Origin of the sequence: Paenibacillus sp. FSL W7-1332, assembly GCF_037969785.1 — a bacterium.
Taxonomy (GTDB): domain Bacteria; phylum Bacillota; class Bacilli; order Paenibacillales; family Paenibacillaceae; genus Paenibacillus_AQ.
On the sequence record NZ_CP150209.1, the window covers coordinates 4295276 to 4410618 of the forward strand.

Sequence of the window (115343 nt, forward strand, 5' to 3'; positions counted from 1 at the left end):
TACCGCCACCCGGCATTGTTAACATCCACCGAGTTGCAATATTTGAGGACACTGGTTCCGCTATTTCCTTGTTTTTACCCATTTCACAACAATTTGCGGACAAGAGATCCGCTATTGTGAGATTTTCGGGGGATTAGTCCGTGATTATGGTGTAATAGCGGATCCTGTGTCCGCGTAAACTCCATTATCGGCCGATTTCCGCGAAATAACGGACCCTCTGTCCTCATGAACTCCATAATGTGCCGACTTTGGGCCCTCTGTCCTCCTCCAATCCATATCGATCGAATTTTAGCACATAGCGGGCCCCCTTCTGTCCACATGTGCCCAAAAATCGACCGATTCCTGCAATAACGGATCCTCTGTCCTCTTGATCTTCTTAATAGGCGCTATAGAATCGGCCTTTCCGCACGAAATCCATAACGAGCGAATTTCAGCATATAGCAAAGCCTCTTCTGCCCGCATGTGCCCAAAATAGGCCGATTCCCGCCTATAGCGATTAGCGATTCTTCCCGCATCCTCCTACTGTTCAATGGATGCCCTGCTTAAGCAGCCATCTCCCGGCATGCTTTCGCACATCGAAAGCATGCTTCAACTTGTGAAGATTATATGAGGATGTTGTATTATTTCGATTCAATTGGCAAACAGAAAAGACGACTGCATCGCAGTCGTCTTTTCTTGCTCATGTGGATCATGAATCTTGCTCATGTTGGTCATAAATCTTGCTCATGTGGATCATGAATCTTATTCATTTTGATCATGAATCTTGTTCATTTTGAGCATGAATCTTGCTCATTTTGAGCATGTATTATGTTAACCAATCGTCAAAAGAATCCGCCAACCTTTGCAACTCCTGAAAGAACATGCTGGCATGATAACCATCACACACAGCATGGTGCACCTGCAATGAGACTGGAAGCAGAATACGGCCTCCCTGCTTGGTATATTTTCCGCCGGTTATGATGGGAAGAAGATAGTCTGCTTCATTGACAATGTTTAGATTAAATCCGCTAAAGCTTGCCCAGGGTATCATGGATATGGGAAACGTGTTCGGAGGTGGATTCTCTTTAACGAACAGCCCCTTTGTATCCCGATATTGCTCCATGTCCTGCTCGTAATGATCATGGAATCGATAGAAATCATTCGAAAATGCTGTCCATAAACAGGAGAACGTATGGTCATCGTTATGGAAAAAGGTATAACTCGGCGTCATTCGATCCCAGTAACCCAATTCCCCTTCGGGACTATAGGAAGTTTTGAATTCAACCCAGTCATTGACAACTCTTGTAACCATATAAATAAAAGCTGGATAAAGCTTGAATCCATTAGCTTTTAAAGAATACAGCAAGCGAGTAATGTCGATATCCACGGTGATACTGAAGGTACATTTATTCGATCGAAGATAATGCTCGTAATAAGGCTTTCTCGTCCACTCTTCAACATTAATAATGTGAAACTTCATCATTTTTGCCCTCCTAAAATAATTTCGTTCTATTTCAGGAGGGTACATCCACTGATCTAATCACACGCCATCACTCCAAAGTTACCGTAGTAGTATAGCTATTACATATTTTAACCTTTACAGTAATTCCTTTAAATTAACAATCTGTTATATCTTCAAATTTATCTGATTCTGCCCAGCTTCATTATTATAAATGATACAGCCGTCAAAAAAAATAGGTGTCTGTTTATGAGCCCACTGGGTACTTGTGCACTCAACACATGCACAGGATACGTATGATATACCAATTCAAGGGGAGGTGTTCGCGGATGGGGTGTCCATCTAGGAAGGTCAAACGCTGTCGGAAGAAAAAAATGATTCTCATACGTAAACCGAAAAAGAAAAAACGTCGATGTATTATTACCAGAAGGAAAGTGATCCGGGTAAAATGTCCATCGCCCACGATCATAAACGGAGCTGCAGGGGTACAAGGTTCACAGGGAATCCCGGGCCTACCGGGACCTCCGGGCATTCCAGGTCCACCGGGACCGCAGGGAATCCCGGGTCCTCAAGGTGCTCAGGGAGTACCAGGCCCTCAAGGCGCTCAGGGTCCTCAAGGTCTTCAAGGACCTGCGGGTGAAAGTCCAACGGATCCCTGTTTTGAAGAATTGAGGGATACTTTGCTGCAATTAGACAATCAATACATTTCGGTTTCGACTTCCGGCTTCACCGATAGTATCGAGGGTCGGATTTTGCGAACCGGAGAAGGAACGGTTATTCTTACCGGTGTATTCGGAACGCGAATCATTCCGGTATGCTCCATTAATTCCGTGGACCACGGTCCCTTCGCTTATGCTTTATTTGCTTTCAACGATGTCATCACCGTCATTAATACGGCTACAAATACCATAATGGGCTTCATACCAGTCGGAGATAGTCCAAACGATATTGTCTTCACCCCTGACGGTACTCGTGCCTATGTAACTAATTTTAGCGATGATAATGTCCAAGTGATTGATACCGCCTCCAACACCATCATCGGCCCGCCAATTCCGGTTGGAGATGGTGCCAATCGAAATGCCATCACGCCGGATGGTTCGCGGGTATACGTCACGAATTTTATTGACAGCACGGTCTCTGTCATCGAAACGACCATAAATACGGTCATTGGAGCTCCAATACCCGTAGGGGCCGGTCCTAACGGAATTGCCATTACGCCGAACGGCTTGCGAGTCTATGTCGCCAACTCAACGGATGGAACCGTTTCGGTTATCGACACCGCTTCGAATACGGTGCTCGGGTTGCCTATACCGGTTGGTTTGTCCCCTGGGGAGGTGGCAATTACTCCGGATAGTACGCGAGTGTATGTCACCAATTTCTCAAGCGCCTCCGTCTCCGTCATCGATACCCCCTCCAACCTGGTCATTGCGACCATCCCTGTTGGAATTAACCCTACCGGAATCGCGATTACCCCTGATGGATCTCGGGCCTATGTCACGAACGCCGGCTCTAATACGGTGTCCATCATTCACATTGCCGCCAACACGGTTATTGCTCCAACGATCACCGTTGGTCTAGGTCCGAGCGGCATTGCGATTACCCCGGATGGCACCCGTGCGTATATAACTAATTTTCAGATTCCCAACATTTCAATCATTAATACGTCATCCAACACGGTTACCTCAATACCATTAACCAATACGGGATACACGGGGATTGGCATAACGCCTATAACGATCTAGATGGTTCATAGGAATCAATAATCGATGAGGGAAGGTGTAATATGCGGAAAAATGATATACATGCTTGGATTCGAAAAGAGCTGAATGATCATCCCGATATCACAAGCGTCGAGCTTGCAGAGAAATTTCGAATTCCGCTGCATATCGTCCAGATTTTTAAAGAAAAATTAATCAAGAATGTCGATCGTCCACCCATTAAAGAGCATGAGTAATACAGTGATTCCCGCTTCCCGTACGATGATTGAAAACAGGTTGTAATATGTGACATTAGCTGGGCACTAGCGCACGATTTCCTCGTCCTCCAATTAAAACGGAGACTCCGTATGAAAAAAAACACCTAAACGCCCCACTCAGGAAAAAGAAGACACAGTGCCCAGCAGAAGCAAACGATCAAGACCATGCATTCACACCACGCGCCTTACCTCTTGTTATTCTCCTAACAACAATAAAGGCTTCACTCCTCAAGCGGATGCTCAAGTCGTGAAGCCTAATTGTAATCAGTTCTTAATGATGTGCTTCAGGCATTTGGGTAAACAGCAGGTTTACTGGCAAATTGCTCCCTGGCGCAGCCGTCAGCATGATTTCAACCTTTTGTTCGTAATCGCCTGTACGATAGAGAACCGCTTGCTCGCCAGGAGCTACCTGTCCAAGGGAATAGATCGGTACAATCGTTCCATTCACCATAGCATATCCCGAGTACTTACCGCCCCGCGGGTTAAACGAGATCAGAGTATCCGGCGCTACGCGATCCAATGTTATTTTATACAGGACACCAAAGTTACCCGTGTTGTGCGTAATGTCCCCAACCATAGGGTCAATACCTTCCAGGTTAGGGTCATCCTGATTGTCTCCAAGTACGAGACGCTCGGAATTTGCACCCACCAGTTCGGAATAATGGATGACTCGTGTTGAATCCGGATAGGTTCCACGGTTGTGAACCCCATCGCGATTCAGGATGGGCAGCGTGCTTAAAACCTTCAATGGATCCGATTTCTCATCAATCATCACGACATCGAACTGAATCGGCAGGTCGCTGTACATATCCGAGTATAGGGAAATGACATGTCCTTGCTTCATTCTCACATCGCTCAGTTCCGTCATAACCAGTTTCTGTTCGCCTGGTGCAAGCGTCACTGAAGCCCGCTTCGAATCGTCCTGCATCGATTGGAAGTAATTCAGCACAGACTTCTTGCCTGCTGCCGTAGCGATCGGCGATGGACCAGCAAATCCCAAGTAATCTTGTCTAAGCGTTACCGGAGTGCTGTTTTTGTTCGTTGCAATAACGTACATTTTCACATTTTTATTCAAATTGTTCACATGGTGAATCATAAAGCGCATATCGCCAACCGCCGTCTCTTGGTACACAATACCTTCGCTGTTGACGGTTTCCGGGCTGTTACTGCGAATCAACGTGCTTGGCTCATCGTAAAAATCGTAATTAATCTTCGGACGCGAAGTCACATTGCCGAGGAACGTGAATTTTTCCCCTTCCGGGATAAAGAGCATATTGAAATCCTCTTCTTGATATAAGGTCTCGTTCGTCACGTTAATCGTCGTCTCGTAGGTAGAGCTAAGTCCCTTCTTGTCCGTGGCCGTTAACTTGATCGTATAAACGCCCGGTGTGAAGAATGCATACTGTTTATTTTCCCACTTGTACGTCAGATCCTCAGGCTTGTCCTGGTCATCTGTAGTTTGATTCGTATAGGTAATCAACTCACCCATTTTATACTCGGACTTATCGGTCTCGAACATGGCGACAGGCGGAAGATTCGGCTGAATGACCGTAATCGTTTGGCTATAAGGCTCGCTCCACGCCCCTGTAGAATCTTGAACCGAGTAAGTGACTATGTATTCGCCTGGTGCATCGAAGATATCCTGTTTTCCTTCCCAGCGTTCATTGATGATTTCACCTTGTACATTCTCCAGCTGCGGTGTATAGGTCACCGTGGTTTGTCCTGCATAAATCTCCTTAGGCCCCACCGTAAACTTGGCTACTGGCTTGGTTTCCAGATTCATAATGACACGTTTGCCTACATTATCCACTTTATATTGAATATCAAGCGCTTGGGTTATAGCTGTCAGCGGAACCATGAAGGTGCTTTTCGTCTGGTAGGAGGTTCCTTTCATCTCTTTGGTTACGCCATTCACGGTATACTTGCTGCTGTCTGTTTTGAAGCGAAGCTCATTGGTTCCTTTGGTTATAACGGTTTCTTTGGTCTTCTTATCGTAAGTGACCTTGAAGCCTACACGGTCCACAAGGGCACGAATGGGAACATAGGATACTCCCTTTTTGACTTGCATCGGCTGCGGTGCATTGTAGGTAACGCCGTCTTGTACCATTTTTGTACTATTGAAATATAAAATAAGTTCTTTCCCCGTCACGGTTTGCTGGTTATTCTGGTTGCCCTGCTCTCCCGTAGTTGTTTCCGGATCTTGCACTTCGCCGGTTTCCTCTACCGGTCCTTCGGTTGTTCCTGTTTCATTAGGCTCTTGAGAGCCTTCTGTCTCTGTCGTAGTAGTTGTTTCCGTTGTTTCTGTTGTTTCTGTTGTTTCTGTTGTTTCTGTTGTTTCTGTTGTTTCTTGAGCAGCGTCTGTACCCCCAGATGTTACTGCTTTGGTTGCCGCAGCGTTTTGCTCGTACACTTCTTGGGTGACTGACTGTTGTGGTTTGTCTGCGGTATTTGCATCCGCGCTCGCCGGATAAGCTGCCGCTAATTGGGCAACAGCCAATACGGTTAGCAATGATCGTTTCTTCAGTTTCATTCCATAACTCCTTCTAATCCTTTTTTGATATTTATTTAGGTCATACTATTAGACGCAAATTTTGGTAAAAAAGTTTCTCTGATCTGTTAATAATATTTACGATAAAATAGATTAATGTAAAACCTATGAAAAATCCCTCAACAGCACGATGGCTATTGCGGGATTATGATGTTGCATAATATTTCAGGATAGATGCCCCTGCAAATTCGTAGCCGCGATTATCTTTTTCCCGCTCCGATCATATCTCCATAGATGAACGCCTGTATCGCCTGTCGGAATATGAATATCCGTATGATAAGGAAGATTCAAAAAACTTCGGAATAACATCGTGATCATCCCGCCGTGGGAGACAATACAAACCCTTTTCAGATCAGGCTCGCTATGAATTGTAGTAAACAGTTTGGATATGAATTGTTCGGCTCTTGCTCTGAACTGCACTTCAGATTCTCCGCCTTCGATTGCATCGTGCCGTTTCTTCCTCCATCAGGCAGGGGATATTTAAGTAAAGCCTCTTCTCTTAGCATACCGGCGATGACCCCATTATTTTGCTCCATTAAATCATCATCATAGGTAACGGGGACTTTTGTCGTTTCAGCAATGGCTGCCGCGGTCTGCTTGGCCCGGTTTAACGTACTGGAGAATATGGCATCCAAAGTATATTCACGATGAATCCACTCTGCCAGGAGCCGTGCCTGCTGCTGGCCAAGATCCGTCAGTGCAAAGTCAGCCCGTCCTTCACACCGATTCATAATATCCGCTTCCGATTGTCCATGTCTGACGACCAGAATTTCAACCATGTCACATCCCCCTGTTCTCCTATACTCTCTATAACTTATTACCAATCGCGATCCATCGCCCGTCCACATCCTCAAACACAAACTCATGATTGTTATAATCCGTTGTCGATAAAGCCCTGACAATCTTCACGCCCAAATCGATAAGTTCTTGCTGGATTTCCCGTTGTCCGTAAGTAATAAAATAAGCATCGTACCCATATCCGTAACGGATTCGATTCGGAACAACCTCAATCTCCGTCTTCGTTAATACAATCTCAACAGAGTCCTTGTAGAGGCATACATGCGGTTCAGCTGCATCAAAATAGTTCACGGCACGGAACCCGATTCGCTCATAAAACTCGCTGGTTTTCTCGAAGTTAGAGGTCGGGAAAATCTGCAAACAATGCGAAAACCCTTTATTCATCGCTCTTTCTCCTGTATAAGCTTATTTATGATCCTTCTCATTGCCACGCTTAAAATTACCGGTCACTTTAGCCATCATCAGTTGGGCTTCTTTGAAGTCTGCCCCGGTTACCCTGGACAGAAATTTATCACTTTCTTTACCCGACAGGATCTTGACTTGTTTCCCCATCCAATAAATGAATACTTTATGATCTTTGGTAACCGAATAAGTAAACACTTCTTCATCCAGTCGATTGCGTTTATCCACATTGCCCATTTTTACTACCTCCTGAGGATAGTAACTCTATTGCTTATTCTTAATTTCCCGTATATCTTTGATCATCATGTCGAGTCTCTCAATGATTCTCTCGTCATTGTCCAGATTCTTTTTGAGTCTAACCTCAATCACAATGAGTTCAATAATAAGCAACACGATAAGAACACCGATAATCATAGTCCGCTCCTTTCTGAACCTGATACCTTCACCATGTTATACATGAAGCTCAAGTCATCCGATCTTCCTTCATCCTCTCGGTAATCGGAGCCGTTCCAAACAGATGAAGGATAGCCAGGTAGAGTGGGTACAACGCCAAAGCAACGATGGCCATGAGTCCTGTTACAGGATTCGGTTTGTCTGCCGGATGGGTGATCGGAAACCATGCAGCCACAATATAGGTCAATATAATGAAATAGGGGATCCACAAAATTAGCGAAAAGAAAGACGCTTTACGGCCACCTAACCAATGCCTGATCAGCTTCGGAAATCCGAAACCCGATAGAAGCAGGCCAACAAAGAAGAAAACCAAAATCACAATATTCACGTGATCCAGCCCCCAGCCTGTCACTCGACTGATTCGGTAAACGTTGGCCATGAGCTCAATCCCGACAAAAGGGAACCAGGCATACAAAAAACTCGACATATTTAATCGAATGACGAAGCTCATGTTTCACTCTCCTGAAACTTATATAGCTGAAGCCGATGATTAGCAGAACGATTTATTAAACCAGCTCTTTAATCAGATACAGGTTCAGATCGTCATCCGCACATACCATGTCACCGGGCACCACAGATTCGTTGTTGTACATAATTCCGTTGCCGTCCGGAATATAGCCGCGCCGGACATATATTCTTTGAGCCGCACCGTAGTCCCTGTACAATCCAACTCCGATACCGATACGCGGCATTTTTTTGCGGACGATGTTCTCGAATTCTTCCATGATGCTGTTAGCTATGCCGTTTCTCCGGTACTCCGGGAACACATTCAGATCATTGATTTCCGGAATGCTCTGCTCTCGAAAATAGGGATAACTCGATTCGTATTTCAAGTGGGAAACACCGGCCAGCTCCTCATGAACAAAAGCCAACAAGGTGACACGCTTGCCGATTTGGTTCTCATATTCGCATAAATCGTAATACTCATCCGGGCGCATTATATTTTGCTGCTGAAACGCTTCCTTCCAGATGCTTTTAAGCTCCGTGTTATCTAACACCATTAATGTAACGTTCATTGGTTTACCTCGCTGTTATGTATTTTGTTGGTAGGATTCAGCTCAAGATATAAGATGTTACGTTGGATTTCTTTCAACATTTTAGCGTGCGACCTGCTTCAATACCCGCTGGATAAAGTCGGATTTGCCTTCCGTATAGGCTTTTCGATCATTACGAAAAGTTATGGCTAGTTCTTTCTTTAATGAGGCGTATTCTTTGACAAGCTCCGGGTTATTGATGAGAGCATCCCGAAAAGTAATATGCCTGTATAGTTCTTGGCTGTCCCGATGGCAGACATATAAATGCTGGGTCATTCTCAAACTAATCTCCTCGCTGTAGGGAACATACTCATCTTTCCTATCAAAAGCTTCCCTGCCCTCGACCCCTAAATCCCCCTGATGGCTATAGCCAAGGGTTTCTAATTTCGCAATGACCGCCGGAAGCGATTTCATGGATTCGATCACAACATCGATATCCAATATTGGCTTCGCGGCAAGCTTTGGTACGGAGGTGCTTCCCACATGCTCGATACTCAGCGCATCAGCACCAAGAGTAAGCGCCAATATGGATTGAATCTCCTGAAACATTTTTGGCCATTCGGGATTATATTCCTCGATGATGACGGGTTTAGGTGTCATTTATGCGGCTCCTCCAGCAGATTATATCATGTAAAAATCCATGATTATGTTTCATCTAAAATCTCGTATGCCTGCCTCAAACGCCTCAGCGTCTTGATGAATGACTCCATGCAGCGCCTCTTGCAAGGCAAACGTGCTTCTATAAAAATGAACGCGCTCCGCGATGGGGTCTCCATTCGGATACATGGCGATACACTTTTCGAAAAACTCTTGACCATACCCCGCTAGGATTCCCGCTAAATCATATGCCGGGTCTCCAATCCCTGAACCCCCAAAATCAATGATGCCCGTCATTCGACCTTTCTCCGGACTCCAAAGTATGTTGGACGTGCCAAAATCACCGTGAATGCAGGTTGGACGAATGTCACGATTCGCAGGGTTGTTCAGAAATCTTGTGAAGTTGCTTGAGATTTCCTCTTGCGCATCGGGCCTGATGAAACGAAACAACTGGTCTTGAATTTGTGTGTACAATCCGGACATCTCTTCGTGGACATTTACAACATTTCTATCGTCAGCGATCCATTCATTGATCTCCACAGTATGAAGCTGAACGAGAAATTCGACCATCTGTTCTGCTACCCTATCCTCGATGTCCGAATTCCTGTGTAAAAGCAGATCTTCTGACCATAACGGCTGACCCTCGATTAACGGATAGCCCATGAACATTTTACCCACATGCAAATCGTCAAATGAAACATACATCGGATTCGGTATAAGCAGCGTTACCTTGTTCTTGATCCTATTCAGTAATTGAGTTTCTCTGATCATCGCTTGGAGACTTTCTGCATACTTAGGAAATCTGAAGACCAGCGTCTGATTCAAAATCAACACATCGTTGTTCTGACCTATGTTGTTCATCTCAACGTCTTGAAGATCCAGGTGCGGATAAACTTCTTGGATGCGCTGGGTATATGACGGTATCGGGTTCATTGCATAAACTCCTTCTACTTGCGAATGTCGTTAACCTCTATTTTAATGCTTTTCCTTAACCTGGTAAATCATGACGGAGCAATATTGGCGATTTCGTTGGAAAATACATGCATAAAAAACCTAAAAATTACATTATATTCTACATAAATAATCTGTCGTGATTAGGGTTCAATACGATCCGTCCGATGATGTCGCTAAGGTTGACTATCAAGGGATGTTTTTGAATGTATCTAATATCAGAGGTTCGTTCCCAAATTTCTGACAGGTAATTCTCCTTAATTGAAAGGGCCAGGACACGTGTCCTGGCCGCTCTTTCCTGATGATAACAATGCTATATAACGGTTTCACGAAAAGGATATCCGATCTCGCCTATTCTTTCATTCGTTCTGCCCGAATAATTCTACGGATCGATTGCTCCGTTAAATAATATCGTTCTGACAATGTACGGATGGAGTCGCCATGCAAATAACTTTTGAGAATGCTCCGATTCCGAATATCCAGATCCTTCTTGACCCCGGTTTGTTCACCCCAGGACTTCCGGTTCTCCGACTTTCTCGGAATATAAATATAACTTCCATCAATATATTGTTGAATGGTTTTGACTACATGTTCAGGTAAAATATCAAGTGCTCTCTCGTATTTCATTCTCTCTGCTCCTATCTACATAGAATCGTGTAAATAGCGAGCAAAGCCGGCACATGAAATATTGCAGTTCTAATTCATGTTGAAGAAGGCTCCGAACAAATTATGCCCGATATTTCCGTGCGGCTTTGCCCGGAGCCTGATTTAACGACTTGAACGGTTGTGCTTCTAACGTGAGCCATCATGATTTTCACCTCGCCAGATTGGATATTTCAAAGTTTACTCGGTTCTGTTCTCTATTCTAACAAATTTGTTCTCCTTTTTAACCATCAATCCGGATAGGACTCACTCCACATGGTATACTTTTCCCATAAACCAGTTAATGAGGAGCCTGTTTCCGTGGGACCGATTGGTTGAATATAGACAAATGAAAAAGGACCTGATTCAGGTCCTTTTGTCATGCGCTCGCAGCTTCCCGCAATTTCTCATTCAACAATTGAAAAGCTTGCTGAATGCTTTCTCTTGGCGTCTTGCTGTACCGCTCCCCAATGTGAACTTCCGTATAACATTGGCTTCCCCCTGCTTCGTTTAGATAACTGATCAATCCGACGCCCGTCGCGCGGTAAACCTCAATAAGAATCGGTTCAAGCTGTTCTTTGTCCCATTCAAAATGTACATGAAACATATTCGATACGGGCACGGCAGGCTTCGTATTCACGCCCTTGCACTGATTAAACAGCGCTGCGAGCTCTTTAGCTTCCTCGTAATACCGGCCCATATTACCTATTCTTTCCTTGTAATAATAACTTGAACTGATGATATACGGGTAAAGACTGACCAGATCCCCGCCATGACGCCTTTTCCATACTTTGGATTTCTCCACAAAGTCGGTGCCGCCAGCCAGAATAGCGCCGGCAATCCCGCCTATACCTTTATAGAAGGACACATATACACTGTCAAATAGAGCACAGATTTCGGCCGCCGTTTTTTGATAATACGGAGTGATCTCGAACAATCTTGCCCCGTCCAGATGCAGCTTTATGCCTTGAGAACGACAATACGCCGATATGGCCTCCAACTCTTCATATTCGGGCAGCTGCCCTCCGATTTCACGCTGCGGCAGCTCCAGCAGCAAACATGCAATTTCGCGATTCAGATTCTGCACGTCTTCAAGCGTAATCAAACGCTCTTTATCAGCAAGAAGAATCGGTTCGATATGATGCAGCTCCTTAAGCCCGTCCTCTTCGTGAATCTCCAGATGACAGAGGGGATGATAAGCCACTTGTTTCAGCCCAGCATCATCGCACCAGATCCGCAAAGCAATCTGCTGCGCCATGGTTCCGCTCGGAAAAAAGACAGCCGATTCCTTGCCCAGAACGTCTGCCATGCGCGCCTGAAACTCCTCAATGATGGCGCCTTTGCCGTATGTATCCCCCATCTGCGACCCATCCACATCCCGAAATGCCTCCAGCAGCACCTCGAGATTCCTGCGGCTATGTCCAATCAATGGATAGGCTGTTTCGCTATAAGCTTCGCTAATCGATTTACGTTGTTCTCCCATGTCGCATATCACTCCTTCTCTTTAACCGATAATAAGAACTCATCATCAGACGTAAAAATTTAATTTCTTCGCTTATCAAGCATACTAGATAAATGAATAAGTGGAAAATCATATTCGCTTTCGTAATACCTTCGGAAAAACTTGACAAAAGTAAACCGAAGGATTACATTGTATATGAGCATATGTTCATATTATAAATAACGCAAATGGTTCCATGATTATTGATTTATTCCACAGTTGGATTCGAAGGGAGTTTTCGATTATGCATCATCATAACCACCATCATGGGCATGACCACAGCCACCATGATCATGCCCGCTCAGGAAACAAAAAAGGACTTGCCATTGCCCTCATCATCACACTTGGCATCATGATTCTAGAGTTTATAGGGGGCTTGCTGACCAACAGTCTGGCTCTGTTATCCGATTCCGGGCATATGTTAAGTGATGCCAGCGCTTTGCTGCTCAGTCTGGTCGCATTATGGTTTGCCACAAAGCCCTCATCGCCGAATAAAACCTATGGCTTTTACCGTTTTGAAATATTGGCAGCACTACTAAATGGCGTCGCCTTGTTTGTCATCGCCGGCTTTATCGTATGGGAAGCGATTCAGCGCTTTGACGACCCGCCAACCGTCGCCAGCGGAAGCATGATGCTCATTGCAGCCATCGGCTTGTTGGCTAACCTTCTCAGTGCCTGGTTCTTGATGCGAACGGGAGATGTAAAGAACAATGTGAATCTCCGCAGCGCATACCTCCACGTTATCGGCGATGCGCTCGGCTCGGTAGGAGCCATCATCGCCGGGATCGTGATGATGGCCTTCGGATGGTACATTGCGGATCCTATCATATCCATCCTTGTGTCGATCTTGATTCTGAAGAGCGCTTGGAGAATCATACAGAATACCGTTCATATTCTGATGGAGGGAGCACCGGCAGCGATAAACCCTGAAGAGGTAAAGAAATCCCTGCTGTCTATATCTGGGGTCACCGGCATCCATGATCTTCATATTTGGACGATTACGTCCAATTTCGATTCCTTAAGCTGCCATCTCGTCGCCGAGGATGAAGCGAGCAGTTATGAGATTCTGCAACAAGCGATCGATCTTCTGGACAGCCGATTCCACATCGAGCATTCAACGATCCAGATTGAGAACTCCACTATCACGCATCGTGATAATAAAGTCTAATCTCTTCTCTGCGGTAGTCCTTTAGTTCATGAAAAGGGGAAAAAAAGCTGCCGAGGTTTACACTTTTTACAAGCTCGGTTGACCTCCATAATGAGAGTAACAAGACATTCTACCGGCGTTACAGCGAATTCCGAATGTCTGATAGGGAGGTTAACATGAGCAACGATTTTTATACACTGGAAAAACTGAACGAATACCAGCAAGCAAAATGGGACGAACTTGATCGTCAAGGAAGATTCATTATTCATGACGAGATCGCATGTGAATCGCAGCATACCTCAAACAATACTCGAATTCTCGATAAACTTTATGGCTTCTTTCGAAAGCGGAGATCCCGAAGAAGCCGCACAAAATCCTTATAAGAAATAAAGAGCAAGCGCGGTTAGTCGCGCTTGCTCTTTTTATGAGAAGAAATCACACTCGCCAAATCTGCTTGAAATCCAGCCATCCCAGATTATTGATGACAACCCCTTTATAAGAAGGATCCAAGCTTGCGTAAAATCTCGTATGAACCAAGAATGATACATGTGCTTCCTCCCGAAGCCTCTCTTCAATATGGGACAACAAACTCAAACGCTCCTCATACCACTCGCTGGCAAGCGCATCATCCACGCAATCTTTCACCCAATGATGCAGCGATGGATCCATGAACTCTTTAACTACGCTTCCCTTCTGCTCGTAATTCTCGATTAAACACACTTCTTCACCTGGAAGAACAAGGCCGTGCAAGACACAATCCATGGTGTTCATCACATCCGATTGGTGTATGGTATCCATCCTCTCCTCCCGGATAATCAATGGAATCCCGATGGAAGCGCACTGCTTCTGAACCCATTCGGCGTCTTTGACATGATTGGCGAGCGTAGCCATGGTAATGGGAGAGCTGTCATAACCCGACTGTTTCAGCAGTGACTTTGCGAGCTCGGGATCATGTCGGTCTTTACGGTAAGGCGCTTGCTCATCCATAATGAATCCTTTGGCCGGGTATAGCCGGTTGCCGCCAAGTTCGCGTATCATCTCGGCACGGTTCAGAATCAAGCTGAATGCCCGGCGAAATTCGATGGACTGATAGGGCCCCGGCTTCTTCATATTCCACGTAATCAAAGTCGTACAGCCTTCGGAAGATTCTATGATATCGACAGCATGCTTCTCGCCTTTATGCTCGATACGCTCCGGATCTTGCAGCAGCCGCTCCCAGCTGACCTCGCAGTGCTCCGTATCCTCGGGCATCATGATAATGTGGATGTTGTCCAAATGCGGCCGTCCATGATAATAATGGGGATTCGCACGTATGGTCAGCCGTTCATCGGTCCATTCTTCCACCTGAAAAGGGCCCGTTCCGACAGGAAGCTTCCAGAACTGTTCTTCATTAAGACTCACCAAATGTTTGGGCACGATGGACATGCAAATGGAGCTAACAAACCGGATAAAAATTCGATTCGGCTTGTTAAGAATAAAACGAACCTCCCGAGGCGATACCGCCTCTACTCGCTGCAGTTCACGCACGATCCAACCATTTCGTTTATCCCGTCCCAGGCGTTCTACCGTGAATTTCACGTCCTCCGCCGATAACTCTCTACCGTCATGGAACCGGATTCCTTTACGCAGGTGAAAAGTCCAGACCGTTCCATCCTCATTGCTGTTCCAATAATGCGCGATAACGGGAAGATATTGATCGTTGGCATTATCGTATATCACCAGCCGGTCAAATATCTGCTGGATCATATGCGCTTGAAAACTGTAGTAGCATTCGGCGGGATCCAACGTTTCAATCAAGCGGTACACGGGAAGCCGCAGCGAATCCCTTGCTTCCGCTTCCCCTTCTCTCATCTCCTTGCTAAAGCCAAAATGCCCGTTCATCCATTCCACGTAAGAATCGTTGGTGTGAATACCTTGACCATAGGTACGCAGCAGTTCGAAGGCCTGCCGATATTCCCCTTTTAACGCGAGCTGCTGCGCAGCTTCCTGAAGCAGATCAGCTTGATCGGCTAGAAAGGTAAGCTTGGAACGATTTCCTCGCCCGCGTCCTGCCTTCCACATAATCCAACCCTTCTCCTCGAGCTTGCGTATAACGAGCTTGGCATTCCGCGTTGTGCAATATAGCGTTTCGGCGATCTGCTCAAGCGTCACTTCCGTAGCCGTGTTGGCCGGAGCGTTAACAGCAAGCTTTTGGTGCAGCATGAAGAATTGTTCGTACAGCATTGCAATCCGCTCCCCCCTGGTAACATCTATACGATTTATTCTACTTGGAGATCGTTTCGAGCGCGAGTCCCTTTTCGGTAGAAAACCATTATATTCGAAAAAGAACAAAGGCATTCCATATGTCGGCCTACACAAGTTGTTAGTCATGAGTTTACACGCCATGATGGATAAGCGCGGCTTCCGTCATGTTATCATTCACAGGATTGAATGATAAGCTCAACCACCTTCTGCAGTGTCAATGCAAGCTCCTTGCCCTCGGTCATATTCTTCAATCGAACCATGCCCGCCGCCGCTTCATCTTCGCCGATTAGGATGGCATATGGAATACCCTCAGCTGAAACAGAAGCTAATGTTTTCTTTAATTTGCGGCGGTTGTCCGCCAATCGCGTATGAATCCCGCGATTCCGGAGTGCCGCTGCAGCCGTCAATCCTTCGGGTATGGTTTCTCCTATAGGGATAACCACAACGAGCGGCTTGTTTGTTTCAATCGGACGGTTTCGGATCATCTCCATGATGGATTCCATGCCGAACGAAAGACCCACCGTAGGATAAACATTGTCCTCGCGTCCAACGAGCTGCCCGATAATCACGTCATACCTGCCGCCTCCACCCAAGCTTGAACGAAAGCCCTGAGATGCGTCAAAGATTTCGTAAACGGTTCCTGTGTAGAAGGACAATCCTCGGGAAAGAAACGGATCAAATACGCAGATGTTTTGCAGCCCGACGCGCTGCAGCATATTTTGCAGGATCTGGACTTCTCGTGCTCCGCGCTCGTTGTCCAGGTTGTATGTGCTTGTTATTTGCGCTAATGTCGGCTCCTTGAGATCAACAAAATCAAGAATTTGACGACAAATCGCCGATGCGAGCTCCTTACCCGCAAGCTCTTGTCGAACACCCTCCTTACCCATCTTGTCGAGCTTATCCAGCGTCAGCATGACGGTTGGTTTCATCTCTTCCGGTACGCCCAAAGCTCCAAGAATTTCACCAAGGAAGCTTCGGTTGTTCCACCGGAGCATGATCGGGATTTCAAGTCTCCGAAACACTTCGGCTGCAAGCTGCATTAGCTCAACCTCCGCTTCCGGTCCCGAGATCCCCACCACATCAACGTCGCACTGCAGAAACTCCCGCAATCTTCCCCGTTTGACGGGACCATCGCGGAATACCTTCCCCATCTCATAACGTTTGAAGGGCTGGCTGATGGCGGGATTCAGCGCGATTACCTTGGCGAATGGAATCGTCAAGTCGTACCGGAGGCCCAGACGTCGCGTTCCCTGATCTGTCAGCTGGTACATTTCCTTCAGAATTTCTTCCCCTCCTGCGTATTTGGAAGACAATAACTCGGATTCATTCAGAATGGTTGTCTCCATTTCAGCATAGTCATAACATTCAAACACTTCACGCAGCGTCGATTGCACCTTTCTTCGGATCGCCTGTTCTTGGCCAAAATAATCATACGTTCCTTTTACGTTCTGCATCGTAATCATCCTTTCGTTCTAAATGAAAATAAAAAACGCGCCGGACCTCATGGTCCCGCGCGCTGAATATGCGGCAGGGAGGCCAACGCGAACAGCGTTAGCCCACCCTGTAGAATGACAGGCGTGCTAACGCTGCTTGTGATGATGAAGTTGATTGAATTTGATGTTGATCATGGTATAATCCCCTTCACTGTTTAGCCAAATGATTAAGGGGAATTATAGCGCAATCGTGTTATATATTCAAGGGCAATCCATTCTTAGATCGTACGCGACCAATGGCGATGTGCCGCGATGGCATGAATGAAGGCCTCGCCGAAAGGCTTCAAATCCTCATTCTCTTGCGCAACCACCACCCCTTCACCACTGGATGATGGAAGCAAATTTGCCCCTTCGGCAATGGCTGCGATCGGCTTGAAATGCTGATACGCTTCCTTGACAAAATCCAGCACCTTCGGCTCCACCAGGAGCTCCGATACGCTTAACGCACCGCCTGCGACAAGCACCGCATCGAACAAGACGGAATCCGCCCCAAGCAGCGAATGGTTCACTTCCAGTTCCGCGCCGGCTTTGCCTCGAATGACGCCGAGCTTTGCACTAACCACTTCAGTGATGACGCCGGCTTGCTGCAGCTGCGTAAGCACAAACGGGAGTTCATCCGTGAATCCGTTGCCTGCCAGCACCGCCACTTTACGGGTTAACGGGAGCTTCACGGTATTCATCATGCTCAGTGCCGGAGAAGACTCGCTGGAAGCGGAGAAGCTGATTTGCGGTGGCATGGTTCCGATGCCCTCCGAAATCCGGGTGGCAAGTTCGCTATCAACGTTCGCGAACAGGTCAACGACTTGCTGGCGAATTTCCTTTCGCTGTACTTTACCCAGCTCGAACTGGAATGCGGATACGATATGCTGCTTCTCGACCTCGGACATGCTGTTCCAGAACAGGGCCGCTTGGCTGAAATGATCCTTAAAGCTGTCACTGCGTGCCTGCACCTTACGCCCTTCCACCTTCTCGGTGTAATGCTCATAACCCCCGCGCTCCGCTGGAACCGGCTTCGGCGTGTTACCGGCAATACCGTTCTTATGATAGCTAACAGGGCCCTTATTGATGGTCATACGATGCATCCCGTCACGCTGATTGTTATGAACCGGTGCGATTGGACGGTTGATCGGAATTTCGTGGAAATTGGGTCCGCCGAGCCGTGAAAGCTGGGTGTCTGTATAGGAGAATAAGCGGCCTTGCAGTAGCGGGTCATTAGTAAAATCGATTCCCGGTACGACATGTCCCGGATGGAAAGCAATCTGTTCCGTCTCCGCAAAGAAATTATCTGTATTGCGATTGAGTGTCATTTTGCCAATGATTCTGACGGGAATGAGCTCTTCGGGCCAAATCTTGGTCGGATCAAGGATATCAAAACCAAAATTGAATTCCTCATCCTCCCGAATCATTTGAACGCCAAACTCAAATTCCGGATAATTTCCTGATTCGATCGCATCCCACAGATCACGCCGGTTAAAGTCGGGATCCTTGCCTGCCAGCTTCTGCGTTTCATCCCATACGAGGGAATGCGTGCCGAGCACGGGCTTCCAGTGAAACTTCACGAAATGCGCTTGTCCTTCTTCATTCACGAAACGGAAGGTATGGACGCCGAAGCCCTCCATCATTCGAAAGCTTCGCGGAAGCGAGCGGTCGGACATCGCCCACATGATCATGTGCGCGCTTTCCGAATTGTTCGCCACAAAATCCCAGAACGTATCATGGGCGGATTGCGCTTGCGGAATCTCGTTATGCGGCTCAGGCTTGACTGCATGAACGAAATCGGGAAACTTCATCGCATCCTGTATGAAAAAGACCGGCATATTGTTGCCCACAAGATCATAATTCCCTTCTTCCGTATAAAACTTGGTTGCGAAGCCGCGTACGTCCCTGACGGTGTCGGCTGATCCCCTGGAGCCAGCCACCGTGGAGAATCGGACAAACACCGGCGTGACGACGGAAGGGTCCTGCAGAAATTTGGCTTTTGTATAATCTTTCATGGATTCATATAGCTGAAAATAGCCGTGAGCCCCAAAACCGCGGGCATGCACGATCCGTTCCGGAATCCGCTCATGGTCGAAATGCGTCATCTTCTCTCTGAAATGGAAATCCTCCATCAAGGTTGGACCGCGCTCGCCCGCTTTAAGCGAATGTTCATCTTCAGCGACTTTAAGTCCATGATTGGTTGTCAAGTCTTTACCGTCATTGTCTACCGTAAATTGTTCCAGCTGTTGGTCCTTGCTTGTCTTGCCCCGGCTGTTGTTAGCATTCGAATGGGTGTTTGATTTGTCCATTTGTCGGAACCTCCTGGTATGTAGGTAGTAGATGAGTGTCTGACGTAAATGCTTGGTAACAGATCCGCTTGCGAACCCGAAATGTATTTACCCTGCATACTGGAATACGAATCCAGAATCAAACTTCCTTCATGAAAAGCTCATCTAACCGTCCGATTGGGTTTGAGCGCCTCCATCTCCGGTTTCCAGCAAAAAAAGCAGCCCCCCTCCCTAGAGGCGGACTGCTCTGAATGTACTTCGTCGATGTTCCAAGCCTAAACTTAAATCCCCTCAAGTTTATCCGGATTCCTCACAATATAAATATTTTGCAGCAATCCGTTCCGAATATTGACAAAGATAACGCCGGTAACACTTCCTCCCTGGCGGAATATAACAGCGGTTTGATGGTTCAGTTCCTTTACCTCGATCTCCGGCGCTACTCCATCCTCCAGCTGCGCTTGGTGAAGAATGCCGATGAGGAAACGGGCAACCCGCTCCTTGCTCTCGACCGGTCTCGCAGCTGCGATCACTTTACCGCCGCCATCGGACAACAATACAGCATCATCCGCTAGCAGGGATAGGACATGTTCGGCATCTCCTTCGGATAGGGCCGTGAAGAACCGGCTCACCCATTCCTCTGCCATGGACCCCACGCCAATCAGATCGTCCTCCGTGATCCCCATCTTTCCTCTCGCCCTGCTCATAAGCTTGCGGCAGTTCGCCTCGGTTTTATCGATCAGTCCGGCGATTTCCGGATAATCGAATCCAAGCGCTTCCTGCAGAACAAACACGGCCCGCTCCGAAGGAGACAGCCGCTCCAGCAGAACCAGCATGGCATAGGAGAGCAGTTCATGATTTTCGACGGCTTCATAGGACTCGCTATAGGCTTCCGGGATCGGTTCCGGAAGCCAGGGCCCGTAGTACTGCTCTCTTCGATTTCGAGCTGACTTGATTTCGTCGATGCAGCGATTCGTCACCATTTTGCACAGATAAGCTTTTGGCTCCTCCAGCTTCTCCAGGGGAAGACTGTGAACTTTCACGAACACATCCTGTACCGCGTCCTCTGCGTCCGACACCGTTCCGGTCATTTGATAAGCAAGATGAAACAGGAGCCCCTTATACTGCTCATACAGCTCTAACATGCCGTTTCTTCATTCCTTTCAAGCAGGATTGCTGCTAATTTATCGAACCATGCTGGAATAATTCCACATGAACGATTTGACTTTGTAAGCCAGCTTTCCTGTGATCATAATATCTATTCCCCATGTACGCGACCAGACTAACCCATGTCCCGGCCCCAGCCCGACCGTATACCCCTCCGATACACTCTTATGCTTGGCTGCAGGCGCACCGATCAAATCTGCATGCACAATGCCGCCAAGTCGCGTCGCTTGGGGGATCGCTTCCTTGCATGTCATCCGGTCGGCAGCACCGTTAGCGGGATCAACCACATGCGCGCAATCGCCGATGCCATATACTCCCGGAGCATCTTTGACACGATAGCTTTCATCTACAACGATTTGACCGTCCATCGTAACCGGCAGTCCGAGGCTGAGCAGCGCGGGGTTAGGAGCGAGGCCAAGCGTCCATACCGTGAGGCCCACAGGGATGGGAGATCCATCGTTGACATGAACCAGCCCCAGCTCCTCTTTGATCACTCTTCTTCCATGATGAAGGACTATCCCAAGATCGGTTAAATATCGTTCAAGCCGATGCGCGACCTTCGCAGGCCCTTCCAGGAACAACCGTTCCTGAGAATTGAATAGATACACACGGATTAACTTCGGATCTAAACCAAGCTTAACCGCCTCTGACCGCATGGCGTTGACCATCTCGGCTGACGTTTCGATGCCCGTTATGCCGGCACCAGCGACCGCTGCACTCATCAGCCGCTGCTTCTCCTGCGCATCCCTTTCCCTTACGGCCAACCTAAGGTTTGCGTGCCACCGTTCCCGGATCCGCTCCGCCGCTTCCAAGCCTGTCAGCGATATTCCGCCTTGTTCCGGTGCTGCCTGACGCACGATGCTTCCTATGGCCATCACAAGGACATCATATTCCACCTTATGTTCCAGCCCTTTGCTGTCTTCCAAAGTCAGCTGTTTGCTCTCCTTATCCATGCCGGTCAGCCTGCCCTGTATGAAACGGGTACCTTCCGGCATGACCTGTCCCCAAGGAACGGTGATCCCCTCTTCACTCACTGCAGGACGGAACATCAACACTTTCCGCACATGGGCGGAACCCTTATCGATCAGGATCAGGCGCAGCTTCCTTCCATTGAGTCCTTTATGACAAGTTTTATGAATCGCTTTTAGAGCATGTATACCTGCAAAGCCTCCACCAACGACAACACATGTTAGATCCTTCATGAGTCAACCCATCTCCTTTTGTTTTATGCGATTTTGCACATAACACGAGAAGAAGGCTGTTTTTGTGACATTCAATCAGACCATTTATTTAAAATATTCCGTGTTTATTGGCAGACATGACCTCTACATGACTTCTAGAAGAAATTCATAACTCACTTATTTCTCATGCCTACGAGCCTTGCTTCACCTGTTCCGATATCTCGACGAGACGACGAATTCCCGCTTCCAGCTGAACTTCGCTGATATAGGAGTAGCTGAGTCTGATCCACGAATCCATCTGGTCCAGCGGGTCGCATATACGACCCGGCACAAAAGCTACGGATTCCGCCAGGCATTGCCGCAACAACGCATCCACGTTGATGTTTTCCGGCAGCTGTATCCACAGATTCAAGCCGCCGCCGGGGCTGTTCCACCGCCATTCTGTAGGCTCTAGCAGCTTCTCCATCCTATCTTTACGAAGCTCCAGCGCAATCCGGAGCTTGGCCACATGCTCCTGAAGTCTGCTCGAGAAGAAATAGTGCTGGAAAATCTTTTGCGTCAGCAGCGGCGTCCCGTTGTCCGACAGCGCCTTGGTCGGCAGGATGACATTCATCAGCTCCGGACGTGCAGCCAGCACCGATATCCGCAAGCCAGGGGCCACATATTTGCTGAAGCTTCGAATGTGAATGACATAACCCTCAGTATCGTAATAAAAAAAGGGCAGCGGCGGCGGATCTCCAAAATAAATGTCGTGATAGACCTCATCCTCCACCAGAATGCATTGATATCGTTCCGCCAGTTCAACCAGCGCCTTGCGCTGGTTAGTCGGTACCGTGTACCCTGTCGGATTCTGAAAAGTCGGGTTCATATAGAACAGCTTCGGCTTCTCCGTCCGCATAAGACATTCAATCTGCTCCAGGTCATATCCTTCCGGCGTAATCTCAATGGGAAGCAGCTTGACATTTTGCTGCCCAAACACATCGATCGCCGGACTATACGTCGGTCGCTCAATCAATGCTGAATCTCCGCTTTTGACAAGCGAACGCGAGATCAAGTCGATTGCTTGCTGGGATCCCGTCGTAATGAGCAGCTCTTCCGGATGGACCGTTATGCCTTGTTTATCCATAAAGTACCGGGCCATCTCCTCGCGCAGCTCCAAATCTCCGGACACGGAAGAATACGTGCTTAATACCTTCGGATACATGTCAAACACTTGTTTCACGTGATTGGACAGGAACGCGTTCGGCAGCAGCGCAGGATCAATCAGCGCTTCCGACATCTGGTAATCGACCTGATGTCTGTGAATGTCGGACAAGCGGCTGCGATTGACATATATCGATTTCGCCTGATATTCCCAAGACCGGCTGGATGTATAGAGTTCCGGCAATGTCGCAGGCGCCTTAGCCGCTACGAAATATCCTGATTTATATTTCACTTCCACGATCCCGTCTTCAAGCAGCCGCTGATAAGCCTTCAGCACCGTTAACCGGTGAACGTTCAAACGCTCGGCCATCGCTCTCACGGACGGGATTCTTTCAGTTTCCTTCCACTCTCCCTGAGCAATTCCTTCTCGAATGGTGTCATAGACCGACTGCTGCAATGTCCGCTTACCTTGATGTTTGTCGTCCAGCGTTGATAGTTCCATCTGTTTTTCCCCCGATCCGATATAGAACATATCTGTTCTACCAACCACCAATCTGTTCTATTAACTACCTATTATAGTATAGAAAAAGGAGGATGCTACATGATTATTTTTAACTACTTGCTTATGTGCGCCATATTCAGCACGACCTTTCTCGCCATCAAGATTGGCGTTGAAGCAGGACTGCCGCCGTTTCTCTCGGCGGGACTCCGGTTTCTTCTCGCGGGCGTCATCATCTTCCTGTGGATGGTATTGCAGCGGAAGGCAAAACCAAGCCTTCTCCTGCGCAAGGAATTCCTTCTAATCGGGATGACCAGTACATTCTTGACGTTTGCAACGCTATATTGGGCCGAGCAGCACGTGTCCTCAGGGATCGCTGCCATCCTATCGGCAACAGGCCCCATGATGATTCTGATGATTCAATCGGTTGTAATGCGAAAGAATGCCCGGCGCAGTGATTATTGGGGGTGCGGGGTCGGTTTTGCGGGAGTATGTTTGCTTATCATGCCCGAGATAGCAATGGGGAGCGACCTCATCTGGATTCTGAGCTGCATCGCCATTCTTATAGGCGAAATCGGTTATAGCGTGGGCTCCCTCGCTACCCGAAAATTATCCTTTGACATGCCGGATATCTCGCCAATTATGATCAATGCGGTGCAGATGATGTATGGCGGCGCTGCCCTATTGCTGTTATCCCTGTTCAGTGAACAGGTACAATGGAATGGTATTCTAACGCTGCCAGCCCTCGGTTCTGTCTTGTATTTAACGATAGTGGGCTCGATGCTGGGGCATAGTCTGTATGCTTGGCTGCTAAAAGCAACAAATGCCTTTTTTCCGTCCACCTGGCTCTTTGTTTCTCCGATCATCGCGTTAGCATTAGGCGCATTTCTGTACGGCGAAGCAATTTCTCTTTATTCCATCGTTGGCAGCTTGCTCATCATCGGCGGAATACTGATCTTGAATCTGCCTGAGCTTCGAGCACGCCGGATCACGCGCCGTGTGGCTTCAAGCACTTGATATCGAACCCTTCAAGGTTCCAAGGATTAGCACCATCATTTAAAACGGCTGCAACTCGTAAACCTCATCGCGAGTAGCAGCCGTTATGTTTCATGATTCAATGTTATGATTCAATCCTTAATCCACTTTGGCACGATATGCCTCTGCAGTCAGCAGCTTTCCGAGTGCCTCCTCCAGGTCACCTTCCACCTCAACCTCAATGATCCAACCGCCTTCGTACGGCTCTTCGTTCACAAGCTCCGGCTGGTCTTCCAGAGAAGCATTCACTTTCGTGATGGTACCTGAAACAGGGGAATACAGTTCCGATACGGTTTTGACCGACTCAATGGTACCGATGCTGTCACCTGCGGCAACGACAGCGCCGGTCTCGGGGAGTTCAACGAATACGATATCGCCCAGCTGACATTGCGCATGATCGGAAATACCGACGCGCACCACATTACCATCTACCTTCAATGCCCATTCATGATCGTCGCTGTAGACCAAATTCTCTCTGATTTCGCTCATTTACGGATACTCCTCTTTTCTTAAAGAAATGAAATTAAGGTAAATAAATGAAAAAAAAGGACGCGAAAAAAGGCATTTGCCTTCTCTCTGTCCTCGGTACCTGAGAGTTTATGATCGACCGCTTCTTATGGTCCGATCTTTCCCCTTGGGTGGCTTGCGCACTCTCCAGAGCTGCGTCAGATGGCGGTTCGTTTACCTGAGAGATTACTCGTCAGCCTGGCGGGCGTAACGGTTTGCTCCTTCGGTGCCGCCAAGGTTTCACCCTTCGCGAGGCGGTCTCTCCCATCCATCGTCATCCGCATATTCGGTTGGCTTATTCTCCCACAGAATAAAACAGGGACGAAGTGATGTCAAGATATCTGACAAAAATTTTAAGATTGAAAATATTTTAGTGAAATAAAGGTTGACACTTTATGGCGAGACACGTTTATAATAATCACAAGAACGCAAGGAAGATGATGACAACTCAATAATTTTCACGCGGATGATGGTAGCGGGAGAGATTACCGACAGGATTGACAGGTAGCGCCGAAGGAGTAAGCCGTAACACGGTGAATCTCTCAGGCAAAAGGACCTTTACCGGACGCACCTCTGGAGAGAATTCTGAATGTAGAATCACCCACGGGGAAACTCACACACGATTGACATTATACTTACATGAGATGTGGGGTAACTCTCAGGTACAAAGGACAGAGCAGAAGGATTACGCAACGAGCGGGCTTTTTTCAGCACGACTTGTTATCCTTCTGTCTGTCCTTTTTTGGTGTTTCCCCGATTGATCATGCCAATTCGAAGAGGTGAAGAGATGAGTTCATTACAACGTACACCGCTTTACCCGCTTTATTCCGATTTTCCTTCTGCCCGCTGCATCGACTTTGGCGGCTGGGAACTGCCCGTGCAATTTTCAGGCATTGTGCAAGAGCATGAAGCCGTACGCAAGCACGCCGGCCTGTTCGACGTCTCCCATATGGGTGAATTTATCGTCACCGGACAAGACGCTGAAGCATTTATCCAGAAGATGACCACGAATGACGTAACCCGCATATCGATGGGTCAGGCCCAATACACGTTGATGTGTTACGACAACGGCGGTACGGTAGATGACCTGCTTGTGTATAAACTGTCGGCTGACCGATTTATGCTGGTTGTTAACGCATCCAACATCGACAAAGACCTCCAGTGGCTTCAAGACCATCTTGCAGGTGATGTCACCATCCGTAATGTGTCCGCTGAGACGGCTCTGATTGCACTTCAGGGACCTGCGGCCGTGAACATCATGTCACAGGCCACGACTGAGGTCTTAGACGAACTCCCCTCCTTCCATTTTATCCAGAACGCACAGGTTTGCGGCTGCTCCGCCCTACTGTCCCGTACCGGTTATACCGGAGAAGACGGCTTTGAAATTTATTGCTCCGCTGAGGATGCTCCCGCAATTTGGAGAGAGCTCTTAACCGCCGGAGAACCACATGGCCTTGTTCCAACCGGACTGGGCGCACGTGATACACTCCGTTTCGAAGCGAAACTGCCATTGTACGGCCAAGAGCTTTCGAGCACGATCTCTCCGCTTGAAGCCAGTCTCGGGTTCTTTGTGAAGCTGGACAGCGGCGATTTCATCGGTCGGGAAGCGCTTCAACAGCAGAAGCAAGACGGTGTGCCGCGTAAGCTGGTCGGCATTGAACTCATCGATCGCGGTATCCCGCGCTCCCACTATCCCGTATACAACCATGAAGGAGAACCCATCGGTGAAGTGACCAGCGGTACCCAATCCCCTTCACTCAAGCGAAATCTCGGATTGGCCTTGATCGAAACGCCATATACGAGCCTCGATACCGAGGTATGGGTTGAGATCCGCGGTAAGAAGTTAAAAGCCAAAGTAGTAAAGACACCATTCTACAAAAGAGGAGCTGCCTTAACATGAAGCATCGTTACTTGCCTATGACGGATCAGGATCAAGCCGATATGCTTGCTGCGGTCGGCGCGGAAACGATCGAAGATCTGTTTGCCGATATCCCCCAAGCGGTCCGTTACAACGGCGTCCTCCCCATGTCAAAACGGCTGGGTGAGCCTGAACTTCTGAAGCATATGCGTGACCTATCGGACCGAAATGCCGATTTTGACCGTTATACAAGCTTTCTCGGGGCCGGTTTGTACGACCACCATATTCCGGTTGTGCTCAATCATGTGATTTCCCGCTCTGAATTCTACACGGCGTATACACCATACCAACCGGAGATCAGCCAAGGCGAGCTGCAAGCGATTTTTGAATTTCAATCCTATATCTGTGAATTGACCGGCATGAAAGTGGCCAATGCCAGCATGTATGACGGTTCCACGGCGCTTGCTGAGGCTGCGGCTCTCGCCAGCGGTGCAACCAAACGGAAGAAAATCGTCATATCGCGTGCCGTCCATCCCGAAGCCCGGGAAATCGTTTTGACTTCGGCTCGCGGCCTCGATCTGGAAGTCGTGGAAGTCGGCATCGTCAATGGTGCTACCGACCAGGATGCGCTCGCCGCTGCCATAACGGAAGATACCGCCGCCGTCCTTCTGCAATCACCGAACTTCTTCGGCTGCATTGAAGACGTGAAATCGATCGAACCGCTGGTTCATGAGAAAAAAGCATTGCTTGTCCTGAGCGTAAACCCGCTGTCCCTCGGTTTACTGGAATCCCCTGGCGTGCTTGGAGCCGACATCGTTGTCGGCGATGCCCAGCCGCTCGGCATTCCAGCTTCTCTTGGCGGACCGACGTGCGGATTCTTCGCGGTATCCGAGCCGCTGATGCGCCGCATTCCCGGACGTATTGTGGGTCAAACCGTCGATCAGGACGGCAAACGCGGTTTTGTACTGACGCTGCAGGCACGTGAACAACATATTCGCCGCGAAAAAGCAACGTCGAACATCTGCTCGAACCAGGCGCTGCTCGCGCTGTGTGCATCCGTTTATATGTCCACCCTGGGTAAAGCAGGCATGCAAGAGGCAGCGCTTCTGAATGTGCGCAAATCCCATTATGCTGCCGACCGTGTCGCCAAAGGCTCCCTCTCCCTTCCATTCAGCTCGCCGTTCTTCAATGAGTTTGTGGTAAAGCTGCCTGAAGGAACGAACGTGAAGGAGATCAACTCGAAGCTTCTGCGTGCAGGTTACATCGGAGGTTATGATCTTGGCGCTGCGTACCCTGAGCTTCGAGGATGTATGCTAATCGCTGTGACCGAACGGCGGACGAAGGAAGAAATCGACCAATTTATTGGTGAATTGGAGGCGATCGTATGAAACCGGAAAAAGCATTGATATTCGAACTCAGCAAGCCCGGCCGTGTCGCCTATTCCCTTCCCGAATGCGACGTACCGGAGATCGACGCCGCATCATTAATACCAGAGGGCCTGCTGCGCGGCAAACCGGCCGAACTGCCGGAAGTATATGAAGTGGATGTCATTCGTCACTATACGGAGCTGTCGCGGCGTAATTTCGGCATCGATAACGGCTTCTACCCGCTCGGCTCATGCACGATGAAATACAACCCGAAGATCAATGAGGACGTTGCCCGTTTTGCCGGCTTTGCCAAGATTCATCCGTACCAGCCAGAAGAAAGCATTCAAGGCGCTCTGGAGCTGCTTTACACCCTGCAGAATGATCTGGCGGCACTTACCGGGATGGATCAAGTAACGCTGCAGCCCGCTGCGGGTGCGCATGGGGAGTGGACGGGACTCATGCTGATCCGTGCTTACCATGAAAGCCGCGGCGAGAAACGAACCAAGGTCATTGTTCCTGACTCCTCGCACGGCACCAACCCAGCCAGCGCAACGGTTGCCGGTTACGACACGATCACGATTAAATCCAATGAGCGCGGCATGGTTGATCTGGAGGCTCTGCGCGCCGTCGTTGGTGATGATACGGCCGCACTGATGCTGACGAACCCGAGCACGCTCGGACTATTTGAAGAGCAAATCGTGGAAATCGCCGAAATCGTGCACGAGGCAGGCGGTCTTCTCTACTATGATGGAGCCAATTCCAACGCCATCATGGGCATCACCCGCCCAGGCGACATGGGCTTCGACGTGGTCCATCTCAACCTACACAAAACGATGAGCACGCCGCATGGCGGCGGTGGCCCCGGTGCAGGTCCTGTCGGCGTAAAGAGTTTGTTGATCCCGTTCCTGCCAAAACCGATCGTGTCCAAACGCGAGGACGGCACCTATTATTGGGATTACGATCGTCCGCAATCCATCGGCCGCGTGAAGGCGTTCTATGGCAACTTTGGCATCCTGGTCCGGGCCTACACGTATATTCGCACCTATGGACCGGAAGGACTTCGCCGTGTCTCGGAGCTTGCAGTGCTGAATGCCAACTATATGATGCACCGTCTGTCTCCATATTACGAAGTTGCCTACCCGGGCCTGTGCAAGCACGAATTCGTGCTATCCGGCAAAAAACTAAAAGAGTTTGGCGTGCGGACCCTGGATGTTGCCAAGCGGCTGCTTGATTTTGGCTATCATCCGCCAACCATCTACTTCCCGCTAAACGTAGAGGAATGCATTATGATAGAGCCGACCGAGACGGAGAGTAAAGAAACGCTGGACGGTTTCATTGACACGATGATCCAGATCGCCAAAGAAGCCGAAACCACGCCGGAGGTTGTCATAGGCGCCCCTTATACCACGGTCGTGAAACGACTTGACGAAACGACGGCGGCACGTAAACCGGTTCTGAACTGCACCTGTGGTTAATATTGAATTGATCTATATTCCGTAAGAAAGGGTGTCCCTCGCCGCCGACGGCGAGGGACACCCTTTTATGTGCTGTACAACATAGGGATTAATACACCTGTTAAATGATGCCTATACAGCTGCAGCCAACTTGCCACTCTAACTCCTTGGTAAGAAATTGGTGGGCATTTCTTCGGAGACCAATAAACCTACTGTCATTCCCTGATACTATACGATTCTGCATCACTCGTTGGCTCAGGTTTTGGACCATATTAGCTCTCCGCTCATGGCATCAATGAAATCTAATACATACTGCGTATGGTTTCCTTCCGCTTCAACTCTCCTCTTGCATACGGGATCATAGATTAACTGGTAGTGAACTGTGTTGTCATCATAATAATCAAACCATTTGAGCGATACATCAAACTGTTCTACGTAACGGGCAAGCGCTGATTCCGGAGAAACTCCAGCCTCAAACTTACACGCCTCCAATTCACGGATTTTCTTCATAGACACACCGCGGTAGAGAAGCACTTCACCCGTAATCGTGCTTACACTGATATTTACCCGCTCCAGCCGTACGCGGTATTGATCAATATATAGCGGCATGTGGAAGAACTCACGATCAAGCGGTTCAGCTTCACCCTCATCTCCCCCTGGCTCACTGTCCGTTCCTCCGTCTTCCCCATCCCATTTCACTTCCAATTGCAGGTACTTTGCGTACGAAGGAAAGAATCTTCGCAAGAAAAGCTCTGCTCTTTCCCAGCATTGCTCGCGTGTGAATCTGACTTCTTCATTCCGGCTGTCCTGTTTTTGATGGTATGCTTCCAGGGAAGCTGTCGATTTATCAATATGTATCATAAACGCTGCTTGAAGATTACGAAGTGCGGTTCCCCAACGTCTTTCAAAATATACATCTACCGATAACGGATCGGTCGCAGAACGATCCTCTTCATCCTCATTAATATCGCTTGTATCGAAGTATAATAAAATCAGGTTTTGATCGTCTCCCCTAGGCTTATCAAGCACATATCGCTCCGTATCAATGCCTAGCTGCGCTTCCCAGAATTGAATCAAACTTGAATCTTCATCTGAGCTTGCATCCGCAAGTCCATGGCTTGGTGGAAGAATAGGGTTGATGGCATGGAGATTCTCCCTATTCAATTCTCCATGTTCCGCTTGGATGATTGGAACACTCGGCGGCAGCAAATCATGCTGCAAACTATGCAAAGGTTCACCTGTAATTGCATCGATCTTACGACGGCCTTGAATCGCTTCATAGACCAGGCGATGCTGATCTTCATCCCCTTCCATGTCATACACAGAAGGATACAATGTCGTTATGATTGGCTGCATATGCAGATCTTGAACAATCCTTTGCTTGGCAGCCTCGGCGCTGATAATCTTGGCCGGCCAAACCGGAAGCTCTTCTCCCAAAAATAATTCTGCCTTGTAATGAACGATATTTAAATTAGGGTCTAACCGAATATCGCAACCGGAGCTCGGTAACGGCAATCCGCCGACCTCGGCTCTAAACTCAATATCATAATAATTTCTTTTGATCACTGAATGGATATAAGTCAGCACTTCGTAATCAGGATGATGCTGAATCATGAACCTTTTTGCTGCTTCAGTTGCCTGCTCAATCGGATAAACTCCCTCTATAACATGATCCCGCTCTCGATCGATCTGAAGTCTCATCAGCTGTCCAGATCCCAGACTTAATGAGACCTCTATTCGTCTATCCTCGTGTGTAGGGTCTTCCCAGATAAACGTTCTTTCTTTCTCGTCGAATCCCTTGGGGGTGTTGTCCTCCATAACAAGTTCATAATGTTCAGGTATGAAAGTGATCGCTCTTGCAGCTGTCCGTAGCACCGAAATATCCATTCGCATAGTCCCGCTTCTCCTCCTTCTTGTTCTCTATTAGTACGCCCAAATATATGATATAAAGTATATAATTAGATACGGCTTACTTCTACCAAGCTGACAAAAGACGAAAGATGCGGTGATCAAATGAGTAACCCGATACATGGCCTGGATGTAAACCCATATCTTGAGCGTATTGGATACACGGGCCCGATTGTAAACAGCGCTTATATGCTCGCCAGATTGCAGGAACAGCATGTGCATACCGTACCCTATGAAAATCTCGATATCCTTGATCGAATTCCACTGTCCCTGGATATCCCCGATCTTTACGATAAAATCGTAACACGGCATCGCGGCGGCTATTGCTTCGAGCTCAATGCGTTGTTTGGCTGGCTGCTGCAGGAACTGGGATTCAAGGTCACTCATTACTTCGGACGCTTCTGGCGGGATGAAACCGATACGCCTGCTAAACGTCGGCATCATATTCTGCAGGTGGATATTGAAGAACAACGATATATTGCCGATGTCGGCGTCGGAGGAGCCGGACCTCGCCATCCTCTGGAATTGGTGGATGGCCTTGTGCAGACCCAGGGGAACGAGACCTATCGGCTCGTCCAAACTGAAGCGTATGGCTGGATGCTCGAAGAGTGGAAAAAAGAAGCCTGGGATCCCGTCTTCTCCTTTACGGAAGAACCTAACCTGCCGAGAGATTTCATCACCACTTCATTCTGGTGCGAGTATGCCCCCGATTCGCCTTTTAACAAAACGGCTCGCGTATCCATTCGTACGGCAGAAGGCAGAAACACCGTGGATGATGACGATTTCAGAATTTACAAAGCCGGCGGCGTCCACACCTTTAAACCGGGCAATGCACGGGAATATACCGAAGCACTCTATACATATTTCGGCATTCCTATCCATAAATAAGAATAAACCGGGCTTTCCCATGCAGGGAGCCCGGTTTTATTGTTAATATTCGACTTTGCGCTCGGCTGCGCTCCACGCTTGAAATGGCAGCAAATAATCCGCTGTTTGAACCTGCTTCATAGGGATGGAGCGCTGGTCCATCGGCATCGCGATTTCATCGTATATGAAATGATCGTCGAATCCGATCTCAGCCGCATCCTTCTTCGTGCTTGCATAATAAACGGCATCAGGTCTGGACCAGTAGATGGCCCCCAGACACATCGGACAAGGCTCGCAGCTGGTATAAATCGTACAGCCTTTTAATTGGAAATCCTCCAGGTGTTGACATGCTTCCCTTATGGCTTGCACCTCGGCATGAGCCGTCGGGTCGTTCAGCGCGGTAACCAAATTACGGCCCCTGCCGATCACTTGACCATCCTTCACCACAATCGCTCCAAAAGGACCACCCTCCACATGTTGAACGTTTCGATGGGCCTCTGCAATCGCTTGACGCATCCAGTACTCATGATTATGTTCGCTCATTGTGTACAGCTCCCTTCCCATGTTCATCCTGATCCCGGTGCTGTTATCCATCCATTCCAATCACCTGGGACAGCTAATTATCATCATAGCATACCTTCCTTTAATCTCCTCCATTTTTCCAGTTGAATGAAAAAAAATGGATTGACGAAGTGTATACAAACGTATACAATCACTTTAATAGTATACAAATGTATACGTGATTATTGATAAGGAGGTTGATGTTATATGCGCCAAGAGGATCAGGATACATCTGGTCAAAAACGGGCGGAGCCTCGCGAGCGTGATAGCAGCCACCGGCACGGAAGACGGCGAGAGGAAGGCTACGGCGGCAGGGAAGGCGGTAAGATGGCGCAGACGTTCCGCCGGGGGCGCGCGCTTTCCTTTTTGGACAATTTGATTGTGAAACGGGAGACTTTGAAGAAACAAGTGAATGACCCGGACTTTGAAGCCATCAGAGAAGTGGTCAGCGGAGAGCTGAAAGCGGTAGACCAGATCATTCAGGAGTACATTCAGGCTTTTGAGCTGTATGACACGAAACCATCGCAAGACACCCCATAATGGCTGTCCGCTAATCTTAAACCAATAACCCTAACAGAGGTAGAACTTGGAGTGTGATAATTCTTGATCAGAAAGTTTTTTTCGTACTATAGGCCCTATAAGGGATTGTTTATTTTGGATTTTACGTGCGCCGTTATTGCCGGACTGCTGGAGCTTGTTTTCCCGCTTGCCGTCAGCAAATTCATTGACGATCTGCTGCCCAGCCAGGATTGGCCGCTTATCCTGATTGCCTGCATCGTCCTTCTCTCCATCTATGCGCTGAATACTGCACTGCAATACATCGTGACTTACTGGGGGCATATGCTCGGCATTAATATCGAGACGGATCTGCGGGAGAAAATGTTTTCCCACATCCAGAAGTTATCCTTCCGTTTCTTTGATAACAACAAAACCGGCCATCTCATGGGACGCATCACAAATGATCTTAATGACGTCGGAGAAGTAGCCCACCATGGACCGGAAGACGTGTTCATCGCCGTTATGACACTGCTCGGTTCCTTCTCCTTAATGGCTTACATCAACTTAGAGCTAGCGCTTCTGACTTTTATCATTGTGCCGTTTATGGCATGGCTGATCATTAAGTTCGGAGGCAGAATGACCACGACCTATCGTCAACTGTTCCGTAATGTAGGGAATTTCAACGCCCGCATCGAGGACAATGTCGGGGGTATCCGTGTGGTTCAATCGTTTGCGAACGAAGAGCATGAGAATAAACTGTTTCAGGAAGAGAACAAGCAATTCCGGGCGACCAAACTGCTGGCTTATAAAACGATGGCAAAAAGCATGTCCATCAGCTATATGCTGATGCGTCTGATCACGGTATTTGTCATGATCTGCGGTGCCTGGTTCTTCATCCAAGGCAAAATTGAGATGGGTGAATTCATGGCCTTCCTTCTGCTCTCCAACATCTTCTTCCGTCCGATCGAGAAGATCAATGCCGTTATTGAGAGCTATCCCAAAGGGATTGCCGGCTTTAAACGTTACCTGGAAATCATGGATACCGAGCCGGAGATCGCCGATGTGCCTGATGCCGTATCCCTTTCATCTGTACGGGGAGATATCCGCTTTGAAGGCGTTACCTTCGGATACGAACCATCGCGGACGATACTTAATAACATCCATCTGACGATCCGTGCCGGAGAAACGGTTGCGTTTGTAGGACCGTCCGGTGCGGGAAAGACCACCATCTGCAGCCTACTCCCCCGTTTCTATGACGTGGATCAGGGGACGATTACGGTGGATGGGATCGACATCCGGAATATCAAATTGCAAAATCTTCGCAAGCATATCGGCATCGTGCAGCAGGATGTGTTCCTCTTCTCCGGTACGATCCGTGACAATATCGCTTATGGCGACTTACATGCCACGGACCAGCAAATCTGGGAAGCTGCACGGCGTGCTTCGCTCGATGAACTGATCCGAAGCCTGCCGGACGGTATGGAAACAGTGATTGGGGAACGCGGCGTCAAGTTGTCCGGCGGTCAGAAGCAGCGCTTGTCCATTGCGAGAATGTTCCTTAAGAACCCGCCGATTCTTATACTGGACGAAGCCACCTCGGCACTCGACACGGAAACGGAAGCGCAAATCCAGAAGTCCCTGGCTGAGCTGTCCGTCGGCAGAACAACGCTGGTGATCGCTCACCGGCTCACCACCATTCAGAGCGCGGACCGGATTATCGTTGTCAATTCCGAAGGCATTGCCGAACAGGGGACGCATCAGGAATTGATTCATTCCGGCGGCGTGTACAGCAGGCTTCACCAAGTTCATTAATGATCCTATGATCCGTTGTTTTACATGAATACTGAACTGATCGTCTTGAAATCCCTCAAATATATAAAGGATGCCTCCGCTTAGAAGCGGGGGCATCCTTTTTTTCGAGACTATTTATGAATTGAATCATTAGACAAGCTGCCAAGATATCACGCAACAGAATTTTCGCCTCATTGCCCTTGGATAAAAAAGTTGTCGCATGGAAACATTAATGGGGTACTACAAAGACATCAATTTCAGGAGGCCCTTTATGTTTTATATCTACAGTGTCGGTCTACTCTTCGGCGGACTGTCGATGATCAACCTTGTTTTCTCGTACCAAACCAAGCATATCCAGCACCTGTTCTGGCCTACGCTGCAGTTTCAGTTATTCATGCTTCCTCTGTTCCTCATCGCCAACATGTGCATCGGATACGGAATCCGTTATGGATATAAAGCCACCGATCAGTTAGGCTATACGTTGATTTTCTCCAAATGCCTGGAAATCCTGATTTCGTTAGGGGTGGCATACTTGTTCCTGAAGGAAGTCCCTACATGGAAAAATTGGGCCGGCATCGGTATCATTGCGCTGGGCATATTCCTTGTTAAACAGAAATGAGCGTATCTAGTGCACGGATGCTTTTTTCGCCTGATCCCCATCTCTGCCAACATCCTTTCGGACGTCAGATCCCCGTTGTTAAGTTATCTCTTCCCCATCCAACCTTGTTCGTAGGCGTAACGAGTCAGCTGGACCCGATTATCCAAATGCAGCTTTTGCAAAATGTTCTTCAGATGGTTCTTGACCGTATTCTCTGATATGCACAAGTCAACCGAAATATCGCGGTTGGACAACCCCTCGGCGACGAGCCCCAATATTTCTTTTTCCCGTGCCGTTAATGGACTATTGCTTGGATCCGGCTTGTCATGCTGCGAAAATTCCTTCAATATACGGAAAGCAAGCTCCCTGCTCATCGGCGCTTCGTCTACGGCAATTGCCTTGAGGTACTCGTGCCATGATTCGGGATTCAGATTCTTTAGCAGATAGCCTTGCGCTCCACGTTTCAGGGCGTCAAACAAGTGAGCAATGTCGTCGGACACCGTGACCATGACAATCTTAACGTAAGGAAATTTGTCCTTCACTCGCTTGGTCGCTTCCAATCCGTCCATCCCAGGCATCTGAATATCCATGAGAATAATATCAGGCATCCATATTTCGGTCAGTTCCAGCGCTTCCTCGCCGCTTTGTCCTTCGGCCACGACTTCAAAGGTCGGGTCACCGCTTAGAATGGTGCGAATTCCTTCTCTGGCAAGATCGCTGTCATCGATGATTAACACGCGAAACGGCTGCTCGTTCATGCGGTATTCTCCTTCCGAATGCTGATGATCGTCTTGTTGTTGCGTCTTTCCACCATGAACTTCCAGCCCATGGCCTCAGCCCGATCCTTCATGATTTTGATTCCATACCGGTTGCTGCCGAGCGGCTTGTCCAACTCAAACCCTTTGCCATCATCGCTGACGGAGCAATGCCAGCTTGAGTCCGCCGCTGTCGCCGTTATTATGACGTGCTTCGCTTCGGCATGCTTATGGATATTCAATAAGGCTTCCCTGATCGAAGCCAGCAGCTCCACCTTTTCTTTGGCAGATAGCATCTCATCCGGAATTTCCCACTGCACGTCGAAATGCAGATTCGTCTCCTCCTTAATTTCCTTAATCAAGCTGTCCATGCTATGCATCCACGGAATAGCTTGCGGATCTGCCGGATATCGGAGATTAGCGATAGCTTCTCGTACATAGGCATTGGTTCGGTGGACACTTTCCTTAATATCCTGATATGGAATTTCTCCGGTTAGCCCCGATTTCTCAATTCGGTCAATCTGTGCGTTCAGCAAGAACAAAGATTGGGCGATTCCGTCATGGAGCTCTCGGCCAATCTTCTCCCTTTCATGCATGGCCGCTTGCAGTGCTCTGGATTGGTTCAGTTCCTCCTGGTTCCGTTCAATCAATGAGAACAACTGGGTAAGAAACAGAATGGAAACCAAGAACACGATTACAGGCGCCAGCAGATTGCCAAGATCCATCGATATATAAGGCAGCAGAAACTCATGCCGAACATACTCCCATATGCCAATCGTCAAAGTGGGAATGATCAGAATCAACCATTTCATTTGTTTATAGGACATACCCTGCCTCCTATTTCATTTCAAAACATAAATGCACCCGTCGCTTTATCTATCATTTAGCAACTGGCTATCCCTTCATTGTAATCAAGATTGACCATAAACGGAATGACTCTAAAGAGCTACTGACCTTACCAGTTTCACCCGTACTGAAATAACCTATTTACAATTCGAGTACAAATCGCGTATAAAGAGTAAAAGATATCCATTCATTCCATTTCCGATGAAGGGAGCTGCAGTTAGATGAAGCAAAAAATTGCAGTGATCATTGTACACGGATTGGGAACACAAAAGAAAGACTATGCGGATAAATTTATGAAAAAATTGAGAGGAACCTTCTCTCAAACATCTGGCATTCCGCATGAGCAACTGGCCATGGAGGCCGTGCATTGGGCCGATGTATTCGCAGGACGCGAGTCCGAATTAATCAGCAGCAGCATTAAACCTTACCGTTTACGTTATCAGCACCTTCGGCAGTACGTGATCCACAATCTGGCGGATGCCGTAGCTTACCAACCCGTGGAAGCCGAGGATCAGAATTATGAGGCCATTCATCGGACCATCAGTGAAGCGCTGCACCGACTTGCCCTCGCAGCGGGCCCCCAGGCTCCATTATGCGTGATTTCTCATAGCCTGGGATCCGTAATCGCCAGCAATTTCTTCTATGATCTGCAATTCTCCTCCCGCGGGCATCGTCTTGTCGTTGACCCGGAAGCTCCGTTGGAGCGGGGAGAGCTCCTGACCTTATTCTATACGCTGGGAACCACCTTGCCGCTGTGGAGCATGCGGTACCGCGATTTTGATAGGCCGATCGAAGTCCCTTCCATAAAGCTGAAGCACTATCATGATCGGCTGCTGGGAGAATGGGTTAATTTCTACGATAAAGACGACATCCTTGCTTACCCTCTCAAAGGCATAAATGAAGAATATGACCGCACGGTTCGTAACGATATATCCGTTAATGTGGGAAACTGGCTAACCAGCTGGAATCCCCTGTCACACAGCGGTTATTTCTACAGCAAACCGATCCTGGAGTATATTGCTTCAAGTTTGGAAGCTACCTGGCGGAGTGTCAACCAAGTTAAATAAAGTTATGCCGCAAAGACCAGACGTCTTTGCGGCATTGTTCATCATAGGGTTATATTCATCACCCATTGTTCTCCGATCGGCCCCATTCTTCTCCTGCCCGTATCTTGGAAACCAACCCGTTCATAAAGCTGTTGGGCCGGAACATTCTTATGGTTTACGGCCAATACCACCTCATTGCAGGTAGGAAACTGACTCCGAATGAAGGATGACAGCGCAAGCATCCCTCTCCTGGCATATCCCTTACGCTGCTGCCGATGGTCAATGGATAAGGTGGTTAGCAGCATCGCATGAGGATTGCTTGTGTACTCTTTGACGCGTTCCGTCGCGTGCAGGATAAAGAAGCCAACCGGATGACCATCCGCTAAAATAACGATAGGATGCTGACCCTCAACTGCGTTAAGTGCTTCTTTCGGATGAGCGGTAAATTGGACTTGCTCATCCGGAAGCTCGAATTCTTTCAAGATGGGCAGGTGTTCAGCCGAACGGAAATCCAGCTGAATATGTTCTGCTTTTTGCATGGGTACATCTCCTCTGTATATGGTGAAATGGATACATAACTTACTCTATCCACTGCAATCCTAATCAACTTGATTATCCTGTTTCTTCGCCATACCACAGCTGTCGGAAGCTATCGCTTGAAGCCAGCAGCTGTTCCGCCGTGCCTTCGGCTTCAATCTCTCCTCCGTTCAACACGATAATATGGTCAGCATGGTTAAGCGCGGCTTTTCGATGGGATACCACGAGACAAGTCGCTCCTCCTCGCTCGCTGAACAATCTCTCCCATAACTTGCGCTCCGTCTCAACATCCAATGCACTTGATAAATCGTCAAACACATACAGCTCCGCGTCCCGTACGAGCATCCGTGCAGCTGCAGTCCGCTGAGCTTGACCACCGGACAGCTTGACTCCGCGTGGTCCTACCATCGTCTCCAGGCCATGCTGCAGATGCTTGATATCTTCTTCCATTACAGCAGCATGAAGTGCGCGTTCCAAGCTCCCCGGCTCTTCGGTTATGCCTAGCAGGATATTGTTTCGCAGTTTATCGCTGTACAGCCTGGGGATCTGTGCCGTATATGCACTTTGAGGCGGGATGAAGAAATCAGCTGGCTCCGTCACCCTTTCACCGTTCCACCGGATTTCGCCCTTTTCGGCAGGAAGTAAGCCCAGCAATGTGCGAACTAACGTCGTTTTGCCGCTGCCAATCATCCCCGTAACGACAGTAAAAGTACCCCTCTTTAGGGTCAGATTAATATTCGAAATGCCGCGCCCGGTTTCGGGATATCGATACGACAGTCCTTGCGCTTCAAGCAACGAGAGGGGCGGTGCCTTGATAATAGCCGTTTCCATGCCGTCTTCGGCAGCGGAAATAGCGGAAGGATTGAATCTTCCTTGGGTCAACGAATTCATCTGTGCCCTGCGATCAGGATGAGCTTCCTTCTGTTGATTCCGTTTGTTCTTAAACTTACCGATACCGATATAATTGGCAGCCGTAAGCAGCGAAGCAGGTGCCCCTTGAAGCATGGATTTGATGCGCTGAAAGCTGACGCCCATCTGCTTGTAGTAAGTCATGAAGTTGCCTACGTTCGATATAAGCTGTGTGACAAAAGTTAAATAATATACAAAGAGCGACAAGTCCCCAACCGTAAAATCGCCACTTCGCATCTTAAGACTCGCAAGCACAAGGATCAATCCTGTACCGAGATTCACGGAGTTGGTGAACACGGAAGACAAGGTTTCCGTTAACAGTTTATCCTTCACCACGGACTGGCGCCGCTTCTCACTAAGGCTTACAAACCGTTCCACTACGCGTTTCTCAGCCCCTGCGACTTGAATGGCTTGCACATTGGCAAACATTTCGCTAATCGCACCGGTTACCTTTGCCGTCGATTCCCGACTTGCGGCCCTGTATTTCTGAATCCGTGCGGTCGCAATCTGGGCAGCAGTAACCACCAATATCAAAGGAACGAATACGAGAATCGTCAGCTGCAGATCAATGGATATGAGAATCCAGCTGGCAACGATTACGAATCCGACCAGTCCTAGAGTGTCCACGGACCAGCTTGTCGCTTCTTCGGCCTGATCGACGTCATCCCGGAAATTGCTGATGGCTTCTCCCGGAGAGCAGGGTATTGCCCGTGCTCCAGGCTCTTTCATGACATGGGACAGCATATTTCGGCGAAGCAAGGTGCTGATTCGGAAGCGAAAATGCACGTCTGTCATGAAACCGCCGAAGATCAGCGCAATTCGGGCTAATGCAGCGCCAATGAGCAGCACGGCAATTGCCCAAACGCCGTAGGGAAAAGTATATGTACCTTCCAAATGGTCGAAGAAAGCCTTAGTTAACAGTCCGGGAACAAGCGGTGCCATATGGATAAGGGACCACGCGAACAGGTTGATTAGGTACAACCCCGGGCGGTACATAATCAACCGCCAGAAAAAATGCCTTGTTTTCATGCCAGCACCTCCTCCATTCCAACGGCAAGCATGCGGCTAAACCGTGATTGCGGGTTTGAGGCAAGCTCTTCCCGGCGTCCGCTTTCGAGCATTCTACCATTCTCCAGTATGAGAATTCGGTCGGCACGCTGAACCGTAGCCAAGCGGTGGGCAATGATAATACAGGTCTTCTCCTGAAGCAGGCGCGTAATGGCTGCTTCAATCCGGTACTCCGTTAACGGATCGAGGCGGGACGATGCTTCATCAAGGATGACGAGACCCGGATCCGTCAAGAAGACGCGGGCAAACGCCAACAGCTGGGCCTCACCGGCCGACAGGCTTCCGCCGCCTGAGGCAAGGCTCGTACCGAGTCCTTCGGGAAGCGAAGCATACCAGTCTCCAAGCCCAAGCTCCTCTAGCACGGATATAATTCGGCGATCCTCGATGCCTTCATCAAACAAGGTCAGATTATCACGAACTGTCCCTTCCAAAATCTCAATATTCTGCGTAACCATCGCGACCTTGCGCCTCAGTTCATGAAGCTTGCAGTCCCGGATATCCGTTCCTGCCAGCTCGATGCTTCCCTCCTGCGGATCATAGAAACGCAGCAGCAGGCGGGCGATCGTCGTTTTTCCGCTGCCTGTACGCCCGAGCAGCCCCAGAGTCTGGCCCGGCTCGAGCCGCAGCTGCAGATTTTCGAGCGTAGCCTGCCCGCCCTCTTCATAGGAGAAGTTTAGGTTGCGGAATTCCACCGACAACGGGCCTGCCGGAAGCGGAGCTCCGGGACCGTCTTTGATCTGGGGCTCGGTTGCAAGCAATTCCCGGACTCGCATCAAGCTGGCATCCGCCTTTTGCAGGTCCTCCAATTGGGTGCGGATCTTCTCGATCGGTTTGGCTAGCAGCTCGGTATAATAAAACACTAAATATATGGAGCCGATCGTCAAACCGCCCTGTCCGTTCTTCCACAGTATGGCGCAGACGATAAATGCGGCCGCATTGCCAAGCGCAAACACCAATATCGTTGTGCTCCACATGAGGAAAAATCCGATGAATGCACGTACTCGAACCGGCAGCATGCGTCTGGCCATCTCGTAGAATCGATTCATGACATATCCTGCCGCCCCGTTAGCACGCGTATCTTCAGTGCCTTCGAGGTGTTCGCCAATGAATCCGTAGAAATCCGCATTCAGCTCGCGCCAGCGCTTCCATACCGGTATGGCAAATCGACGGATATGTTGAATGACGTAAATGCTGCCGACAACAAACACGGTCATGACAAATCCAATCCAGAAGTTCTCCCGATACAGGAGAGCCAGAATTCCGATCATAAGGAGCAGATTGCCGAACAGATGGATAATAAAGCTGGAGAAGAAATTGGCAAGCGCATTCACATCGCCATCGACTCGTTCGATTAAAGAGCCCGACGTTTGGGTTTTGTGAAAGCTCATATCCAGCGACAGGCAGTGCTCCGCCAATTCTGCTCGAAGCTTGTTGGTTGTCGTCCAGCCCAGATTCTCGCTATAGTAAGCAGCCGCAATGGAAACGCCTTGTTGGAGCAATGAAAATACGATAAAAAAACCTGCCGCATAATAAAGGGATGTCAGACTTCCCTCTCCTTGAGCCGTATCGATAAAATACCGGATGATCTGCGGATTAATCAGTTGCAGCCCGATTGAAAATAACAGTAGCACGCTCAAAGCTACCAGCAATTTCTTATGCGGGAATACGTATCGGAATAACATTTCCCTATACATGCCAATCCCCGTGGTCCTTCGCTTGCTGTTTAACATGCGATCGCTTTGCATTCGTCTATAATCCCCCCGCTTCAGGTTAACCCTCTTGATAATAATAAGCTTCCTGGGTAGATATGACAAGAACATGGGTTCTTGTTTTCGAAAAAATTTACAGCCGATTGATTAAAGACACATCTGCCGCAATATCGGTAATATCAAAGTGACCCTTTTGAGCATACGCCAAAAAGACCAGCCCCCTCAGCATGGAGACTGGTCTTCAAAACCGTTACGTATAGAGAATCAATCACATCTTATGTTTCTGCCACTAATTTCAAGAATTGATTAATCATTTCGGGGGTTATTTCCTGGTTCTCTGGCATACTGACAGCCGGGCTCTTATCAACGGATTGGATGGCCACATTGGATCTGGCCGCACTTGAAGCGATACCCGATCGGGCTTGTCCATCATGCACATTGTCATGATTAGCTAGCATCATCATCAGAAAAGCACTCCCAAGTCCTAACGACCACATACTCATTTTGTTTTTCTTATTCATTTGCGTTGCTCCTTCCATCACTTGTAGTGACATACCTAGTATAAGGTCCAAACCTTAACGAGAGATGAAGGCAGCCTAAAATCCAGTTAAGCAAAGTGAAGAAACGATTATTTGCATGAATTCCATCACTGCTATAAAACAAGCCACATTTTATGATTATCAGACGCTATTTCTCAGTTTACATAACATTAATTATGTAGTAATCCTTGTAGATTACTTCCAAATCTGATCGAGCTTATCCGAATAGAAAGCAATCGCCTTCTGGTAGCTTTTGATTCCCTCGTCATTACTGGTTTCGCCTATTTCTTTAAGCAGAAGTGCCATCGCCTTATCGTATTGTCCCAAATTGTACAAGGTCATCGCATAAAATACGTTAAACTCCCTCGCCTCGGGATATTCCTGCAAGCCCTGCTCCAAAATCCCCTTGGATTTGTCGTACATTCCCAACGTACGATAGGTGCTTCCAAGTCCAAGCAATGCACCGCATCGCTCAGGATTTTTCAGGCCAGAAGAGATCGCCTTCTCATAATAAGGAACCGCCTCACCCTCAAGCCCCATCAGATCATGCACCCAGGCCAGCTGATACAGGATTTCGGGATCGTCTGGGGATTGGGCTAACAGCCCGAGGAGAATTTCTTTGGCTTCCTCCGGTAGACCTGCAGTGCGGAGTTCAATAGCCTCTTGCATCGTTGCCATAAGTCACATCCCTTTTGATTGATAACGCCGCCCTCTCCCTTATCTTACCAGCTCCCATTCATGCTCGTCAAAATCGTCAACAACCACCTTCATCTCTTACTTAACCTTAAGATGAGGTGGTTGTCACAAGAATTACTGATTGATTTACGCTTTATTCTCAATACTTAAGCGTTGATTGTCCTCTTCGGTAACCAACTCGGGATTGCCTGGCCAGAAAGCCCACTTGCCCAAGAGTGCTGTGATCGCGGGTACCAGGAAATGTCTTACGATGAACGTATCCAGCATAACACCGATGACCGTGATGATCCCAAACTGTACCAATACTTGAATCGGAAGCGTATATTTATTTTGAAAAAGCGACCGGCATGTCTTACACTATAGGCAGGAGGTCATCATGACAAAAATACGCAACCCCCGAAATCCCGGGCGTCCCAAAGCAGCTGCCGATCAGGCTCCTATCCAGGAAACCATCCTCTGGACCGCCTCCAAGTTATTCATGGAGAATGGCTATGAGTCCGTATCCTTACAGCAGATCGCTAAGGCTTGCCAAGTGACCAAGGCTTCCATCTACTATCATTTCACAAACAAACCCGAGCTGTTTAAAATAGCGGTGACCACGATTCTCGATAAAGCGTATGCTTCCACTCATCGCTTTCTGCAAGAGGCCGATACGCTGGAGTCCGGATTAATCCGGGTGGCTGAAGCGAAGATCGCCCGTCCGCATGCCGAGATGGAGACGATGATGCGGGAAGCGGAGCCTTTTTTATCCCAGGAGCAGATGTCCGCGATCCGTGAGGCGGAACAGCGAATTCATGGAGTCATTGCCGATCGGTTTGATCAAGCGATGCGTTCCGGCGAGCTTCGGGAAGGCAATCCTCTGCTTATGGCGCAGGCTTTCTCGGCGATGCTGATGCTGGGCAATCGTGAAGATACCCGGAGCGGTTATGCCAGCGCTCGTGATATGGCTGTTGAGATCGTGGATCTATTCTTGCATGGAGCAGTGAACCTTCCAAAGTAACACTGGGCTCTATAACTGCATCCTTCAATCATGAATCGGCGAGAATTAGTTCTTCGAATCAGGGGCATCGATCAGTGTTTTAGATTTTATTCCAGAAAGCAACGTCTTCAAGCGGCAATCTTATCGTTGGCCGACCTGGAGCGGCTGCTTTCCCGATAGCAATCAACATCACGCTGCGGTAATGGGCAGGAATATTGAACTCTTCCACGAATTGCACTTTGTTATATCCGCCCATCGGCACGGTATCATAACCCCTTGCGCGTGCACTCAGCATCAGTTGCATGGAGATCAGTCCAGCATCCACGTCCACGATGCTTTCTTTCACGGATTGATCCATATTCGCATAAAGATTTTCGGCCGTATGGATAAAGTATTGCTTCACCTCTTCGGTCATATATCCCGCTTCTTCAGACATCGAATAAATCTTCTCGCCCTTCTCATACCATTTCATATCACCCAGCACAGCTATGACGGCCGAGGCTTGAAGTACATGCTCCTGATTGTTTGCAATCGGATGCAGCTTCTTCAAAAGCTCAGCATCATCAATCACAAGAAAGCGCCATGGCTGCAGATTGCTTGAGGAAGGTGCCAGTGTAGCATCCTTCAGAATCGCTTCCATCTCTTCTCTTGGAATCTTTACCGACGGGTCGTACTGACGGACCGAGTGGCGTTCCTGAATCACGGTTTGAAAATCGGGTTTTGTTATGGTAGACATGGTTTTTCCCCTCCAAAATTATATTGTGCATTTTTCTGCACAGTTTAAATCGCAAGTTAACTGTGTTGTTTAATGCACAGTATATAGCAGGCTGGATTTCTTTGTCAATCACTTTCTGAAAAGTTCACTGAGCGATGTCCGCAATCGTCCGGGATTCCAGTATTTTCAGGGTACTGTCCTCAATCTCGGATAAAATGCCGACAAAGGATTCCTTGATTTCCTCGGCAAAACAATGTCCGGAAGCCGCATCCAGCATACTGTCGCTGATGGAGCTGTGGACTTGAAGAATCGAGTAAACTTCAGCCAGTGTAATGTCGCAGGCATTCTTCTTCAGCCGGTATCCGCCGTCTCTTCCTTCACGCGACTCAATCATATCGGCTTGCGCAAGTGTTTTCAGCACGCGTCGAATCAAAGTTGATTCCGAGTGCAAATACGAGGCGATATCGCCGCTCGAGCATTTACCGGAGTGACGTTCAAGCGTAACCAGCGCTTGTACAGCCAGACTGAAGGTTTTATAAGTGGACGGGCAGGCCATTGTCGATTTTTTGGAGGCCGCTTCTTTATGGATGCTCATGTTCCTACCCCCTTTTTCAAGTTTAGATTTTCCTTAAATAGGCATTCTGCAGCTTTAGCTGTCGTTCCCAACAAGCTTTTCATTATTGTAACGTAAACCTGACACTCCATCAAGCGCAACAAAGGACCATCGTCTAATGGCCCTCATCTTCAACCAGTGCTTGAGACTCATACAAATTCGCCTCTCGGTAATTCACATCCATTCTCAGATGGCTCGCCAATGACCTGTCAATATCGCCCTGTTCGAACATGCTTTGAATCTCGTTACGCTCGGATTGAATGGCTTTAAGTTCCAGTTCCCGGCGTTCACTGCTAAGCTTCTGCTTTCTTCGACTCCACACACGATCATTCTGAAGAAAATGCTCCATTGCACGATAGTCTGCAATAACGGCTTGCAGGATTTCCTGCCTCTGTGCCGGTTTCACCGTTTGGATCTCATGTATTGCAGCACGAATCGCCTCCAGCTTTAGTGCCTTATACATATCCCAATCCGGATGGTCCGGAGACATGCGCGTTTCATGGGACTCGTTTTTTTTCAGCAAGTTCTTCAAGTTCCGCCATAAATTCCTCATAAGCAGCTTGAACTTATATCGGCTGGTAAGCAGCATCTCGACTTTGTTCAGCGAGGATAGGAACAGCTCCGCGACCCTTGCGGATGCTTTATGTTCCTTAAGCCACGTTTCCGCAACGTTCCGTTCCGCTGCGAGTCCGATTTTTCTTACTGCGATGGTGGCTTTCCAGAACTCCCGCATGTCGCTCTTATCCGTTATTTGTGATTGCTGAAGCCGCTTCGTATACGCATAGATAAGCTGAACTGCCTCTTCCTTATTTTCATCCGTCATTTCTTCACGCACGGTACGTATACCCGCTTGCAGCATATGAAACCGTGCTTCTTTCTCGCGATTGATCACCGCGGACGAATCCACATGTTTCTCCCGTGTCAAAAGCGGAAGCAGAACACTCGCGATCACCAGCGTTAACAAAATCACGCCCGCACAGATGAATAACATTAAGCTTCGTTCTGGGAAAGGACGATTGTCCGAGAGGGTGAGCGGGATAGAGAAAGCCGCAGCCAGCGTCAATGCTCCCCGTACGCCCGATAGTGCAGTCAACAGGGAAGATTTATACTGACGGTTCGTAGATGCCCAGACCCATGCGAAACGCAGCAATATCAATACAGCCGTTATAAGAAAAATATAGCCGAGAACTTGTCCATTGTTATAGGCAGGGTCACTCCATATTTGATTAACGACTCCTGGGATTTCATGCCCGAGCAGAATGAACACCAGCCCATTTAGCGTGAAGAGAATGACCGACCAGGTGCTGTCCGATACCACTCTGAGCTTTATGGACGCCGATCGCATGCGATCCCTCTCAACCGCATGGGTGACACCCGCCGCAACGACAGCCAGAATCCCGGATAGATGAAATTCCTCGGCGATAAGGTAGATGATGAATGGCGTCAGAATGATGATCAGCATATGAAGCGTGACGTCCTCCATACCGAGACGGCGAAGCAGCATTCGGAACCAGATCACAAGAAATCCTAGAAGTGCGCCGATCACGATGCCTCCAACCGCAATGACAAAAAAACTGCCGATGGCATTCGTTAACGAAAAATAACCCGTTACGGTAGCTGCAATCGCAAAATTAAATGCAACGAGACCGGATGCATCATTCATCAGCGCTTCGCCTTCAAGCAAATGCATGATTTTTCCCGGCAGCTTCACCCTGCCTGACAGGGAGCCCACCGCAACCGCATCGGTAGGCGAGAGTATCGCCGCCAGCGCAAATGCAGCCGATAACGGTATGGTCGGAATAAGCCAATGAATGAAAGGGCCCGCGATCAGTACCGTTGCAAATACAAGACCTAGCGCCAGCAGCAGGATACTGGACCTGAGCTTCCATAACTCTTCGCGCGGGGTAAGCTTCCCGTCATTGAACAAGAGCGGTGCGATAAACAGAACCATGAACAATTCCGGGTTCAGCGGAACGTGATGGAACCCGCGAATATAGGCGGCCCCGATCCCAAGCGCAATCTGAATCAACGGGACAGGTATGAACGGCAGAAATCGATTAATAATGTTTGAAATACCGACAAGGACCAGAAACATAAGTACCATAAGAAATATTTCCACAACCCTGCTCCCTCCTCGAAGAATTATCGTAACATTAGGATATCCATCAATAGACTGGTATAGGTTGTGTAGAATATTAAAGGTTTATTTATGAGTTGGAGAAGTTTCAACCTTTATACCACCGCAAAAAAACAAGGCTTCCTAAAGGAGGTATCCTTTAGAAAGCCCTTGCGCTTGCTCTTGCTTATTAATAAGCAGTCCAGCCTGCATCGGCTGTTACAACAGTACCATTGACGAAGCTAGCTTCATCTGAAGCCAGGAACAGTACGACTTTCGCGATCTCTTCCGGTTCGCCTGCCCGCGGGTTCAGGTTGATACCAGCCATCGCTCTTTCCATGCCGAACGAATTCGGCGCGTTGAGGGTGGTGCTGATATTCGTGATGACACCTCCTGGAGCAACCGCATTACAGCGGATTCCCTGCGTTGCATATTGGAAACCGACATTCTTCGTTAATCCGACAACGGCATGCTTAGCGGCCGTATATGCTGCACCCGCTCTGGACCCCATTAGACCTCCAGCAGATGCAATGTTGACAATGACTCCGCTTTTCTTCTCCAGGAAGATTGGCAATGATTTACGAATGGTCCTCATCGGTCCCGTCGTGTTGATGGAAAATACGCGATCCCATAACTCATCCGTTAGATCGGCAGCCGGTACGAAGTTGTCCATAATGCCAGCGTTGTTGATCAGAATATCAAGCGTTCCATATTCATTAACAGTAGCATCTACCAGCTGCTGAACATCTTCTTCCTTGGCCACATTCGCTACCAATGCCAGGGCCGTGCCGCCTTTTGCCGTAATTCCGTCAACAACGGCTTGCGCTGCCTCAAGACGCAGGTCAGACACGACAACCTTTGCGCCTTCGGCAGCAAACAGTTCCGCTGTCGCTTTTCCCATACCGGAAGCAGCACCCGTAACTATCGCAACTTTACCAGCTAATCTCATGTTCCATACCCCCATTATTGGTTTGATATCATTTCGAAATTCAGTGACAACATTCAACAACTGTACAATACATGACATATGTCTATTCTAGTATAATTGTAGTATGATTTAGGTCACAATCATTAAAAAACGTGGAAATGTACGATACCGAACAAAAAACATAAATTTGTTTATATTTTAATAATTAAATTCGTTATATTTGTAACCGAAAGGACTCGAATCTATGCAAATGAGCAATAAAAGGACCGACCGTCGCATCGTCCGCAGCCAAGAGGCTTTAAAGCAAGCACTTCTATCACTCCTCTCGCAGAAGAGCTTCTCCAGCATTTCCATTACGGAAATCGTAGAGTTAGCGAATTACAATCGAGGAACCTTCTATACCCACTACGACAATAAAGAGTCTCTTCTGGATGATATCCTAACCCCTTTGATGGAGGAACTGATTGCTTCCTTCAGGGCTCCCTACGGGGAAGTCGACGTATTTCATATCGATGAGCTGCCTGCTAATGCGGTAAAAATATTTGATCATATTCATCAAAATGCAGACGTATATACAGCCTTATTCAAAAGCGATGTTCTGCCGCTGGTCCGGGATAAAATGTTCTCGGCATTAAAGCAAATCGCCATGGAGGATCTGGACTATCCCGGTGAAGAGCTCAACCATGAACTTCTCATTATCTACAACATGCACGCCTTAATCGGCCTGGTATTCCACTGGATCGAGAACAATTTCCACTATTCCGTCCCTTATATGAGGGATCAGCTGGTTCTCATGATCAACTGGAGGCCGAGAAGCGTTAGAACACAAGTCAAGCGCACGGATCCTACATGAAATCAGAGCTGATAACATAGAAAAAAGCACAAAAAACCATCAACCCGATCAAATAGCAAATCGAACGGATAATGGTTTTGGTTGTTGAGATAAGCCAAAGACCGCCTCCAAAGGTAGTTCTGAACTACCCATGGATGCGGCCTTTTCATTAATACCGATCAGTTATATCTATACTCTAGAGAAAATAGCGTCGAGTGTACTTTCGACGATTCGATCGGCTAACTCCCGATTCATCGTAGCGGAGTTCATCACCCGCAGTCCGTAATAGCTGCTTAAGAATAAACTAGCCAGCTGCTTCGCAGAGCGTTCACCTCGTATCTCCCCCGAATGAATCGCCTCTTCCATCACGCGGACCAAGTCTTCCTCGAGATCATAAATATATTGCCCGAATATCCGTTCAACCATCGGGTCCCGCCCAGCTCGTTCCATACTAATATTAACCGCCATGCAGCCGCGATGATTCGGATCCGAAAAATCCATGCCGATCGCCCATTCAAACAAGGCGTGCAGCCTTTCCTTAACCGGGACGGACCGACCCAGAATCTCTCTGGATATCTCCAGGCCTTCATCATTGTAACGCTGGAGCACCTGCTCGAATAACTCATTCTTGCTGCCAAACGCATTGTACAGGCTCCCTTTACCAAGCCCTGTCTTCTCGCACAGCTCTTGCGTGGAACTCGCTTCATAACCCTTGGACCAGAATACGTCCATGGCTGCATCAATGACAGCTTCTTTCTTGAACTCACGCGGTCTACCGTTCGTGGTCATTCCCCTCATCCCTTTTAAACATGATCTTTGTTATCTAAAAGTATAGGGTTTATGTACCACTCAGTCAAATATTATGATTCTCCCATAAAAAGTCTTCGAACGGTTTCATACGCCAGCTTCGGACGCCGATATTCATCCACGATGCCTTTGCTGTTCCGCGTGCATGAACGATTCAGCAGCCAACCAAGCCCTTCCGTCACGCGGCAATCGCTAAATTGCCATATGAACATCCCGGAAATGTATTCGCGCTCCATGTATGCCTTCAGATTGCTCGCGATAATATCGGCCTGACGCTCCTCGGAGCCTTTCTCCCGATTCGGACTGCGGAATCCGTAGAACCCGTCCCCTCCGAATTCACTCATAATCATCGGTTTACCTTCTCCGCCGAGCGCATCTGCCCAGCTTCTGGCCAGATCCGCCAGTTCCCCAGGATTCTCGTCGGTATACCAGCCTGGATAGAGATTGAATGACACGATCTCCGCCAAATCAAAACATTTCTCCTGATCACGGTGATGGGAAGCGAAGGACCGGGGCCTACTTGGATCAAGCTCCCGAATAATGGTTAGCTGCTTCGCGTAGTGAGCTCTCCCCTCCTCCGTATTACTGGCGCATTCATTCAGAATGGCCCATATCAGGATGGACGGATGGTTAAAATGCTGCTGCACCATTTCACGAGTCACCTGCTCGCTCTGCCAACCGAAATTCGGGTGCAGCATCTGCTCCAGACTCAAACCGCGGGCGTGATTTTCTTCCCACACCGCAATCCCTCGTTCATCGCATAGATCGAGAAATCGCTCATCGTTCGGATAATGGCTCGTCCGAACGGAATTACAACCAAGCTCTATTATGAGGTCCACATCTTTTACCATGAGGGGCAGCGGAAGTGCGGAACCGGCCATGGGATGGTCCTCATGCCGGTTAACGCCTTTGAGCACGAGATTCTGGCCGTTCAATTGGATTTTTCCGTGATGCGTTGTTATCTCGCGAAAGCCTATCCGGTCCAGCCAATCATCGCAATCCGTACCATCAACGGCAAGGACCGCTCGCAGCACATACAAATTCGGGTCGTCCAGCGACCATTCCAACACACCTGGATACGATACGGTGGCTATTCGTTCGACCCGCTCCCCTGGCTTCACTTCAAAGCTTCCAAGCACCCCCTCCACCTCAGCCAGCGAACCGCGGAGTGATCCTTTCTTCACAAGGCTTCCAAGGTTTCGGATCACTACCTTCCAAGAACCGTGCCAAACCCCGCCCTGTTTATATGGAGTGAACATGACGTGTTCAATGTATAAATCGCTTATCTCCTCCAGGGCAACCGGCCGAATAATGCCGCCGTACGTATAGTAATCGTTAGGAACATGAAGGGCCGATTCCTCGTTAAAGGAATTATCCACATACACCAGCAGTTCATGTTCACCGGCTTGAACTTCCGGGATGACCATGTCAAAGGCGGTATATGCGTTATAATGACGGACTGCCAATTCCCCGTTGAAATAAACATGTGCCGTGTGGCTGACCCCTTTGAATTCGATTCGCAAATTGGTTTTTCGAGACAGCGAGATGATCTTGCGGTATACCCCAACTCCCCTATAGTTTCCGAAGCGTGGGTGCATCTCCCAGCAACCGGGAACAGGCAGCTTGTCAGTGTAACTGGCTGGTCGCTCCCCTATGCCGGCTACTGGAGCAAACTCCCACATTCCCTCCAGTTCCTTGCACTTTCGAATATGGTGGGTATCAAATAATCGCAGCATTTCTTCTCCTCCTATCCATCATGCGGCTTTGAGGATCCCCTCAAAAATCCGATAAGTAAACACTAGATTATTGATGCAGCGTACTCCATAGAAAAGCCGATACAAAACATGTAAAAATCGCTCCTTGCATCCCTGGCGATTATTGCGATCCTGAGTTATTCTTTTCATATATCACCTATCAGGATGGAGGCTGGACTGCCGTGTATGATGCTCGAGATTTGGTTGTGCGGATCAACTGGACCTTCCGAAAGACAACCTCTTCCGATTGGTCTGATATCCGTAATAATACGTCAGTGCACAGTTTCTACTGGATCCATGAAGGCAGCGGAATCTTCTATGCGGATCAAGCATATCCGGTAAGTCAAGGCATGCTGTTTTATATGGAACCAGGCTTGCAGATGCGTATGAAAAACGCTCCGGAAGCCCCTCTTACCATAAGCATGGTGCTATTTGAATGCTGCTGTCTTCAACATTCCCGGTCTGAATGGCAGCTCCCTCAAAGCGTTCAGCGGCTTGATATCCCATTTATGGCCCATTATCTAGGCGAGCAAGCCATCGGGATGGACCATGGTTTCAGCGAGTTGACAAGGGCTTGGGTTCCCGGGAATACGGATAGTGAATTGGAAAGCAGCGCCCTGCTTCTAAGGATGATCGCCAAATTACATCAGGAGAACAAGCCGTCTCTAATAGAGCCCGCATATGAGGCATATCACAGGATAAAATCAGACATCGAAGACCATTACGCCGATCCGCTTCATATTGGATCCTTAGCAAAGAAACATGCCATTTCAGAGTCATATTTGCGAAAGCTGTTTATGAAGCATCTGCATGTTTCTCCCAAGGACTACCTGACCGACATCCGTATGCGGCATGCAGAGCGTTACTTGGCATACACGTCGTATACATTGAGGGTTATCGCCAACGCATGCGGATATCATGATGAATTTCATTTCAGTAAAGCATTTCATAAGTACAAAGGGATGGCTCCCGCAGCGTTTCGAAAAAGCTCAAAACATGCGAATCATTCTACCCTGTAACTGTTGCTGATTGGTGTATCGGCGTATACTCTCGAATCTAAGAAAACCTTATGTAAGCGAAATAAAATTGTATACCAAAAAACGGACTTTAGAGACGTTATTCAACACTAGCAGCAAATCAACTGCCATTGCCCATAATACGACTCTGTCGTCCGTTTTAACTGGAACATGATTCTTGGTGTAACCGATTGTCTCTAGAAAATTTTATCCCGGCGGCGGGGCCGTGGATCGGCGGATGACCAGCTCTGGGGGGAGCACAATCCGCTGTGGAGGTTCTCCCTGGCTGGACAGATTCCTGACTACAAGGTCTACCGCCAGGCGGCCCATCTGTTCCATCGGCTGGGCAATAACGGTGAGCGGCGGATCGGTTACCCGGGCGAGAATCGTATCGTCAAAGCTGACGACCGAACAGTCCTCCGGAACGCGCAGCCCGAGCTCGCGGATCGCCTGAAGGGCGCCGATCGCCAGCAGGTCGTTGCAGCAAAACAGCGCCGTGGGCGGTTCCTCCAGCTCCAGAATAGCTTTGGCTCGGCGGTATCCGTCCTCGATCTTATGGTCACAGGCCGCCATATAGTCGGGAGACGGCTCCAAACCGAGCAAGGCGGCAGCCTCGACAAAACCCCTTACCCGCTCATTGCTGCTCGTCACCCGTTCATGCTCGGCGAGTACCGCCAGCCTGCGGTGACCGAGACGAAGCAGATGCTCAGCAGCCAGACGGCCCCCTTCCAAGTCATGAACCCGAACGCTGCTTGCGCCAAGTGCCGGATTGTCGCGAGCGATAAGCGCTATAGCCAGCGAATGCTCCTGAAGCGGCTTAAGCAGCTCGCCATGGGATACGCCCGTACCGATAATAACGCCGTCCACCTGCTTTTGTCTCAGCAGGCTGACATAGCGCTTTACCTTCTCTTCCTGGTTGTCCGTGCTGCAGATGATCACGCTGTATCCAAGCTGATGCCCGTGATCCTCGACCGATCGTGCAATCTCGGCAAAAAAGGGGTTCGAGATGTCAGGGACGAGCAATCCCAGGGTATAGGTTTTTTTGCCGGCGAGGGCTGAGGCAATCGCATTCGGCCGATAATTCAGGCGCTGCATGATATCGAGAATCTCCTCACGCCGTTCGCGACTGATCTTGCCCTTGCCGTTCATGACGTGAGAGACGGTGGCAATGGAGACGCCGGCTTCGCGCGCAACGTCATAAATAGTCGCTCTTATCATCCCTTGAACTCCATTTGTTTAATTTTGGCATTTCAATTTATTATGAGCTTTCATCTCGTTTAGCGCAAGACCGTTTAGTCGTTATTACTGCCTGCAGACATGCACACCTTAGGATCCTGGTCCATAACACGTCCCATGATTTCCAGCTTTATCTCATAAGCCAATCATGATCCGGATCATTGCGGAATTTCCATATTCGCTTCGGCCCCGCCATGACGTTCAGATAGTACACATCATATCCGGGAGGCGCGGATACCGGATGGTAGCCCTCAGGCACCATAACGGCCTCGCCGTCTTTGACCGCCATTGTTTCGTCCAGCGAACGGTCATCGGTGTAGACCCGCTGAACGGCAAAACCGCATTCCGGCTGAACCCGGAAGTAGTAGGTTTCCTCCAGCAGCGATTCCTCCGGCAGCTCGTCGCGGTCATGCTTGTGCGGCGGGTAGCTGGACCAGTTGCCCCCGTCCGTAAACACCTCGACCACCAATAGACTGTCCGCAGGCTTTTGCTCCGGCAAAATATGATGCACCAGACGCGACATGCTCCCGCTCCCGCGGTTCTCCACGCCGACCTCTTCCGGCGCGATGAGACGGGCCTGATGAGTGCCTTGCCCCGGGGCAAGGCATACCGCCAGCTCCATTTCAGTTAGTGCTGTGACCTGGAACTGTTTCTGGGAGGGCACATAAACCGTATAGGGAGGCGTCTTTTCAAACACGCTCATGCGTTTGCCAATGTTGTGCCAGCTCTCTCCCCCGGCCTTCACGTCGGCTCGCCCGGTTAACAGAACAAGAGCCGCTTCCTGATCTCCCGTGACTCGTCTCAGCGTCTGTCCTTCCCGTAAACGGAATACTTCAAAGCCCACATATGTCCAGCCTGCGCTTTGCGGCGTTATGGATAGCACGCGCCCGTCCAGGTCCGGCGTCGTTATGGGTACAATTAAGTTCGGCATGGTATTCCTCCTTTTTGTTTCTGTCTCCGCAAATGATGAAGCTCCAACAGATAGCTCTCCCGTTTGAGTAAAATATTCCAGCGCTTGGGCGACAGCTTCTCATATATCGATTTCAAGCAGATACCGGAGGCTAGCGAACACAAACGATGATGTCTACTTGTTCAGCCAGCTTAGCCATCCTCTCGACATCCCGCTGCCAAATACAGCCCCTCCGGGTTTCGGGTTTAGCCTGCCGATATGCCGGCGGTGAGCTCGGCCAGCTTCACCGGGCGGCCCTGCTGGAGCGATCGCTTGGCTGCCAGGGCGATCAGCTCTGCCTGAAGGGCGTCATGGCCGCTGACTGGCACCGCGGTACCGTTATGCAAGCTATCGATAAATTGCCGCGTCTCGTTCATGTACGCTTCCTTGTACCGCTCCAGGAAGAAATACAGTGGTTTGTCGCGGGTAACGCCATCCGGACCGCTGACAACGGCGGTACTGGGATAGTCGTTGTCAGCGGAGACGCAGCCGCCGGAGCCGAACACCTCGATCCGCTGATCATAACCGTAGACGGCCTTGCGGCTGTTGTCGATGACGCCGAGCGCTCCGTTTTCAAACCGCAGCGTTGTAAGGGCGGTGTCGATGTCGCCCAGCTCTCCGATGGCAGGGTCCACGAGTACCGCTCCTTGGGCATACACTTCGACCACCTCGCTGCCCGATAAAAAACGGGCGATGTCGAAATCATGAATAGCCATATCCATAAACAGTCCGCCGGACACTTTAATGTAATCCGGATGCGGCGGGCTCGGATCACGCGAGGTAATCTTGATCAGATGCGTATCCCCGATTCTCCCTGCGGACACAATCTCCCGAACCCGGCTGAAGTTATGGTCAAACCGGCGGTTAAAGCCGATCTGCAGACTTACGCCTGCCGCTTCCACGGCCGCCAGCGCTTCACGGGTCTGATCCACGCTCATGCTGACCGGTTTTTCGCAGAAAATATGCTTGCCGTTCGCCGCGGCCTGCTTGATCAGCGGAACATGCGTATCCGTCGAAGAGCAGATCAGCACGGCATCGATATCCGGATGTTCCATGATATCGTTACTATTAGTCGTAACCATAGGAATGCCGCATTCCGCGGCCCAGGCCCTTAACTCGTCGCCGGCGAACAAATCGCCGATGGCCGCAATTTTCGCACCAGGCATGCGAAGCAGATGATCCGCATGGATTTTGCCGATTCGTCCGGCACCGATAATGCCGATATTAATGGTTTTCATATGAACGTCTCCTCTGCTTAAAGGCTACCAGCGCGCTGTTACCATTTTTTTGCGAGTATAGAACTCCACGCCGTCCGTTCCATTCGCATGCAGATCCCCGTAGAAAGAATTTTTCCAGCCAGAGAACGGAAAGAACGCCATCGGCGCTGGAACGCCGAGGTTGACGCCAAGCATGCCGGCATCGATATGCTCACGGAACTGGCGCACGTCGCTGCCATTCTGCGTGAACAGGCAGGCCCCGTTCGCAAAGTCCGAGCGGTTGGAAATTTCAATCGCTTCCTCCAGCGATTCCGCACGCATGACAGACAGCACGGGGGCAAAAATTTCGTCCTTCCAAATCCTCATCTCGCTGGTCACCTCATCAAAAATCGTCGGTCCGACAAAATATCCGTCCCCCCTCACGGCCTCATCGCTCCGTCCGTCGCGCACCAGCTTGGCGCCTTCTTGCTCGCCCGCCTCAATATAAGAGATCGTACGCTCCTTGTGAGCTCGCCTGATAACCGGCCCGAGGAAGACGCCTTCGTCCGCTCCGTTGCCGATGGTAATCTCATCGGCCGCCTGCTTCAGCTTCTCCAGCAGCGGCTCCGCCACGTCGCCTACGGCCACGACAACGGAGCAGGCCATGCAGCGCTCGCCGGCAGAACCGAAGGCCGCGCTGATGATCTGGGTCACGGCCCCATCCAAGTCGGCAGTCGGCATCACGATGCTGTGATTCTTCGCTCCGGCCAAGGCCTGCACACGCTTGCCGTGGGAAGAAGCGGTTTTGTACACATACTCTGCCACCGGCTGGGAGCCGACGAAGGACACAGCGGCAATGCCGGGATGTTCCAAGATGCCGTTGACTACATCATGAGCGCCGTGGACGATATTCAGAACGCCGTCCGGCAGACCGGCATCGGCGAACAGCTCCGCCAAACGCTGAGCCAAGAGCGGCGTGCGCTCCGACGGCTTCAGCACGAACGCATTGCCGCAAGCGATGGCGAGCGGGAACATCCAGCACGGCACCATCATCGGGAAGTTGAACGGCGTGATCCCCGCCACAACGCCGATCGGATACCGGTACATGCCGGACTCCAGGTTGGTGGCGATGTCGGGAAGCTGCTTGCCCATCATCAGCGTAGGCGCACCGGCCGCAAACTCCACGCATTCGATGCCGCGCTGCACCTCGCCGTAGGCTTCGGCATAGCTTTTGCCGTTCTCCGCCGTAATCAGGCGTGCCAGCTCCTCCCAGTGCTCCACGAGCAGCTGTTGATATTTGAACAAAATGCGAGCGCGGCGAGGAACAGCTGTCTTGGCCCAGGCACGTCCCGCTTTGGCGGCCGCCTGCACAGCCTGTTCCACCTCCTCTTTGGTGGATAGAGGAACGTAAGCAAGGATCTCTTCCGTCGCCGGATTGTATACGGGATCGGTGGATTCGGATCGGGATGGAACGAATTGTCCGCCGATATAATTGCTCAGGGTTTGCGTCATGGCTGGTTGGCCCCTTTCGATTGGATCAGTAAATTAGAACAGAACGAAACATCAGTGATGACAGATCTCCAACATAGCTCCTGGCCATGAACCAAGCTCAGGAATTGGACGTAATTTCGCCTCGCTTGCAGCGCTCGATATAATCGTGAACCGCCGCGCTCGTCGGCATCGCATCGGAGCAGCTGTGGCTGGAGATGACAATGCTTGCCGCCGCGCTGCCGAACTCCATGCAGCGCTCGATGGGCCAGCCTTGCATCAGGCCGTACAGAAAACCGGCGGCGTATGAATCCCCCGCTCCGAACGTCTTGATAACCTTCGCCGGAAAGCTTTGTGCCGTATGGCTGGCACCGCCAGGGGTATACGCAATGGAACCTTCCTTGCCGTGCTTGATAATGACGATCTTGGCGTTGTAATCAAACCACTTGGCGGCCGTGATGCGGTCGCTTCGTTCCGGGTTGCCACCGAACTGCTCCATTATGTCGAACTCCTCGCGTGTGCCGAGGATAATATCGCATGTTTCCGCCGCTAAATTGTAGTAGATCGCCGTCTCCTGCGGAGATTTCCATGTGTACGGACGGTAATCGAGGTCAAACGCGATTACGGCCCCGTGGCGCTTGGCATAGTCCAGAGCCAGAAACACAGCTTCCCGGGAAGGACTGGCCGCGAGCGCGGTTCCGGAGATCAGCACCATTTTGGCGGAGGCGATCAGCTCTTCGTTCACGTCCCCTGTCTCCAGCAGCAAGTCCGCGGCGTTGTCGCGGTACATGAGAATGCTGCAGTCGGTGGGACTCTTGATCTCGGTAAAAGCCAGACCCGTCACGGCTCCCGTGTAGTCGGTGGACACGCCTTGAGTCGCAATCCCGTTATTCTCAAGATATTTTTTAATAAAACGTCCCATCTGATCGTCCGCAACCTTGCCGATAAAGCCCGTGTTCAGTCCCAGACGTGCCATCCCGATGCAGATGTTGGCGGGTGATCCGCCCACGTACTTGGTAAACGTGCTCGTTTCCTCCATCGGCCGGTTAATTTCATTGGCGTTCAGGTCGATGCAGAGCCTCCCTACAGCCACGAAATCCACCGGTTTTTCGTTATTGAACGTGATTTCACTCATGGATTAACCTCCTTCTCCTTGATCAGATCGGCCCATGCTGCGAGCACCAATAAACGCATGGCTCCCACTCTCCAATGGCCGTAATTACCTGCAATTCTTTATCCTTTGACACCTGATCACCTACAGCTCTTAACCGTCGAAGCCCGAAGTCTGCTATGCATGCTTTTATCTGTGTTCTCGAGCGATGTCGAATCGCCATGAGCCTGGTTTCAACGATCATGCCGCATAACTTCAGCCCTATAGTTTCTGCTGGCCTTCCAGCCGTTCCAGGTATTCGATGGCCTGCTGAGCGTACTCCTTGGCAGGATGCAGTGCAGGGTCCTGTTCACCCTCCAGCATCGCCCAACCGTCATAGCCGCGCTTGACGAGCTCGCCGATAATCGGCGCAAAGTCAATGCAGCCGTCTCCCGGAACCGTGAACACGCCTCTGCGAATGCAGCTCACAAAATCGCACCGAGCCTGTCGTGCCTGCTCCAAAACATCAAGCCGGACATCCTTCAGATGGATGTACGCAATCCGCTCATAATGCTTGCGGAGCAGTTCAAGCGGATCTGCTCCCCCGTAATAGGCATGACCGGTATCGTACAGGAGAAACACCAGAGAAGGATCGGTCATGGCCATCAGGCGGTCGATTTCGTCCGGCTGCTCCACGACCGTGCCGCCATGGTGATGGTAAGCCAGCTTCATGCCATAACTCGCCGCAATCTCGCCAGCCTGGTTCAGTCCTTCCGCCAGGCTTTCCCATCCGGCGTCATCCAGACGGAGAACGATACTCTCATTCGGCGTCCGTCGGGGATCGAAGTGAAGTGATCCCCCTACCTCCGCCGTGCTGATGACTTTGCTGCCGAATCCGGCCAGAAACTCCGCGTGCCGCCGGTAATCCTCCAGCTCCTGCTTCCGGTAATCGGGATCAGAGAACAGCACCGACTTCCACTGGGAAACCAGCTGAATGCCGCGCGCATCCAGCTCCCGTTTCAGTATCGTCCGATCCTTGGGGAATTTTCTTCCCATCTCCGTACCTGTCAGTCCCAAAGCCGCAATATCATCTACAATCATCTCAAAGGTCGTGTCGTCCCCATGCTCCCTTACATCCTCGCCGACCCAGTTGATGGGGTGGATCCCCAGCTTGAACAGCCTGTTACTCATAACCAGCGCCTCCTTTGTGTGGTTTAGTAGAGTCTTGCTTCCTTGCTTCGGGCAGCCATCTGGCGCTGCGCTTCGGTTACCTTGCCTGAGGCCGACACCTCCGGCACCTCTACGCGCCACCAGGATTCATAACCATCGGTGTTCGTCCCCGGAACGACCGGAATCTCGATCAGCGTCGTGACGGTTTCCTTCTGCGCCAGGAGAAGTGCTTCATGCAGTGCTTCCGGCGAGTTGGCCTTGTAGGCTTTAGCCCCAAGCGCACGAGCGTGTGCCGCGAAATCAATCGGGAGGTATTCACCTGTCAAGCGACCCGTCCCCACTTCGCGGCGTCGGAACTCATTGCCAAACCCATCGCTGCCGTTGCTCCGCTGCAGATTATGAATACATTGGAATCCGTGGTTGTCGAACAGCAATATCGTAATCTTGCGGCCTTCCTGCAAGCTGGTGATCAGCTCCGAGTGCAGCATCAGGTAACTGCCGTCGCCGACCAGCGCATAGACTTCACGGTCCGGCTCCGCGAGAGCGGCTCCCAAGGCGCCGCTCACCTCATACCCCATGCAGGAGAAGCCATACTCCATGTGGTACGTCTTCGGTTCGGAAGGTCTCCATAACCGGTGCAAGTCTCCCGGAAGGCTGCCTGCGGCACAGACGATGATGGAAGATGGGGAGATGACCTCATTGATGACGCCAAGGGCTCTTGTCTGAGACAAGCCGTCCGGATGCTCGGCAGCGTACAAGCGGTCCACCTCGCAGTCCCACGCTGCTTTCAAATCGGCAAGCTCTCGATCTTCGTAACCCGCTTGATAGCCAACCCGAGACAGCTCCTGGTGCAGCGCTTTCAACCCTTCCTTCGCATCGGCAATCAGCGCTTCGCCGCCGAGCTTGGCGCCATCCGCACCGTTGACATTCAGGTTCAGGAACGATACATCCTCCCTTTGAAACGCCCATTTGGAGGACGTGGTAAAGTCCGAATATCGGGTGCCGATACCGATAATCAGATCGGCCTTAGCGGCAGCGCGATTTGCCGCCAACGAGCCCGTTACGCCCATGGCGCCCAGGTTCAGGGGGTGGTTCCAGGGAAGCGCACTTTTGCCGGCCTGCGTTTCTGCGACCGGGATGCCGAAAGCTTCCGCAAATGCAGCCAGGTCGGTGGCTGCATCACTGTAGTGCACGCCTCCTCCGGCAATGATGAGCGGACGCTTGCTGGCTGCAATCCGTCCCGCCGCACGCTTCAGTCGCTCCGCCGACGGCGGGCGGCGGTCGATGACGTGCACCGTTTTCTCAAACAGCGAATCCGGATAATCGTACGCCTCAGCCTGCACGTCCTGAGGCAGCGCCAGCGTAACCGCTCCCGTCTCCGCCGGATCAGTAAGCACACGGATCGCCTGGCGGGCGGCCGCGATAAGCTGCTCCGGCCGGGATATCCGATCCCAGTACCGGCTCACCGGCTTGAAAGCATCTGCGGCCGATACCGTATAATCCGACGGGGCCTCTATCTGCTGCAGCACCGGATCAGGCTGGCGGCAGGCGAAGTTATCGCCAGGCAGCAGCAGCACCGGGATGCGATTCACCGTTGCCGTAGCTGCCGCGGTGACCATATTGAGCGCACCGGGTCCGATGGACGAGGTGCAGGCCCAGATCTGCCGCCGGTTCTTTTGCTTCGCGTATGCCGCAGCGGTATGCACCATGCCCTGCTCATTTTTGCCTTGAACATAAACCAGGTCACCCGCGCTTCGTTCCAAGGCCTCGCCAAGACCGGTTACATTGCCGTGTCCGAATATTCCCATTACCCCATGCACGAATTTCGTCTCCACTCCATCGACGGAAACGTACTGTGCATCCAAAAACTTCAGCAGCGCCTGTGCCATCGTTAATCGTGTCGTCGTCAACCGGTTCATCTCCTTTTCAACTTTTCATCTTCATTGCAGCCTAAGAAAGAAACGTTATGTGAATTAAGCGCTTAACCTATTAGATCTATGCGCCTAACCAACTAAGGGTTAAGCGCTTTAAAGAAAGTGTATGCCTTACTTGCCGCCCAGCATGCCTTTCAATTTTATGATTTCCGCGCCCGCCAGCATCATGATGCCGGTCCCGTGATTGTCATTCACCACGGTGAGCAGGTCATGCTTGTAATAATCCCCGGTAAAGGAATAACGGGATCCGCTGCATACCCCGTGCACGCTGCCGCGGCGATCGATGGCTTTTCCGGTCAGCCCCTGCCATGCCCGAATGGCTGCATCGGCGAACGGTGCGGGATTCTCCAGCCAGCCGAACCTCACGCCTCTGGCAAAGGCATAGGCGAACATAGCTGTACAGGATGCTTCCTCATATACTTCCGGATCAGTAATGACTTGTCTCCAGAGCCCTGACTCTCCCTGGTAGGAAGCGATCCCGGCACACATCTCACGGTAGAATCCAAGCAGGGCCGGTCGGTCCTTATGCTCCCCCGGCAGGCGTTCAAGCAGCTCGGACAAGGAGAACAGGCTCCAGCCGTTTCCACGCCCCCAAGGAATTCGGGTCGCCTTCCCGTATTTGAAGTCAAACACGTGGCTCATCACGCCTTCCTCCGGCATAAACAGATACTCCCGATACCTCAAAAACTGATGGGCCGCGTCATCCAGATAAGAGGAATCGCCTGTAATTTCGGCGTACCGCGACAAGAAAGGCGTGCTCATGTACAGATCATCCGCCCACATCGTATCCGCAGAGTACTCCGAGATGCAGAGACGGTAGAAGGCGCCGTCTTCCCGACGTTCCAGGCGGTTCGTCATAAAGTCCGCAATCACTTCCGCCACATTCAAATAGTCCGGGTTACCGCTTTCCGTGTATGCTTCCAGCATCGCAGAGCCGAAGGAACCACAGTTGTCCAGCATTTTGATCAGCACCAACTGATGGTTAATCGACGGAAATCCATACGTATCCCGATCCCAAACGGCGTATTCATACCATGATGTACAGATGTCGATGTGCGCGTGAGCAAATTTCGCAATATCCGGCCGCTTCAGGATTCGCGACGTCTGAAGCAGGCCGTACATCGTCACCCCAAGCGGATAGTCCCAGCGCCCGAAATTGGTGGCAGAACCGGAGGTCCATTTGTTGCTCAGCATTGCGTTCTCATAGAACGGCCTGACCCGGCGGCCCGGCGCATCCAGGGACCAGCCGGTCAAACCGCCGCTATCCGCGCGCGGGAACAGCCGTCGTACCGAACACACCTCCTTCTGTATTTCCTCCTTCTCTGCAGCCAGCGGCCCGGCAAATAGCCACGGAGAAGGTGCGCCCTGGACTTGAACCGGAAGCACAAAGTCCAGCTCTTTCTCTGAACCATAGGCCTCAAGCTCAAATCCCCATCCGGATGGCCCACTAGAGCATCGTACGAGAAGATCCCCTCGGCTGGCCGCAGCAGGAATCTCGCAGCCAAAATTGCCGCACCCTTGAGTATCCAACACGGGTTTCCCGTCGATCCATACTTCCGTCCGCCCCAGAGCGCGGCCTCTAAGCACAACACAGTCAACGCCTGCCGGCACATGCAATCGGCTCCAGGCATAACCCGATACCGGGAGCTTCGGCAAGCCAAACATACGCTCAAAATTCGGCTTCTCCGCTTCTTCCTCGCTCCAGCCTGTGACCGGGAGCCAGCTAACACCGGTCTCGCCTTCAGTTCCGTGGGCATTCGGAAAGATACCGCTTTCTCCGAACATGCCGGCGGTCAACGGCCCGGCATACGCCCAACCGGCAGCTTCCTTCCGATCAGCAAACGGGGATAACACCTGCAAAATTCTGACCTTGCCCTCCTGGGCGCCAAATCGGCAGCCGAAGCCAGCTTCGGTCCTGCACGCCTCAATCAGCAGCGTATTCCAGCCGGGTTTCAGAACAAGCGGAACAACGATTTTTGCATCCGGCTTCATCTCGTCCTCGGCTCCCGAGCGGTACATCAGCTGATCGTTCAGATAGAACCGTACAGGGCTGAACGGCATAATCCCGGCGTCAAGCGAACGCTCATCGTCGCTCCAGACCAAGCCAAGCGCATAGGCGGCGTCCCCCGGCCTCGCATCCCGGAACCGGTCGCCGAAGTTGAAATTATAGAACCCTTCCTCGGTCTGAAGAATACCTGTTTCAGCGAACGAGCGCAGCGAGAACGGAATTTCCGGGTTCGCTCCAATGTAGCGGTCGGATATGGTCTTCAGCACTCCGGCATCATCATCACCCAACCAATACCGGATGCTCTCACGAGCTTCGATATAGCTTGTCATGAAGCTCCACTTCCTTCCGTTTGAGCTTGCTCTGCCGGAGAAAGCTTGATGTGAATCTCCTTCTCGAACGGAGTTACCACGTTCAGCAGCAGCGTTCGGCACCCAAGCGGATAAACCGCTTCCCGGACGCCCGCCGCTGTGTGCTGAAATTCGCCGCCGCTAATTTCCATCCACTCGCCGTCCATCTCGTAGCGAATGCTCCCTTCCATCCAGAACTGAGCATCCACGCCGGCGGGAGCAAGCTCTCCACCGCTAAGGGCTCCAGCTGCCGGAAATATGAGCGAGATCTGCGATACGACTTCCTCCGGCTCCGTCGAGGAAATGACCAGCTTCCAGCCATCAACGGTTTCCAGCACGTCCACCCCCACCTTATGCTGCTGCACATGCGTCTGGGGACGGCGGTGATGCGGCAGCAGATACCAAGGGCTGATGTCTGCCTTGGTGCTTGCAGGCAGATCGGCTTCCGGCACCGGCCCGTTGTAGCCCTTCTCCTGTTCGCCGGATAGCCGATACCCATCCTCCAACGTCGCCATCCGGCTCATCTTGACAAAGCCGGGGTCGAAGTAGGAGGCGAACTGCACACCCAGCAAACGAGCCGCTCCATGACGAATAGAAAAGAAGGAGGACATTTCCGTGCTGACGGTCACGCTGGTATGTCCTGCACGGATTCGGGCGACCGGAGCGCCAAAATCCGTATGCATCCGGCTGTAACGGATGACACCGTGATGACCGGCACCTGCAAACCCGGACAGGTAGCGCTCCCTTGGAAATTCTCCGTTCAGCACGACGCGATAATGCTCCGGCATCGGCGTTATCTCCGCACCCTGGCGCTTTAGCCCCGGATCCAAGAGCAGCCGAACGGCTGCGTTGGTCGGTGCTCCGCCGGGATGCTTCAGCAGAGACAGCGACTGTTCCGCCATCCCCTGAAATACCGGATCACGGTCCAGCGAGGCCATCATCAGACACGGCAGAAAATATCCCGACATATCGAAGCTTTGACCAAAATCCTGCCGCCCGGAATATTCGGTGACAATCTTCCCGTCCGGGTGAACCAGATAGGACATCATCTTCAAATTGGCACGGACCGGGATCAGAAGCTCCGGACGCTTCAGCAACCTGGCCGCATGAATCAGCATGACGTCGCTGACGACGTTGTAGATCCCGTTGCTGCGCTCGGTCCATTCCCCGTCCGCCGTGGCATCCATGCCTTCGGCGAGCCACTCCTCCGCCCGCTTCAAGGCGTCGTGCGAATCAAAGAGCTCATTCAAGAAGCCCAGCGCCGCGCAGATGACCCACCGATGATTCGGCGTATGGCAGCCTCCGGTAATCAGCGCGGGCAAGGTCCGTTCCAGGAACAGGAGCATATCCGCCGCCGTTTCCTTCAAGTCCTCCCAGCCGTCAGCCATAAGCAGCTGCGCGGTTTGCGCGTAACCAACCACCACGAAGGCGGTATCCGGAGGAGAATGGAAATTCGTCCACCCGGGCGAAATCGTGCCGTCGCTATGCTGAGCCGCAAGCATATAGCGCGCAGCAAGCGCAATCCGACGGGCGAGCTCGTGATTGCGGTAATACTCGGATGCCGGATTGCAAAGCGCGGCGGCCCAGATCGCCATGGCGGTCGGTGTCCCGCTGTTATGGTTGGGTGAGGGCAAACCGTTCTCCAAGGTACGAACCCCGCCATACCAGCGATGTGCCTGCTCCATAATCTGGCGGTCCGTCCCCTCCCGAACCCAGCCGTCATTGACTTCAAAAACTTTGTTATACATATACAATCCTCCTGATATCCGTCGTCCTTAACCCTTCACGGCTCCCAGCATCACGCCGCTGACGAAGTAACGCTGCAGCCATGGATACACGATTAGAATCGGCACCGTGGCAAATACGACGCTGGCCGCTTTCAAGCTTTCCGTGGTTGCTCTGACACCCGCTGCAGGTCCCTCGTTACGAGTCAGATCCGTTATCATATTGTTCTGTACCAATTGATACAGCTTCAGCTGGAGCGGATACAGCTCTTCGCTTGTAATGTACAACAGCGTGTCCTGAAATCCGTTCCAGCGCCCGACCGCATAGAACAGGCTTAGCGTTGCTATGACCGGCAATGACAGCGGCAGAATAATCCGAAGCATCGTTCCGATCTGGCTGGTGCCGTCAATCTCGGCCGCTTCCTCAAGACTTTCCGGAATTCCGTTAAAGAAGGAGATCAGGATAATCAGATAGAACGGACTGATCAGTCCCGGAAGAACCAGGGACCATATCGTATCCAGCAAATTCAGGTCTTTCACGAGAATGTATTCCGGGATAATGCCCCCGCTGAAGAACATGGTCACAATGATGATAAACATGAAGATTTTGCGGCCTTTCAGCTTCTTTTTTGTCAGTGGATAAGCGGCAATCATCGTCATGATCATGCACAGCACCGTCGTCAGCAATGTGAGCATGACCGTAAAGCCGAGAGACCGGATCATGCTGGAATCCGAGAATACGGATTTATAAGCCTGAAGGCTGAACTCTACCGGAAACAAAGTCACGTCACCTGACGTTACTGCACGATTTGAGCTGAAGGAGATGGCGATAATATGGAAAAAGGGTGCCAGGCAAATAAGAACAAAAAGTGCAAGCAGGATGATGTTTACGGTATCAAAAACGCGGTTCGACACACGCTCGCTCATGAGTGATACTCCTTTCTGCAAAAACGTTAAATGATGGACTCGTCCGTCAGTTTTTTGGATGCATAGTTGGCTCCAAGGATAAAGACCAAGCCAACGACAGCCTGGAACAGGCCGACCACCGTCGCCAGCGTATACTGCCCGGATTCCAAACCGGTCCGGTACACATAGGTACTCAGCACGTCGGAGTAATCCATGACCGCTTTATTGCCGATGACAAACGGACGGTCAAAACCGATCGAGATCATATTCCCGAGGTTGATGATGAGGAGCGTTACAATCGTCGTCTTCAAGCCCGGCAGCGTGATATACCAGATTCGTTTAAACCTGCCTGCCCCGTCCACTTCCGCCGCTTCAAACAGCTCCTTGTTGATCCCGGTTAAGGCAGCCAGATAGAGGATGGTTCCCCAGCCTGCGCTCTGCCATACACCCGTCGCCAGGTAGGTGATGAGCCATGTATTTTTTTCGGTTAGAAAAGGCACCGAATCAAAGCCGAGCGCCATCAGCATATTGTTGATCATGCCGGATTGCGTACCAAACACCTGGTATACAATGCCGCCTATAATAACCCATGAAATAAAATGGGGAATATACAATATCGTTTGGGATAAACGTTTGAACCATCGGATTCGGAGTTCATGCAGCATAATCGCCAGAATCAACGGGGCCGGAAATGACACCAAGAGATCCAGCAGATTGAGCATCAGTGTGTTGCGCAGTGTTTTATAAAAGTCCTGTGTCTGGAAGACTTCTCGGAAGGCATCCAGTCCAATCCATTCGCTTCCGGTGATGCCCTGGAAGAAATTGAAATCCTTAAAAGCAATCTGAACGCCCCACATTGGGCCGTATTTGAAAATGATAAAGTAGACCAAAGGCAGAACAAGCAGTGCATATAATTGCCAGTACCGGCGCAGGTAAACGGTTCCTCTCATCTGAATCATCCTCTCCTTGCTCATGACGCCGGGAGCGAAGGGACGGCCTCTTGTATATAGCCGTCCTTTCCTTGTCCCGCTGCGGAGTATCTTTATTTGGATTGCATCTCCTGATAAACCTTGGTCCGCTCATCAAGAATCGCCTGGCCGCCGCTGACCATGTAATCCTTCATCGTAGCTTCGAACACTTTCTCGAAGTCTTCCGGTTTGGCCATCGCCGTCTTTACGATCATCTCTTCGTATTTGGCTTGGAGGTTCGTGCCGTATTTCGCTTCGGCTTCGATCGGTCGGTCAAAGTTGACCGGCTTAAACGTATCCGTTGCCGCTATTTCGACGGCCTTGCGGTGCAGATCCTGGAACTTCTCCGGGAAGTTGGTCGTCAGCTTCTCCCGGTTCTGTGCCTCGTCGCCAACAAAGTTACCGTTAGCGATAATGGCAATGTCGCCGGAGTTGTAAAGACGATCAATCACATCTTGAGGAGCGTCGGTCTTCATGACGGGAATGCCGTCCACCATTTCATAGTTTTCGCCTTCCACGCCGTTTTGCAGAGCCAGCAGATTGGCAGGATCGGCCATCCAATTCAGGTATTTAATCGCTTCCACAGCATGGCTGCTTGTTTTCGGAATCATGATATACATGCCGTTTGGCGCATATTCGGGCTTCGCGCGCTTGCCTTCGGAGTTGGTGAATGGATCGATCGGTTCCAGTTTGGCATCCGGCTGGTTTTTCAGCAGCGTATCATAGGTGCCGTCCGCATAGTACAAGTTCGGATAATCCTCTGTCAGGAAACCAGTGAGGCCATTCGTTACATCCTGGGTCAACTGCTTCTTGTCTTCGTCCAAACTGAAGTCACGGCTGATCAGCCCCTCATTGTACAGCTTGTTGAAGAATTGAAGCGCATCCTTGAAGCCCGGAAGCAGGGTCGGGTAGTCATTCGCTCCGAGCTTTTGGAGCTGCGTGTACTTCTGTTCATCCGTGGTCGGCTGGATAAAGGACCAGATTAACGGATCGTATTGAGCCGGTTCGATTGTCATGCCGAAAGGAATGACCTTGCCGCCGGTTTCGCCCGGATCCTTTTCTTTGAAAGCTTTCAAGACCTCGTACAGCTCATCCGTGGTTTGTGGCACGTCCATCCCGAGCTTCTCTAACCAGTCGGTACGGATAAAGGAAGAATACTTACCCAGGAAAGCCCGCTTTCCAGGAACGGCAAACTGTTTGCCCATGTACTGGCCGTAACTCATCGCGTCCTCATCGAGGAATTCCTTCAGGTTCGGACCGTGCTCGTTGATCAGATCGGTCAGTTCCGTCAGTCCGCCCTGCTCCGCGTAGCGATTGAAGGTAGGGGTGTCGTACGTAAAAACAATATCCGGCACGTTGCCGCCGCTGGCCATCAGAACGTTCAGCTTCTTGATCTCCTCCGAACGGGGTACCGGTACAAATTCCATCTTAATGTTGTTAGGAGTTCCAAAGTTGTCCTGGATGTATCTCGTTAGGTAGCTGTCGGTTATGGTGTATGGCTTCGGTGTATTGCCGCGATCAAATATTTCGACCTTCAGCGTGACCTGCTTACCATCCTTAGAGCCGGAATCTCCGCTTCCGCTTGAAGTATTGGTGCTGCCGCCCGAGTCTGATGAACACCCGGATAATACGACCGTTCCAGCCAATAGCATGACGAGCGAGAGCTTTGCGAGCTTGCCCCATTTTTTCTTGCTTGCCGCCATAGTTACATCCCCTTTTCTTATTTTGATATTGCCCTACCGTTCGCGCCGTTCTCTTAATTGAATATATCCTGCGGATACATCCCTGCGCTGCTTTGGGATCCATTCATGTAAGCGCTTAACCCGTGGGGTGTCCTCAGTATGCCTCAGAGGCCCGGGTATGACAATAAACCAAATTCCAAACCCCAGAATGCGCATGGTTACACGGTTTCTCGGTTTAGCAATGACTATTTTCGCATCATAAACCGTTTTCATACGATCGCCTTAAACCTTGCTGCATCCACGGTTTGTTCCGGATGTTGAACGTCCCGCTAAATGAAGCCCCAGGCTTGAAATTTGCCGTGCATATGCAAAAATACGAAACGGGTGCTGCTCCCAATCGGAAACTTCTGCACCCGCTTCTTGATAAACTATAGTCATAAACTGCTTTCGCAATCCAAGCCGCTCGTTTATGATCCCGGCTCCATACCAGGAGACGGCTTCATCTTCAGCTTGCGGTAATCTCCCGGCGTCACACCGGCCGTCCGTTTGAACACCCGCCCGAACGTAATGGCGTTTGCATACCCGATTTTCTCCGCAATTTCCTGTATGGAGAACTCGGTCTCCGCCAGCAGCTCCTCCGCCCGCTTCATCCGCAGCTGAACCAGGAAATCAACGAACTTCATATCGTATTCCATTTTAAACAGATAGCTTGCGTATTTGCCTGAAATCTGAAAACGGTCGCTAAGATGCTTTAGGGACAAATCCGGATCTTCAAAATGCTCTTCGATATAGTGCTTCATCTCACTGATCATGGCCCGGTAGCTTTTGGTTTCACTGAGCGCAACGTAAGTACGGTAAGTTTCCGTTAGTTGATCGCTGATCCTGCTCTGGAGCTCCTCCAGGGTCGCTGCTCCCGCCAGCATATGGTCCTTGCTCTCCGAAAGCTGATCCCGCAGCTCGCCGGATAACACCCCAACCTCCCGGGACAGCAGCTGAAGCATGCTGTTGACCAGAGAACGGATGATATCGTCCTTCAGCCGCTCCTCCTTGAACGAAACGAACATATCCTGCAGACGGTTTCTCCAGCCATCGTTATTTAAGCGAAAGTCCTTGACCAGCTCCGAAATTTCCGTCAGATAAGGAAGCAGGTGGCTTAAATCCTCCTTGGACAGCTCATCGCCAATCAGGACGCCATGATCCCCCATTACCAGTCTATAACCGAGCGCCTCCGAGGCGGAGCGGTACGAGGCCCCGATCTCATGAAGCCCGGTGACCGTACTGCCCAGCCCGAAGCTCATAGGCAGGCGAAGCTTTTCCTCAACCCAGCCGCGGCATTCCTCGGCAGCATGGATCAGGGCCGGACGAGTCTCGTCCTTTACCTCCGGCAGCGCGATCAGAATACCGACGCGGCTGCCGGAGATCCATTCGAGCCAGCTGTTGAAGCCGGCATTGCGTGAAAGCTCCTGGAACACGTTCATCAAGGCAAACTTCAACACATTCTGGTCCCGAGCGGTATGAACATCCTGAAAGCCGCTGTAGTCATTGATTTCACCGAGCATCATAACATAGCCAACCGGTTGTTCCGTCAGGGTCATCGGGGTCAGCTCGCTCATCCTCGATTGCAGCTCCTCCTCGTGCTTCTGCCCGCCGATCAGGTCCATAAACAGCTGACTGCGCTGAAGCTGGAGATTCTCGTCGTGCTTTTTGTCATAATCCATGGACCTGTTGATCAGGCTTTCAAGCGCGCTGTCGATCACGGATAATTCATCCTTAGCCGCCTGCGGCATGTTCAGCTGAATGGATTCTATGCGGTTCATCATGGCTTTGATCGGCTGATAATTCCGCCTGCTAATATAAACGATGTAAATAACGGCAAGCACCACGGTCACGAACCCGATGACGACCCAGATATAGGATACGACCGACACCCAAGCATAGAGCTGGCCCGCACGGAGGCCGCTTTCAAAAGTCCAACCCAGCTGTTCCGATTGCAGCATTGTCAGCACCTTGCCTTCTTTGGCCCGGTTATCCTCTCCCGTCTGGGATGCTTCGAAGATCAGCTCCCCGCTGGAATCCAGAATATTCAAAAAGGAAACGCTGTCATTTATCATCGGATTGATCATCTGCTCCAACCGATACATGCTGACGTTTATCACCAGCAGTCCCTGGCTTCCGAAGGGGAGCGGCAAATTTTTGTACATGGAGATGACCTGCTTCGGTTCGTTCTCCCCGAGACCCGTCATGGAGCGTACGGCCGACCAGCCCCGATAATCGTGCTCCTTCACGGCGTGCTCGATAAATGAACGGTCCGGAAACGACGAGAGGGAGCTCTGTCCGCTGGTAGTCAGCACGGACTGATCCGAATGACGGTACAAATAGACCGATTCAATCATGTCGCTGTCCGTTTGCAGCACGCGAAGTCGTTTCACCAGCGAATACATCAAATTTTGGTCGGATGACGGGGTACTGAACAGATAGCTCGAGTATAGGGAACTCGTCTCCACTTCGTTCAGCACGTTCATCTCAATTGCATGGATGGAGCGGTCGAGGTCTTCCATAATAAATCTCGTGGATATCCCGTTTGCCTTGGCCGCTTCTTCGCGTGAAGCCTCATTAAACATAATGAAAGAAAGAAATACGATAATGGTAATGGTGATAAGGAAAATGGGAAAATAGGAAAGAAGCAGCTTGCGATACCAGTTTTGCTGCAAAGAGGTCATTCCTTTCTCTTCCAGGTTAAGCGTTTTACTTATGCTTGTCCTTTATTGTAGCACGGCTTTGTCCCCCACTGGAAGAGGGATGTCTTTAAAGGAAGGACTCCTGCAACGCAAAACCAAAAAGCCGCGAATCCCCGCGGCTCCTTGTACCCTATATGTTTTTGTTCCCCAGACAACACATTCCTGTGCAAGCCATCCTCCAGCCAAGGCTAGAGTTGTATGAAAATGCCGCCGAAACTACTCACTTGTTCCCTTCATGAACTCCGATATCATGACTTTCTGTCCCGTCTTGGCACTCTCCAAGGCAGCCAGCACCATCGCCATGCTGTAGACGTTGTCGCTGCAATCCGTCTCCGGCTTGATGCCCGCTTCGAGGGCATAAAACATATGTTCCAGGCAGCCATGATGTCCGGTCTTCTCCATGACGGGCAGCGTTCCTTCCGTCCGTTCATACCTCCGTATGAAATTTCCTGATTGATCCCCTTCCGCCACGAACTCCGCATAAATCTCATCATGACCGTCCCAGATTGCCGTTCCTCTCTCTCCCGTTACGCGCCATGCGGCCTCCCAGGAGGTCTGAGCACCTTCGGCACACCAGGAACCGCGGTAATTGAACACGGAGCCGTCCGACATTTCATAGATGCATATCGCCATCGCGTTACCGGCATACCAGGACCCCGGCGGGTTAAACTCCTGACAGTACACGGATACCGGATTGGCTCCGCTGATCATTCGGGCCTGGTCGAAGGTGTGAATGGCCATGTCGAGCAGCAATGGACTGTCCATCAGGTCCCGAAACCCGCCGAAATGGGCGCCCAGAAAAAAATCCGCCCCTATAAAACCGGGTTTTCCAATCGCGCCGCTATCAATCAAATCCTTGAACGCCCTAATTCGCGGATCAAATCGGCGGTTTTGCATGACGGCATGCGTTCTGCCCACAGACTCGGCCAGCTTCACGATATCCAGGCATTCCGTCATCGATTCCGCTAACGGTTTTTCGCTGAATACATGGCACCCGTGCTTAAGCGCTGCCGTGCTAATCCCATAGTGGCTGGCGGGAATGGTCACATCAAATACGATATTCGCTTCGCTTGAAGTAAGAGCCTCCGTAATATTTGTATAGATGGGACAAGAAAGCCCATGCCGATCGGCAAATGCCTGTGCAAACTTTTCCTGGATATCCACGAGGCCCACGATTTCAACGTCCTCACGCCCTTTTGCATATTCCGCCCATGTATTCGCCATACTGCCGCATCCTGCTATCACAACTTTAAATGTCGTGTTCATGCTTGTTAACTCCCCCTGAATACGTCATATTGTCGTAAACCGCTTACAAATCTTTTTCCTAACCCGTTGTCATCATTCCGATATTGGCTTATTGTAAGTGAAGCAACTTCATTATAATGGCGGAACTCAACATTTTCTCTATACAACCTTGTGCATTACCACTCTAATCTTGCGGTTCGAGGTGAATTCGCTTGTCCAATCCAAGAGAGCTTCATGAGAATACGAGACTTGACTACAAAGCTTATCCCGTGCAGGTATTTCATAACTTCTGCTCCCATGCCAAAATGAAAGACTGTATCCTGTATCTCCACTGGCATGAGCACTTTGAGATCATTAGCATGCGCCAAGGACACGCGGTATTCCATATTGATACAACTCCGTATGACGTAAAGGCCGGGGAAGTCATTATCATCCCCGGCGGCAGCCTTCACGTGGGATATGCGCTTGAAGATGGCGACGTACGATTTGATTGTGTCGTGGTGAATGCATCCCTCTTTAACGATTTCCTTCATGATCCGATTCATGCGCGTTATGTCGCTCCCTATATGGAAGGCCGGCTCCGTTTCCCCGTCAAGCCTGCCGAGAGCCACCCAGCTGGCGCAGACTGCTATCCGCTGCTGGATGAAGTCATTGAAGAGCTTGTAACGCGTCGTCCAGCCTATGAGCTTGTAGCCAAGTCCAAGCTGTACACCCTGTTCGTTCTGCTGGCGCGCACATTCATGCCCGCACCGTTCACGGAGAAGACGGCCGAGCCGTATTTTGCGAATCGGGACCGTTATAAAACACTCATTCAACACATCGAGAGCAACATCGGCGAGAAATTGTCGGTTGAGGCCGCCGCGGCGGCGGTCGGTTTGAATCCGTTTCATTTTTGCAAAATGTTCAAGCGTTTAACAGGGCGCACTTTCGTGGATTACGTCAATCTAACCCGAATGAATGAAGCGGAGAAGTTGCTTCGTGAAGGGACTTTAACCATCACCGAGATTGCCGGCATCGTCGGCTGCAGCAACCCGAATTATTTTACCAAGCTGTACAAACAGTACAAGGGCATGACACCTTCCCAGGCTAGACTGTTATAAACCCTGATTTCAGAATCAATCCTTTGCGAACTATATCCCGGCCCATGATCTCTACGAGAACGGTAACTGTATCCATCAGCATTGTGAATATGCATAAAAAAAGACTCAACATCCAGCTGCTTGCGCTGAAGTTGAGTCTATTTTCTAAATCGAAACAGCACCTCTAAGAGTTAATATGCCTTAGGCACCTCGACCTTTCTTGTGTTCCCATCCTCATTCGTGAAATAGATATGAACTCCATGGTCCTGATCATCCAGGAAATACGAGACATATTTACTCTCATCCGCCTTCATGGTAACCAGGAGGGTCGCGATGCGATGGCTTGCCGCAGATTTCGTTTCAGCATGCAGATGCCACTGGTTATCCAGCCCATCGATTTCATCGGGATCGACATCGGTGAACTGATTATGCTGATTCAGCGACAAGTCGCCGGATGAACTGTACACGAATCGCCCTTCCATTTCCGCTTTGCTGCCCAACACTCGAAACGTCTGCCCCGACAGCTTCATACGGTTCAGAGTATGAAACAGCCACTCGATGCTGGCTGGCTTGGCGAGATCCACCGTATCCACTATGACAAAATATGATTCGTCAAAAAAATAGATCTCGCGCACATACCGCTCAAGATAAGGGACATTCTCCAGGTAGGCCTGCGTAGCGTTCATACGGGTATACCCGTACCCTGGTGACGCGTCAACTTGCTCGACCTTCCCGCTGGCCTCGATGCAGAGCACCTTGTCTTTTCCCGCATACTGCCCATGGCCATCGATGAGAATATTGTTCGTGGAACGCGTCTGCCTCCGCCAATTCATATGCATCGTGCTTCCGAAAGCGATATAATATCCACTCTCGATAGCGAGAGGTTCGCCGAATGCGTGCAGCAGGAATCCGTTCTGGTCACCGTGACTGTGGCTCATGGAGCCGTAACGGCTGCTCTTTGCCAGCAGCATGATATGTTCATCCGGATCATCCATCCGGTGATGCATCGCCACCCAGTCAATATCCCGGAACCATTTGACGGATTGGATGGTCCCCTCCTTCGCTTCCGAAGCGTTATCGGAAGAAAACGGAACGGTAACAGAAGGAGCAACAGCCTCCACTTGAGGGTAATCATGCCGGTACAGCATATCGTCAAATCGGAAATCCCACCAGCCGTAATTGTAAAACTTGGTGTCGGCGTCAGTATCCGCTTTGGCTACTTGTTCATAATACCACTGATATAATCCGTTGCCTGTAATGCCTGCAAACTGGCGAATATTGAAAGCCGTCTTCAGACTAACGGGTTCGCCTAGATAGGACTGGTCTCCGAAGCTGGCCCGTATCGTGTCCGGGCTGCTGCAGTAGAGCGGAAAATCGCCCGTGCGCCCAAAGAACGGCCGTTTAAAGAAATCAATCGATACGTAGCTGCGAATGAGATTAAGCGCATCTATCACAAACGCCATGCCGGTTGTCCAATAGAGCGGCCCCTCGGCCCAGCCTCCATCTTCTCCGCCCCAAGGCGAATAGAGGCAGGCGTAGTATTCCAGCGTGTAATCCAGCCATGTCTGTGCCTCGGCCTCTTCATGCAGCATGGCAATGCAGGCTGGGACAAGCACGGAGGACAACGAACGAACAGCATGGCTGTCATAGGGGACATGATGGATTTTCGAGCGCTCCATCACATGGAAGGCCACCTGCCCCGTACGTCGCAGAAGAGCTCCCCTGACGAGATCCATCTCCTCTGCGGTGAGGTAATCGTGGAGCCAGTCGTATCCCCATGCGAGTGCACCAACCATCCGAAACGCAGCTTCATCGTTATAATCCCTGGACGTTGTACCTTCCGTATCCCACCGGGCCGCGTGAAGCAGCCACGACTTCGCTTTGGCTATCAAAGCATCATCCTGCAAAATGACCCCTGCCACGCTTAAGTGCCGGATGACATACAGCGTTTCTTGGCAATCCATGTACATTTTTCTCCACAGCTTCGCGACACGCTTATTGCCGGGATAACGTTCCGGTTCCGGAATTAACGGCTTATCCAGCCACGGAATGACCGATTTCTCGTAAAAAGCGCGCCAGCCGCAGTAATCATCATCCTGACGTAAATGTTCACGGAACGCCGCCACTCCCTTCTCATCCAGCCATAACCGCGGATGCCCGGTATTCGTGCGTTCATAGCGATCCCCACGGTCAGGCAGGGGAGTCTCAGGGAGGCCCTCCGGAACATGAAACATTCGGGATTGGCTCCATGAAGAACGGTTAAGGGCAGCGTCCGTCGTATCCTCCCCTTGTTCCCCGGTCAGCAAGGCATAGCGCCAATAATAAGTACCTGCCTCCAGAGCGTGATCCGGAGTGTATAAGTTATAGGGAATCGGCGAAATTGTCGTTGTCGCCTCCGTTTCATACGAGGGTGAGGTCGAAATCTGCAGCATATAACGGTCGTTCTCCAGCTGTCCCGGCATCCAGGTGAAACGGGGAGGATTCTCAAGCAGCTTACTCTCTTCATCCGGTTGATATGGCACGGACAACAATCCGCTTTTCGGTTCAAACAAGGTTTTCATCGAGTACCCTCTCCTTCAACCCGTTGTTGGTCATCGTGAAGCTTCTCGCGGTCCTGCCATCGGACAAGCTGAGCCAGTCCCCATTTTCCGACCGGTTCCATTCCAATGTCAGCGGCTCCGTACCGCTACGGTAGACGACAATGAAGCGGGCTTGCGAATCTGTCCGATGAAGCCGGATTCCCTCCAACCTTCGGCTGGGATCGTCCGCAATTCCAGGTGACTCCACCTGTGTGCATCCCATCCCCTCAAAGGACATAAATGAAGCTACCGCCAGCGGCCCTGATGCATTGGCAATATGGAGATTGAATTGCATGCCATCCTGGGACAAGGCGTGGGCGCAGCTTTCTTTTACATATGCGTATCCATCTTCGTTTCCTAGATCCGTTACAACATGGCCATGATCAGCATTTGGAAGCCCGCTAAGCTCTCCTTGGCCAACATAATGAAACCACCAATCCACAGCTGCCGGCTCTTCCAATTCCACTTCGAACCAATCCAGAAGCCAGTCATCCGTCAATATCAGGTGCCGGTCCAGTACGCCATGTTCATAAGCCTGATCGGATCGCACCCAGAGATAAGTAATATCCGAACCGGATTCATACCGAATGCATTTCCCTTCGGTCGGATTCTGGGAACGCCGCCCAACCGAGACGGTGTTGTGGCAGGCTGTATGGGGATACCACTCCTTCTTCAGGATTGAACCGTACGGTACGGTACCACGGTCTGGCGATAGTGGCTGGTTCCCGACATGAATCATCAGATTCAGTTTATCGAAGTGACCATGTGATCCACCATGAGGGCCAAAATCGACCAACGCCTGAAGCCCATTCGAATGATTCGACTTCAACAGGGCAAATCCGCTGTGAGGAAGAAAGACCGAAGAAGCGGAAAGATCGGGCAAGTCACTCTGGTTTCTGCCTTCATTGTCCCTTTCTTTCCTTGCTTCCTTTCCTTCAGTTTCATTACCTGCTTGGTTCGCATGTTCTGCATCGCCTGCTCCTTGCACGTCTCGTGTCACTCGTACTTCGATGACATCCCCGACTTCCCATACTCCTACTCCTTCCGATGTCTTCCGATGAGAATCCTTCACCTCAGAAGCAGCCATTCCGTATCTCCCATCCCAATGGCCCGTACCGTACAACAGAGCTTCCAGCATGCCAACCCGACCGGCTTCTCCATTCAGTTGACGATATACATTGTCTAACAATCGTCGATAGCTCTTATCCCCATAAACGGATAAACCGATTTCCACAATCTCGGCGATTTCTCGCGCATACGGAGCCCTGCGATAAGGACCGTCGTGAAGTGCAGGCAGGGAGCCATTTTGGTCTGATAATTGAACCAGTACCGCCAGCATTCCCTGCATGGATTGGCCTTGCTCTCCCCTCAGGGAAAAAAGCTCTTCACCAACCCGGCTCCCCATTTCCGCTGCAATCAGGTAAGCACGGAGTACGAATACGTGGTAATACACGCTGCCTTCAAATTCAAGCTGATCCGGCCTGATGGCAATGCTGAGATGATGCCGCAGACCGCCTTCCTTCACGACCAGCTGCCGCAGCTTCTCCGCTTCGCCTTGTACCGCATAGATACTAAACAGCGCGGCAATCAGCCAGGCGGTATAGTTGTTCTCTGGATTTCCGCGCTCCTGGGTCAACATATGATGATATTCCGTCATGCTGCTCTCGAGCATATGCAGGAAATGATCAATCTTCCGGCGTTCAGCCTCGTGAAACGACACCTGCAAATCCTCCAAAAGGAGATAACCGCGAAGCAAGGTCGTTGCCCAGATGGCCTCGGTTAAAGCCTGATGGAATGCGCGCCCTTTCAGCATCCAGGGCTGGGCATCCGGGTGGACAGGATAAAGCGGAAACTGCTCCGCGTAGCGGACGATCAGCTTTTTTCCAAGATCGGCGTAGACCTGCTCTCCCGTACCGGCATATACGGCGGCAGATTGCAGCACGTATCGGGCCATAGCCTGATGCTTGAATACCAGCCAAGCCCCCCTGTACGGTTCCCCCTCCACTTCGCAGCCATAGGGACAACGATAGGAGCTGCAATCGGCTTCCAGCGGATCAAACATCAGTTCCGTATGATGTTCGGGACATACGTATTGGTGCCACCAGCCGCCGGGCTCGACAGGAACATCCAGCTTCCGTTCGATGACCTGGTCAAGCTCGACTTTCAGGATATCGACTGTACGTTCGCTCCACGGATAGAATATCGACTTCGATTTGACCTTCATCCAATCCCTCATCGCATGAACATGCCGCCGTTAATTTCGATCGTCTCCCCCGTTAGATACGAGGACAGCTCCGAGACGAGGAACAGAACGGAGCCGGCGACATCGTCCGGGGTACCCTCCCGCCCCAGCGGAATGCCCTTGATCGTTGCTTTTCGAGCGTCATCCGGGGTAAAGGTGGCGTGAAACGCCGTCTGACCGATAAATCCCGGCGATACGGCATTCACGTTAACTCCGCTTGCAGCGAGCTCCTTCGCTAGTCCCTTGGTATAGCTCAGGACGGCCGCTTTGCTGGCAGCATAAATGCTTGCGCCGGGTCCGCCGCCGTTATGTGCCGCAACGGAGGTCATGTTAACTATGCGACCTTGACCGGCGGCTTTCATGCCCGGAATGACGGCTTTGCTCATGAATACCGTGCTTTTCATATTCACATCCATGACCTTGTTGTAGAGCTCCTCGGTCATTTCCGCATTCGCCAGACGCTCAACCAAATGCCCCGCATTATTAACCAGGATCGTAACCGGTCCGCCAAATGCCTTCTCCACATCAGCTACAAGCGCCTCTGCCTGCTCCACATGCGTAACGTCTGCACGAAAAGCATACGCCTCGCCGCCAAAACTTTGAATCTCCGCCACGGCTTCTTCGGCGGCTTCCTTGCTGTTCAGATAGTTCAGCGCGACCTTGGCTCCGCTTCTTGCCAGCCTTAATGCTACCGCACGACCGATCCCTCCACTCGAACCTGTGACTAAAGCGATGTTACCCGATAAGTTAATATGCATATTAATCCCTCCTGATTAGGTTTGCAGCTGTTTCAGTCTGCTCTCTTGGTCACTCACTCTTTCCATTCGCGGCATTGTCATGATGATTTTTGTACCTTGATCCGGCGAACTATGAACTGTAATTCCGTACTCTTCGCCGTAAACCATCTGAATTCGCCGATGGACATTGACGATGCCGATTCCGCCCTTGCGCCGGACATGCATTCCGTCGTCATCGTCCACCAGACGGTTTTCCTCGAGCCTCTTGCGCAGCTTAAGAAGCTCATGGTCCGCTATGCCTGCGCCGTTGTCCTCTACCATAACCAGCAAATTGTCCTGTTCTATTCTCGTGTCAATCCGAATGTAATGCCAAACTTCGATCCCTTCCGGAAAAGCATGCTGAAAAATATTCTCGACAATCGGCTGCAAGGAGAGCCTGACCATCTTCTCCAATAGGAGCTCGGGCGGCGTCGCCACCTCGATCTCGAAATCGCGCCCGATGCGATGCTTCAATATCATCATGTAATGCCGCACATGATTAAGCTCGTTGGCAATGGTGATCTCCTCCAGGTTCGTCTGGATGGAGTATCGAAGCATGAAAGCCATCGCCTCCACCATGTCCGAGATCTCGTCGGAATCCTGAACAATCGCATAACAATTGATCGTTTCTAGCGTGTTGTACAGAAAATGCGGATTGATCTGTAATTGGAGCGCCTGGAACTCTGCCCGCTGGCGCTCCAGCTGGATGTCCTGCAGCTCCAGCTGCGTTTTCTGATTGTGGAGCTCCGTGTCATAAACCTGCTCGATCATATCGGACAAACGGCTGACCATGAGATTGTAGCTGTGGATCAATCCCCCGATCTCGTCCTCCCGCGGTTTCACGTCGGTGATATGCGTCCAGTTCCCCTTCTCCGTCTGCCTCATGCCGTTCTTCAGATTGCGGATCGGATTGACAATCGATTTGCCGAATCGATAGGCGAGAATGAGCGCAATGATCAGTGTAACGAAGCCTACGATAATCGTAGTGGACCGGATACCCGAAATCGGTGCCCGAAGCTCATCCAGCGGCATCATAATGACGAGGCTCCAGCCCGAATACTCCGACTGGCGCGTAATGATCATCGTTTTGTCGCCAAGCACCGGTTCTATGAATCGATGATCGCCTTTGGCGATAATACGCTCCGGCAGGTCGGTCGAAGTAATCGCGTCCATATCCACGTGCTCAGGTGCATAGACAACTTCGCCTTCGCGATCCAGGATGAAGAAGAAGCCCTGCTCCCCGAGATCAACGCCGTTCCATAAACTCGACAGCTGGTCTTCATTGAACTCAACCGCCAGCACGCCTTTCACGTCGTACGAGCTCATTCCCCGGATTTTGCGCGCTACCGTAATGACGTTGTCCCGATCCTTCTCCAGCAAGCTGGTCTTCAAAATGACAATCTCCCCGTTCTCCGGCGTCTTCTCCGTGAGTTCGCGAAGGCGGCCTGACGGATCAATCGACATAGCGGAGAAGCTCTGATTCTGATCAAAAATCGCTCTTCCATGAAACCCGAGAATATACATCATGTGAGTCTGGGTCGGATATTGTATAAAGATCTTCTGAAAGACATCCTTGCGGATAAGATTGGTAAATCGATAATGTTCATAGCTGTCGCTTGGGTCCATATCCAAATAACGTTTGACCGAATCCTGAAGTAAAATCGTATTGCTGATCCGTTCGAATATCTGCAGCTGGTTATCCGTTTGCCTTGCCGCGTTTGTGATAACAGTGGTCATATACTTCTCGACCTGTTCATCAATTGCTTCGGATGATTTGATATAGAAGAAAACGCCAACCGTAGAAAGCGAGAACAATATAACGATAAAGAAGTACAAGAAGATTTGACGAGACAGGCTCTTGCGCATCATTCGATCCCCAGCAGCTCCCGGTATTCGGAAGGGGTGTAACCGGTGACCTTCTTGAAGGTCTTTGTAAAATGGGGATGATCCGCGTACCCTACTTCGAACGAAATATCCGTAATTTTATAATGCGGAAGGGCGAGGAGCTTCTTCGCTTTCTCCATTCTTTTCTTGATCCGGTAATGGACAAAGGTCTCATCCGTCATCTGTTTAAACAACTGACTGAAATAGGACGGGTTGAGCCCAAGCATATCGGCAACCTCATCGAGTGAGAGATCACGGGATAAGTTGCGCTCGATATATGCCTTCGCTTCTTCTACAGGCTCTTTGGCATTTCCTTTCCGCTTGTCGCGTATGAGCTTCACCGTCTGATCCACGGCTTGACGAAATCTCTCGAAATAATGATGGTTCCCTCCGGGCGCAGACCCCGTGATGCCTGTCATACGTTCGAACGAATACACATCCCGGCCGTTTAACTGCTTGATCAGTTTCGCATACAGTTCATCCAGCAGTTCCTGAAGCTGAATCGATTCAAGCCTGCGCTCGTTGCAGTAATCCTCGATTTCTTGCAGCTTGTGCTGGATATCGTTCATTTGTAAATGCCATACGGCCAGTTCCAGCTGCTCCAGCCAATCCTCCAGCTTGGAGAGCGGAAAATAAATCCGCTGCTTCTCCTGCATGGACTTTCGATCCGCCATCAATTTATTCATGGTGTTGTGTACCACCGATTTGGTCACAGGCTTGAGCAGATACTCCTTAACTCCATACGACATGCATTTCTGGGCGTATTCGAAATCACCGTAACCGGAGATGACAACGACCGTGATATCGCCGTATGCTTCATAAAGCTGCTTGCTTAGCTCCAGGCCGTCCATCTTGGGCATTTTAATATCCGTAAAAATGAAGTCCGGTCGTGCCGTCTGAATCGCTTCCAATGCTTCCATGCCGTTGCCGGCCGTTGCCGCTTGAATCATGGCTGGATCCGTCTGCGTGATCAGTTTCGCCAAGCCCATCCTTATCATAGGTTCATCATCAACGACCAGAATGCGGTACATTACCCATTCCCCTTTCAAGACAGCGAGAGTAGTCTAGCTTTAGAAAGATACTCCTCTGCTTAGGCAAGCAGAGGAGTCATTCTTCAACACTATACTAAAACATGCTCTGCCTATTCGAAAGCGTTTTCTTTATCGTTATATCGTTTCGTAGCCTCCTCAATAATCTCGTTGCCCCCTTTGGACAGATACTCCTCGAGCACCTTGCCGTAGTTATCAATAGGCTCCCTGCCGTATACCATGCGGAGCACATGCTCCAGAATCAGCGGCGGCAGTTCATCCGACTTCGGATTCAGCTCCGGATATTTCACCATCGCCTCCAGTCGCGGATCGAATTCAATGCCGCGGCGACCCTCGTTCGAAAGCATGTTATCAAAAGCATCTATCAGCTCTTTGCCGGAATCGGACAACTCGGATACGCGTTTGTTATAGGTTGTATCCTGCACCAGCCACAGCCAGTAGTTCAGATAACGCATCTTATCGGCACCTGCCGCGTCCGTCGGAACCTCGAAGACCGGCTTGCCGTCGGTTACCTGGTAATCCTCGCCTTCAATGCCGAAGCTGAAGAACAATTCCGCATCTTCGCTGACCATCCAATTGAAGAACTTCACGATATCCTCGGCTTTATCCTTCGCCTTCGCATTGATGAAGAAGGAGCGCGTCACCGGATTGTAATGAGCATATCCCCCTTTGCCGTCAGGCCCTACCGGCGAAGGAATCAACGCTACAGTCGCGTCCGGGACATTCTCCTTCAGCTGGGTGCCCCAAATCGGAAGCTCATTCGCGTTCATGGACCACATGCCGGCTTTGCCGCTCGTGACGATGGATTTGAAGTCCGCGCTTTCAATCGTCGCGAATTCCTTGCTGATCAATCCTTCCTCATGCATCGTCTTATAAATCTGAATAGCTTGCTTCATATTTGCTTCATCGAAGAAGGTTGGCTTTACTTTGCCGTCCGGGAACACCTTGAATTGGTTCAGGTAACCCAGCACGTCATAGGCACCGAAGAAGGTATCCGCGTATTTGAAATTCTGGCGTCCGGCATAAGGCTGCTCCACCCCGGCTTCTTTGAAGGCGCGCAGCACATCCATCGTCTCTTCCACCGTTGTCGGGATCTCCTTGCCTACTTTCTCCAGCAGGTCGGTCCGAATCCATGTGGCTCGTCTGGACGGATTGGACAAGATCTCGGGAATCCCGTAGATATTACCCGTCTTGGAATCCGTCATCCGCTTCCAGGCTTCCTCGGGTATAAACTTGAGCAGGTTCTGCCCATGCTCCTGCAGGAGGTCGTTCAGCGGGAGAAAGACTCCGTTCTCCACGGCACCCGCCAGCTCGGGACCGCTGATTCCGCCAGTGCCCTGCACCACATCCGGAATGTCGTTTGTCGCAAACATTTGCACCATTTTATCCTGATATTCGTTATGCGGAATCAGGCGGATATCCAGGTCCGTGTTCGTCTTTTTCTCTAGCTCCAGCACGTACTTATCCTTGTTGATATCCGGATTCTTCTCGACGTAGGATACGTTAAGCGTCCGCATCGAAATGGAGAATTTCGTTGGCCCTGCTTCACTTCCGCCTTGCCCGTTGCTGTCACCTCCGCCGGCATTGGCTCCCCCGCCTCCGCCATTATTGCCCGAACAGCCAACGAGCAAGGCCAGTACGAGACCTGACGTAAGCATACGTGTCCAACTTTTTCTCATGAATACCCCTCTTTTCAAGCTAATATAGTCGCTCATAATAGCGCTTTCAAACTTAATATCAGTATAGAGAGCCGTCTGGGCGGGAACAAGGAATGTCTTTGGCTCGGTTTGTCGTTTTTTTAGGATTACTCTTTGATCGATCCAATCATCATCCCATGAATGAAGAAGCGCTGCAGAAACGGATACAAGAGAATGATGGGCACTGTGGCTACCAGAATAACCGCCATTTGTATGCCTTGTACGGACTGGGAACTTGCCTCGAATGCAAGGTTCCCCGTATCGGTCAGGCCCTCGTTCACCAGAAGCTCCCTTAATTTGACCTGCAGCGGATACTTGGCGCGATCATTGATATAGTAGAGGGCGTCCATGTATTTGTTCCAATTGGTTACGGAGTAGAATATCCCTACTGTCGCCAGCGCCGGTTTGGATAACGGAAGCACGATGCTCCATAGCGTACGGATCTCGCTGCACCCGTCAATTCGGGACGAATCGATCAATTCGCTCGGAATTTGGGTGAAGAAGGTTCGAAGCACAAACAGATTGAATGCGCTGATCGCCGATGGCAGCATCAAAGACCATAACGTGTTGACGAGATTCAGCTCGCGCATCAGAATGAATTGCGGGATCAGCGGTGCCGTGAAAATCATGGTCATCAGGATGATAATCATGATCGTTTTTCTGCCCACGTATTCGGGCCTGGAGAGCGGATACGCCAGCGAAGCGGTTGCTGCCAGATTGATGAAGGTTCCGAATAGCGTAATGTAGACGCTGATCCCGAATGCCCTCCAAATGGAGATATCGTTGAACACATGCTGGTAGTAGGCAAAGGTAAACTCCACCGGCCAGAACATCACTTCTCCGCGATCGATAGCGCCCGGGCTGCTGAACGACTGGGCAATGACATTAAGAAAAGGGAGCAGCATGGTGAGTGCAAGAAAGGTAAGGATGATATAGTTCACGACGAGAAACAGTTTTCTGCCTGCACTGTCATATTTCACGTTGGTTGTCACTCCCCTCTAATACAGCGACTCTCCGGTCGCTTTCTTGCTGATGGTGTTTGCAATGGAAATCAGGAACAAGCCGACAACCGATTTGAACACCCCGATGGCGGTTGCATAACTGTACTGAAGCTGCTGCAAGCCGGCTTTGTATATGTACGTGTCCAAGATTTCGCTGGACTGAATGTTGAGCGGGTTCTGAAACACGAATACGCGTTCAAACCCATAATCCATGAAGTCCCCGATTTTGAGCAGGAACAGGATCGTTATCACGGGAAGCAGCGCCGGCAGGGTGATGCTGAGCGTCTGGCGCCATCTCCCCGCTCCATCGATTTCGGAGGCTTCGTAGAGGTCCGGATTAATGCCTGCGAGCGCCGCCAGATAAATGATGGTCCCCCATCCGACATCTCTCCATAGTCCTGAGCCCACCAATACCGTTCGAATGTAAGAATCTTCGCCTAGGAAATAGATTGGATCGATACCGAACCAACCGAGCATTACGTTCACGATCCCCGATGATGGAGAAAGGATCCCCACAAAGATACCGCTTACAATGACCCACGACAGAAAATGCGGCGCATAGAAAATCGTCTGGACAATTTTCTTGTAAACGACCTGGCGCACCTCATTGAGTAATAAGGCCAAAACAATGGGGGCAGTAAAAGCAAACAGAATGTCATATGTACCCAGCAGAAGCGTATTCCGCAGAATTTTCAAAAAATCATAGTGCTGGAACATTCGCCCAAAGTGCTCAAGCCCCACCCAGGGACTTCCCGTCACGCCTGCAAACAGATTGTAGTTCTGAAATGCGATCACGGAGCCCATTAACGGAACATACTTGAATAATCCGAAGAACAGCAGTCCCGGCAGCGATATGAAATACAGCGCTCTGTATTTCCACATGAAGCCGAGTATTCTTCTACGATTATCGATCTTTCCCTCCAGCCTTGGGCTAACTGCTGCTGCTTTGCTTGGCTCGGCCATCTGTCTTCACCTCTTGTTTCTCAAATTGGCCGGTGCGTTGTCATCAATCGGAATTTCGTCAAACTGAATGCTGATAAATTCAGGCTCACGATCAATGATCCGTGACAGCTCCTTTGTAAAAACATCAACGATTTCGTTCTTCTGCTCATCCGTGCGTCCTTCATACAATTTAATCGTAATTTGCGGCATCGCTTTCGCCTCCTTAGGAATGATGATGTGATGAATATCCTTATCCTATAAGTTTTCATAACCGGGCAGCAATGGAAGAAGATCGGTTCCTTTGTGTTTTTTTTAGGTGGATCGGCCGCTTGTGTTTTTTTAAGATCGACTTGTTATTTCAATAGTTCTTAAGCTGTATATGTAGAATTTGCCAGCATTCTATGGAACAATGGATCAAAGCAGTTGCGACAATGAGCCAAACGATGACATCAGTTTTGGGAGGTTAGCGATGAACGGACAACAACAGGAAACGATATCGCCCTATTCGCTATTATGGGGGCAATTGGAAAGGAAACTGTCGCGAATGACCGGACAGCTTCAAGGCAAAATTCCTCATGCAACAAAGAACGGAATCTATGATTCCACCCGGATCGACTGGTGGACCTCCGGTTTTTGGCCGGGAATGCTCTGGATCATGTATGAGATGACCAAACAGCCGCAGTATAAGGAGTGGGCTTGGGAATGGGATATTCAGCTTGAACACGCGCTTATCGGAGACAGTAATTTCCACCACGATGTCGGCTTTCAATTTCTGCCGACTGCCGTCATCAAATATAAGCTGACCGGCGATGCGGATGCCAGGCGGAGAGGATTGTTGGCCGCTACCCTGCTGGCAGGGAGGTATAACCCGGTCGGGAGATTCATACGTGCTTGGAATCAGGTGAAACCCACTTCATGGAACCATGGGAATGAAGGCTGGTCCATTATCGACTCCACCATGAACCTCTCCCTCCTATTCTGGGCTTCCGAGGAGAGCGGTGACCCGAGATTCGCTCATATCGCCAGAGCCCAAGCGAATACGGTTGCCGAGTTTTTCATAAGACCGGACGGCTCCGTTCGGCACATCTGCCGATTTGATCCGTTAACGGGAGAATTTATCGAAGCGTTGGGAGGACAAGGCTATGGTCCGGAATCTGCTTGGAGCCGGGGAGCGGCCTGGGCATTGCATGGCATGGCTAACACCTATCGCTATACCCGCGATATTCAGTACCTTGAAGCCGCCAAGCGGGTTGCCCATTTCTTCATAGCTTCTCTTGAGGAGGATTCCATACCCCGCTGGGATTTCCGTACGGAGCGCAAGGAGATGGAACCATCCGCTCATGAAGAGACGGAAGCATCCCCGAAGACTACCGAGCCCCGGGATACGTCAGCAGCATCCTGCGCCGCTTCCGGTCTACTTGAACTCGCGGACCTGGTGCCTATAACCGAAAGTTCTCTGTACCGTGAAAGTGCCTTGCGTATCATCAACTCCTTAACGGCCCATTACGCCGAATGGGATGACTCCGCTTATGAAGGCATACTGAAGGAAGCCACGGGACATCTGCCTGCCGGACAAAATATAAACGTTTCGCTGATCTATGGAGATTACTATTATGTTGAGACCGCTGCCAAGTTAATGGGATGGAAAAACCGGATCTTCTGATCCGGTTTTTTGCGTGTCCATCCATCTACTCTTCTTTAGGTATCCGGATATAGAAGCAGCTGCCGCCCGCATGCTTCCCTCCGCTCTCAGCCCATACCTGACCGCCATGTGCAGATACCAGCTGCTTGACGATAGCAAGCCCCATACCGCTCCCGCCACTTGACCGATTCCTTGATTTATCGCCCCGATACAGCCTTTCGAAAATATACGGCAGATCGGAGGAAGAGATCCCCTGACCTGAATCCTGTATTCGAATCAGGGCATGTGCCCCTTCGTCCACGAGCTCGGCTTGTACCGTTCCTCCAGCTGGCGTGTAGGGCAAGGCATTGCTTAACATGTTGATCAGAACCTGGAGCATTCGGTCGGCATCCACCTCGGCTAGAATCGGCGAACCGCCGACATATTGCAGGTCCACCTTTTTTTCATAATACATTGCAGTCGCCAAGGTGATGGCCCTCTCCATAATATAGCCAAGATCCTGCTTGGATCGGGATAGCTGAAACTCGGGTGATTCCATGTCATGCAGATCCTCAAGCTCCGTTACAAGCTGAATCAATCGATCAATCTCTTCAAGACACGTTTGAAACCGATCTGCGGTCGGCTCCCAGATCCCATCCTCAAGTGCACGGGTGTGACTCTTTAATGTGGTTAACGGCGTTCGCAATTCATGTGCGATATCTTGGGTCATATTCCTGCGCAGCAGCTCCTGCTTCTGTAACTGTACAGCCAGCTCGTTCAGCGAAGAACCAAGCCCCGCGATTTCATCGTATCCTTTGGTAGTCACACGGATGTCCCAATTCCCCCGCGTCATCATCTCAGCCGCTCGTTTCATCTGGACGAGGGGAGCCGATATTCTCTTCGCAACGTATATGCCGATCACGGAAGCAATGGCAATCGATAGGAGACATGTCAATATGATGGATTGCATCTGCGCCTGCTCCAAATGATAATTCAGCTCAGCCATTCCATCATGCACGGATGATTGCTGCTGGAACATGGCGATATGATAATGGTTGGTCACAATATTGATTACGGTAAACACGATCAATATCCCTGCCGTGATACTGATGATGATAGCGGCAAGCCTCAGGTCCAGACGATGCTTCAAGCCCTATCACCTCCAAAGCGGTATCCGAATCCGTAAACGGTGATGATATATTGGGGCTGCCTAGGGTCGGATTCAATCTTTTGCCTCAGATTCTTGATATGCTGATCAATAATTCGGATGTCGCCGATAAAGTCATAGCCTAACACGCGATCAACCAGTTCTTCGCGCGAGAAATTGCGCTGGGGGTACTTGGCCAACAGAAGCAGCAATTTGTATTCGCTGGGCGTCAAGTTTACAACCTGTCCATGGCAGGTAACTTCGTGTTTCATCGAATGAATGGCCAGCGCGCCTTGGTGATACACAATTACGTCAGCCAGGAGCTTGCTGTCATCTCCTCGTCTCAGAACGGCCTTGACTCTTGCTACAACTTCCCGAGGGTCGAACGGCTTCACGATATAATCATCAGCTCCGATGGCAAACCCGCCAATCCGGCTGCTCTGGGCCACCTTTGCCGTTAACATGATAATGGGTACCGGGCTGAACGTTCGAATCTCCTGGCATATCCGCTCGCCATCCATATCCGGGAGCATGAGGTCCAATATAACAAGATCCACGGATTGCTCTCGCAGGAAATCGAACGCTTCGGCACCGTTGGCCGCTTCCAGCGTCAGATAATGTTCTTTGTTCAGGTAGGATACAAGAACTTCTCGAATATTCGGTTCATCATCCACGATTAATATGGTCTTCATTCCGGTTTCTCCTTATAGTATCCTTCATCAATACAAGTCAACTTTAACATAAGACTCCATTGTAACTGAAACTTGTGAAGATTCGATGAGGATGAACCAAGAAACCCCCTAGCCCATGACATTCATAGGTGCAGCTGTTGTCTATAGGTCTGAAGCTCGTCATAACTTGGCCGCTTCGATTTGGGACTTCAAATAAGAGATGCTTTGCGGCACTTCACGTTCATGCAAGCCATGAAGAATCAACGGTCCACTGAAATCGGAAGCGTGCAGGAGCTTCATGTATGCTTCGTAGTCCAGTTCACCGGTTCCGGCTGCCCTATACTGTAATCCTTCCATAGTCGAATAATCTTTGGCATGGGCTATAATGACATGTTCACTGAGCAGCAACAGCGCTTGTTCAATTACCTCTGTTAAAGGCATCCCTTCGTTCGGGTGGAACAAATTCGCTGCGTCCAGAACTATTTTTAACCGGGGAGAATCGATCGTATCCAGCAGCCTTCTGGCTTTGACCGCATCGCTGATCACATTGGCGGGCTCAGGTTCGACAGCCAGCTCCAGCTCGTACTCGGCAGCGATATTCACTAATTCACGCATGGTCGTAAGCAGGTCATCCCATGCTTCCGGTGAATTGTTGTCCGGATGTGCCCTCCACATATTGTCCTTATCCCTTGTGCCGGTACACAGGGTAATGACCGACGTTCCCATCGAATGGCACATGGCTGCCAAGTGGCGAAATCGTCGGATGTCATCCCGCAATCTCTGACGGTCCGGGTGAATCATATTGAAGGTCCCGGATACTGCGGCTATATGTAGATGCCGTTTCTCACATTCTTCTCTTATATACACCGCGGTTTCCAGATCGATCTCGTGCGGCAGTGACGGGAGACCCGCGCAGGAAAGATTGAATTGAATGACACTCAGCCCGGTTGCTTTCACTGCGTCCAAATTCCCCTCCAGTGTCGGCCTCTCAAACGTCTTAGAGAAAATGCCAAGTCTCATGCTTCATACACCTCCCGTTACGTCAGCCAGCCTCACCGTATCCCCGCTTTCCACCGATCGTGCAATCGCCGCCATGGCACGCATAGCAGCCACTCCATCCTCCAGATTGGCCCCTCTCATGGCAACCTGATTCAAAATCGTATCCGCAAAGCCTTCAACCTGCAGCTTGAAGAAATGGGCATCTTCCCCGAGCGGTCGATGATAACAACCATCCCGTGCCGAGAAGACCTCTACGTCGCTGGACTTAAAAAGCCAAGGATTATAGGTCTTGCCAATAACGCTTCCGTGTTCGCCGTAGATCTGAAAGCCCTCGTGCCAGTCCATCCGCACGGCAACCGTAAGATCCAGATGTCCTACTGCGCCCGAGGCATACTTCACCGTGACAAACCAGTTGTACGCTCCGAACTTCTGCGTGTTCCACGCTGTAACGCTTTCCATCTCTCCGCCTAAAAAACGAGCCGTATCCACCAGATGACTGCCATGCGTCAGCATGAAGTAACGCAGCTTATCCAGCTTCGGATTGCCTTCCGGCTTTAAAGCATTCGGACTATGCTGCACCATGGGCTGCACGTTGTCGGTGACCGTATATCGGTAAGTTGAGTCGCAGTACCATGCTTTGAGCGCCAGCATCTCACCCATTTCTTGATCAATAAACTGCTTGGCATACGCGATGCCGGGGTCAAAGCGCTTCATATTTCCGATTTGGACGATACATCCGGTAGCCCCGGCCTTCTGCTGCAATTCCTCACACTCTTCGACGCTGACGCCCAGAGGCTTTTCCACTAGGACATGCTTGCCTGCTGCGATGGCTTTAAGGGCAGCTTCCACATGAAATTGATCCGCGATGCCAATGATAACAGCCTCCACATCGGGATCGGCGAGCATTTTATCATAATCGCTGTAGCTCTTGGCTGGCTGGTGGATTTCGGCCATGCGGCTCAGCAAATCCTCCGCGACATCGCATATCGCATATAGCCTGGCATTGCGCGCTCTCCGGCAAGCCTCGAAATGTCCGTACTGCGATATGGGGCCACAGCCAAGAACCCCGATATTTAATTCCATCTTATCCATCATCAAATCAGCACCTCCTGTAATGGATGATTAAAAGAAAAACGTCTTTCGACGTACTTTCTCGTAAGACAGACCGCGTTTAGAGGATGTTTTTCTTGCGATATCAGGAATGCCCATGCTTCGTAGTTTATACTTTCTGATAATTTTACAAAAGCCGCAGGATATATTCCAGCGGCTTCTTTTGCTATTATTTTTTTGCCATGTATTTGCGAATATCAAATGCGACCGCTGCTACGATAATAAGCCCTTTAATGATCAATTGCCAGTATGGGCTGACGCCGATAAAGGTTAATCCGTAATTGATGACGCCGAAGATAAGAACCCCGGCCATCACGCCCGGCACCGTGCCGATGCCTCCTGCAGTGGATACCCCTCCAACCACGCATGCGGCAATCGCATCCAGTTCATACATATTGCCGTAGTTATTCGTCGCGCCCCCGGTTCTCGCAGCCTCCAGTACGCCGGCGATGCCGTACAACGCACCGGAAATAGCGTAGATCGCTATCAGATTACGGGCTACATTGATCCCCGATACATGCGCCGCTTGCACGTTGCCGCCGATCGCATACATATTTTTGCCGAGACGGGTCTTGTTGAATATGACCCAGCAGATAAGTGCAACGAAGACGGCAATAATGACGATGTAAGGGAGAGAATATCCACCCCCGAAGTCGATGTAGCCGCTGCCCCACACGGTAAAGTCCGGTCTTAAGCCGCCAATCGGCTGGGATTGGTTCGGCTCCATATCAAAATAGATGGAGTTGACGCCATATATGCCGACCATCGTACCGAGTGTCGCTATGAACGGCGGCACATGCAGTTTAGCTACGATGAAACCATTGATGAACCCAACGATAAGTCCCGCTGCAATACCGATAAGGATCGGCAATACAACCGATACTTGAGGCAGGTCCGGGAAAAAGCGATTTGCGTATACATCCGTTTGCAGCATGGAAGCCGATACGACCGCCGTTAATCCGACAACGCGTCCTGCGGAGAGGTCAACCCCGCCGGTGATCAGAATGAACGCCGCGCCAAGCGCGATAATTAATCGGGTGGAGGATTGCTGCAAAATATCCCGGAGCGTGGAGAAGGCCAGAAAGTTGGGATCTGCAACGGCAATCCCGATAACAAGCAATATTAATACTACGAATATGGCACGCTGCGCCAAATAATCTTTAACCTTACCGATGGTTTGCGTATTCATCGACTTCCCCTCCCGAATCGGTTGACCGCTGCTGTGCGGCAAGCCGCATGATTTCCTCTTCGCTTGCTTCCTGCCCTGCCAGAACTCCCGTCAACCGCCCTTCACTCATCACCATGATTCGGTCGGACATTCCAAGCAGTTCGGGCATTTCGGAGGAAATCATAATAATGCTCTTTCCTTGCTTGGCTAGCTGCGTAATGATGGAATAAATCTCGAACTTCGCGCCAACATCAATGCCACGAGTCGGCTCATCCAGCAGAAGGATCTCAGGCTCGGTCAGAAGCCATCTTGCCAGCAGCACCTTCTGCTGGTTCCCGCCCGACAGATTCCGAATCTGGGTATGGACCGAGGGCGTTTTCGTTCTAAGCTGCTCCACGTTCATTCGCGCATCCTGGATTCCTCTGCGTTCATTTAACAGAAACGCCCAATTCTGATACCTGCGAAGATTGGCAATGACGGTATTCTCATAGACCGAGAGCACCGGGAATATGCCGGTAACTCTGCGCTCTTCCGTCAGCAGCGCCATGTTATTTTTCTTGGCGTCCGATGGTGATTTGATCTTTACCGGCTTCCCGTTGATCGATATAGTTCCGGAAGCCACCGGACGAAGTCCGAATATTGCTTCAACCAATTCCGTTCGCTGTGCGCCGACAAGGCCTCCGATGCCCAATATCTCCCCCCGTCTTAGCTCGAAGGATACATTCTGAAACGATTTCGGATTCGTGGAGCTTAATTGGCGAACCTGCATCCGGGTTTCGCCGGGAACGTTCACCCGTTCCGGATAGCGATCCGTCAAATCCCGTCCCACCATGCGGGTGATAATCAAATCGGTTGTCAGCTCGCCGGCCTGCCAAGTCCCCACATATTTACCATCGCGCATAATCGTCACGTCATCGGATATGCGCAGGATTTCTTCCATTTTGTGCGAAATGTAGACGATCGACACCCCTTGCGAACGGAGCCTATTCATGATGCTGAACAGATGCTCCACTTCATTTCCGGTGAGCGATGAGGTCGGTTCATCCATTACAATCACCTTGGAGTGATGAGACACCGCTTTGACAATCTCAAGCGATTGGATCTTGGATACAGACAGCGCTCCTGTTCTTGCCCTGGGATCGATATCGATATCGAGCTCGCGGAACAGGCGGAGCGTATCTTCTGCCATCTGTTTCTCGTTCACGAATTTCAAAGGCCAGAAACCCGTCATCGGAAATCTTCCCAGCCATATATTCTCCATCACGTTGCGGTGCGGCACGGGATGAAGCTCCTGATGAATCATGGATATTCCGTGATTCAATGCGTCCCTGGAGCTGTTGATGGTTACCTTGCTGCCGTTTAAATAAATGTCGCCTTCATCAGGCTTGTAGATGCCGAATAAACACTTCATCAGCGTTGATTTACCTGCCCCGTTCTCCCCCATGAGCGCATGCACGGTTCCGGGTCTCACCTTGAACGTTACGTCGCTTAATGCCTGAACGCCTGGAAACGCCTTCGATATATTCCGCATCTCCAGCACATACGATTCCGCCACCTTGAATACCTCCTTCGCAGGCCGGGTGAAAAAGCCCAATATAAAGGGACAACGCTACGAATAGCTGCTGTCCCTTCCCATAACCCTGCTATTATTTCGCGTCGGCGATATTGTCCTTCGTTATTTTTTTGTAAGCGATCCATACATATTTGCCGTCGGTAATATCATATCCGGTGTTGTCCTTGTTCGGCGTTTCTCCTTTGGATAGCGCTGCGGCAATCGCAACGGAAGCTTTACCCTGGCTCTTGGCGTCATTAAGCACGGTGCCGAGAAGCGTGCCGTCTTCCAGCGCCTGAATGGCCGGAGCTGTCGCATCTACACCCACGACCGGCATATACTTGTCGCCGCTGAAGTAACCCGCCGCTTTCAATGCTTCAATGGCACCGAGCGCCATATCGTCATTGTTGGCCAGAACCGCTTCAATCTTGTCGCCATGGGATGCAAGGAAGGCTTGCATCTTTTCCTGTCCCTTCACGCGGTCCCACATGGCGGTATCCACCGCTAGCGCTTCGACTTCGATCCCGGCATCTTGAATCGCCTGAACGGAGAATTTGGTCCTCAGCTCGGCATCCTGATGCCCCGGCTCACCCTGCAGCAATACATACTGCAGCTTGCCATCCCCGTTCTTGTCCGCCTTGGGATTGGCCTTCCAATAATCGACGATAAGCTGACCCGAAATCGTTCCGGATTCCTCCGCTTTTGCCCCTACGTAATACACCTTATCCCACTTGTTCATGTCTTCCGCGATCGGCTCCCGGTTCAAGAATACCACTGGCGTATTCGCAGTTTTTGCCTTATCGATAATGACGCCGGCGGCCGTCCGATCCACCGGGTTGATGATCATAGAGCTGTATTTCTTCGAAATGAACAGATCGATTTTCTCATTTTGGGTTGGCTGCGCATTTTGGCTATCCACGATATCCAGTTTGGCTACGCCATTCGCTGCATCGGACATCGCGTTCCGAACGCCTGTCATGAACGTGTCGTCGAACTTGTAAATTGCCACCCCGACTTGAGGTGTGCTGCCGCCTGCCGCCTCATCTTGCTTGCTTTCGCTGCCGGTTGAACTGCTCCCGCCGTTATTGCATGCCGCCGTGGTCAGCATCATGCCGGCTATAAGGATTAACAGCCATTTTTTCTTCACCTGGGTTGACCTCCCTGTTTCATTCGAATTTTCAGTGACGGATACGGCGTTCCTGCGCCATATCTCACTGTCTACCGCCATTATGCCGCAATGCTCCTGACATTCGAATTCAAAATCCTCATGCTTTCTAGCAAAATTCTCATCACTTTGCCTCTAATTTTCGCGATTTCTTTACTTCACAAATGGAAACAGAACCTTCTGATTATCCATCCAGAACATGTTGTCCGCATCAATCACCTTGGTCTCAAGCACAATCGGCTTATCATATTTCGAACCATCCAATACCTTCACAGCCTGTTCTACTCCCAGATATCCCGTGCTGAACCCGTTCTGCACAATGAGTTTATGAAGGATGCCATCCTGCAGAAGCTGAAGCTGCTCCAGGTCGCTTCCGAAGGTGACAATCTTGATCTTCCCCTGAACGTTCCGTCTTGCGACTTCTTTTGCCGCTCCCAAGGAGGCCTGAATATCGAGTGCCAGTATCCCGTCAACCGATTCCCGGTCCAGCAGCTGCTTGGCCGCCTGCCAGCATGCATCTTCACGTTTGCCGCATGCTGCCCCGTCCGCTATCTGAATCCCGCTAATTCCCGACAATACGCTTTTGGCTCCCTCTTCGCGGGCAATGAGGTCGGGATCCTCCCTGTCGGATCGAAGTATGGCGACAACTCCCCGATCGCCAAGTAAGTCGGCCAGCTGTTCACCCGCCTTGCGTCCGGCCGCCTCATTATGGATTGCGATGGCGGACAGGACACCTGTGGTCATTCGCTCATCATTCAAAGCAATGATGGGGACATCAGCTGCTGATGCCTGATCACCTAATTTCAACAGTACGGCTTCGGATGCCGGATCGATCAGAATCGCGGAGGAACCTTTCTCCAGCACCTTCAATGCAGCTTGCAGCTGCTCCGCTTCATCGTCACTAGGCTCCAGCGGGATATAATCAAGCACCATTCCGTATACCTTGGCAGCCGCCTCGGCACCTAATCGGATGGCATCCCCCTGCTCTTCGGCGTGTATGGGAGCCACGAGTGCAATGTGCCGGAGTTTGGGCTCATTCTCATCTATGGTTGCGTCTGATGAACACGATGTTAAGAAGATCAAGGATAGAATGAGTACAACAAGACGGCCTTTCTGTACAATCGGTATCCATAACACACGCTGCATGCTAATCATGCTCCCGCTCCTCCCCTGGCTCGTGAATAATCGGTATCCGTATGCGAACGGTCGTGCCCTCTTCAAGCTCGCTCTCATATTCCAGACCGTAACGGTGCCCATAATATAATTGGATCCGGTCATGAACATTTCGAACGGCCACGCCGGAGCCTGCCGTATTGATGAATGGAGCCGGATGTTGTCGCAGCGTTTCAACCTCTAATATCCTTTCAAGCATCTCGGGAGACATTCCGACCCCATTGTCCCTAACCGTCATCTCCAATAGATCGCCTTGTATAGCAGCCGTTATGTGAATATGTCCTTGATCCACCATATATTCAATGCCATGTACGATGGCATTCTCGATTAAGGGCTGAAGCACAAGCTTTAGCGTGTAGCAGGACTGCGCTGCCTCATCCGCTTCGATCAAAAAATCGAATTTCTGTTTATATCTCATCTGTTGGATGGTCAAATAATGCCTTGCATGCTCCAGCTCCTCACGGACGCTTATGGAGGTCTTCCCTTTGCTCAAGCTCAAACGAAACAGCTTCGACAAGGAAGTGATCATCGTAATGACTTCCTCCTTCTTGCTCATGCCCACCATGCGGACAACCGAATTCAAGGTGTTATATAAAAAATGCGGGTTGATCTGAGCCTGCAAGGCTTCCAGCTCGTATCTGCGCTTCGATTCCTGCTCTTTCACAATCTGTTTCATGAGCTGCCTGATCTTATCCAGCATCAGATTGAACCGGCTGGACAGCTGTACCACTTCCAGTGGCCCCTGCATCGGGAGCTCCACGTTGAAATCGCCACGTTCCACCGCCTTCATCGTTCTGCCCATCCGGCGGATGGGGCGGGTCAGCATAGCCGAGAGAATCAGGGAAACTGCGATGGCAAGCACCAGAACCATCGCCACGACCTGAACCAGATAACGATTGACCTCTTCTCTTGTGGTCATGATTTCATCCAAATAGGAAACCCCAACGATTTTCCATCCTATATTAACGACTGATTTCACCGTGTTCAGCCGCTTGACTCCATCCGATTCATCAATGTAGCTGTCAGAGGAAGTAAGTGCCCGCTCAACACTCTCGTTTCGAAGCCCCATGTAAATTAATTGCTGCTGGGGATGATACACGATGTTTCCCGCTCCTTCATCGATAATGTACGCATACCCCCGCTTACCCAAGCTAATGCGGCTGCTTAGCTCATCGATTTTCTTGAAGTTGATATCTACCAGCAGAATGACATATGTTGGCTCCCCGTTATGAACAACCGTAATTCCTTTGCTCATCGTGACAACCCATTTAAATGTATGGTCGTACAAATTCTGCACATGCGGCAGTGAGAAGCTCAGATGGTTGGAGACTCTCATGGCCGAGTGAAACCAGCTTTGTTCCGTCACCCGCGCGCTGGCCTTAACCGGCATTGCCGGATGGTTCCTCAGCATATTGCCCTGTTCATTAAATAACGCGATGGAGACGATGTCATCCCGGCTTCGCATGATGGTGTTCAGCTGTTGAGTAACCTGCTCATCGTCCCATTGCCCGTCCGCTAGCATGTTTTCCTCAATGGCCCGATACAGCTGTGCCATCCCGTCCACATAATCCTCAAGATTATAGCTTACTTGATCCACGATTTGCTGGGCATTCAGAAACACGCTATGCTCCGCCGATCGGGAGAATTTATTGAACAACAGAACGGCTACCACGATCACGATCAGCAAAATAAATGCCGAGAAGGACCACATGATGATCGATTGAATGCTGTGTGCGCGAAATCGCCTAATCCATCGCTGAATGGTTGGTTTAATCGAGTTCCGCTTGGCATACGCGATTTTCACCAGATCTACCCCCTCGCTTGTGTCCGGTATTCCTTGGGCGAGATGCCGACCAACTTCTTGAAGCAGAAGCTGAAATAATTCGGATCGGCAAATCCGACACGCTCCGCGATTTCGAAGGCTCTAAGATCCGATGATCGAAGAAGCTCCTTAGCCGTTTCCATCCGAAGCTGCATCAAATACTGCACGTAGGTCATTTTGACTTCTCTTTTAAACACAGCGCTAAAATAGCCTGTACTAATATGAAGCTGCATGCACAGCTTCTGCAGAGATAATTCCGAATCAACGTAATGCTCCCGTGTATATTGGAGTGCCTTCTCCACAATGTCTTTGTACGCATGCTGCCTGGAGCTGGCAATATGCTTTCGTATGGTCAAACTAATGTCCTGCAGCCAGGCTTTAGCCTCCTGTAAGCCGGAAAACTTAAAGATCTCCGCATGCAGCTGAAATCCTGCTCCGAACAACGCCTCGATCTCAACCCCGGATTCTTTGGCCGATCGCAAGACGGCCGTTACAACTTCCAGAAGGTATACCTGAACGTCCTGAATGGTACATGAGGCGCCAATGAGTTCATCGAATATATGCGAAATGGCTTCGGTCAATTCCTCTTCGGTTCCGAGCTTTAGACTGCGGATCAGCGCTTGCTCCTTTAATTCATCCAGACGAACCCCCTCCGGTCTCGGACGCTCGACATCATCGATGAAAATGACCTTCTCGGCACCCAGAATCAACCGGTAGTCGAGCGCCAGCAGCGCACCCTGATATGAAAGCTTCAGGTCTGTTAGATTCCCCACCTGTGAGCCCACTCCAATCGTAACCGGCAGCTTCAAATAATGAAGAATGCTTTTTAATAAACGGTCAAGTGTCAACTGCAGCTCGCTAAACCACGCTTCTTCCTCCCTCTCATCATTCGCAATCAGCAGCACAATGCTGTCCTGATATATGAATGCGCTTACAAGAGATGAGGGATCCAGAAGCTCCTTAGCGATGTTCAGCATGGCATGCAGCATTAAATCCAAGTCTCCAGAATGGCGTAGGGAGGCTGAGGACGTTTGCTCCTTATCAACAGAAGCGGGATATAAGGCCATAACCGCAGCAAGGTAACAACCTCCATTCAAAGATAATTCGTAATTTCGAATCTTCTCCTCAACAATCGAGCGGGGTAATTTCCGGGTGAGCAGCGACGCAAGAAACGATTCCCGAAGCAATGGCAGGCTCGTGCGGTAATGCTCCTTCAACTGACGCACATCCTCGCGCTCTGCAACCTCCAAATCGATCTTGTCCTTGATCTTCCTCAATAGCTCCATAAAGCTTTCGGCTGAGAAAGGTTTAAGCAAATACTCGTCCACGCTGAGCGTAATCGCTTGACGGGCATAATCAAATTCATCGTATCCGGTTAAGATCACGATTTTGCACAGCGGCAGAAACTCTCTGAGCCATGAGGCCAGCTGGAGCCCATCCTGAAACGGCATACTGATATCGGTAATGACAACTTCCGGCTCCAATCGCTCCGCAAGCTCTACAGCCTCTCTCCCGTTCTCCGCCGTTCCCTCGATCGTGAATCCGCAGGCTTCCCACTGGATTTCCTGCACGAGTCCCTCTCTTACGTCGGCTTCATCGTCCACTAACAGCACTTTGTACAAGGCAACCCCTCCTGTTCTAATCTGTCAAATGAGTTAAAAGAATCTAATGTGATCTTACCGCGGCCCATCCAAATTTGGAATGCATCATTTTCACGCTGCTTTGAGGCAAAAAAAAAAAAGAACGAATGCATGGCTCTTGAACAACAGAGTGATTTCTGTTCGTTAAGTCATGATTCGTCCTGAACTCGATTGTATAAAATCCTTACGCCTGGGCCGGTATGGAGACGGGATTAGCAGGCGTGCCTAACCTTTTAATGCTCAGGTAGTAGGCAATGCCGAGCGGGATGACGGCTCCGAGCCAAGCCAGCGGGTTCGCCAGGCTTGCGCCGAGGAACCCGATCTGCGCGGTCAGGAAGATGGCAGCCAATACCCGCATGATCAGTTCCATGATGCCGGCTACGGTTGGGATAAAGCTCTGTCCCAGTCCCTGCAGCGTGAAGCGGTAGATGAACAACAGCGACAGAAGCAAATAGGTGCTTCCGTTCGATAAGAAATACAGCCTGCTAAGGGACAGCAATTCTTCCTGTCCATGACCGACAAAGAGGCTGACGGCTGCAGGACCCGCGAATATAACCAGCAACCCCACGGCGATGCTGAAAGATCCCGAGACCCATATACATTGTTTAACTCCAAGCTTGATTCGGTCTATGCGATTCGCACCGAAGTTCTGGGCCGCAAAAGTCGCCATCGTAATGCCAAAGGAACTCATGGGCTGCGTAGCGAGCATGTCAATCTTCTGAGCAGCAGTATATGCGGCTACGGCTGTTGCCCCAAGACCGTTAAGCGTAATCTGAAGAATGATGGCACCGATTGCAATGATGGAGGCTTGGAAGCCCATCGGGAAACCGACCCACATATGCCGGCGTATAAATGTCCTATCGATGGACCAATCAGCATTCTTGAATTGCAGAAGCGGAACCTTTTTATGAATGTATAACAAGCAGAGCAGGCAGGAGAACAGCTGCGATACCACCGTGGCAAGCCCTGCTCCGGCTACTCCCATCTTGAATACGAGAATAAATAACAGATCGAGTACGATATTCAGAATGCTTGCGACCACCAAGAATAGAAGCGGTGTCCGGCTGTCCCCAAGCGCTCTGAGCAGGTTCGCCAGCAGGTTGAACAGCACGGCTGCCCCAACACCCCAATTAATGACGATTAAGTACGAATATGCATCATCCAGGATTTCTGCCGGCGTGTTCATCATGACGAGGACAGGCCTCGTGAATATGACACTCACAATGGTCAGAAAAACCGTGAATACAAGGCTAATCCATATACTCGTTCCCACGCTTTTGCGAACGCCCGCGATATCCTTGGCGCCAAAACGCTGCGCCGTTATGATGGATAAACCTGCCGTCAAGCCTTGGGCAAAGCCAATGACAAAAAACAAAATACTGCCGGTCGAGCCAACGGCCGCAAGTGCGTTCACACCAATGGTGCGCCCAACGATCAGGGTATCCGCCATATTATAAAATTGTTGAAAAATATTTCCGATTAAAAGCGGGATCGTAAACATGATGATCAGCTTGATCGGACTTCCTTGCGTCATGTCTCTCATGTAGATTCTCCTATGCCGTCACTAAACGTTCCTCTATATATTTATTAGATAATATAACGCTATAAAGCCTATAGAGCAGCGCCTTGAAAACATTATAATGAGTGAGGGTCGTTTGTATTCTTGTGTATCTTATCATGAAAGAACATAAATTTCTGCATATTTATCATCAAACGACTAACAAAACTAAGTCACTATGGTCAGAACGGTTCATACCGGATTTTGATCCGCGAAATCATTTCAATGAAAAAAAGATCAACCGGTAAATCGGTTGATCTTTTTTCATGAGATTATGGATGCACCACCCTAAGAATCGGTAATGATTAGGCTTCCTCAATAGCAAGCTCATCCAAAGCCTGCTTCGCACGCGAACGCGCTTCCTCTAATGTGCAGGCGGTTGACAACGCAACTGCGACCCGTCTTCCAACCTTGGTCACCGGTTTCCCAAAAATGCGCAGCTGCGTATTCGGAACAGCCAGTGCTTGCTCGGCACCGGTAATTGAGTAGTCCTCCAGTTCTCGCGCAGCTTTCAGCGGACGGCTGGCTCCCGGCGTTATTAATTCGATCTCCGGGATTGGAAAACCAAGAATGGCACGGACGTGAAGCGCGAATTCAGATAAATTTTGCGTCACCAGCGTAACCAAGCCGGTATCATGCGGTCGCGGAGACACCTCGCTAAAATACACTTTATCCGCAGCAAGGAACAATTCAACACCAAACAATCCATATCCGCCAAGCTCGTCGGTAATCGTCCTTGCAATATATTTAGCTTCCTCCATTTGCTCATCGGACATGTTGTGCGGCTGCCAGGATTCGATATAGTCCCCGCTCTCCTGAATATGACCGATTGGCGCACAGAAGCTTGTTCCATTGACGGAGCGAACGGTCAAAAGCGTGATCTCTGACTGGAACGTAATGAATTCCTCAATGATCACTCTGCCGTTCTGCACGCGGCCGCCTTCCATCGCGATGTTCCAGCAGGACTCGATATCCCCTTCGCAGCGGCATACACTCTGGCCTTTGCCTGAGGAACTCATCAGCGGTTTTATCACGCACGGAAAGCCCATATCCAGGACAGCCTGTTTAAATTCCTCATAAGTATCGGCAAATCGATAGCCTGCAGTAGGCAGTCCCAACTCCTCGGAAGCCAACCGGCGAATCCCTTCACGATCCATCGTAAGCTTCGCAGCTCTGGCAGTAGGAATAACCCGGTACCCCTCTTCCTCCAGTCTAACCAGCTCCGAAGTAGCGAGCGCCTCGATTTCGGGTACGATCAGGTCCGGCTTCTCTAGCTCGATGATTGCGCGTAATTTCTCCCCATCCAGCATATCGAGGACATGGCTGTGATCGGCAACATGCATGGCAGGAGCGTCAGCATAACGATCGACCGCTACGGTTTCAACACCCAGTCTCTGGGCCTCAATCACGACTTCTTTTCCGAGTTCTCCCGAACCTAGCAGCAGTATTTTCTTCGTTTTTAACATCGTTGTTTTATCCCCTTTTCGTAGTTTCAGAGACTTATAAAAAAAGCAGAAAATAATAAAGAGGTAAGGGAAATAAGCTTCCCTTACCTCTGCCCAGGCGTACGGCCGTCGTCATCTATGTGCTCCCTCATGGTCCCCCATGCTACGCCAGTTACACATAAACCTATACATTGTTATTTAAATCATACTTAATCTTCCCGTTAATTGCAATATCACCGTAAGGCGACATTAGGATTTAGACTTCAGCATATCGATGGCATCCTTCAGCGATTGCGAAAGCCACTTCTTAGGGTGGATTTATCGCCAAAACGAGAAATTTCGTTATTGATCTATCGCTTTAAAGGATTGATGAATGATAGGGTCCAACATATAATATGGATAAATTCATTCCTGTCAGATATTTGAAAGGAGACTTGCTGTGCTGCCCTATTCCAACCCCAATCATGATTTTGCCTTTGAACAAGCCGTAATCGGAATGGCATTGATATCGTTTGATGGTTCGATTCTTAAGGTCAATTCGGCACTAAGTGATCTATTGGGATATTCACAGCAGGAGTTAACTGCCGGGGCGCCACAAGAAGATAGCAGCATCCGCGCCTTATTGAATCAAGTGGTTTGGAACGCAAGAGCCGCTCAAAATCAGCAGCAATCCATAACCCAGTTTGAATATGTTTACCACCATCCATCCGATCGTGAAGTATACCTCAGTGTACGTATCAGCGTTAAGGAGGAGCTGGCGCAGAATTTCCGTGGCTGCTTGGTACAGTTTGAAGATCGAACCTTGCTGAGACAACTTATGAAGCAGCTGGAGCTGAAGGAACAGAAGCTAAACGAGAAGGAAAATTCGTTTTTGCAGCTGTTGGAAGGACTCCCCTTATCCGTACTCATAACAAAAAAAGGCATTGTCCACTATGTTAATCCTGCCGCGCTCAGACTTGTTAATGCTGCGCATCCCCGTGACGTCCTCGGGATTTCAACCGACGTGGTAGTCGACGCATCGCACCATAACAAACTGATGAAACGCAGGGCAAAATATGCCGAGAGCGGAGAGATCGGAAGCGTCGATTATCGGATACGCTGTCTGGACGGGCAGGAGAAAATGGTCACGGGATTCACGTTGATCATAAATTATGAAGGCGAAAAAGCGGCGGTCGGAATCTTCAAGGACATCACAGAGCAGCAGATGGAAGAAGATCGCGTGATGCAATCCGAGAAGCTGACCACCGCCGGCCAGTTGGCCGCCGGCATTGCCCATGAAATTCGGAATCCCTTAACTTCGATTAACGGATTCGTAAAATTGCTGCGATCTGCGGAACGAAGCAACGAGCTCTATTTTGAAATCATTGAATCGGAGCTCAAACGCATCGAACTCATTGTCAATGAACTCCTGGTGCTCTCGAAACCGCAGAGCGTTCATGTCAGCGGACCCATCGACGTGTTTGCCATTATGGAACAGATCATTACCCTTATGAAGGTTCAAGCAGCCCTCAAAAATATCGAGATCATCCCTCATTATCCGATGGCACCGGTCTTCGTTCAGGGTGAAGTAAACCAGCTCAAGCAAGTGTTCATCAATCTGCTGAAAAATGCCATGGAAGCGATGAATCAAGGGGGAACCATTACCTTGGACATTTTGCACAACGCTCAAGAGGTTCGAATCATCGTGCAGGACGAAGGGATTGGCATGACGCAGGAACAAATCCAATCCCTGGGACAGCCCTTTGTTACGACCAAAGACACCGGGACGGGACTCGGACTGATGATTACCAAGAACATTATTCATAATCATGGCGGTACGATGAATGTAGAGAGCATACCCAATCATGGGACAACCTTTACGATCCATTTACCGGCTTTATAACGCATACATATTATCGGAATGGTGATGCCAGTTGATAACCGATGTAATAAAAGACTTCTCTGATTAGAAAAGGAACTTTGCTTCTCAGGCTCTGATACGCGCTCCGGGCTGCGGGCGAAGGATTGGCTTCCAATCCCATATCTTCTGCCATCATCATCGCCCGCTTCATATGCAGCGGGTCACTTACAATGAGGTAAGAGGACAGTCCTGCTGAATCTCCTACCTTATTGGCAAAGTGCAGATTCTGCTCCGTGATCGTCGAAGCCGTCTCGACAAGGATGTCACTCTCCGGAACACCATGCTCGATGGCATACTGCCTGGCAACATCCGATTCGGCAAGTTCATCCTCCGAACTGCGTCCCCCTGTAAATATCAGCTTGTCTACGTACTGCCGGTCATACAGCCATAGCGCATGATCAATGCGTCCCTGAAAAACAGGCGATGGCTTCCCTTCCCATACAGCAGCCCCCAGCACGATGGCTGCATCAGACGGGATATTGGCTGTTCTTTGCGCATAATTCCAAATGGTGATGCCCACATACAGCGTATAAATTAACAGGATTCCAATGAATACCCCCAACACATAAATCACGGTACGCTTTCTTCTGCCCCGAGCTTCCCTTGCCGGCATATTTCGTGTCATGCTGCACCCCCAGCGCCCAATCTTAATCTACCCTTAGTGTCCATTCTATCATTTTCAGCAAAAAAAGCCTGCTTGCTCCCTTATTGAGAGCGTCGGGCTTTCTTTGCTGTCAACTATCGTTTTTTTATTCTAGCACTACCGAGAGTAACACAAACTCGAATCTACCGTTTAATCCGCATCATATCCATACAGCGTGACTCTGTTCTTCCCTTTGCTCTTGGCAATATGCATCGCTTTCTCCGTCTCCGCGATCAAATCCGTGAACTTTAACATGGATGCTGGTGTAAGGCATGCCGCCCCCACGCTAACGGTCATAAACCCATCCTCTGCCGAGCGATCCTTGGGAATGCTGAGTGCAAGCACGCCAAGGCGTATCTTCTCAGCCAATTCATAGGTACGTTCGGGGCTTTCGTTTTTCAGCTTCAGGATAAAGGTCCCGCCACCGTAGCGTGATATGGACGCTCCGTAGGGTTCGCCAATAATTTTCAGGGCATCGGCTATCCATTGCAAACATAAATCACCGCCATATAAACCATGAAGGGTATTATATACCCGGAAGTCGTCAATATCGACCATCATCAAGGCTAAAGGCAGCTTATTCTGAACACATTCCTCCCAGTCCATCGACAGTTCTTTTTCAAAAGTCAGCGGATTGGGCAGTTCGGTCAGCGGGTCTGTTGTCACATAATTTTGAAGCTGATCCAGCACATCGGAGTATACCCGATCCGGGCCATCTTCCGCCGTACCTTCTCTCAGAATCACCATAATGGAGGATTTACGCCCTTGATGAATAGCAGCCAGCATAAATTCAAGCTCGATCCCGTTGCCCTCCAGCGTAACAAACCTGCCGCTGCCGGATACTAACTGGGTTTGATTCTGCTCCATCCGTTTGATCTGCTCTCTCAGATCAACTCGCGAATCTTCTCTAGCCAACTTATATATCTCAAGCTGCAGCAGCTCTTCGGGTTTCTTTGCACCGAACAGCGATTCGGCCTGCACATTGCAATACATAATGGTACCTGCCGTTGTCAGTGACAAGAAAGCGACAGGCGACAGGCCCATGAGCTGCAGGTACCGTTCTTCGTTCTCTCTGAAAATTCTCGCATTCTGTATGGCCTGTTCTTTTGCTTGCCTTAATTGATCATCCGTCTGCTTGCGAACGATCGACTTCAATTGCGGGAGAACGCTTAACTCCTGTGACTTCCAAGAATATGAGGTCCCCTCAACCACTTGTCTCCATTTCTCGAAAGATTTACGCGGAGATAAACGGACCTTATCCTCCTCTTGGATAATGGCTTTGGCCGGATCGCCGGCCCAATCCACAATTTGAACAACCTCGGGCCTGAACCACATGACATAATTTTGTTGGCCTGGTGACAAAGCGAGATACAATACACCTGATGCGATATCCTTATAAGCTTTAGCGGGTTCATATTCGGCACTGAGTTCAGAACTGTGGTACGTATAATCTTCGGCCTGGGCAGATAACCAGCCGGCAAGCTCCATGACTTGCTTCGAAGTTGGTGTCGTACCGTACAGCATCAAATTATCTTGATAATAAACGACAGCCCCGGTAGCGCTCATTAAATCGAGCAAGGTCTGCTCCTCGTTGTCAAGCTGTTCGATAACATGGAATACATCGGTTTGGCCGATGAAAATTTCGGTAATGCGGGCGGATAAAATTCTGAGCCTCAACTCGGTTTGATAATCGTCGAGCTGCTGTCGTTGATACAGCTCGTTGGAGAAAAAGGAGCCCAGAAAGTTGCACAGGTTGCGGGTCCGGTGGGATACGTATTTTCTACTATAGTGATGACAAGTAATCAAACCCCACAATTGGTTGTCATGGATAAGAGAAATCGTGGTTGTCGCGCCAACCCCCATATTATGAAGATACTCGATATGAAGCGGAGATACACTCCGCAGCGCAGATAAACTGAGATTCAATGGCTTGCCAGTCAATGGTTGTACCGTAGGAATAATCTCAACCGGCGTATAACTCACATCAACAATCGTCCGCAGCCAATTTCTTAGATACAGTTCACGGGCTTGCCTAGGAATATCCGATGCCGGATAATGGTGTCCCAAAAAAGGCTCCAGCTCCTGCTCTTTAGCTTCGGCAACCACTTTTCCGTTCCAGTGATCATCAAACTCATAGAGCATCACGCGGTCATATCCGAGAATATCCTTCACGAGCTCGCAAGCCACTTGACTCGCCTCCACACGATTCTCGGTTCGTTTCATGCGACTGAAGAACGTCTGTATCCTTTCAAAATCATCCGTAAAGGCTACGGTATCTTCCGATACCAGCTCCAATTCAAGCAGTATCAACCCTTCGCTTTCGTGGACAATTCCGAAAAACGCAACCGGATCATCCCCAACCGGAATCGTTAAATTGATATACTGTAAATCGGGCGTGGCGATCGCCTGAAGATCCCGATGAATCATCAGCTCAAATTGGGCCTTTCCAATAAGTGCTTCCAAATGCTGTCCCAGAAGTGCTTCTGCGCTAATGCCTAAGAACTGATTGGTATTTCGGCTGCATTGGGCGATCCTATAGTCATCAATAGGGTTAATGGCAAGCAGTACGCCATGGGGCTGAATAAATCCTGGAATGTGAATAGGTTCTTTCTCGCAATTCGTCAGGTCGATCGGTCCATCCGTTACATAATCGCCCTCCGTCAGCAGCTCTCGATTTAGTGGATCCTGTTCCGTCATTGCTTATCAACTTCCCTTATTCACAGATTTAATATCAAATAAGCCCAATGCATCTCATTGTTATAAGAGATCCATTGGGCACAGCATATTATAACAATAGAACTATGAGATTGTACGCCATTCAGTCTTCAGCATAGCATAGTAATACTCATCCCACCAGATATCGCCACGAGGAATACACTGTTGAAAATAGCCTTCTCTCCTCATACCCAGCTTCTCCATCACCCGATACGAAGGTGTATTCTCAGGCTGGCATGTCGCAATGATCCGATGCAACCCCATTACTTCGAAACCGTGCTGAAGCAAAGCTCTGGCAGCTTCCGTGGCGTACCCCCTACGGTGATAGGTTGAATTAAACACCCAGCCGATTTCATAGGTATGTTCGCCGAACCATGGATGAAACACCACATGTCCTATCACCCGTTGTTCCTTTTGCAGGCAGACGGCATAATGATGAGCTTTATCGCCCTTGTTCTGAGCAAGAAATTGTTTTACTGTTTCTTCCGTATGCACAGGCTCAGGCATGTAATGCATCACCACCGGATCGGATGTATATTGCAGAACATCCTGCCAGTCTTCTGGTTCAAACTCGCGAATTATTAATCTTTCCGTTACGATATCCATTTGCCCGACTCCTCTTCAAAATGTATTCAAGTGTCCTCTTCATACCGCACACTTCAATACAGAGGCAAATGCGATTCGCCGTATATACAGATCTTTCTTAATTACGCCGGGTCACCCTCTTTCACTTTTCAACTTACTCTCATTAAAGATTCGATCAAAAGAGTGACATTCCTTCATAATATGTCAAATTTCTGGTTATTTTTCCGCTTATCGCTCTCAGCTCGAATTGTTCTTTGTGTTTCATTACAACTTAGACTTGGCTGAGAATCGATTTCATTTTATCAAAATGCATGCCTTCATGATACAAGCAAAAGCTTAAGAATTCTTCGACCCGGGTTAACTTTAAACCTTTGGAGGTTGTATAGGGGGATAAAACCGTATCGTGCAAATGCCCGTTGTACCTGCGTTCGATTCGGTGGACCTGACCCTCAAGCAGTTCGACAAGCTCGTGCATGGATGGCCATGCTTCGCTAATCTCTCTTGGCTTAGAACCCGATCGGAACAGCTCGGTATATTCAACGGGAAGGGTTATGGGTTCTCCATTCACGCCGAACGCAAACCTTTCCGCTATGAATAAAACATGTCCCATATTCCATTTCACGTGGTTATTCATTCCACTCGGAATCAACTCCGCTATATCATCCGGGATATCCCTTACAAGATTCAACGTTTGTGCACGCACAAATTCCAAATGTTCAAACAGGTATGCTTTCATGCAGCCCACTCCTTCTCATTAATATCCAGCGTCCGCTTTAACCGAGTGTACTCCAAATGCGGATAAAGAAATAATATTGTTTTAACTCCGTTTCATAAAAAAAATGGATGAATCAAGGGCAACCCTTCATCATCCATGGATATACTGTTTTTTTTCGCGGATATCCGCTTGAATATAGGAAATAAACGAATGGACTTGCGCAGGTCTCGCTTCTTGCCTCTTGATGCATACCCGAATAGGGTGCGGGAAAGTTACGCCTGACACTTTAACCTTGCCAAGTTCGCCCAAAGCCAGTTCTTTCTTGATAGAAAGAGCAGGAACTAACGCAGCCCCGTATCCCGCTTTTACTGCTTCAATGGATTCCTTCAACCCCTCTATCGTTATGGAACAGCGAGGTTCGCGTGCATCCGATGACTCCATCAACGACCATAACTGTTTTCGCGTGTAACTTCCTTCTTCCCTCAGCACAAAGGGTTCCTCCATAAGCTCAAGGAATGTCACTTCTTTATCGGCTAGTCGATGAAGGGCAGGCACAGCAAAAATTAATTCATCTTCCATTATTGTAAAGGACTCGATATCTTCCGCTTCAATGGGCCAGCTGCCGCATACGATGGAGATATGCACCGAATCGTCCTGTAACCGCTGCAGCGCGGTTCGGGAATTTCCTTTCAGCAGCTGCACCTCCATCCTTGGATGCTCCTGCTTATACCCAACCAGCCATCCGGGCAGCAAAGCGCTCTCGGGCAGCTCCGTAGCGCATATTCGCAAACTTCCCTGCTGACCGGATTTGATGGCCTCCATCATCTCTTCCATCTCGGCTTCCATCGCAAATAACCGCTGGGAATGCCTGGCCAACGCTATGCCTGCTTCAGTCAATTGAATATTGCGTCCGTTAGCCTCAATCAATTTCATGCCGAGCTCCCGCTCCAAATTGCGGATTTGGGCCGTAACGGCTGGTTGACTTAACAGCAGATTGCCGGCCGATCTCGTAATGCTTCCCGTCTTGGAGACATCATTAAAAATGCGTAGTGCATGAAGATTCATAGGTCATCCCTCGATTCTTGAACTATTCACCTGGTCAATCTGTTGCGATCATTTAGATCGTTTATATCCTAAATGAAGTCCATTTGTAAACTGCTGAATCAAATATAGGACACATTGAGGGAAGTGCTCTGAATATAAGGAGCTCTGACTTCTTGGTGATCCGAGTTCGTAATCAGCATGATGATCCGTTTTCATGATTTTTCATGGTCCTGCAACCTTTTAACAATTCTCCCGTCTATAGTGGTGCAGCAAGTACATTTTACCAATTCATGATACGACTTGGCTGAATCCTAGCGTTCTAAGATAATCTACATTTGGAGGATACCTACCATGAAAAAAATCTACAAAGTACTAGCAACCGCTACGGTTCTCGCGATGGCGGCACTGCCAATAGCAGCGAATGCACAGGCCGTCCCTCCTGCTACAGCCCATAAGGGACAAGGCAACATCACAAATCAGGTGAAGAAAAGCGTTCCTGGAACGATGGGTTACATAACGGACTTCGTCAATGACGAGTCAGGCACATGGATTACCGTAACCGGCCGCGGCTTGGCAGCAACCGATCAACAAGAAATCAAGCTCTCGATATCCAAAGATACTAAAATCATTGATGCCAAAGGCAACCAAGTCCAGCTCCAAACGATCGTGGATAAAAACAAAGCGATTAAAGCTTTCTATAACCCAAACATAACGAAGAGCCTACCCGCTCAAGGTTCGGCTCTTACGATCATTGTACAGGATAACGACCTCGCCGGTATTGATGGAACCATCTCGGAGGTAACCAAACAAGGCATTCTGGTGGAAGGAACCAATCTGTACAACGACAGTGAAGAAACCATGCTGCTTCATCTGGATCCAAAAGCAAAAATCATCGATCAAAACGGCAGCGCACTGAAAGCAAGCGACCTGGAAGCCGGCATGAGTATTCGCGCTTTCTATGGACCTTACGTGGCGTTAAGCATGCCGCCTCAATCCTCAACGAATTATATACGGGTCAACACGAATGCCGAGAATAACGATCAGGAGCAAGCTGCGGGCATTGACGGCATCCTTACAGAAATGAAGGATGGTAGAATAAGCGTTTCCGGTAAACCAGCTAAAGCAGGTGACCTCGAATACGTTGTGCTCGCTGTTGATGGCGACACAAAGATTGTAGATGCCGGGGGCAAATCGTTAACGGCTGAAGTCTTAAAATCGGGTCTGCGAATCGAAGCTGAATACGTGTCCGTGATTTACCCTGCCCTGCCCCATGCAGATAAGATCGTGGTCTCCGACACCACAGCGCCCAAAGTCGAAGGCACGATAACTACATCCGAACGCACGTCAAAGGATCAAGTGTATATCAATGTGGGTTCAGATCAATCCACCGACAACGACATCATCATCAACATCTCCAAGGATACTCAAGTGATTGGACTGAATCCCGACGAGAAGCTGGAACCCGGCATGAACATCGTGGTCTTCCACTCGCCTATCATGACCATGTCCATTCCAGCAATCACATCCGCTGAAGTGATTATGGTTCAAGCCGACAACTAAGCTGTTGCTCTGGCTGCTTACCGCTGCTAAAATAAATCAAAAAAAACACCATCGTACTCAGGATTCCTGAATACGATGGTGTTTTAATGTAGTAAGATATTAATCGTTACGAACTATTCCTCAAATTCCACGTTGTGATACACCTGCTGAACATCCTCGAGATCTTCAAGAGCATCGATCAGCTTCTCAAACTGGGCAACTCCGTCCTCCGGCAGGGTGACGAAATTTTGTGCCAGCATCGTCAGCTCGGCAACCGTAAATTCCGTAATACCAGCGGCTTTGAATGCTTCCTGAACCGCATGGAATTGGTCGGGTTCTGCATAGACGATCACTGCTTCTTCCTCTTCCAGGATGTCACGGACATCCAGGTCGGCTTCGAGCAGCAGATCCATGACTTCCTCAGCCGACTTACCTTCGACGCCGATGACTGCGGTTGGATCAAACATATAAGACACTGAACCGCTGACGCCCATATTCCCGCCGTTCTTATTAAAGGCAGAACGTACAGCAGGCGCCGTACGATTGACGTTGTTGGTTAAAGCGTCAACAATGATCATCGAACCGTTCGGACCAAAACCTTCATAGCGAAGCTCTTCATAATTCTCATCCCCGCTGCCCTTGGCTTTATCCAAGGCGCGGTCAATAATGGCTTTCGGCACATTGTATGTTTTGGCGCGCTCAAGAACAACCTTCAGCGCACGGTTGGACTCGGGATCCGGTTCCCCCTTCTTGGCTGCCACATAAATTTCGACACCAAATTTCGCATATACGCGACTTGTATTTGCATCCTTGGATGCTTTTTTCTCTTTAATATTATTCCATTTACGGCCCATATATTTCCGCTCACTTTCATTATTGAATCTGTAGCCGGTATTCAATAAATACCCTCGTCCATTATATATCTATTAAGTCCCTTGAACAAGGTTAAGAGCTTATATCCGGAAAATAGACAAATACCCGTAACCATCAATCAGCGCTGTTCACCGACAAGTAAGATCACCTTTCCCCGGCCATGACCCGTTTCAACAAGGCGATGCGCTTCCGGCGCCTCGTGCAGCGGAAACACCTCTCGAATATGAATGCGAATATAACTCTCCATATATAAATCCACCAGCTCCTGCAGTCTAGCTGCCGTTCTCGTGCCGCTTAGCACGGGTATACCCAACTCCACAGCAGTCTCGTCCGACACCATCGTGCGGATACGCTCCTTGTTGTGCACAAGCTGGGCAGAAGCCCTTAATGCCTCGGGGCCGGCAGCATCAACTGCAGCATCGATTCCTTGCGGCGCGATTCTGCGGACCCTTTCCACAAGCCCAGCGCCATATGCAACCGGTATAACGCCGATGGACCGCAAATATTCATGATTGCGCTCACTTGCGGTTCCAATGACAGCT

Annotated in this window: 95 protein-coding genes, 1 pseudogene and 3 riboswitches (1 of these 99 cut by a window edge); of the genes and pseudogenes, 19 read left to right on the top strand and 77 right to left on the bottom strand. The window is 50.1% G+C overall.

The annotated features are described in order from the left end of the window. Nucleotides 1-805: 805 nt before the first annotated feature. Nucleotides 806-1459 carry a type A chloramphenicol O-acetyltransferase gene (catA, locus tag MKX98_RS19145; protein ID WP_339224524.1) on the bottom strand — a complete coding sequence of 218 codons (654 nt, stop codon included), beginning with the start codon at nt 1457-1459 and terminating at the stop codon, nt 806-808. Nucleotides 1460-2106: 647 nt separating this feature from the next. On the opposite strand from catA, the gene MKX98_RS19150 reads away from it, so the two are divergent. Together MKX98_RS19150 and MKX98_RS19155 are read left to right on the top strand one after the other, a co-directional pair. Next, nucleotides 2107-3180 carry a YncE family protein gene (locus tag MKX98_RS19150; RefSeq protein WP_339217874.1) on the top strand — a complete coding sequence of 358 codons (1074 nt, stop codon included), beginning with the start codon at nt 2107-2109 and terminating at the stop codon, nt 3178-3180. Nucleotides 3181-3221: 41 nt separating this feature from the next. After that, a complete protein-coding gene (locus MKX98_RS19155) occupies nt 3222-3392 on the top strand; it encodes a hypothetical protein (protein ID WP_339217876.1) in 171 nt (56 codons plus the stop codon). Nucleotides 3393-3684: 292 nt separating this feature from the next. Here the strand turns inward: MKX98_RS19155 and MKX98_RS19160 are convergent, their stop codons facing one another. The 11 genes from MKX98_RS19160 to MKX98_RS19210 form a co-directional block, all read right to left on the bottom strand. Further along, entirely contained in the window at nt 3685-5943 is a 2259-nt protein-coding gene (locus tag MKX98_RS19160; protein WP_339217878.1) for a stalk domain-containing protein, read from the bottom strand. Between the two features lie 183 nt (nt 5944-6126). Continuing rightward, complete coding sequence (locus MKX98_RS19165) at nt 6127-6381, bottom strand: histidine phosphatase family protein (protein WP_339217880.1); 255 nt, start codon at nt 6379-6381, stop codon at nt 6127-6129. Next, on the bottom strand, nt 6309-6740 hold the full coding sequence (locus MKX98_RS19170) for a histidine phosphatase family protein (RefSeq protein WP_339217882.1): 432 nt from the start codon (nt 6738-6740) through the stop codon (nt 6309-6311). Before MKX98_RS19170 ends, MKX98_RS19165 begins: the two co-directional genes overlap by 73 nt. Nucleotides 6741-6768: 28 nt before the next feature. Further along, nucleotides 6769-7143 carry a VOC family protein gene (locus MKX98_RS19175; RefSeq protein WP_071218503.1) on the bottom strand — a complete coding sequence of 125 codons (375 nt, stop codon included), beginning with the start codon at nt 7141-7143 and terminating at the stop codon, nt 6769-6771. A gap of 21 nt (nt 7144-7164) precedes the next feature. Beyond that, nucleotides 7165-7398: a hypothetical protein gene (locus MKX98_RS19180; RefSeq protein ID WP_194543168.1), complete on the bottom strand. Its 234-nt coding sequence runs from the start codon at nt 7396-7398 to the stop codon at nt 7165-7167. Nucleotides 7399-7624: 226 nt separating this feature from the next. Further along, nucleotides 7625-8065, bottom strand: a complete 441-nt coding sequence (locus tag MKX98_RS19185) for a hypothetical protein (protein ID WP_220684896.1) — start codon at nt 8063-8065, stop codon at nt 7625-7627. Nucleotides 8066-8120: 55 nt separating this feature from the next. Beyond that, nucleotides 8121-8630, bottom strand: coding sequence for a GNAT family N-acetyltransferase (locus tag MKX98_RS19190; RefSeq protein ID WP_220684895.1), 510 nt, complete (start codon nt 8628-8630; stop codon nt 8121-8123). Nucleotides 8631-8711: 81 nt separating this feature from the next. Further along, entirely contained in the window at nt 8712-9248 is a 537-nt protein-coding gene (locus MKX98_RS19195; protein WP_194543171.1) for a GrpB family protein, read from the bottom strand. A 51-nt stretch (nt 9249-9299) separates the two neighbouring features. Beyond that, nucleotides 9300-10178, bottom strand: a complete 879-nt coding sequence (locus MKX98_RS19200; protein WP_339217889.1) for an aminoglycoside phosphotransferase family protein — start codon at nt 10176-10178, stop codon at nt 9300-9302. A gap of 369 nt (nt 10179-10547) precedes the next feature. Continuing rightward, the gene (locus MKX98_RS19205; protein ID WP_339217891.1) at nt 10548-10823 is read right to left on the bottom strand and encodes a CD3324 family protein; all 276 of its coding nucleotides are present in this window, start codon (nt 10821-10823) and stop codon (nt 10548-10550) included. 394 nt (nt 10824-11217) lie between these two features. Beyond that, entirely contained in the window at nt 11218-12321 is a 1104-nt protein-coding gene (locus MKX98_RS19210) for a beta-eliminating lyase-related protein (RefSeq protein WP_194543173.1), read from the bottom strand. A 262-nt stretch (nt 12322-12583) separates the two neighbouring features. On the opposite strand from MKX98_RS19210, the gene MKX98_RS19215 reads away from it, so the two are divergent. Next, complete coding sequence (locus MKX98_RS19215; protein ID WP_339217893.1) at nt 12584-13507, top strand: cation diffusion facilitator family transporter; 924 nt, start codon at nt 12584-12586, stop codon at nt 13505-13507. Between the two features lie 414 nt (nt 13508-13921). Here the strand turns inward: MKX98_RS19215 and MKX98_RS19220 are convergent, their stop codons facing one another. The 6 genes from MKX98_RS19220 to MKX98_RS19245 all read right to left on the bottom strand — a co-directional run bounded on the left by MKX98_RS19220 (nt 13922) and on the right by MKX98_RS19245 (nt 23480). After that, the gene (locus MKX98_RS19220; protein ID WP_339217895.1) at nt 13922-15709 is read right to left on the bottom strand and encodes an ABC transporter substrate-binding protein; all 1788 of its coding nucleotides are present in this window, start codon (nt 15707-15709) and stop codon (nt 13922-13924) included. A 191-nt stretch (nt 15710-15900) separates the two neighbouring features. Continuing rightward, nucleotides 15901-17184: a histidine--tRNA ligase gene (locus MKX98_RS19225; RefSeq protein WP_339217897.1), complete on the bottom strand. Its 1284-nt coding sequence runs from the start codon at nt 17182-17184 to the stop codon at nt 15901-15903. A gap of 257 nt (nt 17185-17441) precedes the next feature. After that, nucleotides 17442-19511: a catalase gene (locus tag MKX98_RS19230; protein ID WP_339217899.1), complete on the bottom strand. Its 2070-nt coding sequence runs from the start codon at nt 19509-19511 to the stop codon at nt 17442-17444. 260 nt (nt 19512-19771) lie between these two features. Beyond that, nucleotides 19772-20632 carry an RNA polymerase sigma factor SigJ gene (sigJ, locus tag MKX98_RS19235; RefSeq protein WP_339217901.1) on the bottom strand — a complete coding sequence of 287 codons (861 nt, stop codon included), beginning with the start codon at nt 20630-20632 and terminating at the stop codon, nt 19772-19774. A 39-nt stretch (nt 20633-20671) separates the two neighbouring features. Next, nucleotides 20672-21856, bottom strand: a complete 1185-nt coding sequence (locus MKX98_RS19240; RefSeq protein ID WP_339217903.1) for an FAD-dependent oxidoreductase — start codon at nt 21854-21856, stop codon at nt 20672-20674. A gap of 169 nt (nt 21857-22025) precedes the next feature. Continuing rightward, a complete protein-coding gene (locus tag MKX98_RS19245; RefSeq protein ID WP_339217905.1) occupies nt 22026-23480 on the bottom strand; it encodes a PLP-dependent aminotransferase family protein in 1455 nt (484 codons plus the stop codon). Between the two features lie 99 nt (nt 23481-23579). Between MKX98_RS19245 and MKX98_RS19250 the strand changes: the two genes are divergently transcribed. Next, nucleotides 23580-24494, top strand: a complete 915-nt coding sequence (locus MKX98_RS19250; RefSeq protein ID WP_339217906.1) for an EamA family transporter — start codon at nt 23580-23582, stop codon at nt 24492-24494. Nucleotides 24495-24611: 117 nt separating this feature from the next. Here the strand turns inward: MKX98_RS19250 and gcvH are convergent, their stop codons facing one another. Continuing rightward, nucleotides 24612-25001, bottom strand: a complete 390-nt coding sequence (gene gcvH, locus MKX98_RS19255) for a glycine cleavage system protein GcvH (protein ID WP_071218519.1) — start codon at nt 24999-25001, stop codon at nt 24612-24614. Between the two features lie 175 nt (nt 25002-25176). After that, a riboswitch (glycine riboswitch) is annotated at nt 25177-25296 on the bottom strand. Nucleotides 25297-25485: 189 nt separating this feature from the next. Then, nucleotides 25486-25587: riboswitch (glycine riboswitch) on the top strand. Between the two features lie 219 nt (nt 25588-25806). Here gcvH and gcvT point away from each other — a divergent pair. The 3 genes from gcvT to gcvPB are packed head-to-tail and all read left to right on the top strand — an operon-like array spanning nt 25807 to nt 29719. Continuing rightward, nucleotides 25807-26919, top strand: coding sequence for a glycine cleavage system aminomethyltransferase GcvT (gene gcvT / locus MKX98_RS19260; protein ID WP_194543183.1), 1113 nt, complete (start codon nt 25807-25809; stop codon nt 26917-26919). Further along, on the top strand, nt 26916-28265 hold the full coding sequence (gcvPA, locus tag MKX98_RS19265; RefSeq protein ID WP_194543184.1) for an aminomethyl-transferring glycine dehydrogenase subunit GcvPA: 1350 nt from the start codon (nt 26916-26918) through the stop codon (nt 28263-28265). The genes gcvT and gcvPA overlap by 4 nt, the downstream gene beginning before the upstream one ends. Beyond that, nucleotides 28262-29719: an aminomethyl-transferring glycine dehydrogenase subunit GcvPB gene (gene gcvPB / locus MKX98_RS19270; RefSeq protein WP_339217912.1), complete on the top strand. Its 1458-nt coding sequence runs from the start codon at nt 28262-28264 to the stop codon at nt 29717-29719. The genes gcvPA and gcvPB overlap by 4 nt, the downstream gene beginning before the upstream one ends. A gap of 234 nt (nt 29720-29953) precedes the next feature. On the opposite strand, the gene MKX98_RS19275 is transcribed toward gcvPB, so the two are convergent. Next, on the bottom strand, nt 29954-31591 hold the full coding sequence (locus tag MKX98_RS19275; protein ID WP_339217914.1) for a YcdB/YcdC domain-containing protein: 1638 nt from the start codon (nt 31589-31591) through the stop codon (nt 29954-29956). Nucleotides 31592-31711: 120 nt separating this feature from the next. On the opposite strand from MKX98_RS19275, the gene MKX98_RS19280 reads away from it, so the two are divergent. Continuing rightward, nucleotides 31712-32494: an arylamine N-acetyltransferase gene (locus tag MKX98_RS19280; protein ID WP_339217916.1), complete on the top strand. Its 783-nt coding sequence runs from the start codon at nt 31712-31714 to the stop codon at nt 32492-32494. 42 nt (nt 32495-32536) lie between these two features. Here MKX98_RS19280 and MKX98_RS19285 read toward each other — a convergent pair whose 3' ends face one another. After that, entirely contained in the window at nt 32537-33016 is a 480-nt protein-coding gene (locus MKX98_RS19285; protein ID WP_194543187.1) for a nucleoside deaminase, read from the bottom strand. Between the two features lie 225 nt (nt 33017-33241). On the opposite strand from MKX98_RS19285, the gene MKX98_RS19290 reads away from it, so the two are divergent. The 3 genes from MKX98_RS19290 to MKX98_RS19300 all read left to right on the top strand — a co-directional run bounded on the left by MKX98_RS19290 (nt 33242) and on the right by MKX98_RS19300 (nt 35942). Next, complete coding sequence (locus MKX98_RS19290; protein WP_339217919.1) at nt 33242-33574, top strand: hypothetical protein; 333 nt, start codon at nt 33242-33244, stop codon at nt 33572-33574. Between the two features lie 63 nt (nt 33575-33637). After that, nucleotides 33638-35344 carry an ABC transporter ATP-binding protein gene (locus tag MKX98_RS19295; protein WP_071218525.1) on the top strand — a complete coding sequence of 569 codons (1707 nt, stop codon included), beginning with the start codon at nt 33638-33640 and terminating at the stop codon, nt 35342-35344. A 250-nt stretch (nt 35345-35594) separates the two neighbouring features. Then, complete coding sequence (locus MKX98_RS19300; RefSeq protein WP_113056665.1) at nt 35595-35942, top strand: hypothetical protein; 348 nt, start codon at nt 35595-35597, stop codon at nt 35940-35942. An 83-nt stretch (nt 35943-36025) separates the two neighbouring features. Here MKX98_RS19300 and MKX98_RS19305 read toward each other — a convergent pair whose 3' ends face one another. Beyond that, nucleotides 36026-36679 carry a response regulator transcription factor gene (locus MKX98_RS19305; protein ID WP_194543188.1) on the bottom strand — a complete coding sequence of 218 codons (654 nt, stop codon included), beginning with the start codon at nt 36677-36679 and terminating at the stop codon, nt 36026-36028. Further along, a complete protein-coding gene (locus MKX98_RS19310; RefSeq protein WP_071218528.1) occupies nt 36676-37503 on the bottom strand; it encodes a histidine kinase in 828 nt (275 codons plus the stop codon). Before MKX98_RS19310 ends, MKX98_RS19305 begins: the two co-directional genes overlap by 4 nt. A 240-nt stretch (nt 37504-37743) precedes the next feature. Here MKX98_RS19310 and MKX98_RS19315 point away from each other — a divergent pair, with 240 nt between their 5' ends. Further along, a complete protein-coding gene (locus MKX98_RS19315; protein WP_194543189.1) occupies nt 37744-38589 on the top strand; it encodes a chemotaxis protein in 846 nt (281 codons plus the stop codon). Nucleotides 38590-38630: 41 nt separating this feature from the next. Here MKX98_RS19315 and MKX98_RS19320 read toward each other — a convergent pair whose 3' ends face one another. The 6 genes and pseudogenes from MKX98_RS19320 to MKX98_RS19345 all read right to left on the bottom strand — a co-directional run. After that, the gene (locus MKX98_RS19320; protein ID WP_339217928.1) at nt 38631-39107 is read right to left on the bottom strand and encodes a GNAT family N-acetyltransferase; all 477 of its coding nucleotides are present in this window, start codon (nt 39105-39107) and stop codon (nt 38631-38633) included. 73 nt (nt 39108-39180) lie between these two features. Next, nucleotides 39181-41043, bottom strand: coding sequence for an ABC transporter ATP-binding protein (locus MKX98_RS19325; protein ID WP_339217929.1), 1863 nt, complete (start codon nt 41041-41043; stop codon nt 39181-39183). Continuing rightward, nucleotides 41040-42827 (bottom strand): ABC transporter ATP-binding protein, encoded by a 1788-nt coding sequence (locus MKX98_RS19330; RefSeq protein WP_339217931.1) that lies wholly within the window; start codon nt 42825-42827, stop codon nt 41040-41042. The genes MKX98_RS19325 and MKX98_RS19330 overlap by 4 nt, the downstream gene beginning before the upstream one ends. Before the next feature lie 239 nt (nt 42828-43066). After that, nucleotides 43067-43312, bottom strand: a complete 246-nt coding sequence (locus MKX98_RS19335) for a hypothetical protein (RefSeq protein ID WP_194543191.1) — start codon at nt 43310-43312, stop codon at nt 43067-43069. Nucleotides 43313-43525: 213 nt separating this feature from the next. After that, entirely contained in the window at nt 43526-44008 is a 483-nt protein-coding gene (locus tag MKX98_RS19340; RefSeq protein ID WP_339217933.1) for a tetratricopeptide repeat protein, read from the bottom strand. Nucleotides 44009-44152: 144 nt separating this feature from the next. Further along, nucleotides 44153-44347, bottom strand: a pseudogene (locus MKX98_RS19345) (MMPL family transporter); the annotation flags it as partial. A 55-nt stretch (nt 44348-44402) separates the two neighbouring features. Here MKX98_RS19345 and MKX98_RS19350 point away from each other — a divergent pair. Next, a complete protein-coding gene (locus MKX98_RS19350) occupies nt 44403-45026 on the top strand; it encodes a TetR/AcrR family transcriptional regulator (RefSeq protein ID WP_339217935.1) in 624 nt (207 codons plus the stop codon). Between the two features lie 79 nt (nt 45027-45105). On the opposite strand, the gene MKX98_RS19355 is transcribed toward MKX98_RS19350, so the two are convergent. The 4 genes from MKX98_RS19355 to MKX98_RS19370 all read right to left on the bottom strand — a co-directional run bounded on the left by MKX98_RS19355 (nt 45106) and on the right by MKX98_RS19370 (nt 49398). Continuing rightward, nucleotides 45106-45741 (bottom strand): nitroreductase family protein, encoded by a 636-nt coding sequence (locus MKX98_RS19355; RefSeq protein WP_194543193.1) that lies wholly within the window; start codon nt 45739-45741, stop codon nt 45106-45108. A gap of 124 nt (nt 45742-45865) precedes the next feature. Next, a complete protein-coding gene (locus MKX98_RS19360) occupies nt 45866-46315 on the bottom strand; it encodes an Rrf2 family transcriptional regulator (protein WP_194543194.1) in 450 nt (149 codons plus the stop codon). A 133-nt stretch (nt 46316-46448) separates the two neighbouring features. Beyond that, nucleotides 46449-48452: a Na+/H+ antiporter gene (locus MKX98_RS19365; protein WP_339217939.1), complete on the bottom strand. Its 2004-nt coding sequence runs from the start codon at nt 48450-48452 to the stop codon at nt 46449-46451. A 187-nt stretch (nt 48453-48639) separates the two neighbouring features. Further along, the gene (locus tag MKX98_RS19370) at nt 48640-49398 is read right to left on the bottom strand and encodes an SDR family oxidoreductase (RefSeq protein WP_194543196.1); all 759 of its coding nucleotides are present in this window, start codon (nt 49396-49398) and stop codon (nt 48640-48642) included. Between the two features lie 229 nt (nt 49399-49627). Between MKX98_RS19370 and MKX98_RS19375 the strand changes: the two genes are divergently transcribed. Then, a complete protein-coding gene (locus MKX98_RS19375) occupies nt 49628-50230 on the top strand; it encodes a TetR/AcrR family transcriptional regulator (protein WP_339217941.1) in 603 nt (200 codons plus the stop codon). Between the two features lie 168 nt (nt 50231-50398). On the opposite strand, the gene MKX98_RS19380 is transcribed toward MKX98_RS19375, so the two are convergent. Both MKX98_RS19380 and MKX98_RS19385 read right to left on the bottom strand, forming a co-directional pair. Next, nucleotides 50399-50998 carry a TetR/AcrR family transcriptional regulator gene (locus MKX98_RS19380; protein ID WP_339217943.1) on the bottom strand — a complete coding sequence of 200 codons (600 nt, stop codon included), beginning with the start codon at nt 50996-50998 and terminating at the stop codon, nt 50399-50401. A 71-nt stretch (nt 50999-51069) separates the two neighbouring features. After that, nucleotides 51070-52752 (bottom strand): glycoside hydrolase family 2 TIM barrel-domain containing protein, encoded by a 1683-nt coding sequence (locus tag MKX98_RS19385; protein ID WP_339217945.1) that lies wholly within the window; start codon nt 52750-52752, stop codon nt 51070-51072. Between the two features lie 200 nt (nt 52753-52952). Here MKX98_RS19385 and MKX98_RS19390 point away from each other — a divergent pair, with 200 nt between their 5' ends. Further along, entirely contained in the window at nt 52953-53789 is an 837-nt protein-coding gene (locus tag MKX98_RS19390) for an AraC family transcriptional regulator (RefSeq protein WP_339217947.1), read from the top strand. Between the two features lie 204 nt (nt 53790-53993). Here MKX98_RS19390 and MKX98_RS19395 read toward each other — a convergent pair whose 3' ends face one another. The 14 genes from MKX98_RS19395 to MKX98_RS19460 all read right to left on the bottom strand — a co-directional run bounded on the left by MKX98_RS19395 (nt 53994) and on the right by MKX98_RS19460 (nt 74488). Further along, on the bottom strand, nt 53994-55004 hold the full coding sequence (locus tag MKX98_RS19395; RefSeq protein WP_339217949.1) for a LacI family DNA-binding transcriptional regulator: 1011 nt from the start codon (nt 55002-55004) through the stop codon (nt 53994-53996). 148 nt (nt 55005-55152) lie between these two features. Next, nucleotides 55153-55953 carry a 5-deoxy-glucuronate isomerase gene (gene iolB, locus MKX98_RS19400; protein ID WP_339217951.1) on the bottom strand — a complete coding sequence of 267 codons (801 nt, stop codon included), beginning with the start codon at nt 55951-55953 and terminating at the stop codon, nt 55153-55155. Between the two features lie 224 nt (nt 55954-56177). Continuing rightward, complete coding sequence (gene iolG / locus MKX98_RS19405; protein WP_339217953.1) at nt 56178-57209, bottom strand: inositol 2-dehydrogenase; 1032 nt, start codon at nt 57207-57209, stop codon at nt 56178-56180. Nucleotides 57210-57233: 24 nt separating this feature from the next. Then, nucleotides 57234-58679, bottom strand: a complete 1446-nt coding sequence (locus MKX98_RS19410; RefSeq protein ID WP_339217955.1) for a CoA-acylating methylmalonate-semialdehyde dehydrogenase — start codon at nt 58677-58679, stop codon at nt 57234-57236. A 97-nt stretch (nt 58680-58776) separates the two neighbouring features. After that, nucleotides 58777-59790, bottom strand: a complete 1014-nt coding sequence (iolC, locus tag MKX98_RS19415) for a 5-dehydro-2-deoxygluconokinase (RefSeq protein WP_220684867.1) — start codon at nt 59788-59790, stop codon at nt 58777-58779. A gap of 237 nt (nt 59791-60027) precedes the next feature. Further along, a complete protein-coding gene (gene iolE / locus MKX98_RS19420; RefSeq protein ID WP_194543206.1) occupies nt 60028-60936 on the bottom strand; it encodes a myo-inosose-2 dehydratase in 909 nt (302 codons plus the stop codon). A 23-nt stretch (nt 60937-60959) separates the two neighbouring features. Beyond that, complete coding sequence (gene iolD / locus MKX98_RS19425; protein ID WP_220684866.1) at nt 60960-62825, bottom strand: 3D-(3,5/4)-trihydroxycyclohexane-1,2-dione acylhydrolase (decyclizing); 1866 nt, start codon at nt 62823-62825, stop codon at nt 60960-60962. A gap of 135 nt (nt 62826-62960) precedes the next feature. Next, nucleotides 62961-65186 carry a glycoside hydrolase family 88 protein gene (locus MKX98_RS19430; protein ID WP_339217957.1) on the bottom strand — a complete coding sequence of 742 codons (2226 nt, stop codon included), beginning with the start codon at nt 65184-65186 and terminating at the stop codon, nt 62961-62963. After that, on the bottom strand, nt 65183-66952 hold the full coding sequence (locus MKX98_RS19435; RefSeq protein WP_339217959.1) for a hypothetical protein: 1770 nt from the start codon (nt 66950-66952) through the stop codon (nt 65183-65185). Before MKX98_RS19435 ends, MKX98_RS19430 begins: the two co-directional genes overlap by 4 nt. A 27-nt stretch (nt 66953-66979) precedes the next feature. Continuing rightward, nucleotides 66980-67855, bottom strand: a complete 876-nt coding sequence (locus tag MKX98_RS19440) for a carbohydrate ABC transporter permease (RefSeq protein WP_339217961.1) — start codon at nt 67853-67855, stop codon at nt 66980-66982. A gap of 26 nt (nt 67856-67881) precedes the next feature. Continuing rightward, nucleotides 67882-68784, bottom strand: coding sequence for an ABC transporter permease subunit (locus MKX98_RS19445; protein WP_220687382.1), 903 nt, complete (start codon nt 68782-68784; stop codon nt 67882-67884). A gap of 92 nt (nt 68785-68876) precedes the next feature. Next, nucleotides 68877-70505, bottom strand: coding sequence for an extracellular solute-binding protein (locus MKX98_RS19450; protein ID WP_220684863.1), 1629 nt, complete (start codon nt 70503-70505; stop codon nt 68877-68879). Nucleotides 70506-70951: 446 nt separating this feature from the next. After that, on the bottom strand, nt 70952-73204 hold the full coding sequence (locus MKX98_RS19455) for a helix-turn-helix domain-containing protein (protein ID WP_339217967.1): 2253 nt from the start codon (nt 73202-73204) through the stop codon (nt 70952-70954). A 234-nt stretch (nt 73205-73438) separates the two neighbouring features. Further along, on the bottom strand, nt 73439-74488 hold the full coding sequence (locus MKX98_RS19460) for a Gfo/Idh/MocA family oxidoreductase (RefSeq protein ID WP_339217969.1): 1050 nt from the start codon (nt 74486-74488) through the stop codon (nt 73439-73441). Between the two features lie 191 nt (nt 74489-74679). Between MKX98_RS19460 and MKX98_RS19465 the strand changes: the two genes are divergently transcribed. After that, nucleotides 74680-75567, top strand: a complete 888-nt coding sequence (locus MKX98_RS19465; RefSeq protein ID WP_194543212.1) for an AraC family transcriptional regulator — start codon at nt 74680-74682, stop codon at nt 75565-75567. A gap of 170 nt (nt 75568-75737) precedes the next feature. Here the strand turns inward: MKX98_RS19465 and MKX98_RS19470 are convergent, their stop codons facing one another. The 9 genes from MKX98_RS19470 to MKX98_RS19510 all read right to left on the bottom strand — a co-directional run bounded on the left by MKX98_RS19470 (nt 75738) and on the right by MKX98_RS19510 (nt 87926). After that, entirely contained in the window at nt 75738-78107 is a 2370-nt protein-coding gene (locus MKX98_RS19470) for a DUF4962 domain-containing protein (RefSeq protein ID WP_339217971.1), read from the bottom strand. Beyond that, entirely contained in the window at nt 78091-80349 is a 2259-nt protein-coding gene (locus MKX98_RS19475) for a heparinase II/III family protein (protein WP_339217973.1), read from the bottom strand. Before MKX98_RS19475 ends, MKX98_RS19470 begins: the two co-directional genes overlap by 17 nt. 8 nt (nt 80350-80357) lie before the next feature. Continuing rightward, nucleotides 80358-81125 (bottom strand): 3-oxoacyl-ACP reductase family protein, encoded by a 768-nt coding sequence (locus tag MKX98_RS19480; protein ID WP_339217975.1) that lies wholly within the window; start codon nt 81123-81125, stop codon nt 80358-80360. A gap of 15 nt (nt 81126-81140) precedes the next feature. Next, a complete protein-coding gene (locus MKX98_RS19485) occupies nt 81141-83012 on the bottom strand; it encodes a histidine kinase (RefSeq protein ID WP_339217977.1) in 1872 nt (623 codons plus the stop codon). Next, a complete protein-coding gene (locus MKX98_RS19490) occupies nt 83009-84058 on the bottom strand; it encodes a response regulator (RefSeq protein WP_339217979.1) in 1050 nt (349 codons plus the stop codon). The genes MKX98_RS19485 and MKX98_RS19490 overlap by 4 nt, the downstream gene beginning before the upstream one ends. Nucleotides 84059-84168: 110 nt before the next feature. Next, nucleotides 84169-85755: an extracellular solute-binding protein gene (locus tag MKX98_RS19495; protein ID WP_339217981.1), complete on the bottom strand. Its 1587-nt coding sequence runs from the start codon at nt 85753-85755 to the stop codon at nt 84169-84171. A 125-nt stretch (nt 85756-85880) separates the two neighbouring features. Further along, nucleotides 85881-86753: a carbohydrate ABC transporter permease gene (locus tag MKX98_RS19500; RefSeq protein WP_194544845.1), complete on the bottom strand. Its 873-nt coding sequence runs from the start codon at nt 86751-86753 to the stop codon at nt 85881-85883. Between the two features lie 18 nt (nt 86754-86771). Next, the gene (locus tag MKX98_RS19505) at nt 86772-87737 is read right to left on the bottom strand and encodes an ABC transporter permease subunit (RefSeq protein ID WP_339217983.1); all 966 of its coding nucleotides are present in this window, start codon (nt 87735-87737) and stop codon (nt 86772-86774) included. 6 nt (nt 87738-87743) lie between these two features. Beyond that, nucleotides 87744-87926, bottom strand: a complete 183-nt coding sequence (locus MKX98_RS19510; protein ID WP_071218573.1) for a tautomerase family protein — start codon at nt 87924-87926, stop codon at nt 87744-87746. 259 nt (nt 87927-88185) lie between these two features. Here MKX98_RS19510 and MKX98_RS19515 point away from each other — a divergent pair, with 259 nt between their 5' ends. Then, entirely contained in the window at nt 88186-89379 is a 1194-nt protein-coding gene (locus MKX98_RS19515) for a glycoside hydrolase family 88 protein (RefSeq protein WP_339217986.1), read from the top strand. Between the two features lie 25 nt (nt 89380-89404). Here MKX98_RS19515 and MKX98_RS19520 read toward each other — a convergent pair whose 3' ends face one another. The 12 genes from MKX98_RS19520 to purT form a co-directional block, all read right to left on the bottom strand. Next, nucleotides 89405-90487 (bottom strand): ATP-binding protein, encoded by a 1083-nt coding sequence (locus MKX98_RS19520; protein WP_339217988.1) that lies wholly within the window; start codon nt 90485-90487, stop codon nt 89405-89407. Then, a complete protein-coding gene (locus tag MKX98_RS19525; RefSeq protein WP_113056624.1) occupies nt 90484-91176 on the bottom strand; it encodes a response regulator transcription factor in 693 nt (230 codons plus the stop codon). Before MKX98_RS19525 ends, MKX98_RS19520 begins: the two co-directional genes overlap by 4 nt. A 159-nt stretch (nt 91177-91335) precedes the next feature. Beyond that, nucleotides 91336-92175, bottom strand: a complete 840-nt coding sequence (locus tag MKX98_RS19530) for a sugar phosphate isomerase/epimerase family protein (RefSeq protein WP_339217991.1) — start codon at nt 92173-92175, stop codon at nt 91336-91338. A 3-nt stretch (nt 92176-92178) separates the two neighbouring features. Next, nucleotides 92179-93249 carry a Gfo/Idh/MocA family oxidoreductase gene (locus tag MKX98_RS19535; protein ID WP_339217992.1) on the bottom strand — a complete coding sequence of 357 codons (1071 nt, stop codon included), beginning with the start codon at nt 93247-93249 and terminating at the stop codon, nt 92179-92181. A 184-nt stretch (nt 93250-93433) separates the two neighbouring features. Further along, entirely contained in the window at nt 93434-94453 is a 1020-nt protein-coding gene (gene mglC, locus MKX98_RS19540) for a galactose/methyl galactoside ABC transporter permease MglC (protein WP_194543223.1), read from the bottom strand. Then, a complete protein-coding gene (locus tag MKX98_RS19545; RefSeq protein WP_339217993.1) occupies nt 94431-95987 on the bottom strand; it encodes a sugar ABC transporter ATP-binding protein in 1557 nt (518 codons plus the stop codon). The genes mglC and MKX98_RS19545 overlap by 23 nt, the downstream gene beginning before the upstream one ends. Before the next feature lie 91 nt (nt 95988-96078). Next, a complete protein-coding gene (locus MKX98_RS19550) occupies nt 96079-97131 on the bottom strand; it encodes a galactose ABC transporter substrate-binding protein (protein ID WP_339217994.1) in 1053 nt (350 codons plus the stop codon). A gap of 171 nt (nt 97132-97302) precedes the next feature. Beyond that, nucleotides 97303-98304, bottom strand: a complete 1002-nt coding sequence (locus tag MKX98_RS19555; RefSeq protein ID WP_339217995.1) for a substrate-binding domain-containing protein — start codon at nt 98302-98304, stop codon at nt 97303-97305. After that, entirely contained in the window at nt 98297-100126 is a 1830-nt protein-coding gene (locus MKX98_RS19560; RefSeq protein WP_339217996.1) for a sensor histidine kinase, read from the bottom strand. Before MKX98_RS19560 ends, MKX98_RS19555 begins: the two co-directional genes overlap by 8 nt. Nucleotides 100127-100131: 5 nt before the next feature. Next, on the bottom strand, nt 100132-101766 hold the full coding sequence (locus tag MKX98_RS19565; protein ID WP_339217997.1) for a response regulator: 1635 nt from the start codon (nt 101764-101766) through the stop codon (nt 100132-100134). Between the two features lie 202 nt (nt 101767-101968). Continuing rightward, a complete protein-coding gene (locus MKX98_RS19570; protein ID WP_339217998.1) occupies nt 101969-103327 on the bottom strand; it encodes an MATE family efflux transporter in 1359 nt (452 codons plus the stop codon). Nucleotides 103328-103647: 320 nt separating this feature from the next. After that, nucleotides 103648-104808 (bottom strand): phosphoribosylglycinamide formyltransferase 2, encoded by a 1161-nt coding sequence (gene purT / locus MKX98_RS19575; RefSeq protein ID WP_339217999.1) that lies wholly within the window; start codon nt 104806-104808, stop codon nt 103648-103650. Nucleotides 104809-104892: 84 nt separating this feature from the next. Beyond that, nucleotides 104893-104973, bottom strand: a riboswitch (ZMP/ZTP riboswitch). A 253-nt stretch (nt 104974-105226) separates the two neighbouring features. On the opposite strand from purT, the gene MKX98_RS19580 reads away from it, so the two are divergent. Then, nucleotides 105227-106669 carry an ATP-binding protein gene (locus MKX98_RS19580; protein ID WP_339218000.1) on the top strand — a complete coding sequence of 481 codons (1443 nt, stop codon included), beginning with the start codon at nt 105227-105229 and terminating at the stop codon, nt 106667-106669. A 10-nt stretch (nt 106670-106679) separates the two neighbouring features. On the opposite strand, the gene MKX98_RS19585 is transcribed toward MKX98_RS19580, so the two are convergent. The 5 genes from MKX98_RS19585 to MKX98_RS19605 form a co-directional block, all read right to left on the bottom strand. Next, nucleotides 106680-107312 carry a YdcF family protein gene (locus MKX98_RS19585; RefSeq protein WP_220684843.1) on the bottom strand — a complete coding sequence of 211 codons (633 nt, stop codon included), beginning with the start codon at nt 107310-107312 and terminating at the stop codon, nt 106680-106682. A gap of 168 nt (nt 107313-107480) precedes the next feature. Next, a complete protein-coding gene (locus MKX98_RS19590) occupies nt 107481-110027 on the bottom strand; it encodes a diguanylate cyclase (protein WP_339218001.1) in 2547 nt (848 codons plus the stop codon). 102 nt (nt 110028-110129) lie between these two features. After that, complete coding sequence (locus tag MKX98_RS19595; protein ID WP_194543232.1) at nt 110130-110651, bottom strand: GNAT family protein; 522 nt, start codon at nt 110649-110651, stop codon at nt 110130-110132. Nucleotides 110652-110901: 250 nt separating this feature from the next. Then, entirely contained in the window at nt 110902-111366 is a 465-nt protein-coding gene (locus MKX98_RS19600; protein ID WP_339218002.1) for a DinB family protein, read from the bottom strand. A 129-nt stretch (nt 111367-111495) separates the two neighbouring features. Beyond that, a complete protein-coding gene (locus MKX98_RS19605; protein ID WP_339218003.1) occupies nt 111496-112410 on the bottom strand; it encodes a LysR family transcriptional regulator in 915 nt (304 codons plus the stop codon). Nucleotides 112411-112740: 330 nt separating this feature from the next. On the opposite strand from MKX98_RS19605, the gene MKX98_RS19610 reads away from it, so the two are divergent. Continuing rightward, complete coding sequence (locus MKX98_RS19610; protein WP_339218004.1) at nt 112741-113949, top strand: peptidase; 1209 nt, start codon at nt 112741-112743, stop codon at nt 113947-113949. Between the two features lie 113 nt (nt 113950-114062). Here the strand turns inward: MKX98_RS19610 and MKX98_RS19615 are convergent, their stop codons facing one another. Together MKX98_RS19615 and MKX98_RS19620 are read right to left on the bottom strand one after the other, a co-directional pair. After that, complete coding sequence (locus MKX98_RS19615) at nt 114063-114782, bottom strand: YebC/PmpR family DNA-binding transcriptional regulator (protein ID WP_071218688.1); 720 nt, start codon at nt 114780-114782, stop codon at nt 114063-114065. Between the two features lie 137 nt (nt 114783-114919). After that, nucleotides 114920-115343 carry the 3' end of an NADP-dependent oxidoreductase gene (locus MKX98_RS19620; RefSeq protein ID WP_339218005.1) on the bottom strand. It continues 500 nt past the right edge of the window, so only the last 424 of its 924 coding nucleotides appear in the window; the start codon falls outside the window, past its right edge; its stop codon occupies nt 114920-114922.

Coding starts and splice junctions, on each gene's coding strand:
- MKX98_RS19160 (WP_339217878.1), bottom strand. CDS start 5,943: ATGAAACTGAAGAAACGATCATTGCTAACCGTATTGGCTGTTGCCCAA.
- MKX98_RS19370 (WP_194543196.1), bottom strand. CDS start 49,398: ATGAGATTAGCTGGTAAAGTTGCGATAGTTACGGGTGCTGCTTCCGGT.
- MKX98_RS19280 (WP_339217916.1), top strand. CDS start 31,712: ATGAGTAACCCGATACATGGCCTGGATGTAAACCCATATCTTGAGCGT.
- MKX98_RS19170 (WP_339217882.1), bottom strand. CDS start 6,740: ATGGTTGAAATTCTGGTCGTCAGACATGGACAATCGGAAGCGGATATT.
- sigJ (WP_339217901.1), bottom strand. CDS start 20,632: ATGTTAGAGCTGTATGAGCAGTATAAGGGGCTCCTGTTTCATCTTGCT.
- MKX98_RS19215 (WP_339217893.1), top strand. CDS start 12,584: ATGCATCATCATAACCACCATCATGGGCATGACCACAGCCACCATGAT.
- MKX98_RS19300 (WP_113056665.1), top strand. CDS start 35,595: ATGTTTTATATCTACAGTGTCGGTCTACTCTTCGGCGGACTGTCGATG.
- MKX98_RS19475 (WP_339217973.1), bottom strand. CDS start 80,349: ATGAAGGTCAAATCGAAGTCGATATTCTATCCGTGGAGCGAACGTACA.
- MKX98_RS19595 (WP_194543232.1), bottom strand. CDS start 110,651: ATGGATATCGTAACGGAAAGATTAATAATTCGCGAGTTTGAACCAGAA.
- MKX98_RS19155 (WP_339217876.1), top strand. CDS start 3,222: ATGCGGAAAAATGATATACATGCTTGGATTCGAAAAGAGCTGAATGAT.
- iolB (WP_339217951.1), bottom strand. CDS start 55,953: ATGCCGAACTTAATTGTACCCATAACGACGCCGGACCTGGACGGGCGC.
- purT (WP_339217999.1), bottom strand. CDS start 104,808: ATGTTAAAAACGAAGAAAATACTGCTGCTAGGTTCGGGAGAACTCGGA.
- MKX98_RS19485 (WP_339217977.1), bottom strand. CDS start 83,012: ATGATGCGCAAGAGCCTGTCTCGTCAAATCTTCTTGTACTTCTTTATC.
- MKX98_RS19610 (WP_339218004.1), top strand. CDS start 112,741: ATGAAAAAAATCTACAAAGTACTAGCAACCGCTACGGTTCTCGCGATG.
- MKX98_RS19590 (WP_339218001.1), bottom strand. CDS start 110,027: ATGACGGAACAGGATCCACTAAATCGAGAGCTGCTGACGGAGGGCGAT.
- MKX98_RS19430 (WP_339217957.1), bottom strand. CDS start 65,186: ATGACAAGCTATATCGAAGCTCGTGAGAGCATCCGGTATTGGTTGGGT.
- gcvPA (WP_194543184.1), top strand. CDS start 26,916: ATGAAGCATCGTTACTTGCCTATGACGGATCAGGATCAAGCCGATATG.
- MKX98_RS19455 (WP_339217967.1), bottom strand. CDS start 73,204: ATGACCTCTTTGCAGCAAAACTGGTATCGCAAGCTGCTTCTTTCCTAT.
- gcvT (WP_194543183.1), top strand. CDS start 25,807: ATGAGTTCATTACAACGTACACCGCTTTACCCGCTTTATTCCGATTTT.
- MKX98_RS19605 (WP_339218003.1), bottom strand. CDS start 112,410: ATGAATCTTCATGCACTACGCATTTTTAATGATGTCTCCAAGACGGGA.
- MKX98_RS19330 (WP_339217931.1), bottom strand. CDS start 42,827: ATGCAAAGCGATCGCATGTTAAACAGCAAGCGAAGGACCACGGGGATT.
- MKX98_RS19240 (WP_339217903.1), bottom strand. CDS start 21,856: ATGAAGGATCTAACATGTGTTGTCGTTGGTGGAGGCTTTGCAGGTATA.
- MKX98_RS19325 (WP_339217929.1), bottom strand. CDS start 41,043: ATGAAAACAAGGCATTTTTTCTGGCGGTTGATTATGTACCGCCCGGGG.
- MKX98_RS19410 (WP_339217955.1), bottom strand. CDS start 58,679: ATGACGCAAACCCTGAGCAATTATATCGGCGGACAATTCGTTCCATCC.
- MKX98_RS19355 (WP_194543193.1), bottom strand. CDS start 45,741: ATGTCTACCATAACAAAACCCGATTTTCAAACCGTGATTCAGGAACGC.
- MKX98_RS19315 (WP_194543189.1), top strand. CDS start 37,744: ATGAAGCAAAAAATTGCAGTGATCATTGTACACGGATTGGGAACACAA.
- MKX98_RS19350 (WP_339217935.1), top strand. CDS start 44,403: ATGACAAAAATACGCAACCCCCGAAATCCCGGGCGTCCCAAAGCAGCT.
- MKX98_RS19335 (WP_194543191.1), bottom strand. CDS start 43,312: ATGAATAAGAAAAACAAAATGAGTATGTGGTCGTTAGGACTTGGGAGT.
- MKX98_RS19200 (WP_339217889.1), bottom strand. CDS start 10,178: ATGAACCCGATACCGTCATATACCCAGCGCATCCAAGAAGTTTATCCG.
- MKX98_RS19180 (WP_194543168.1), bottom strand. CDS start 7,398: ATGGGCAATGTGGATAAACGCAATCGACTGGATGAAGAAGTGTTTACT.
- MKX98_RS19585 (WP_220684843.1), bottom strand. CDS start 107,312: ATGACACGAAATATGCCGGCAAGGGAAGCTCGGGGCAGAAGAAAGCGT.
- MKX98_RS19525 (WP_113056624.1), bottom strand. CDS start 91,176: ATGAAGACCATATTAATCGTGGATGATGAACCGAATATTCGAGAAGTT.
- MKX98_RS19250 (WP_339217906.1), top strand. CDS start 23,580: ATGATTATTTTTAACTACTTGCTTATGTGCGCCATATTCAGCACGACC.
- iolE (WP_194543206.1), bottom strand. CDS start 60,936: ATGAGTAACAGGCTGTTCAAGCTGGGGATCCACCCCATCAACTGGGTC.
- MKX98_RS19275 (WP_339217914.1), bottom strand. CDS start 31,591: ATGCGAATGGATATTTCGGTGCTACGGACAGCTGCAAGAGCGATCACT.
- MKX98_RS19435 (WP_339217959.1), bottom strand. CDS start 66,952: ATGTATAACAAAGTTTTTGAAGTCAATGACGGCTGGGTTCGGGAGGGG.
- MKX98_RS19305 (WP_194543188.1), bottom strand. CDS start 36,679: ATGAACGAGCAGCCGTTTCGCGTGTTAATCATCGATGACAGCGATCTT.
- MKX98_RS19205 (WP_339217891.1), bottom strand. CDS start 10,823: ATGAAATACGAGAGAGCACTTGATATTTTACCTGAACATGTAGTCAAA.
- iolC (WP_220684867.1), bottom strand. CDS start 59,790: ATGAGTGAAATCACGTTCAATAACGAAAAACCGGTGGATTTCGTGGCT.
- MKX98_RS19230 (WP_339217899.1), bottom strand. CDS start 19,511: ATGGACAAATCAAACACCCATTCGAATGCTAACAACAGCCGGGGCAAG.
- MKX98_RS19195 (WP_194543171.1), bottom strand. CDS start 9,248: ATGACACCTAAACCCGTCATCATCGAGGAATATAATCCCGAATGGCCA.
- MKX98_RS19210 (WP_194543173.1), bottom strand. CDS start 12,321: ATGGGAGAACAACGTAAATCGATTAGCGAAGCTTATAGCGAAACAGCC.
- MKX98_RS19515 (WP_339217986.1), top strand. CDS start 88,186: ATGAACGGACAACAACAGGAAACGATATCGCCCTATTCGCTATTATGG.
- mglC (WP_194543223.1), bottom strand. CDS start 94,453: ATGAATACGCAAACCATCGGTAAGGTTAAAGATTATTTGGCGCAGCGT.
- MKX98_RS19445 (WP_220687382.1), bottom strand. CDS start 68,784: ATGAGAGGAACCGTTTACCTGCGCCGGTACTGGCAATTATATGCACTG.
- MKX98_RS19285 (WP_194543187.1), bottom strand. CDS start 33,016: ATGAGCGAACATAATCATGAGTACTGGATGCGTCAAGCGATTGCAGAG.
- MKX98_RS19220 (WP_339217895.1), bottom strand. CDS start 15,709: ATGCTGTACGAACAATTCTTCATGCTGCACCAAAAGCTTGCTGTTAAC.
- MKX98_RS19535 (WP_339217992.1), bottom strand. CDS start 93,249: ATGATGGATAAGATGGAATTAAATATCGGGGTTCTTGGCTGTGGCCCC.
- MKX98_RS19360 (WP_194543194.1), bottom strand. CDS start 46,315: ATGAGCATCCATAAAGAAGCGGCCTCCAAAAAATCGACAATGGCCTGC.
- MKX98_RS19505 (WP_339217983.1), bottom strand. CDS start 87,737: ATGGCCGAGCCAAGCAAAGCAGCAGCAGTTAGCCCAAGGCTGGAGGGA.
- MKX98_RS19385 (WP_339217945.1), bottom strand. CDS start 52,752: ATGCTGCGATTATTTGATACCCACCATATTCGAAAGTGCAAGGAACTG.
- MKX98_RS19440 (WP_339217961.1), bottom strand. CDS start 67,855: ATGAGCGAGCGTGTGTCGAACCGCGTTTTTGATACCGTAAACATCATC.
- MKX98_RS19185 (WP_220684896.1), bottom strand. CDS start 8,065: ATGAGCTTCGTCATTCGATTAAATATGTCGAGTTTTTTGTATGCCTGG.
- MKX98_RS19615 (WP_071218688.1), bottom strand. CDS start 114,782: ATGGGCCGTAAATGGAATAATATTAAAGAGAAAAAAGCATCCAAGGAT.
- MKX98_RS19555 (WP_339217995.1), bottom strand. CDS start 98,304: ATGATTAGCATGCAGCGTGTGTTATGGATACCGATTGTACAGAAAGGC.
- MKX98_RS19450 (WP_220684863.1), bottom strand. CDS start 70,505: ATGGCGGCAAGCAAGAAAAAATGGGGCAAGCTCGCAAAGCTCTCGCTC.
- MKX98_RS19320 (WP_339217928.1), bottom strand. CDS start 39,107: ATGCAAAAAGCAGAACATATTCAGCTGGATTTCCGTTCGGCTGAACAC.
- MKX98_RS19375 (WP_339217941.1), top strand. CDS start 49,628: ATGAGCAATAAAAGGACCGACCGTCGCATCGTCCGCAGCCAAGAGGCT.
- MKX98_RS19530 (WP_339217991.1), bottom strand. CDS start 92,175: ATGAGACTTGGCATTTTCTCTAAGACGTTTGAGAGGCCGACACTGGAG.
- MKX98_RS19490 (WP_339217979.1), bottom strand. CDS start 84,058: ATGTACCGCATTCTGGTCGTTGATGATGAACCTATGATAAGGATGGGC.
- MKX98_RS19480 (WP_339217975.1), bottom strand. CDS start 81,125: ATGCATATTAACTTATCGGGTAACATCGCTTTAGTCACAGGTTCGAGT.
- MKX98_RS19310 (WP_071218528.1), bottom strand. CDS start 37,503: ATGTCCTATAAACAAATGAAATGGTTGATTCTGATCATTCCCACTTTG.
- MKX98_RS19190 (WP_220684895.1), bottom strand. CDS start 8,630: ATGAACGTTACATTAATGGTGTTAGATAACACGGAGCTTAAAAGCATC.
- gcvPB (WP_339217912.1), top strand. CDS start 28,262: ATGAAACCGGAAAAAGCATTGATATTCGAACTCAGCAAGCCCGGCCGT.
- MKX98_RS19380 (WP_339217943.1), bottom strand. CDS start 50,998: ATGACCACGAACGGTAGACCGCGTGAGTTCAAGAAAGAAGCTGTCATT.
- MKX98_RS19175 (WP_071218503.1), bottom strand. CDS start 7,143: ATGAATAAAGGGTTTTCGCATTGTTTGCAGATTTTCCCGACCTCTAAC.
- MKX98_RS19290 (WP_339217919.1), top strand. CDS start 33,242: ATGCGCCAAGAGGATCAGGATACATCTGGTCAAAAACGGGCGGAGCCT.
- iolG (WP_339217953.1), bottom strand. CDS start 57,209: ATGAAAACCATTAATATCGGCATTATCGGTGCCGGACGAATCGGCAAA.
- MKX98_RS19510 (WP_071218573.1), bottom strand. CDS start 87,926: ATGCCGCAAATTACGATTAAATTGTATGAAGGACGCACGGATGAGCAG.
- MKX98_RS19460 (WP_339217969.1), bottom strand. CDS start 74,488: ATGAACACGACATTTAAAGTTGTGATAGCAGGATGCGGCAGTATGGCG.
- MKX98_RS19245 (WP_339217905.1), bottom strand. CDS start 23,480: ATGGAACTATCAACGCTGGACGACAAACATCAAGGTAAGCGGACATTG.
- catA (WP_339224524.1), bottom strand. CDS start 1,459: ATGAAGTTTCACATTATTAATGTTGAAGAGTGGACGAGAAAGCCTTAT.
- MKX98_RS19470 (WP_339217971.1), bottom strand. CDS start 78,107: ATGAAAACCTTGTTTGAACCGAAAAGCGGATTGTTGTCCGTGCCATAT.
- MKX98_RS19570 (WP_339217998.1), bottom strand. CDS start 103,327: ATGAGAGACATGACGCAAGGAAGTCCGATCAAGCTGATCATCATGTTT.
- MKX98_RS19225 (WP_339217897.1), bottom strand. CDS start 17,184: ATGCAGAACGTAAAAGGAACGTATGATTATTTTGGCCAAGAACAGGCG.
- gcvH (WP_071218519.1), bottom strand. CDS start 25,001: ATGAGCGAAATCAGAGAGAATTTGGTCTACAGCGACGATCATGAATGG.
- MKX98_RS19600 (WP_339218002.1), bottom strand. CDS start 111,366: ATGAAAGCATACCTGTTTGAACATTTGGAATTTGTGCGTGCACAAACG.
- MKX98_RS19495 (WP_339217981.1), bottom strand. CDS start 85,755: ATGAGAAAAAGTTGGACACGTATGCTTACGTCAGGTCTCGTACTGGCC.
- MKX98_RS19340 (WP_339217933.1), bottom strand. CDS start 44,008: ATGGCAACGATGCAAGAGGCTATTGAACTCCGCACTGCAGGTCTACCG.
- MKX98_RS19395 (WP_339217949.1), bottom strand. CDS start 55,004: ATGATAAGAGCGACTATTTATGACGTTGCGCGCGAAGCCGGCGTCTCC.